Origin of the sequence: Deinococcus sp. NW-56, assembly GCF_002953415.1 — a bacterium.
In the GTDB taxonomy this organism is placed as follows: domain Bacteria; phylum Deinococcota; class Deinococci; order Deinococcales; family Deinococcaceae; genus Deinococcus.
The window spans coordinates 1,232,120-1,341,491 of sequence record NZ_CP026516.1; the positions used below are offsets into that span (position 1 = coordinate 1,232,120).

The window sequence follows — 109,372 nt, forward strand, 5'->3', positions numbered from 1 at the left end:
CATCGCGGAAGTCGGCGGGCCAGTAGCCGTGATAGGCCGCCGTGTCGAAGGAATTGGCCGTCTGCTGGCGGTAGACCGGCGTGAGCCACACCGCCGTCGCGCCGAGCTTCTGAATGTAGGGCAGCTTGGCGGTCAGGCCGGGCAGGTCGCCGCCGTGCCACGCGCGGAGACTGGCGCGGTCCACGCCCGCATTGTTGGTCTGGTCGCCGTCGAAAAAGCGGTCGGGCATGACCTGATAGATGATCTGGCCCTCGAAGGAGGGGAGGGCGGGGGCGGTCTGGGCGGCTGCGGCCGAGGCCAGCAGCAGGGCGGTGAGGGGGAGGGGGCGCATGGAGAGAGGGTAGCGTGTGGGGGGCCTGGCTGGGTTGCTGGGGGTGTTTTGAGCCGGGCATCTTGATTCGGTTTGCCCCCACCCCCAGCCCCTCCCCCCAGACTCGTAGAGCTGCGGAGCAGAGGGGGCAGGGGAGCGGCGCTGCGCTGGGCAAAGGTCGTCCCTCCATATTCCAGCCCGCTCAGCCCGTGCCTGTTTCCCCCTCCACGCCATCCTGCCGCTCAAGGGAAAGGCCTCGGCGCGGACGCGCCGAACGGCTCGTCTGCCTTGAACGTGGACTCGCAAGGTAGGAACGCTGAGGACGGCTGACACAGGAAAAAGACGGCTTTTGCGAGAGCATGTTTTACCCCTCGCCCCCTGCAGGTGACTCGTAGAGCCGCGAAGCGGAGGGGCGTTGCAAAGCAACTGGGTGAGGGGGCGTGGACCACCCCCGCCCCCCCTCACCCCGTATTCCGCACCCCCGCCGCGATTCCCTGCAGGCTCAGCAACAGCGGGCGCTCGAAGGTCGCTTCGCCCTCTGCCTCCGCCCGGGCGCGGCGCAGCAGCTCGGCCTGGATGCGGTGGATGGGGTCGATATAGGGGTTGCGCAGCCGGATGCTCTCGCGCAGCCTCGGCTCGTTCGCCAGCAGCTCGGCCCCCACGGCTTCCTCGACCAGCCGCACCGTCTCCGCGTAGGCGTCCTTCAGCCGTGCGGCGAGCGGGCTGCCTCCGGTCAGGCGCAAGTACTCGTCGAAGATCAGGAGGTCCGTCTTGGCGAGGCTCATCTGCGCGTTGTCCAGCACCGAGCGGAAGAAGGGCCAGTCCCGGTACATCGCGCCCGCCAGCTCGGGACCGATCTCGCGCAGCCCCTCGCTCAACCCGTACCAGCCGGGGAGGTTGGCGCGGTTTTGCGTCCAGCTCATCACCCAGGGAATCGCGCGGAGGTTCGACAAGGTCGGCGCTCCGGGCCGCCGCACCGGGCGCGAGGCGATGTTCAGGCGCGAAATCTCGTGGATGGGGGTGACGGCCTCGAAAAAGGGCAGGAAGTCGGGGTCGTCCACCAAGGCGCGGTAGGCGGCGGCGCTCGCCTCTGCCGCGCGGCCCAGCGCCGCCGTCCACTCGGCGGGCGGCTCGGCGGCGGGGCGGGCGGCGGCGAGGAGCATCCCGTAGAGGGCCTGTTCCAAGTTGCGCCGCGCCAGCACCGGGTGGCTGTACTTGTCGGCCAGCGCCTCGCCCTGCTCGGTGAGGCGTAGCCCCGCGTCAATGGTCCCGGCGGGCTGCCCCAGAATCGCCCGCGACGCCGGGCCGCCCCCCCGCCCGATGGACGTGCCGCGCCCGTGGAAGAAGCGCCAGCGCACCCCCGCCCGGCGGCAGACCTCGCTGAGCTGCCGCTGCGCCTCGTGCAAGGCCCAGTTGGCGGCCAGGAACCCCGCGTCCTTGTTGGAGTCGGAGTAGCCCAGCATGATCTCCTGCACGTCGTTTCCCAGCACCGCCCGGTACTCGGGCAGGGCCAGCAGCTCCCAGACGATCCCCGGAGCGCGGCGTAGGTCGGCCAGCGTCTCGAAGAGGGGCACCGGCAGCACCCGCACCCCCACCTCCCGCGCGAGCAGCAGCGGCTCCAGCACGTCGCTGACGCTCTCGGCCATGCTGATCACGTAGCGCCCGAAGGCGCGGGGGCCGCTCACCCGGATCGCGGCCCGCACCTCGCGCAGCGGCCCGATCGCCGTTTCCAGCTCGGATGTCAGCGGCTCCCCAGCGGGCCACAGCGGACGGCGGGAGCGCAGTTCGCGCGTCAGGACCTCCTGCCGGGCGTGTTCGGGCAGAGCCAGGTAGTCGGCCTCCACCCCGGCGGCGGCCAGCAGCCGGGCCACCGCCGCCTCCGTCTGCCCGCTGTGCTCGCGGACATCCAGGCTCACGAGGTGGGTGCCGAACACCCGCGCCACCGTCAGCAGGGGAGCGAGCAGCCGCCCGGCACTGCGGTGCTGCCCTTCCGCCACGAGCCGTTCCCGCAGCGCCTCCAGCCGGGGCACGAGGTCGGGGACGGTCCCACCCTGCACCTCCGCGTACAAGGCCTGAATCTCGGTCCGGAAGGTGCCGCCGCTGTCCTCCAGCTCCTCCTGGCTGAGGTCGGCGTAGGCGCGGCGCAGGGCAGGCAGCAGCAGCTCGCGTGCCCGCTCGCGGTGCAGGGCCAGGGCCTCGCGGGTGGCCTCCGGCGTCACGAAGGGGTTGCCGTCGCGGTCGCCGCCCATCCACGAAGAAAAGGAAAGCGGCAGGCTCGCCGCCGTCTCCCGCCCGTACACCCGCCGAAAGGCCCCGGTGAGATCGCGCTGCAGCTCCGGCAGCGCCCGCGCGATGGAGGTGAGGTAGGTCAGCCCGCCCTTGACCTCGTCCTGCACGGTGGGCCGCAGCCGCCGCAGTTCGGGGGTGCCCCACAGCGCCTCGACGTGCGCGGCGACCTCCTCCTGCGCCTCCTCACGCTCCAGGTCGGGCAGAGCGCGGGCGATCTCGACGAGGTGGTGCCGCACCGTCCGCCGCCGCATCTCGGTGGGGTGGGCGGTGAAGGTCAGGCCGAGGTTCAGCCGCCCGATCAGAGCCTCCGCGTCCTCGGCACTCAGGCCCTGCGCCTTCAGCTCGGTCAGTGCCCCCTCCAGGCTTTGAGGCCGTACTCCCTGCGTCCCCGACAGGACCCGCACCCGCTCGTATTCCTCGGCGAGGTTGACAAGCTGGAAGTACCAGGTAAAGGCCCGCACGAGGTTGGCCGCCGTGCCCGCGTCCAGTTCTCCCAGCAGCGTGTGCAGGTCCGGGTCGTCGCCCCCCGCCCGCACCTCGCGCACGAGGCGGCGCACCTCCTCCACGAGGTCGAAAAAGCTTTCCCCCTCCTGCTCCCTGAGCACCTGCCCCAGCGTCCGGCCCAGCAGGTTCACGTCGTGGTTCAGCGCCATGCTAGCCCTCCTCCACGTAACGGTAGCGCTCTGCGGACCGGGCGCGGTTCCCCTCCAGCTCCAGCCGCACCGCATTGAGTTCCGCTGGGCCGCCCGCCACGGTGAAGCGCCAGGGCCGCTCGGTCAGGAACTTCTGGACGGGTCCCTCGGGGTCCGCCCCGATGACGCTGCGGTGCGGCCCGGTAAAGCCCACGTCGGTCTGGAAGGCGGTCCCGCCCGGCAGGATGCGCGTGTCGGCGGTGGGGACGTGGGTGTGCGTGCCGATCACGGCGGCCACCCGCCCGTCGAGGTGCCATGCGAGGGCCACTTTCTCGCTCGTCGCCTCGGCGTGCATGTCCACGAAGACGGTACCGAGGTCGTCCCGCGTCAGCAGCTCGTCCATCGCCTGAAAGGGGTTGGCGACCGCCTCCATGAAAACGCGCCCCAGCACGTTCACGACCGTCAGCCGCTCGCTGCCCCCGCTCGCCGTCCTCACGTCGAAGGAGCGCCAGCCCACGCCCGGCGTGCCGGGGTCGGCGTAGTTCATGGGGCGGACGATGGGAAACTGGGCCTCGTCCAGCATCAGGGCAAAGACGTCCTTGTGGTGCCAGGCGTGGTTGCCCAGGGTGATGCACCCCGCCCCCGCCGCCAGGATCGCCGCCGCCGCCTCGCGGTGCAGGCCGAAGCCCCCGGCCGCGTTTTCGCCGTTCACGATGATGAAATCGAACTCGGGCCTCAGCCCCGGCAGATGCTGACTCAGCAGCTTTCTCCCCGGCTGGCCGTACACGTCCCCCACAAACAGCACACGCAACATGGTCCAACCTTAGTGGACGCGCGGTCCGGTGCCCTCCTCCCCGAAGGGACGATCACCCCTTCCTCACACCCGGAGGTTTAACTTACCTTCATGCTCATGCTCGCGCTCGCTCACCCGTCTCCTCCTGCGGCCTGGCCCGCCTGTCCCTGTGGGCGGCGGGCCGAGGCGATTCGGCAGGGAGTGGGGGAGGTGCTGGCCCGGCTGGCCGAGCTGGGGGTGGACACCGGGGCCATCTGGACGGCGGCAAGCCGTCTGCCCGCAAATTCGGAGCTGGCCCTCGGCGCCGCTGCCGAGCTGCTGGCCTCGGTGCAGGGCGGGGGCCAGGGCCACGGGCGGCGGGTGGTGGCCCTCGCCGTCTCTCTGGCCCAGGCGGCCGGGCTGTCCCCCGAACAGGTCCGGGCGGTGCGCTGGGGGGCCGCCCTACACGACCTCGGCAAGGTGCGCGTCCCGCGTGAGGTGCTGGACAAGCCGGGACCGCTGACCGGGGAGGAACGGGCGGTGGTGCAGGGCCACGCGGCGTGGGGGGCCGAACTGCTCGCGCCCCTGCCGCTCCCCGCCGCCGCCGTGGCCGCCGTGCGCCACCATCACGAACGCTGGGACGGGGGCGGCTATCCCTGCGGCCTGCGCTCCCGCCGCATTCCCCTCGCGGCCCGGATCGTCGCCGTCGCGGACGTGTTCGACGCCCTGATCAGCGCCCGGCCCTACAAGCCCGCCTGGTGCGAGCGCGAGGCGGCCCGCGTGATCCTGCGGGGCGCGGGGAGTCAGCTCGACCCCCGCCTCGCCCGACTCTTTGTGCGCGAGGTGCTGGGTTTCCGCGACCTGTTGCCCTGAAGCTGGGGCAGGAGAGCGGCGCCGAGGTCCTGCCCCGGCGCCGCTCCTCCGCTGCCGCCTCATACGGATTCCGTCTGTTTCGTTGACAACCCGGAACCCGTTTTTCTCTTCCTCGCTCTGCTCCGCAGCTTTGCAAGTCCGCTCGGATTGAATCACTTCGTAAACGATTCAATCGGAGTCCGTCTTACTTCAGGTAGGGCGCGAACCGCTTCAGCGTGCCCGCGTCCGGCTTCGCCGTGGCCCGCAGCAACCGCTGGGCGCTGAAGGTCAGCAGCAGGTGGCCGCCCGCGCCCGCCTCCAGGGCACTGCCGCTGGCGCTCAGCCGGGCCGGACCCGCCAGCACGGTTTGCGCCGTGCGGCCGTCGAAGGCGAGGGCCGAGGCGCTGAGCTGCGGGCTCTGTGCCCGCACGCCCCCGTGGGCGCTCACGAAGCCGGTCTTCACGTTCAGGGTCATGCGATCGGCGGTCAGGCCCTTCATGCGGGCGTCGCTGTAGTTCGCCGAGCCTGTGGCGGTGACCACGCCGCCCCTGAGGTCATAGGTGAGGCTCGCGGCCCGCAGGGTGCCGCCCTGCTTGGTCGTCAGGGTCACCCCCTGGGCGCTGAGGCGCTCGCCGGGGTGCAGTTGCAGCCGCTCGGCGCTCAGGCGCACGCCCCCCTTGCTGTCGGTCACGGTGCCGCCCGAGGGAAACTCGGTCGCGCCGGTTTCGAGGTTGAGGTTCTGGGCGCCGCGCGGGGTCACGTTCAGGCCGCCGAAGGTGACGGCGCTGCCGGTGCCCAGCGTCAGGGCGGCGAGGAGGGGAAGAAGGACACGCTTCATGCCCCCACCCTAGCGGCCCCCCCCTGAGGCCGGTGAGCCGACGCGTCAGACGCGCTTCAGCCTGCCGGATTCTTCATCCACTCTCAAAGAAACGGGGGTTACACTCGGGGGCAGTGAAGCGACTGATTCCCCTCGCGCCGCTCCTGCTGCTCGCCTCGGCGGCCTCGGCGCCTCCCCGCGTGTGGGCGCACGACGGGTACACCCGCGCCGTCTTCAGCCTGCCCCGCGTGACCACGGCGGCGAGCACCGTGAAAGGCCAGACCGTGACCGTGAAGCTCGGCCTGAGCCTGCCCGCCGCCTCGGGCAAGCTCACGGTGACGGGCCTGGGGGCCTACAGCGTCAGCGGCAACACGGTGACCCTTACCCTGACGCCGGGCTTCTCGGGGGCGCGGGTGGAGGTGCTGCCCGCCGGAGGAGGCCAGCCCGCGCGGTTGGTGGTGGACGCCCTGCGGGCCTCGGCGGCGGCGACTCCGGCGGCCAAGCCCGCCGTGACGCCTGCCGTGCCCAAGCCCGCTGCCGCCGTGACCCGCCCCGCGAGCACGGCGAAGGTTTCACGCCCCCGCGTGGTGCTGGACGCCGGGCACGGGGGGAACGACCCCGGCATGCAGAGCCGCTGGGTGAAGGAATCGTCGGTCAATCTGGACGTGGCCCTGCGGGTGCGCCGCGAACTTCAGGCGCACGGGGTGGACGTGGTGATGACCCGCGAAACCGACCGTCACCTCCACGCCAATAAAGCCCAGGATCTCGACGCCCGGTCGCGGTTGGCGAAAAACGACAACACCGCCGCCTTTATCAGCATCCACGTCAACGCCTCCACCAACCCGGCGGCTCACGGCGTGGAGACGTACTACTTCGGCCAGCCCATGCCGGGACGCAGCCGCAGCCTCGCCATTCAGGAAAACGGCGGCGGCTCGGTCGGGCAGCAGCTCACCCAGCAGGCCACCAACAGCGCCCAGAGCCTGCTCGGCGATCTGCTGGTGCAGGCCAAGCTCGCCTTCTCGCGCCAGCTCGCCCAGAAGGTGCAGGCGAACCTCGTCAAGGCGACGGGCGCCCTCAACCGGGGCGTTCTCACCGACGCCTTTTACGTCATCCGCAACCCCACCACGCCCGCCATCCTGATCGAGATCGGCTTCGGCTCCAACCCGGTGGAGGGCGCCAAGCTCTCGCAGGAGGCCTACCGCGAGCGCATTGCGGTGTCCATCGCGCGGGCGATTCTGGATTTCCTGAATACGAAGTAGAAGGCGGGGCATGGAGGGGGGCAGGTTTCAGGTCCTGCCTCCGGCCTAGCGCCGCCCCTTGACCATCCAGGCGTGCTCGCCCACCCCCGCCGCCTGGTTCGCCGCGCGGGCCATCACGAACAGCAAGTCGGAGACCCGGTTGAGGTAGACCTGCACGTGCCCATTGATTTCCTCCTCGTGGGCGAGGCGGATCACCTCGCGCTCGGCGCGGCGGGCCACCGTGCGGGCCACGTGCAGGGCGGCGGCGGCGGGCGTGCCCCCCGGATGCACGAAGCCGGTAAAGGGCGGCGCGCCTTCCTGATAGCGGTCGATCATCGCCTCCAGGTAGGCCACGTCCTGCTCGTCGATGCGGCTGAGCTTCTTCCCATAGGGACTCTCCTGCCGGGTGGCGAGGTCGGCCCCGAGGTCAAAGAGCGCGTTCTGGAGGTACTCCAGGTCAGCGTCGAGCGGCCCAGAACCTGTTGGCCCCGCCCCCAGCGCCCGCGCCAGCCCCACCGCCGAGTTGAGTTCGTCCACGGTGCCGTAGGCCTCGACCCGCACGTGCGCCTTGCTGACCCGGTCGGCCCCGTACAGCCCGGTGGAGCCGCCGTCGCCGGTCTTCGTGTAGAGCTTCATGGGGGACAGGATAGGGCGCGGGAGAGGTGACCCCCGGCCCGCGCCCCGTTCCTGCTGCCCGGTCTTACCCGGTCCGGCCCGTCCGCTCCGTCAACTCGCGCACCCGCGCGGCCAGCTCGGGCGTGAGGTCGCCCTCGCGGTACCGCCACGTCCAGTTGTGCGGCCCGGTCGTGCCCGGCAGGTTCATGCGGGCCTCGGTGCCCAGGTTGAGCAGGTCCTGCAGCGGCACGACGGCCAGATTCGCCCGGCTCCCGAACGCCAGCTCGGTGAGCTGCCACGCGAACGTCTCCTCGCGGGGATCGCTGCTGGTGTACACCCGGAAGTTATGCCGCTCCTGCTCGTCGGCGGCCGCCCACCACCCGCGCGAGGTGTCGTTGTCGTGGGTGCCAGTGTAGACGACCTGGTTCCCCCGCAGGTTGTGCGGCAGGAAGTCATTCACCGAGAAGTCCCCGCCCCCGAAGGCGAACTGCAGCACCGCCATCCCCGGCAGCCCGAGGTCGTCGCGCAGCGCCTCCACGTCCGGGGTGATCACGCCGAGGTCCTCGGCGATCACGGGGAGGCTGCCCAGGGCCTCACGCACCGCCTCCAGCATCTCGCGGCCCTGGGCGGGGACCCACTCGCCCTGAATCGCCGTTTCCGCCGGGAAGGGAATCTCCCACGAGGCCGCGAAGCCCCGGAAGTGGTCGATGCGAATCAGGTCGTAGAGCTTCAGGCTGCCCTGAAAGCGGCGAATCCACCACGCGTAGCCGCCCTGCGCCATCGCGTCCCAGCGGTAGAGGGGATTGCCCCAGAGTTGCCCGGTTTCCGAGAAGTAGTCCGGCGGCACCCCCGCGACCACCGTGGGCTGGCCCCGGTCGTCGAACTTGAAGCCCCCGCGCTCGGCCCACACGTCGCTGGAATCGAGCGCCACGAAAATCGGGATGTCCCCGATGATCTGCACGCCCCTCGCGCGGGCATACTCGCGCAGCGCCCCCCACTGCCGGAAGAACAGGAACTGCCCAAAGGCCACCCGCTCGGCCTCGTTCGCCAGCCGCTCGCGGGCCGCCGCCAGCGCCCCAGGGTCACGGTCGCGCAGCTCGGGCGCCCACTCGCTCCAGGCCGCACCGCCATGCTCGGCCTTCAGCGCCATGAAGAGGGCGTAGTCGTCCAGCCAGCCCGCCTCCTCCTGCCGGAAGGAGTCGAACTCGGCCCGCAGCCCCGGCACTTCCCCCGCCCCGAACCGGGCGTGGGCACGGTCCAGCATCCTGTTGCGCCACTCGTACTGGAGGCCGAAGTCCACCCGGCCGGGGTCGAAGCTGGGCAGGTCCGCGAAGTCGGCCTCCGTGAGCAGGCCCTCCTCGCGCAGGGCGGCGAGGTCCACGAGGTACGGATTCCCGGCAAAGGCGCTGAAGGCCTGATACGGGCTGTCGCCGTAGCCGGTGGGGCCGAGGGGCAGCACCTGCCAGGACCGCTGTCCGGCCGCCGCGAGCCAGTCGATAAAGGCGCGGGCCGCCTGGCCCAGTTCGCCGATGCCGTGGGGACCGGGCAGGCTGGTGGGATGCAGCAGCACGCCGCTGGAACGTTGAAGAGTCATGGTTGGGGCCTCCGGGGGTCAAGGTGGAAATGGGCTGGAAGTGATTCCAGTTCTGCGGGCCGCATTGTACCCATTCGTCCCGTTCGGGGCAGGGCAGCAGCGAGGGGCGGGAGCCGACGTTCAGCCCCCGCCCCCCACCCTTCACGGCTCAGGTGTACGTGACTTCCAGCACCTCGAACTTGGCGGTCCCCTTGGGCAGCGGCACGGGCACCACGTCGCCCTCGCGGCGGCCCAGCAGGGCCTGACCGATGGGGCTGGCGTCGCTGATCTTGCCCTTCAGCACATCGACCTCGTAGGTGCCCACGAGTTCGAACTGCCGCTCCTGGCCCTTCTCGTCGCGCACCCGCACGCGGGCGCCCAGGCCGATGCCGCCGGAGGAGTCCTCGGCCACGATCAGGGCACGTTCGAGCTGGTCCTCGATCTCGACGATGCGCGACTCGTTCTCGCTCTGCTGCATGCGGGCCTCGTCGTAGGCGGCACTCTCGCGCAGGTCGCCGTCCGCGATGGCCGACCCCATGTACTCGCTGATCTGCTCGCGCCGGGTGGTTTTCAGGAATTCCAGCGTCTCACGCAGCTTGTCGTAGCCGCGCTGGGTCATGGAAATGCGTTCTCTGGTCATAGCGGCCCAGTATAGGAAAAGCGGCCGGGGTGTGGGGGTGGGATCAGAACCCCGCTCCCGCCCGCGTCACCATCAGCCGGACCTCGTGGGGACTGGTCGCCGCCGCGAGCGCCTCTTCCATGTGGATCAGGCCGTGCTGGTAGAGCTGCACGAGGTGCTGGTCGAAGGTCTGCATCCCCCGGATGTTGTCCTCCATCAGGGCACTCTTGATCAGCGGGGTCTTGTCCTCGTCCTTGATGTAGTCCTGAATGAGGGGCGTGTTGAGCAGGATTTCGGTGCCCAGCACCCGGCCCGCGCCGTCCGCCCGCGAAAGCAGCCGCTGGCTCACGATGCCGACGAGCGACTCGGCGAGCTGCACCCGCACCTGATCGCGTTCGTGCGGCGGGAAGAAGTCGATGATGCGGTTCACGCTGCGGATGGCGTCTTGGGTGTGCAGGGTCGAGAGCACAAGGTGGCCCGTCTGCGCCGCTGAGAGCGCGGCTTCCACCGTGTCCTTGTCGCGCATCTCGCCGATCATGATCACGTCGGGGTCCTGACGCAAGGCGTACTTCAGGGCGGTGCGGAAGTCGCGCGTGTCGGGGCCGATCTCGCGCTGCACGACGAGGCTCTTGCCGTGGCGGTGCAGGTACTCGATGGGGTCCTCGATGGTGATGATGTGCCGGGCGTGCGTGCGGTTGATGTGGTCGATCAGCGCGGCAAGGGTGGTGCTCTTGCCGCTGCCGGTCGGCCCGGTCACGAGGACGAGGCCGCGCGGCGCGTCGGCGAGCGAGCGCAACACGTCGGCGGGCAGGCCCAGCGTGTCGAAACTGGGAATGCTTTCGTTCACGGTCCGCATCACGATGCCCACCACCCCGCGCTGCTTGAACACGTTGCAGCGGAAGCGGCCCAGCCCTGGCACGCTGTAGGCGAGGTCGATCTCGTGGCCGTAGCCCACGTCCTCCCACTGGTCCGGGGAGAGGATCGTCTGCGCGAGGGCCGAGGTGTCGGCGGGCATCAGCACCGCATCGCCGAAAGGCATCAGCCCCCCGTTCAGCCTTCCGACCGGGGGACTGCCGACCTGAAGGTGCACGTCCGACGCCCGGCGGGAGACCATCTCGCGCAGCAACTCGTCGAGGGTCAGCACGTGGGCGTCGCCTCCGGCTCGGGGAAGAGGGCCATGTTGTCGATCAGCCGGACGCCGAACAGCCGGGCGGCCACGAGCACGCGGGTCATGGGGTCATTCTCCACGGCGGGTCTTTCGCGCATGTCACCGTCGACCACCGCGAGGTAATCGAGCGCGAGGTCCGGTTCCTCCGCCAGCACCGCCCGCCCCGCCTCCCGCAGCGCCGCCGTGTCCCGCTCGCCCGAGGCCGCCGCCGACTGCACCGCCCGCAGCGCCCGCGACAGCACGCTGGCCCGCTCCCGCTCCTCCGGCGTGAGGTAACTGTTGCGGCTGCTCAGCGCCAGCCCCGACACCTCGCGCACGGTGGGCACCCCGACGATCTCAACCGGCACCGACAGGTCGCGCACCATCCGCCGCACCACCGCGAGCTGCTGCCAGTCCTTTTCCCCGAAATAGGCCCGCCCCGGCCCCACGAGGTTCAGCAGCTTGAGGACCACCGTCGCCACCCCGTCGAAGTGACCGGGGCGCGACTCGCCCTCCAGCGGCCCGGAGACCCCTTCCACCCGCACGGTGGTCGCGTGGCCGGGGGGGTACATCGCGCCCGCCTCCGGGTGGAAGAGCACGTCGGCCCCCGCCCCGCCCGCCAGCGCGAGATCGCGTTCCAGGTCGCGGGGATAGCGCGAGAGGTCCTCGTTCGGGCCGAACTGGGTGGGGTTCACGAACACGCTGACCGCCACCACGTCGCATTCGGCGCGGGCGCGGCGGATCAGTTCGGCGTGGCCCTCGTGCAGATAGCCCATCGTGGGGACGAACCCCACCCGGCCCCGCCCGGCCAGCGCCGAGCGCACCTCGGCCGGGTCACGCAGCAGCGTGGGAATCAATTGTCCAGCCCCAGGGCGCCCAGCACGAGGTCCAGCAGCCAGGAAATCACGGTCAGGATCAGCGCTCCCACGATGGCGGTCCCGAAGCCCGCCACGTTCAGCGCCGTCACGCTCGCCACCAGCCACAGCACCACGCCGTTCACGACCAGGGTGAACAGGCCCAGCGTCAGCACGTTGACGGGCAGGCTGAGCAGCAGCAGGACCGGACGAATCAGCGCGTTCACGATGCCCAGCACCAGCGCGGCCAGCAGGATGCTCACGGCGTCTGCCCCCGGCTCGAAGCTGACCCCGCCGTACACCCGTGTCACGAGGTACAGCGCCAGCGCATTGACCAGCAGCCGAATCAAAAAGCCCATGCCCGGAGCATAAACCGGACCTGGGCCGGGGGAGAGGGTGTGACGGTAGGGGCTGGTCAGCGCTCAGGCCAGCCGCACGACTCTTGCCTCGTTGGGACGCAGGGCCGCCCCCGCCTCCGGCCTGTCGCCCAGGCTGCTCAGCAGCGTCTCGCCGGAACCGAGGCCCAGTTCCCGCGTCTCCGGGCCGAAGTTCAGCAGGACCGCCAGCCGTTCGCCGTCCTGCGTGCGCTCGAAGGCGAATACGTCCGGGTGCCCGGTCTCCAGCGAGCGGTACTCGCCGCCCACCAATGCCGGATGCTCGCCCCGCAGCCGGGTCAGCGCCCGGAAGTAGTGGAGGTCGCTCGCGGGGTCGGCCTCCTGCGCGGCGACGTTGACCTCCCGGAAGTTCCCCGCGATCGGCAGCCACGGGGACACTCCCTCGGGCGCGAAACCCGCATTCGGGGAGTCGTCCCACTGCATCGGCGTGCGCTCGGGGTCGCGGCTGGCGCCCGGCACGTCCGGCTGCTGGAGGCCCGCCGGGTCCACCATCTGCTCGAAGGGCACCGGGACGTTCTCCATCCCGATCTCGTCGCCGTAGTAGACGGTGGGGGTGCCGCGCAGGGTGAGCAGCAGCGTCTGCGCGACCCGGTACTGCTCGGCCCCCACCCGCGTCCTGAAGCGGTGCTGGTCGTGGTTGCCCAGCACCCAGTTGGGCCAGGAGTGTGCCTCGCGGCAGGCGGCGTCGTAGCCGTCCACGAAGGCGCGAATCTCGCGGGCGTCCCAGGGCAGCAGGATCAGGTGGAAGTTGAAGGGCAGGTGCGCGAGCGGTTCCTCCGGCGTGCCGCTGTAGCGCAGCAGCCGCTCGGTGGGGAGGTAGATCTCGCCCACCATCATGCGGTCATCAAACTCGTCGAGCACCTCGCGCATCATTCGCACGTAGCGCAGGGTCTGGGGCTGGTCGTTGGTGTAAATGTGCAGGGTCTGCGCGTACTCGATCATGCCGGGCCGCCACTCGGGGTTGAGCGGCTCGTCGAGGAAGCGCTCGTCTTCGGCCAGCAGGTTCAGCACGTCCACCCGGAAGCCGTCCACCCCCCGCCGCATCCAGAAGCGCAGCACCTCCAGCATGGCAGCCTGCACGTCGGGATTGGCCCAGTTGAGGTCCGGCTGCGAGGGCAGGAACTGGTGGAGGTAGTACTGCCCGCTCGCCTCGTCCAGCGTCCACGCCGGGCCGCCGAAGTGCGACTTCCAGTTGTTCGGGGGTCCGCCGTCCGGGGCGGGGTCGCGCCAGACATACCAGTCTCGCCGGGCACTCCCGCGCCCGGTCAGCGCCTCCCGGAACCACGCGTGGTCGCTGGAGGTGTGGTTGGGCACGTAGTCCAGCATCACCTTCAGGCCCAAGCGGTGCGCTTCGGCCACCAGCGCGCCGAAGTCCTCCAGCGTGCCGAACAGCGGATCGATGTCGCAATAATCGGCCACGTCGTACCCGAAGTCACGCATGGGCGACACGAAGATGGGGGAGAGCCACACCGCCTCCACCCCCAGACTCGCCACGTAGGGCAGCCGCCGGGTGATGCCGCGGAGGTCCCCCACCCCGTCGCCGGAGTCGTCCTGAAAGGACCGGGGGTAGATCTGGTAGATGATCCCGCGCTGCCACCACTGCAGTTCGCCGGAGAGGGCCGGGTCGGGGGAAGGCTGTGTCATGCCGCCCAGGGTAGTCCCGCCGGGGGGCGTGGGCCTATACCCTCCGCTCATGCCTGTGCCTGTTCTTCGTCCGATCGAACGCCGGGACCTCGCGGACGTGATGAGTCTCTGTCACGCGGAAGGCTACCCTTCCTACACCGAAGATCCGGAGCGCACCTGGCAGGCGCTGACCAATCCCGGCGTCACCACCGTCGTCGCAGACTGGGAAGGCCGGGTGGTCGGCGCCGCGCAGATGCTCAGCGACGGGGTGATCCAGGCCTTTCTGGTCCTCGTGCTGGTCCACCCGGACCACCGCCGGGGTGGGCTGGGGCGGGGGCTGATCGAGCACGCCTTCGCTCGTGCCGGGGGCAGCCGGGCGGACCTGCTCGCAGAGGAGGGGCCGGTGCCCTTCTACGAACGCTTCGCGCACCGGCGCAAACCGGGCTTCCGCCTCTATCCCGAACCTCCGGCCGAATAGCCCGGCCTAGCGGTGCGCTTCGATCACGATGGTGCCGCCCTGCAAGCGGGCGAGTTCGGCGACCTCGTTGCCCTCCAGCCGCTTCATGTTGCCCAGGCCGCCGCCTTCGGGAGCGCGGGCCACGGCGTCCCCGATGCGAATCTGCGCCGAGGCGATGGGCCGCGCCCACACGATGGCGTCGGCATTGCCGCCATATCCGGCGTGGACCACCCCGCGCAGCGCTCCCATCACGATCACGTCGCCGCCCGCCACGATCTCGGCGCCTGGATTCACGTCGCCCAGGATGACCACGCTGCCCCGGTATTCGCCCCGAAAGCCCGCGCGGACGCCGTGGGGCAGGATCACCGTGCGGGCGCTGCCCTCCTCCTCGCCCTCGGCGGTGGGGGCGGCCACGGTCACGCGCGGCGCCCGGATGCGGCCCGGCGTGCCCCCCGCCTCCCGAATCGCGGCGAGCGCGGCTTCCAGGGCGGCGGGATCGGCGTCTCCGGCCACCTCCAGGGTGACGTTGGCGGCGAGCAGTTCGGCGCGGGGGGCCAGGGCCTGCGCCACGGTCCCGGCGGTGTCGCCCGGTTCGAGAAGGAGGTTCATGCCGCCGAGCGTGCCGCGAAGCTTCATCGGCGCCCACTCTACTCGCCCGGAAGGGGAGGCTTCACACTCGGCACATCAGGGGGGCGGGCATGGTATAGAATGTGCCCTATGCTGATTTCGGAGGGCACCCTTGGTGCAGCTTGATCCCGGCGCGGTCGTCGAGGGCCGCGTCACGCGCGTGACCGATTTCGGGGCGTTTATCCAGTTCGAGAACGGTGAGACGGGCCTCGTCCACATCTCGCAGATTGCCCACTCCTTCGTCCGCAACATCCACGACCACGTCCGCGAGGGCGAGACGATCGAGGTCAAGGTGCTGGGCCGCGACGAGCGGGGCCGACTCGACCTTTCCATCAAGGAGCTGCTCGAGGAGCCCGAGGAGGTGCCGCGTCCCCGCGCCATCGGCCGCCAGAGCCCGCAGTTCGAGGCCAAGCTGCGCTCCTTCATGCGCGACGCCAAGGAGCGCACCACGGGTGGCGGGGGCGGCGGCAAGCGCGGCGCCGCGCCTGGCAAGCGCAAGAAGTAAGCCCCTCCGCCCCTCATTCCCACTCTGGACACCCGCCCCGCCTCACCGCGTGCCGGGTGTTCTTCCTTTGCAGGCAGGAGGTGTCGAGGTGACCCAGGAAACGCAGGCAGACGTGATCGTGGTGGGCGCGGGCCTCGCCGGGCTGGTGGCCGCCGCTGAAATTGCCGACGCCGGACGGCGGGTGCTGCTGCTCGACCAGGAAGGCGAACAGAATCTCGGCGGGCAGGCCTACTGGTCCTTCGGGGGTCTCTTTCTGGTGGACTCGCCCGAGCAGCGGCGGCTGGGCATCCGCGACTCGCGCGAGCTGGCCTGGACCGACTGGCAGAACACGGCGGGTTTCGACCGCCCCGACGACCACTGGCCCAGGGCGTGGGCCGAAGCCTACGTGGACTTCGCGGCGGGCGAGAAGCGCGGCTGGCTCACCGGCATGGGCCTGCGCTTCTTCCCGGCGGTGGGCTGGGCCGAACGCGGGTTTCAGGGGGCGGGGGGTCCCGGCAACTCGGCGCCGCGCTTCCACATCACCTGGGGCACTGGGCCGGGCGTGCTGGAGCCGTTCGTGCGGCGGGTGAAGGCGCACGCGGCGGCGGGACGCGTCCAGATGCGCTTCCGCCATCGCGTCCGTGGCCTGATCGAGGAGGGCAGTGCGGTCGTCGGCGTGCGTGGCGACGTGCTGGAGGCGTCGGACGTGGACCGGGGCGAGGCCAGTTCCCGCGTCGTGGTGGACGACTTCGCACTGCGGGCGGGCGCGGTCGTCGTGACCTCGGGCGGGCTGGGGGGCAACCTCGCGCGGGTGCGGCGCAACTGGCCGACAGCGCGGATGGGACCGCCCCCCACCTTCCTGCTCAGCGGGGTGCCCCAGCATGTGGACGGCGAGTTGCAGGCCCAGGTCGCCGCCCAGGGGGCCAGCCTGATTCACCCCGACCGCATGTGGCACTACACCGAGGGGCTGCGCAACTGGAACCCCATCTGGCCGCACCACGGCATCCGGGTGCTGCCGGGGCCGAGCAGCCTGTGGCTGGACCCGACCGGGCGGCGGCTGCCGCACCCCCACCACCCCGGCGCGGACACGCTGGGCACGCTGTCGTACATCACGGGCCAGGGCCACCCCTACACCTGGTTCCTGCTCAACCGGGCGATCATCAAAAAGGAGTTCGCCCTCTCCGGCTCCGAGCAGAATCCCGACCTGACGGGCCGCGACCTGCGGCGCACCCTGGGCCGGGTGGGACGGGCGGTGCAGGCCCCGGTGCAGGCGTTCCTCGACCACGGCGAGGACTTCGTGACAGCCCCCGACCTGCCCGGCCTCGTCGCGGGGATGAACCGCCTGACGGGAGCGGACCTCGTGGACCTCGCTACCATGGAGCGGGAGGTGCGGGAGCGGGACTTGCAGGTGGCGAACCGAGCGGGTAAGGACCCGCAGCTCGCGCTGGTGCGGGGCGCGCGGGCGCTGGTGGGCGAGCGGCTGATCCGGGTGGCGCCGCCCGCCCCCCTGCTCGACCCCGCCCACGGCCCGCTGATCGCCGTTCGCATGAACATCCTGACCCGCAAGACGCTGGGCGGCCTGGAAACCGACCTGCAGGGCCGGGTGCTGCGGCCCGGCGGCGACCCCATCCCCGGCCTGTACGCGGCAGGCGAGGTCGCGGGGTTCGGCGGCGGCGGCATGCACGGCTACCGCTCGCTGGAGGGAACGTTCCTGGGAGGCTGCCTCTTTTCCGGGCGGGTGGCGGGGCGGGCGAGCGCGGGGGCAGTGTAGGCGGGTCCATACGTGCTCTGCTTCCCTTCAGCGGCGCCGCCCTCGCTCTCGTGCTGGGCGGGTATGAACCGGGCCTGGACCTCCGTACCCCTCGGACGCCCGCGAGTACGTGCGCCTGTGCGCCCTGGCCCGGGACGACCTGGACTGTGAGGCGATGCTGCCCACCCTGCGGGCAGTCCCCCGCCCTGTCAGCGGCCCTGGCCCGCGCCACCATGTTTCCCAGAGGGGCGACTGCCGACAGGCACCCACCGGCTCCACTTCTTTGGGGACGCGGTTGGCGGCAGCTCTTCGGTGAGGGGTCGGACGATCAAGGACCCGTCCTTCTTCCCCTTCTCAAGCTGCCCTGAGCCGTTTTAACCCCCGCGTAACCGCCCGGCGGCAGACTCTACCCATGAAGAAGAACCTCTCCCTGCTGGCCCTGACCGGGACGCTCGCGCTGGGCGCCTTCGTGGGCTTCGAACTTTCCGAACGCACCAGCGCCCAGGGAACGGGCGCCGTGCCCGCCACCACCACGTCCGCCCCGGTAACCTCCGGCGTTTCCAGCTCCACCGAGGCCTCCCGCGCCCGCACCCAGTCGGAAACCAACACCGTGCAGGTCGTCAAGGCCCGGCAGGACGGCGTGGTCTATATCGAGGTCACCGACCGGGGCGGCGATACCAGCCCGCAGGCGCAACTGCGGCGCGACCTGCAGGAACGGTTCGGCTTCGAGATGCCCCAGCAGGGTCCCCAGGAAAGCGCGGGCAGCGGCTTTTTCGTGAACGAGGCGGGCGACATCCTGACGAACAACCACGTCGTGGAGGGCGCCGACGAGATCACCATCCGTCTGCACGGCAGCTCCAGAACCTACCCGGCGAAGGTCGTGGGCCGCGCTCCCGACTTCGACCTCGCGTTGATCCGCGCCGAGGGGTTGCCCGCCGGGGCAGTCAAGCCGATTCCGCTGGGGCAGATGGAGGGGCTGGAGGTCGGCCTCAAGGCGATCGCGCTCGGGGCGCCCTTTGGCCTGGAGTTCAGCGTCTCGGAGGGCATCATCTCCAGCTTGGAGCGCACCGTGCCGGTGGGTGCCAAGGGCGTGGAGCAGAACGTGATCCAGACCGACGCGGCGATCAACCCCGGCAACTCGGGCGGGCCGCTGCTGGACTCGGCGGGGCAGGTCATCGGCGTGAACACCCAGATTCTGACCGGGGGCATCGGCCAGAGCGCGGGCGTGGGCTTCGCGGTCCCGGTCGACACCGTGCGCCGGTTGTTGCCGCAGCTTCAGCGCGGCGGCGAGGTCCAGACGCCCACCCTGGGCCTCGGCTTCCGGGACGTGGCGAGCTTCACCGCCGAGGAGCGCGAGGGGGCGGGCCTGCCCGAGCAGGGCGCCCTCGTCCTTCAGGTCTACCCCGGCAGCCCCGCCGAGCGGGCCGGACTGCGTGGCAGCGCCGCCTCCGCCGTGCAGGGGGGCGACCCCGTGCTGGACGGCGACGTGATCACCGCCGTGGACGGCCAGCCGCTGGAGAACGCCGCCGACTTGCCCCGCACGGTGATCGGCAAGCAGATCGGGGACTCTCTGCGCCTGACCGTGCAGCGCGGGGGCCAGACCCGCGAAGTAACGGTGCCGCTGCAAGCCTTCGCCCTGCCGCAGGGCGGGGAGTAACCGAACTCAGGGAGGGGCCGGGGCGACAGCCACCCCGGCCCCTCCTCCTGTGCCCTCACTCCACCGGGAAGGCCTCGTTCAGCGCGGCCAGCAGCGCCTGCGGATCGTCGTACAGAGGGTCATGCCCTTCCGCCCCCGGATGCCCGCCGCAGCGCAGCAGGACGCAGGGTACTCCGGCCCCCCGGGCAGCCTCGGCGTCGTAGGGGGTGTCGCCCACCATCAGCGCGGCCCCGGCGGGCAGGCCCAGGGTGTGCAGCCCGGCCTTCACGAGGTCGGGGTCGGGCTTGCTGTTTTCCACATCGCTGCTGCTGACGCGCTCCAACTTCAGGTCGTCGAGACCGATCTGCTCCAGCAAGGCGTCCACGATCTCGGCCTCGCCGCTCGTCGCCAGGGCCACCCGCAGGCCGCGTGCCCGCAGCCCCTCGATCAGGGCACGGGCGCCGGGGGTGGGGCGCAGGTCGGGTATCAGCTCCCGAAAATGCCGGACCCAGCCGTCCGTCAGGCGCTGGCCCCGCTCGCTCTCGGCGTCCAGCCCGGTTAGCTCGGGGACCAGCTTGTCGCCGCCCATGCCGATCAGCGGGAAAATGTCCTCGGGCGTCTTCTCGAAGCCCTCGTCGGCCAGCGCCGCCGCCCACGCGCGGGCGTGGGCGAGGTTGGAGTCGGCCAGGGTGCCGTCCACGTCAAGCAGGACGCCCCGAAGGCGGTCAGGAGCCAAAAGGTCATGCTGGGTCACCGCGCCAGCGTAGGGGCCAGGGCAGGTCTGCCGCCTTGAGCGCCCCTTGAGCGACGCGGCCCGGCTCGCCGCTCGGGGTCGTTGTGCTCGGGAAACACCCCGCCGGGCGCGGGGGTCTGCGTCTGTCCGAGTGCCAGAGCTTGGACCAGGCGTACTCCGAGCCTCTCCGCCGGGCGAGGGGACGACAGCGCCGTCAGGCCCCAGACCCCGCTCGGTGAAAACGAACCCCGAACGGGATCGGCCACCCGGCACCGGCGGGCTGAAGCACGCTGAGCTGGGCAAGGCGACGGGCGTCGCCGGTGGGGCACGCTCAATGCCCGCTTGCTCCCTGAGCCTGAACTGTCCGCCTCATCGCTCGGGCGGCGCTAGGCTGAGCCTGACATGCTCCGCTACCGCACCTTCACTGAGGCCGATTTCGAGGCCCTCGCCCAGCTCGATCTCACCGCCCAGCGCACGGCCGACCCCGGCTTCGACGCCCTGCCGGAGCGCGAGCGCACGGGCCGCCTGAGCACCAGCACCGCCGCCCTGAAGTTCTACGAGCGCAGCGAACACTCCTTCGTGGCGCAGGGGGAGGGCGCGGGCCTCGCCGGAGCCGTCTTCGCCCAGCACGTCTGGCAGGGAGACCGCCCCATCGTCCTGGTGCGCTCGCTGCTGCTGGCCCCCGACGCGCCGGGGGAAGCGGCGGCAGGCCTGCTCCACGCCGTCGTCAAGAGCGCCTACGACAGCGCCGTGTACGAGGTCCACTTTCCGGTGACGCCCGCGCTGGAGGGAGCCGCCCGGCAGGAAGAAGCGCACCTCGTCGGCGGGTACGCGGTCTGTCACCTGGGGACCCGTGCAGGCACCGCGCCGGGCACCCGATTGGCCAGGGCGGATGGAGGCGCGGCATAATGGCCGCCATGACCCTCAAGCCCACCCGTGTGCTGCTCGGCGTGCGCGGCATGACCCGCGACGCGGGCGAGCGCGTCGCCCAGCACCTCCGTTCCCTCCCCGGCGTCGCCCAGGCCACCCCCGACGAGGGCCAGATCGAAGTCCATTACGACCCCTCCCAGCACACCGTGATGGACCTCGTGCGGGCCGTGCGCTCGCAGGGCTTCCTGGCCGGGATGCTCTGAAGGCCCGTGGCCCTCGGCTACGTCGGCGTCCTGACCGTCCGGGTGGAGATGCCCTGGGTCAGCAACCTCAAGGAAAAACGCGCCCTGGTGCGCCCGGTCGTCGAGCGCCTCAAGGCCCGCTACCCCCTCACGGTCGCCCGGCTCGACGGCCTCGACGCCCACGACTGGGAGGTGATCGGGGTCGCCACCCTCAGCAACGACTACGGCTGGGTCGAGGAAACCCTGCGGATGGCCGCCGACTTCATCGCCCGCGAGGGCGAATACCGGGTCGCCTGGGAGGAGACCGACATCACCGTTCTGGGCGGTGAGGACGGGGAAGAGGCGTAGGGCAGGGGATGCTCGCCAAGACCCAAGCCGAACGCCGGGCCTTCTGAGGAGAAGGCCCGGCGTTCCCGTGGGTTCTCTCAGCGCTTCGCCTGATCCCCCAGCGCCGACTTCAGCGCGTCGAAGGCCTCGGGGCGCTCCAGCACGCGCCAGTTCAGCACGCTCTCGCCGCTGAAGTCGGCGACCTGCCCCGCCGCGCAGTCGTAGCGGGCGTTCTGCTTGCGCATGATCGGCCACACGACCGCCGCCGCCCGCCCCGCGAGGTCGCGCAGGGGCACCGGCCCGAACAGGCGCGAGTCCTCGCTGCCGCCTGCCGTGCGGTTGTCGCCCATCACGAAGTAATGGCCGTCCGGCACCGTAATTTCCTCCTGGTCGGGCACGATACCGCCGATGCTGGAGGTCGCGCCGTTCGCCAGCGGACTCCCGGTGTCCCAGCAGCCCTGCTCGCGCCAGTAGTCGGTGGTCCAGCTCTGGTCGAGCCGCGTGCCGTTTACAAAGACCTCGCCGTCCTGAATGCGAATGCGGTCGCCGGGCAGCCCGATCAGCCGCTTGATCAGGAAGGGGCGGTAGGTCCACAGCCCGAAGGGGCCGGGGCGGGTGAGGTTGGGGGCGCGGTCGGCGGCCTCGCGCGGGGGCTTGAAGATCAGGATGTCGCCCCGGCTGAAGTCGCCCACACCGGCCTTGTGCAGCCACGTCTCGTATTTGGGCACGAAGACCCGCTCCCGGTCGCGCAGGTTGGGCATCATGCTCACGCCGTCGACCCCCACCAGCGTCGCCAAGAACTGGGTGATCACCACCGCAAAGACGATGGGTTCCAGCACTTCCTTCCACAGTTTGCCCAGCGGACCGCTCCCGGCCCCTTTCAGTCTTGTCATGCGGCTCCTTTAGGGCGGCGGGCAGGCGGCGGAGGAAAAGCTGACAGGCCCTGCCCCGCGCCCGCGCCGCGGCCGTCCGCCGCGCAGGATAGCGGACCGGGGGCCGGGGCAGCGGCCCCTATCCCCCCACCAGCGCCCGCACCCGCGCGAGTTCGGCCCGCGCCGCCGCCTCGCCCGCGCCTATGGCCTGCGCCCCCCGGCGAAAGGACGGCAGGTCGATGTCCCCGAGGTCCGGGCGCAGCAGCACGTCCGGGCGGTAGAGGCTCAGGCGGGCATCGGTGAGCTGCGCCTGCATGATGTCCACCGCCCGCCGCAGCGAGCGCACCGGCCCCAGGCCCCCCGGCGTGCGCCAGCGGCTGCGCCGCTCCGGCAACTCCAGCGGCTCGGGGGCCGTCACGTCCACCGCGACGACCTGGCGCACCCCCAGAAACAGCGCCGCGTCCACCGGCACCTGATTCAGAATTCCGCCGTCGGCCAGCAGCATGTCGCCGTAGGGCACCGGGTCGATGGCCCCCGGATAGGCGGTGGTCGCCCGCAGCGCCGCGTACAGGTCGCCGCCCCGCAGGTACACCATGCGCCCGGTCAGCACGTCCGTCGCGGTGACGGCCAGCGGCCGTTCCAGCGCCTCGAAAGTCGGCGGGAGATGGGCGGCCAGCCACGCCTCGAACGCGGAGGCCTTCAGCAGGCCAGTCCCCAGCCGCCAGTCGAGCAGCCGCCGCCACGACACCGTCTCCGAGATGCGCCGCAACTCGTCTGCGCCCGTTCCCGCCGCGATAAAGGCCGCGACCAGCCCCCCCATCGAGGTGCCCGCCAGGACCTGCGGGGGCAGCCCGGCTTCCTCCAGCACCCGCCACACCCCGACGTGCGCCAGCCCACGTGCGCCCCCGCCCCCCAAGACCAGTCCATACCCCGGCATGGGGGGATTGTAGGGGGCTGCACCTTCGGCGGTGGGTGCGCTACCGTGGAGGCAGGATGCCGCTGGCAGGACAGGTCGTGGGAGAGGGGGTGCGCCTCGTGCGGCCCCTGGGGCGCGGCTCGCACAGCGTGGTGTATTTCGCGGTGGACGCCGAGGGCCAGCCCCGCGCGGTCAAGATTTTCGAGCCGCACTTCGCTGCCCACGCGGGGCGCGAGCTGGCGCACGGGGCGGGCCTCGACCACCCCCGGCTGGTGCGGGTGCTGGCCCCCGTCACCGTGGAGGGCCGCCCCGGCCTGCTCCTGACCTATGCCCGCGGCCAGGTGCTGTTCACCCGTTACGCCCACCGCCCCGCCCTGACCCATGACCGCCGGGCCTACCTGCTGACGCTGGCACACCTGCTGGGCGCCCTGGGCCACCTGCATGGGCGCGGCGTGGTTCACCGCGACGTGAAGCCGGAGAACATCATCGCGGAGCCGGGCGGCAGCGCGACCCTGGTGGACTTCGACCTCTCGGGTCCGGCCGGGGAGACCTTCAGCGCCCCCACCCGCATGGGCACCGCCGCCTTCCAGAGCCCCGAGTCGCGGCGGGGCGAACCGCTGGGACCGGAAAGCGACCTGTACGGGGTCGGCGTGCTGCTGGGGTGGGGCCTGCACGGGGCACTGGGTCCCCAGGGCGTGCCCCCGCCCCCCGCCGCCGACCCCCTCGACCCGCTGCTCGCCGCCCTCACCGACCCCGACCGCTCCCGCCGCCTGGCTGACGCGGCCGAGGCGCGGGAGTGGCTGTTGCGGTTGTCGGGGCTGCCGTACTAACCCCTCACTTCTCCCAGATCCATCCCCCCGGCGCCGCCGCCACCCCCAGCGCCCGCGGCCCGGTGTGCACATTGAGCACCGGGTTGACCCCCGCGAACCCCGACCACACGACCGGATGCCGCCGCGAGAGGGCTTCCAGCAGGGCGTCGGCGTCCTCGCGCACCGAGCCGTAGAGCAGGCCCAGCCTCAGCGGGGTGCCCTCGCCGTGGCGGGCGGTGACCTGCGCGGCGACGGCCTCGATCGCGCCCTTGTACGACCGCGCCCGGCCCACGTTAGTGTAGATCGCGGCCTCCTTGTCCACCGTGATGACCGGCTTGAGGTTCAGCAGCCCCCCCAGCGTGGCCTGCACCCGTCCGATGCGCCCGCCCCGGCGCAGGTACTCCAGCGTCTCGATGGTGAAGTACAGCTCGGTTTCCTCGTGCGTGCGCCGCACCCAGCTCAGCGCCGTCTCCAGCGACTCGCCCTGCTCGGCGGCGGTCACGGCGGCGTGAACCTGAAAGGCCTGCGCGGCACTCAGCGTCCGGGTGTCGTGGATGGTCACGGGCACTTCCGGCACCAGCGCGAGCGCCTGCTCGGCGGCGTTGCGGCTGCCCGACAGCCCCGCGCTGATGGTAAGGGCCAGCACCGGGAGGCCGCCCGCCCCCGCCGCCCGGTAGCCTGAAGCCCAGTCCTGCGGCGTGGGCTGGCTGGAGGTCGGGTGCGTGGGGTTGGTCTGAAGCTCCCGGAACAGCCACTCCCGCGTGATCTCGCCCATGCGGTAGCTCTTGTCCCCGAAATTCAGGCTGAAGGGGGCGACGGGGACGGCGTTGCGAAGGTCGGCGAAGGCGTCGAGGCCGCCGTCCGTCACGACGGCAAACCTGGAATTCTGGGTCATCGGATCTCCTTGTCGTTCATCTGCTCGATCAGCCTCAGGGCGGCGGTGTGGTCCTCCCCGGCGCCGACCACCGTCGCGGCGGCCCGGAAGAGGGCCTCGGCTTGCATCAGTACGGGCGCACTTGCCCCCGCCGCCCGCACCACGTCGGCGGCGATGCCCGCGTCCTTGGCGAGCAGCCCGAGTCTGAAGGTCACCGGAAACTCGCGCGTCAGCACGCGGGAGCCGATCAGGTTCTCGGAGGCGTTGGAGCGGCCGCTGCTCGCGTTGATGACCTCCAGCGCTCCTTCCACGTCCACCCCCGCCCGTGCCAGCGCCGCCAGCCCCTCGCCCGCCGCCCACAGGTTGACGGCCAGCAGCGCGTTGTTCACGGCCTTCACCGCGAAGCCCGCCCCGGTGCCGCCCACATGAACCACCTTGCCCGCGAAGGCGAGGTCGGGCCGAACCCGGCCCAGCACGCCCGCCTCCCCGCCCACCATCACCGTGAGGGTCCCCGCCTGCGCCCCGGCGGTCCCGCCGCTGACGGGCGCGTCGAGGAAGGCGACGCCCCGCTCGGCCAGCCGCGCCGATTGCCGCCGCGCTGCCTCCGGGTGCCCGCTGGTGCAGTCCACCCAGACGGTGCCGGGGCGCAGGCTTCCCTCCAGCACCGCCAGCACCTCGTCCACCTCGCGGCTGGTGGGCAGGCAGGAGAAGATCACGTCGGCCTGCGCTGTGCCGGAGAGGTCCGCCGCCTCGCTGCCGTGTTCGCGGGCGTGCGCGTCGGCCTTGGCGCCCGTGCGGTTCCAGACCAGGGCGCGGCCCCCGGTGTCGCGGGCGCACCGGGCAAGGTGCGCGGCCATCGGCGCTCCCATCGCGCCCAGGCCCAGAAATGCGGTTGTTCGGCTCATCGTCTCAGGCTACGGGGTCGGCACCGGACCGCCGGGGTTCCTGAACCGGGTTCAGAAAGCAGGGTCCCCCACGGGTTGCCTGGACACGCCCGGCTTCATGAAGCCGCTCTTGAACGCTCCCTCATAGCGCCCCCCCACCCGGACCGGGTACGGTGGTCCATGCAAGCCGCCGAGCCGGTCAAAATCGAGCGCCACGACCTGCGGACCCGCGAACACCACACCAACACCGGGGTGCGGCCGGTGAGCGTCTACCGCGAGCACGCGCACGGCCTGTTCGTCGCGCGGGAATTCGTGGCGCACCCGCGCATCCGGCACTGGCAGGCGCACCTCCTCCCCGACCTCGGCTTGGTCGTGTGCCGCTACGATTTCCACGGCCCGCGCGAGCACGACTATTACCTCGATATCGCCACCGTGACCTGCGAGGGGGAGGTCTGGAGCGTCCACGACCACTACCTCGACCTCCTCGTCCACGACGGGATCGCCGCCGAGATCGTGGACACCGACGAGCTGCTGGCCGCCCACCGCGCCGGGTACATCACCGCCGAGACGTGCATGAATGCCGTGATCGCCGCGCATGGAGTCCTCTCCGGCCTCGCCCGTGCCCGCTACGACCTGCACGCCTGGCTGGGGACGCGGGGCGTGGCGCTGGAGTGGCTGCCCGACTCCGTCGCGGTGTAGGGTTGCGGCGCAGGGACGGTCGGGTGGGCGCTACCCTGCTCCATGCCCGCTGCCGACCTCACCGCACAGGCCCGTCTGGAAGCCGCCCTGCCTGCCGCCCTCGCCCGGATCGCGGCCACGCCCGGCGTCTATGCCGCCCTGTGGTGCGGGAGTGCCGCACGGGGCGAGGCGGACGCGCACAGCGACCTCGACTTCCACGCCCTGGTGGAGGGCGACCACCGCTGGCGGGGCAGTTTCGTGGTGGACGGCGTGCCCGTGGAGGTCTTTCACAACCCGGCCCGCAAGGTCCGCGCGATGTTCGCCGCGCCCGACCACGCGACCGTCGCCATGTTCGCGCAGGGCCGTATCGTCCTGCCCCATCCCGACCTCACCGCATTGGTGGCCGAGGCGCGGGGCGTCCACGCGGCAGGCCCGACGCCCCGACCGCCCACGCCCGCCGAGCGGCACACCCTGGTGGACGAGGTGGTGGAGGCCCGCAGCCTGCTGGGGGACGACCTGCACGCCTTCATTGCGCTGAGCACCGCTGGACGGCTGGTGGGTGCCCTCTACGCGGCGCGGGGCTGGTGGGAGGTCAAACCCCGCGCCTGGCTGCGCGACCTCATGCGGCATGCGGCCCCCGAGTGCGAACTGCTGCGCCGCGTCCTGACCGCCCCCGCGCCTGCTGGGCGGCAAGCCGCGCTGGAAGCCCTGGCCCTCGCCGTTTTGCCAGAAGGCCTGGACTACGGCGAGAGTGCCACCGACCCCCAACGCGTGCCTTGACCCTCAGAACCTGTTTGAAAAGTCAGCCCAACCTCTTCATTTGGTCCACATACACGAGGTTTTTGCTCCTCCCCCCTGGCGGGGGAGGCTGGGAGGGGGGAACGCAGACGGCTTCCCAACGCACTCCACTGACCATAAGAACCCTTTTCAAACACGCCCTCAGGGAATGGGCAACTCGGCCCGCGTGCCCGGCTCCAGCGCGAGCAGCATCCGCAATGGTTCCTCCCCGTGCTTGAGCAGGTACGTCAGGAAGTTCATCTCGCGTTCCTGTGGTGCCCCACCCGGCAGCAGGTGCCGCCTCAGCCGGGTGAGCTGCCGTGTCCGGTCGTCCTCCTGCCGGGCGAGGGCAACCAGGGCGAGGCGCTGGAGGTGCGCCACCCGCGCCGTCGTGCGGGTGCGGGTCCGCTCGGCCGCGCCGACCAACGTGGGGTCGAGGGCAGCGAGTTCGTCCGCCAGTGCCCGCAGCTCGGCGTCCAGCGCCGCGAGCCGCTCGGCGGAGGCCGCCGCTGCTCCCCGCTCCCGCGCCAGCGTCCGCCCCAGCACGCCCTCCGGGTCGGCCTGCACCTCGGCGGCTGTGGCCCCCAGCCGGGAGAGCAGCCGCGCCACGTTGGGCTCCAACCACGTCACGCTCAGCCGGGGCCATAGCAGGGGCTGCCGCAGGCCATGCAGCTCGTACACCCCGCCGAGCTGCGCCCCATAGGCGATTTCACCCGGTCCCACCACAAAGGCGAGGGTCGGCAGCAGCGCGTCCTGCACGACCGGCCTGAGCCCCGCCGCCGGGGTCAGCCGCGAGGGGTCGGCGGCCAGGATGCCCAGCAGGTCCTCCCGGCTGTATTCCCGCGTCTCTGTGCTGAAGCGTTGCCCGTCAAACCTCAGCAGACGCCGCCCCCCGTCCTCCTCCTCCAGAAAGAGGTTGGTCGCCCCCGCCGGACGGCGAAGCTGCGGCTCGAAGCCCGCCGCGATCAACTGCTCGGCGGCGGCCTCGATGCGGGCAGGTCCGTCGAGGGGCCGCTCCAGCTCGCGGGCCAGGGTGGGGGCCATCAGCCGCGCCAGCGCGGGGTGCAGCGGGTCGAGGACCAGCACGCCCGCCGGAGCGAGCAGGCCGTGAATCAGCCGGGCGAACACGTCGCTCCAACTGTCCAGCCATGAGCCGTCGCCGTGGACCGCCCAACGGACTCGCTTCCACACTGCCTCGCGGTACTCCAGAGGGGCATCGAAACGTTCCAGCAGCCCCGCTACCTCCTGGGTCCATGCCTCCCGCCAGCGCACCCGCCCCACGGGGACCCCTTCCGGCAGGTCAAGGGTCACGCGGTGCAACTCCTCCGCGTGGTCGAGCAGGGTCGTGGATGCGACCTCCGCCGCGTCGTGATCCTGGCTGGCGACCCAGTACACGGCGACCACCGGGGCGTCCTCGCGGTGCAGTTGGCGGGCGAGCAGTGCGGCGTCGGCGCCCTTGTGGACGCTGTACGACGGACCCGTCAGCAGTCCCGCCTGCTGCCCAGTCACGACCACGCGCGAGGCGGGGTGGGCCAGCCGCTCCAGCAGCTTCTCCGTATGAGGGTCCAGCGTTCCCAGGTCGCCGTGGTACTCGCGCAGTGCCGCCGCCAGCGCCCCCCGGTCCACCTCCGGCCGGGAGTCCGAGGCCGCCCGGTCCAGATCGCCGGGTCCCAGACGGAAGAAAGCGGGCAATTCGCCCGCCCGGTACGCCGCTGCGATGGTCTTGGTCACGTTCACTGCTTTGGATTCTACAGTGGTCCGCGACCGGGCACGCTCAGGAGGGGCGCTCGCGCAACGGCTCGCGGGCCGCCGCCTGCAACCCCGCGCGGTCGGTGAGGATAATCCGGCGGTAGCCCAGGTCGAGCAGTCCCCGCGCCCGGAAGTCGCCCAGCAGCTTGGTGATCGTCTCGCGGGTGCTGCCCACCACATGGGCGAGGTCCTGGTGCGAGAGGCGCTCGCGCAGGGCCAGCGGACCGCCGTCGGGCCATGGACCCTCGCGCTCGGCCAGGGTCAGCAGGGCCTGCGCCAGCCGCTGCGAGACCTCCATAAAGACGAGTCCGGCGAGCCGCTCCTGCACGCTGCGGGTTTGCCGGGTCACCTGCTCGGTGAGGGCGACCCCCACTGCCGGGTGCGCGGCCGTCAGGCGGTTCAGCGTCTCGCGGCCCAGCAGCAGGGCCTCGGTGTCGTCCATCGCCTCGGCGTACATGCCGTAGCTCGCGCCGTCCAGCAGCGCCCCGGTGCCCAGCAGATCGCCCGGCCCATGCACGTCCAGCGTGACCTCCCGCGCTCCGGCTCCCAGGCGGTAGAGCCGCACGCTGCCCCGCGTGACCACGAACAGCGTCTCGGCCGCGTCCTCGGGATGAAAGAGGAGGCCCCCCCGTGCCCAGCGGCCGGGTCTGGCCGCCGCCACCACCTGTGCCTGCGTCTCCTGCGGCAGCGCTCCGAACGGCCCGGACATCATGCCCGACAGTGTGCCACATCCGCCCCTGCACGCGGTCCCCACTCCCGGCCCTGCTGGCCCCCCGTGTTACACTCCCTCCCACGCATGACCGCCTCCCTGCCTCCCTCGCCCCTGCCCGGCGGGACCCGCCTCACGCTGTTTGACCTGCCGCTCGACGTGGTGACGCTGGAGCAGGCCCTCGACCTGCTGGGCGAGTGGATGTTCCGCGCCCCCCGCGCTCCGCACACCGTGGTCACCCTCAATCCCGAGTTCATCGTGCAGTCGCGCACCCAGCCCGAGTTCGTGGCGGCGATGCAGGCCGCCGACCTCGTGACCGCCGACGGGGTGGGCATCGTGTGGGCCGCCCGGCAACTGCATGGGCAGGAGGTGCCCCGCGCTCCCGGCTACGACCTCGTGCGCGGGCTGATGCAGCGGCACGGCCCCGAGCTGCGGGTCTTTTTCCTGGGAGCCAAGCCCGGCGTGGCCGAGCGGGCTGCCCAGAACGCGGCCCGCGACTTCGGCGTGCAGGTCGCCGGGGTCCACCACGGCTACTTCGACCCTTCCGAGGACGGGCGGGTGGCCGATCTGGTGGGGGCGTCGGGAGCGCACCTCGTCCTGACGGCGATGGGTGCGGGGCGGCAGGAAATCTTCAACCAGTACTGGCGGCAGGTGCTGGGGGCGCCCGTATTGATCGGCTGCGGCGGCGTCATCGACGTGCTGGCTGGAACCGCCGACCTCGCTCCCGCGTGGACGCGCAAGCTGGGGGTGGAATTCCTCTGGCGGGTGGGCCTCGACCGCCGCCGCTGGCACCGGGTGCCCCGGCTGGCGGGGTTCGTGCGGCTCGTGCTCGCCGAGCGACGTAGGCGTTAGGGGACGCTCAGCCCGGTCCCCCCAGGCCCAGGTTCCCCGTAAAGGTTCCCTCCCAGGCGTTCAGCACCCGGTCCCCACGCACCAGCAGCACGGTGGGGTAGGCACCCACCCGCAGCCGACGTGCGAAGGCGGTCGCCTCGGCCCCGCGCCACACGTTGACTCCGGCCGGGGCGGGGGCGGGCACCTCTTCCGCGTTGACCGCCCGCACCGGCAGCCCGGCGGCCAGCACGGCCCCCCACAGCGCCCCCAGGTCGCCGCAGTCGTGCGAGTAGATCACCACGATCTCGCGCTCGGCGGCCGTCCAGGGGTGGGCGGGCAGCGGCTCGCCCAGCCGCACCCGCGCGTCGGCGGGGGTGCCCAGGGCCAGCAGCAGGGTCAGCAGGGGCGCTCGCTTCATCCCCGGCATGATGCCCTCCCGCCGCCCCCCCGCGCATGACAGCCGCGTGAGGCCCCCGGCTCACAAGGAAACCGGGGGCCTCAGGCAGAAAGGTCAGTTCGTGTTGGAAGCGGGCTTGCTCTCGCCCGACCCCGGCACCACCGGCGCCGTGTCGGGCGTGCGGATCGCCTTGACCGCCTGCGGGTCGGGCTTCTCGTCGCTCAGGGGCGCGGGGGAGGGGTCCGGCGCGTAGCCGGGCAGGTCGGTGATGGCGACCCGGCGCGGCACCACCCGCTCGGGCGGCGTGAACTCGGTCGCCATGCGGCCGGTCGTGCGGTCCACGTTGATGACGGTGGTGCGCGGGTCGGGCGTGCCCGGCGTCCAGCCGGTCTCGCGGTAGACGACCGGGGGCGGGGCGTCCTCCTCGGTGACGGTGTTCGCGGCGTTCCGGAAGCGGGGGTCCAGCACCGCCAGCTTCACGCCCGGCAGGTAGCCGGGGTCGGGCGCGTCCACGTACTGAATGCCCGGCGGCTGCACGAAGGCCGTCGGGGAGCGGCCCGCGTGCGAGATCTCCATCATCCGCTTCCAGATCGGAATGCCCACCACGCCCGAGTAGTAGTAGTCGGGGTTGGCCCCGCCCTGCTGTTTGCCGACCCAGACGGCGCCGGTGTACAGCGGCGTGGTGCCCACGAACCACAGGTCCTTCACGAAGTTGCTCGTCCCCGTCTTGCCCGCGACCGGCCACTCCCCGAACCTTGCCCCCTGCGCCAGCCCGCCCTGCGCGGGGGTCAGGTCGTTCACCACGCCCCGGATCATGTCCAGCCCCAGGAAGGCGACCTGCGGCGTCCAGACCCGCTTGGGCTTGGTGACCTCGTTTGCCACGTCGTACAGCACTTCACCCCGCGCGGTGGTCACCCGCGTGACGTAACGGGGCGGACGGTACAGCCCGCCGTTCACGAAGGGCGCGTAGGCCGCCGCCATCTTGACCGGCGTGGTCTCGATGGCCCCCAGCGCCGCCGCCAGCCCGGTGCCGTCATTGGTTTGCAGCCCCAGCTCGTTCAGCTTGCCGAAGAAGGTCTGGAGGCCGATGCGGTCCGCGAGCCGCACGGTGACGAGGTTCAGCGAGCGGTCGAGTGCCTCGCGGATCGTCATGTTGCGGTAGCTCACGGCTCCGGCGAAGTTCTGCGGCTCGTACACGCCGCCCTTGCAGGTGTCGCAGGGGAAGGAGACGGGCTTGTCCTCCTCGCGGTGGTCCTGGCGCAGCCCGGTCGAGAGCGCCGTCGTGTACAGCAGCGGCTTGATGGTCGAGCCGATCTGCCGCTGGCCCTGGGCGGCGTTGTTCCAGTCCTCGGGCGGCGCGTTGCCGCGCAGCTTCTGGCCCACCATGCCCAGCACCTCGCCGCTGTACGGCTCGACCACGACGGCCCCCAGCGTGGCCCCCGGCGGCAGCCCGGTCGCCTCGCGGCTGGCGGTCTCCACGGCGTTCTGCACCTTGGGGTCCAGGGTGGTGTAGACCCGCAGGCCGCCGGACCCGTACACCTTCTCGCGCCCGAAGCGGGCGATCAGGTCCTGCTCGACCTGCTGCACGAAGTGCGGCGCCCGCGTGCTGGTCACCGCCTTGAGTTCCTTGGCGGTGCGGTCGACGAGCTTGGCCGTCTTCACGTCCCCGTTCGCGTCGTAGCGAATCTGCCACCCGCGCGGCTGAAGGTCTTCCTTCCAGGCCGCGTCCGCCTGCGCCTGGGTGACCCAGCCGTCCTCCACCATGCGCCCCAGCAGCAGCTTCATCAGCGGGCGCACGGTGTCGTAGTTGAAGTAGCGGTTGGGGCTGGGCACCAGGATGGTGAGGTAGGCGCTCTCGGCGAGGCTGAGCTGCTTGGGCGTCTTGCCGAAGTACGCCTGCGCCGCCGAATAGATGCCGTACAGCTCCACCGGGCCGCCGTCGCCCCAGTAGATCGCGTTGAGGTAGTTCCGCAGAATCTCCTCTTTGGTAAAGGCCCGCTCGACCTGCACGCTCAGCAGCCACTCCTTGATCTTGCGGTCGGGCGTGCGGGCGGCCTTGTACTCGTCGTACAGCAGCGTGTTCTTGATGAGCTGGTTGGTCAGGGTCGAGCCGCCCTGCAGGTCCTCGCCCTGCACGGCCCGCTGAAGCTGCCGCCCGATGCCGAAGGGGTCGAGGCCGTAATGCTCGAAAAAGCGGCGGTCCTCGTTGGCGATCAGGGCCGCCGTCATGAAGGGGCTGACCTCGTCAAGCCGGACCAGCGTGCGGCTGATCGCCTGCTCGCCCACCTTGGGAATCAAGGTGCCCAGCGGGGCGCCGTCGCGGGCAAAGACACGGTTCTCGGCCCCCAGCGTAAAGGAGTCGAGTTCGCGGTAGTCGGGCAGCTCGGTCGTCCACTTGGTGACGTAGGTGGCGGCCACCCCGGCGGCGGCCACCCCGCCCGCCAGCAGCAGCGACGAGGTGAGTTTCAGAAACCTCAGGAACAAGGGCAGTCCTCCTTGGAAAGCGGGCAGGGGGAAAGCGGGCAGGGGCGACTCACGCCCGCCGCGCCTCGATCAGTTGCTTCACGCGGCTGCGCAAATTCTTGCCGCTCAGGGGCTTGTACACCAGATCGTCGGCCCCCACCAGCCGCGCCTGGTCGCGGGTCCGGTCGTCGTCCAGCGCCGTGAGCAGCAGCACGGGGGCACTTTTGAGGCGCCGCACCTGCTTGACCCGCGAGCAGACCTCGAAGCCGTCCATCTGGGGCATGGTCACGTCCAGCAGCAGCGCGTCGGGCGTGTGGTCGCGCAGGTAGTCCAGCGCCGCCCGGCCGTCCGGCACCGCCACGATCTCGTGCCCGTCCGCCGACAGAATGACCTCCAGCATGGTCCGGATCGCCGGTTCGTCGTCCGCGACGAGGATGGTGTACGCCATGACCAGCATGATAGGGGCTGGCCTCGCCCTCCGCGCAGGCTGGCCGCCACACTTGGACTAGGTGCCCACCCGGACCGCCCGTCCCTCCCCGTCCAGCCGCCACACGTCCGGATTCCGCAGCCCCGCCCACCCCGCGTGGTCCAGCCCCAGCGCGAGGGCGAGCAGGTTGCCGTGGGTGAAGACCGCCGTGACGCCGCCGGGATCACGGGCCTCCGCCAGCGCCGCGAGGGCACGGGCACGGGCCACCCGTCCCGACTCCCCGCCCGGCAGCGCGAGGTCCGGGTCCGCGAAGCTCGCCTCCAGGTGGGTCATCCAATCCGGCAGGTCCGCGCCGCTCAACACCCGCTCGGTGAGCCGCCCGTCCGTCCCGACCTCCAGCCCCAGCCGCGCCGCCAGGGGCCGCGCCGTGTCCACCGCCCGCCGCCACGGACTGCTGACAATCCGGGTGATTCCGGCCTCCGCGAGGGTATCCGCGAGCCGCGCCGCCGCTTCTGCCCCCTCCGGGGTGAGGGGCGCGTCGGGGGCCTGCCCGGTCGCCTTGGCGTGCCGGATCAGGAGGAGGTCGCCCGGCTGTTCCCGCATCACGCCCACGCCCGTTGCAGGTAGAACCCCAGCGCCCCTTGCGTGAGCCAATCGAAGGTTTCCGGCTCAGCGTCCAGGCGGCGGCGCAAGTCGGCCAGCGGCACCCACGAGTGCCCCGCCGCGTGGTCCCCCGCCCGCGTCAGCTCGCCCTCGGCCCATACCCGGAAGAAAAACCCCACACTGTCCACCGGACCGCGCCGCGTCTGGTACACGAATGAGGGCGTCAGACATTCGACTTCACCACCCGACGAGTTGCTGACACGTTCATTCGGGGGGTCCAGCAGCGCCGTGACGGTCAGGCCGGTTTCTTCCCGCACCTCACGGAGAAGGGCCGTCAGAATGCCCTCGAAGGGTTCGAGTTGCCCGCCGGGAAACTCCAGGCGGCGCGGCTCGCCGGACTTTTCCCGCCGTTGCAGCAGCACCTCGGTCCCCTGCGGCGTCTCGCGCTCGATGATGGCGCGGGCATTGACGTAGAAACGCGGTGCGGGTTTTCGGAACAGCACGTGCGGCAGTGTACCCAGGCTACGCTCGGAAACGGCACGCTGATGATGGAGACTGACTTCGTCAAGCCGACGCTTCCGGCTGCGGCGCGGGCGCGACCAGCTTGCGAATCAGGCGAATCTGGCCCCGGTGGTTGACCTCGTCCTCCATGACGTGGAACCAGGCCCAGTGGTGGTTGGGAAAGTCGAAGCCCGGCACCGTCAGCCGTGAGGCCAACCAGGCGTCGTCCCGCTCGGCGAGGGCCGCCAGCGTGACCGCTCGGCTCTCCTGCAACTCGCCCAGCAGCGTCTCCAGGCTCTGCCCGGAGGGCGGGGGCGTGCCCTCGCGGCCCATGCTCAGGCCGCCCAGCAGGGCCGCATCTCTCTTCCGGTCGAGGTCACGGCCCTCCAGCGAGAAGAGGTGATAGGCCCGTTCTACCGCCGCGATATGCGTCAGCAACGCCCCAATGGAGTTCTCAAAGCCGGGCGGCGTGGCATCCAGTTGCTCAGCGGTGAGCCCCTTCACGTCATGCAGGGTGGTCATCCGGACATACGCCATCATCTCGACCAGCGCCCCGATCTGCGGGGTGTACCGCGCCTGCGGTTCGATGCGGTACCAGCGTTGCCAGTCGGGAGTGGCGGTCATGCCCGAAGTGTAATCTGAGGATTGATCCTGGCCGCAAAAGAACATCGGCCCCCCGAAGTGGGGAGCCGGGGGGCAGGGAACCTGGATTCAGCGGCCGTCGCCGTCGGTGGCCTCGCGCTTGCCCTCGTGGAACTCGCTGTGGGCCTCGCGGTTGTTCAGCTCGGCCTTGGCGCGGTCCTCGAGCGCCTCGGCCTTGTGGTGGGCGTCGCCCGTCACGGCGTGGGCCACGTTGTGCCCCGCCTCGCGCATCCGGTCGGCTCCCTCGTTCAGCTTGGCCTTGGCCGCGTCCGCCATGTTGCCCAGCGTGCTCTTGTCATCACTCATGCGTGAAACCTCCTGTGCGTGGATTCCCGGTTGGGTAGGGGCAGAATTCCGCACCCGCCCCCGCGCCGGGTGAAGGTCGAGTTTGCCGCTCGCTCATGAAGCGGTGGGGGAGAAGGGGGGCACGTCCGCCTCACGGGTGGGGGCTGTCTCCCCATGGGGGACTCTCGCGGCTCCACGCGGCAGGTGAAACGCCTTGTTCTCTCCTCCTGAAGAGAAGAAATCCGGTGCGCCGGAAGGCCGCCCATGCTCCGGCTCGGCTCACTGCGCCGCCGCCTGTTCCTGGGGACGGGGGAGCGCTACAGTTGGGCCGTCATGACCATTCAAGATTCACACAGCCAAGACCCCCATATCCAGGTGCCCACCCAGGGCGAGAAGATTCGCATGGAGGGCGGCAAGCTCATGGTGCCCGAGCGGCCCATCATCCCCTTCGTGGAGGGCGACGGCACCGGCCCCGACATCTGGCGGGCCAGCGTGCGCGTCCTCGACGCCGCCGTGGAAAAGGCCTACGGCGGTCAGCGCCAGATCGAGTGGATGGAGGTCTACGCGGGCGAGAAGAGCACCCAGGTCTACGGCGAGGGCGAGTGGCTCCCGCAGGCGACCGTGGACGCCTTCAACGAGTACCTCTTCGGCATCAAGGGGCCGCTGACCACGCCCGTCGGCGGCGGCATCCGCTCCATCAACGTGGCGCTGCGCCAGGAACTCGACCTGTACGCCTGCGTGCGCCCCGTCCAGTACTTCGAGGGCGTCCCCAGCCCCGTCAAGCGTCCCCAGGACGTCGACATGGTGATCTTCCGCGAGAACACCGAGGACATCTACGCCGGGATCGAGTACAAGGCCGGGACCCCCGAGGCCGAGCGCGTGCGCGAGTTCCTGATGGGCGAGATGGGCGTGAGCAAGATCCGCTTCCCCGAAACTTCCGCGTTCGGCGTGAAGCCCGTCTCCAAGGAAGGCACCGAGCGCCTCGTCCGCGCCGCCATCCAGTACGCGATTGACAATGGCCGCAAGAGCGTCAGCCTCGTGCACAAGGGCAACATCATGAAGTTCACGGAGGGCGGCTTCCGCGACTGGGGTTATGAGCTCGCCAAGCGCGAGTTCGGCGGCGTGGAACTCGACGGCGGCCCCTGGCTGCAACTCCCGAACGGCATCGTCATCAAGGACGTGATCGCCGACAACTTCCTCCAGCAGATCCTGCTGCGCCCCACCGAGTACGACGTGATCGCCACCCTGAATCTCAACGGCGACTACCTCTCCGACGCCCTCGCCGCGCAGGTGGGCGGCATCGGCATCGCGCCGGGTGCCAACATCAACTACGTGACCGGCCACGCGATCTTCGAGGCCACCCACGGCACCGCGCCCAAGTACGCGGGCAAGGACGTGATCAACCCCTCGTCGGTGATCCTCTCCGGCGAGATGATGCTGCGCTACATGGGCTGGACCGAGGCCGCCGACCTGATCCTGAAGGGCCTCGACGCCACCATCCGGCAGAAGACCGTGACCTACGACTTCGCCCGTGGCATGGAGGGCGCGACCGAGGTCAAGACCAGCCAGTTCGCCGACCACATCATCGAGCACATCCAGAAGTAAGCCGAGTCATCGGCGGAGCGGGGGCCGGGCGCGGGAGGGCGTCCCGGCCCCCGCTCTCTTTGCTACCCTCGCCCCATGACCCGCTTTCTCCTCGCCGCCACCGGGGTGCTGCTGCTGGCCCTGCTCGCGCTCGCGCTGGTGTGGCTGGCCGGGCAACTGCTCGTCGGGCTGGGCTCGGTCGTGGTGGGCACCGCGCAGGTGCTGTGGCGGCTGCTGGGCTTCGTGGCGGCGGCCGGGTTCTTCGGCGGGCTGGCCTACTTCGTGGCGAGCGCGTGGCGGCCCGCCCGCTGAGGCGTGATGACCCTGCGCCCCGCGACTCCCGCCGACCGCGCGGCCCTCTACCGCATCTGCCTGGAAACCGCCGACAGCGGCGAGGACGGCACCCACCTCTACCGTGACCCGCTCCTCGTCGGCCACGTGTACGCCGGACCCTACCTCACGTTCGCGCCCGAGCACGCCTTCGTGCTGGACGACGGGGAGGGCGTGGGCGGGTATGTCCTCGGCGTGCTCGACACCGCAGCTTTCAGCGCCCGCCTGGAGCGCGAGTGGTGGCCCGCCCTCCGGGCACAGTATCCCGATCCGGTGAACGTGCCGCCTGGCGAACGCACGCCCGACGAGCGCCTGGCGCACCTGATCCACCACCCGGCCGCGCCCGATCCGGCCCTGCTCGCCGAGTACCCCTCTCACCTGCACATCGACCTGCTGCCCAGGATGCAAGGGAGGGGACAGGGGCGGCGGCTGTTCGACCACCTCTTCTCGTCGCTGCGGGGGGCGGGTTCGCCGGGCGTTCACCTGGGGGTGGGCGGGCGGAATACCCGTGCCCAGGCGTTTTACTGGCACCTCGGCTTCCACGAGTTGAGCCGGTCGCCGGGGGGCGCCCTGCTGATGGGGCTGAGGCTGTAGTCGGCCCGCCGCGTGACGGGCGCTTCAGTTGGAACAACACAACCCGCTAGAATACCGGGCCGTGACGTGCGCCGCCCCCCGAGTCTGACCGCTCCGGCGCTCGCCACCCCGGAGGCCTCTTGAGTTACTGGCGCACCCAGATCAAACCGCTGCTGGACGCGGAAACCGGCACCCTGCACAAGCAGGCCCCCATCCGCGTCACGCTGGCGTTTCCCAATCGCTATTCGGTGGGCATGGCCTCGCTCGGGTATCAGGTCATCTACCGCATGTTCAACCAGGAAGAAGGGGTCGCCTGCGAGCGGGCCTTTCTCCCCGACGACGTGGAGGCCTTCGAGCGCACCGGACAGGCCCTCCCCACCGTCGAGTCGGGCAGGGGCGCAGGCGACTGCGAACTGTTCGCCCTGAGCGTGTCCTTCGAACTCGACCTCACCAACATCATCCGCACGCTGGACGTGGCCGGGATGCGCCCCTTGCGGGCCGAGCGCAGCGACACCGACCCCGTCGTGATGATAGGCGGTCCCTTCACGTCGTCGAACCCCTATCCGCTCACGCCCTTTGCCGACGTGATCGTGATCGGGGACGGCGAGCAGATCGTGCCCGTGGTGTCCGAGGCCCTGCGCGAGTCGCAGACCCGCGAGGAGTTCTACGACCTTATCGACGGGATGCCCGGCATCTTCCTCCCCGCGCGGCACGTTCACGAGCCGACCTGGGCCACCGCGCCCAAGGAACTGCTGCCCGCGTACTCGCAGATCGTGACGCCGCACTCAGAGCTGTCGAACATGTTCCTGGTCGAGGCGCAGCGCGGCTGCCCGCGTCCCTGCACCTTCTGCCTCGCGCGGACGATGTACGGCCCCAACCGCAACAACCAGGCGCAGGAGCTGCTGGACACCATTCCCGACTGGGTGGAGAAGGTCGGTCTGGTGGGTGCGGCTCTCTCGGACTTCCCGCACACCAAGTACGTGGGCCGGGTGCTCACCGACCGGGGCATCAAGCTGGGCGTGTCCTCCATCCGCGCCGACACCGTGGACGAGGAACTCGCCGCCATCCTCAAGGCGGGCGGATTGCGGACCTTCACCGTGGCGAGCGACGCTCCCTCCGAACGCCTGCGCCGCTGGCTGAAAAAGGGCATCACGACCGAAGACCTGCTCAAAACCGCCCACATCAGCCGCGACCTGGGCTTTTCCGGCATCAAGGTCTACATGATGATCGGCCTCGGTCCCGAGAACGACGACGACATCACCGAGCTGATCGAGTTCACGAAGGAACTGGCGAAGATCAACCGGGTCGCCCTGGGCATCAGCCCCTTCGTGCCCAAGCGACACACCCCGCACTTCGCGGACCCCTTCGGCGGCGTGCAGACCATCGAGAAGCGCCTCAAGCGCATCCAGAAGGAGCTGCGGACCACCGCCGAACTGCGCAACGTGTCCGCGAAGTGGGCCTGGGTCGAGTCGGTGATCGCTCGCGGCGGCCCGGAAGTCGGCATGGCCGCCTACCAGATCTACCGCAACGAGAGCATCGGCGCGTGGAAAAAAGCCCTCGACGAGGTGGGCTGGCGCGACGAGTTCGAGGTCAACACGCCCGCCATCCACCTCCCGCCCGGCCACTACGAGGCCCGCGAGGTCAGCGCCCACGCGGAGGGGCTGGCGGTCTAAGGCACTCAACGAAAGGCGGCCCCTGGGGAATGTTCCTGGGGGCCGCTCTTTCTGCAGCGTCAGTCCGTGCGCGGCTCCCGCGTCTCGGCCAGCGGTGGCCGTGACGCCGCTTCGGTTGGAACCCCCGCCGCCGGAACCCCGGCCAACCGCAAGCGGCGGTCGAGCAGCGGCGCGAGCTGGGCGTCGAAGCGGGCCAGGATCGGTCCCAGGAACGCGGTCATCAGCACGTACACCGCCGCGAGTGGTCCCAGTTTGGGCGCGAGCGCCAGCCCCAGCCCCGCGATCAGGATGCTGAACTCGCCGCGCGGAATCAGGGTGGCCCCCGCCCGCACCCGCCCCCGCGTCTGCACACCTGCGCGGGCCGCGCCGTACCACCCCGTGTAAAACTTGGTGAGGCTGGTGACCACCGCGAGCACCGCCGCCGGAAGCAGCACGTCCGGCACGCTCCCCAGGTCGAGTTGCAGCCCGAAGAACACGAAAAAGACCGCCGCGAACAGGTCGCGCAGCGGTTCGATCAGGTGCCGGGTGCGGTCGGCCACCTCGCCGGAGAGGGCGATCCCGACCAGAAAGGCCCCGATCGCCGCCGACACCTTCAGCATGTCGGCCAGGCCCGCGATCAGCAGCACCAGCCCGAACACGCTGAGCAGCAGCGCCTCGTTGCTCTGCACGTTGATCAGGCGACTGAACAGGTCCCCGTATTTCAGGGCCAGGAAAAACGCCAGCGCGAAGGCCGCCAGCGCGACGAGCAGGTTCACCCCCACCGCCGCCAGCGTGCCCCCGATCAGCAGGGCGGCCATCACCGGGAGGTAGACGGCCATCGCCACGTCCTCCAGCACGCACACCGCCAGCACGACGGGCGTCTCGCGGTTGCCCAGCCGCCCCAGGTCGGAGAGCACTTTGGAGGCGATTCCGCTGGAACTCAGGTAGGTCACGCCCCCCAGCAGGGCGGCGGCGAGCGGCGAGAACCCCAGCACCAGCCCGGCGAGCAGCCCCGGCGTGAAGTTCAGCGCGAGGTCGAGCAGCCCCACCTGCCGGTTGGCCGCGAGGTTGCTCCGCAGTTCCGCGCTGGTGTACTCCAGCCCCAGCGTGAACAGCAGCAGCACCGCGCCGATCTCCGCGCCGATGTGGATGAACTCCTCCGGCGCGTCGCCCAGGTGCACGAAGGCCCCCAGCCCGATGCCCGCGATCAGGTACAGCGGGATGGGCGTGATGCCCAGCCGCCCCGCCGCCCGGCCCACGAAGGCCAGCGCGAGGATGACCGCGCCGAGTTCCAGAAACAGTTCAGCGAGCGACATGGGGCCACCTCGCGGGTGGGGGCGGGGGGCCGGGGCGGTCATTCGCCGCCGCCCAGCAGCCGCGCGGCCCGCACCACCCCGCCCGGCGTCCCCACGACGACCACCGTGTCCCCCGCCCGCAGCGGAAAGTCGGGGCCGGGCGCCGGAATCGCCTGCCCGTCGCGCATCACCGCCACGATGCTCGCGCCCGTGCGGGTGCGCATCATGGTGTCGCCCAGCGGGTGCCCGGCGTAGGGGCTGATCCCCGAGACCGGCACCCAGTCCATCGCCAGTCCCTCGACCTCCTGCGTGAGCTTGGAGACGTGCCGGGTGATGGTCGAGCCGCCCAGCAGGTCGGCGACCGCCTCGGCCTCCTCCTCGCTCAGCACGATGCTCTGGGCGCAGGCGTCGGGGTCGTCACGGCGGGAGACGAAAATCTCGCGCCGTCCGTCGCGGTGGGTGATCACGCCCACGCGCTTGCCGTAGCGCCCATCGAAATCGTGCCGCACGCCCACGCCGGGAAGGGGCGTTTCATCGAGTCGAATCATGCGTTCAGGATAGGGTGGCCGTCCCCCACGCGACTGCGACCCTGGCCCGGACCCCCTGACCCGTACACTGGGGGCATGGCGACCCTGGAAATCGACTGCCCGGTGTGCGCGGAGGTGCTGGAACTCACCGACGAGGACCGCGCCGAGCTGCACCCCGGCGACGTGATCGTGTGCGACTCCTGCCACGCCGAGATGGAAGTCACCCGCAACGGCGGCGGCGAGGACTTTGAGCTGGAACTGCTCGGCATCCTGACCGTGTGCCCGGCCTGCGGCGAGGAATTCGACGTGACCGAGGAACTGCTCGCCGCCTCGCCCACCCTGGAGGCCGGGGACGGCAGCGCCGTCAGCGTGGTGACCTGCCCGCACTGCCGCGCCCGCATCGAACTGGAATTCGAGGACGAAGGCGGGGGGGAGGGCCTGTCCGACCTGCGGTCCTGACCCCATCCTCCCTGCGGGGCGGCTCTCCGGTGGGGGCCGCCCCTGTCCTTTGCCAACTGCAAGCCCGCCTACCGTCTCAAGCTCTCAACCTTTCCAAGCTTGGAAGCATGACGGATCCCACCCAGGCAAATGCCCCTCCCGCCCCGGACGACACCGCCCGGCTGACCCGGGCCATGCGCGAGCTGCACCGCCTGATCGGCACCGAGGTGCTGCGCGGCATGCAGGGCGGCCTGCAAGACCACGACCTCACCTTCGCGCAGATGACGGCCCTGCACGGGCTGCGGGCCGGAGCGCCCCTGACCGTGAGTGCGCTCGCCGCCCACACCCGCCTGAGCCTCCCCGCGACGAGCCACCTCGTCGAGCGGCTGGTGCGCCGGGGGCTGGCCGAGCGCCGGGAGAACCCGGAGAACCGCCGCGAGAAGTTCGTCGCCCCCACGGCGGCGGGCCTCGCGGTCGTCTCGCGCATGGACGCGCGGTTCGTGGGAGCCTACGCCGCCGCCTTCCAGCCTGTGCGCCCGCCGGTCCTGCGCGCGGCCGCCGACGCGGTGCAGGCCCTGATCGCGGAGATCACCGCTGGCCCGACTCCCCCCTCTGGCCCTCAGGAGACCCCATGACCACCCCGACGCCCCCCACCCCCATCAACTACGCGCAGACCCTCGACCTGCCCACCAAGCGCCTGATTCTCTTCGGCGTGCTGCTGGGCCTCTTTCTGAGTGCGCTCGACCAGACCATCGTCGCCACGGCCCTGCCGCGCATCGTCTCGGACCTCGGCGGGCTGAACCTCTACACCTGGGTCACCACCGCCTACCTCCTGACGAACACGGCGCTGGTCCCCATCTACGGCAAGCTCTCGGACCTCTACGGGCGCAAACCCGTCCTGATGTTCGGCATCGTGGTCTTCCTGATCGGCTCGGCCCTGTGCGGCCTGTCGGGGGAACCCTTCTTCGGATCGCTGTTCGGCGGCGGGATGGAGCAGTTCGTGGTCTTCCGCGCCGTGCAGGGCATCGGCGCAGCGGCCCTGGGGTCGGTCGCCTTCGCCATCGTGGCGGACCTGTTCGAGCCGATCGACCGCCCGCGCTACCAGGGCCTGTTCGGGGCCGTCTTCGGCCTGAGCAGCGTGATCGGCCCGCTGCTGGGCGGCTTCCCGACCGATCAGGTCTCCTGGCGCTGGGTGTTTTACGTGAACCTGCCGATCGGCCTCGTCGCCCTCGCCTTTATCGCCACCCGCATGCCCCGGCTCGCCAGCGGCCTGACCGGCCGGGTGGACTGGCTGGGGGCCTTCCTGATCCTGCTCTTTACCGTGCCGCTGCTGCTCGCGCTGACCTGGGGCGCGGACGCCGTCTACGCGTGGGGCAGCCCGCAGGTGCTGGGGCTGTTCGCCCTGAGCGCCACCGCCCTGATCCTGTTTCTGCTCTCGCAGGCCCGGCACCCCAACCCGATTCTGCCGCCGGGCTTCTTTCGCAACCCCACCTTCGCCTGGGGCGCGGTCGCCCGCTTCCTGATCGGGGCGGCCTTTCTGGGGGCGATCCTCTTCCTGAGCCTCTACCTCGTGCAGGTGCAGGGGGTCAGCGCGACGGCCGCCGGAACCGCGACCATTCCGCTCACCGTGGGGTTGATCATCGGCGCGGTCGGCTCGGGGCAGGTCGCCAGCCGCATCGGGCGTTACAAGCCGCTCATGCTGGGCGGGCTGGCGGTGGCGGCGCTGGGCTTTTACAGCCTCAGCACCCTGACCGCCGACACCCCGTACTCGGGCGTGGTGCTGCGGATGGTCCTGCTGGGCCTGGGCCTGGGGCCGACGCTGCCCCTCTACACCACCGCCCTGCAACTCTCGGTGAAGCCCTGGGAGATCGGCGTGGCGACGAGTTCGGGGCAGTTTTTCCAGCAGATGGGCAGCACCATCGGCACCGCCGTCTTCGGAGCGCTGCTCACGGCGGGCCTGAGCGCGAACCTGGCAACCCAGTTCTCCGCGCAGGCCGCCGCCGCGCAGGGCACGGTGGGGACCACCCTGCGCCAGATCGCCGAGCAGGTGCGCGGGGGGAACGGGAACGCGGGCCAGGACCGCTCGGCCACCCCCCGCACCCCCGAGCAGATTCGTGAGGACTTCGCGGCCCTGCGCCAGAACGCGACCCGCGCGATCGAGACCGGGGACCGCGCAGCCCTCGCCGCGATTCAGGCCGACCCGGCCCTCCCCGCCGAGGCCAGGGCACGCCTCGCCGACGTGCCCGCCGGGGGCGTAGCGGCGGGGGTGCGGGGGGCCTTCGCCCAGACGGAAGCCGAGCTGACGGCCGCCGTGCAGAGCGGCGATCCCGCCCGCGTGGCCGCCCTCGCCGCCGACGAGCGGCTGCCCGCCGAGCTGCGGGAGCGCCTCGCCGGGATTCCCGTCACCGCCCTCGCCAGCCCGCAGGCCCGCGCCGGAACCGTGGCCGGACTGCGTCAGGGCCTGGAAGCCGCCCTTCCCACCGCCGCCCGTCAGGCCGAGGCGCAGGCCCTGGCCGCCGCCCTGCGCGGCCTGAACGACGGCGAGGCGGTCGCCCTCGCCAGCGTCCGCGCCACCCGGGTCGCCTTCGCCGAGACGGTCGCGGGCATCTACCGCGCCTCCATCGGTCTGGTGGTGCTGGCCCTGCTCGCCACCCTGATGATGCCCAACCTCACCATGCCCGCCCGGCGCTCCGGCGAGCGGCCCACGCCCGTGCCCACCGAGCTGTAAGCCGCAGTCAGGAGAAGGGGCGGACGCGCAGCCGGTGTGTCCGCCCCTTCTCCTGCGGGAAACCTACCCCAGATGCTCCCCTTCCCAGATCAGGTCACGCAGCACCCAGCCGCTGCCCGGAAAGCGCAGGCCCGCGCGGACCTCGTTCAGCAGGTAGGCCCGCAGGTCCTGGGCCGAGTGCCCCATCCCGGTCAGGTCGCCCAGGGTGCGCTCGCCGTCCAGCGCGTCCGCGATCGCCGAGGTGCCGATGCGCCGGGTGCCCGCGAGCAGCCGCAGGCCGAACCACGCGAACCGCCCGGTGGGGGAGAGCTGCCCCGCCTCCACCGCGGCGGCCGCCTCCTGCGCCACGTCGAACAGGGGCCGCCCCGTCTGACGGGCCACCGTCCGCACGCTGGCCCCCTCCTCGCCCCCGAACAGGGGCCGCTCGCCCCGGAACACCCGGCTGGGGCTGCCGATCACCCCGCACAGCTGCGCCCACTCGTCGGAGGCCCGCGCCCAGTCGGTCGTGAAATGCTCGTAGGGTCCCAGCACCGTTCCCTCCACCGCCCGCGGGGCGAACTCGAAGCTGCCCTCACCCGGCAGCAGCGGCGCGGCCTGAATCGCGTCGGTGCCTAGCCAGTCGAGGATGCCGCCCCCCACGATCTCGCCGCCCGCAAAGGCCACCGTGAAAGGCACCCCGGTTTTCACGTCCAGCACGCCGGTCTGCCGGGTGGTGTGCACCAGTTCCAGAATCCCCAACAGGGGCAGATCGGAGAGAAGTCCCTGCATGTATGAGGCTCAGGTTAACACCGGGCGCCCCCGCCCCCCGCGAGGTCGAGCCACGCCCCCCCCAATTGGGCGGACACGTCGGTCGCCGTCAGCCCGTACCCGTGCTGCATGCCCGCCCGTTCGCCCGCGCGGGCATGCAGCCTCACCCCGGCCAGGGCGGCCTCGGCGGCCGGGAGGCCCTGGCCTAGCAACGCCGCGATCACCCCCGAGAGCGTGTCGCCCATCCCTGCGCTCGCCATGCCGGGATGCCCGCCCCGGCCCACCCACCGCCCGCCGGGGTGCGCGATCACGCTGGGGCCGCCCTTGAGGACGACCACGCCGCCGAAGTGCTCCTGCAAGGTCCGCGCTGCCGTCAGCGGATCGCGTGTCACCTCACCCGTCCCCACCCCCAGCAGCCGCGCCGCCTCGCCGGGGTGGGGGGTCCAGACGCAGCGGTCATGCCCGGCGCCCGCCAACTCCGGCTGAAGCGCGTCCGCGTCGAGCACGGTGGGGAGGCCCCACCCCAGCACCGTTCGCGCCAGCCCCGCCGCCCCCAATCCCAGGCCCATCCCCACCGCCACCGCGTCCGGCCGCTCCCCGGTTCCCGCCAGCCACCCGGCCGGGTCGTCATGCCGCCGCACCATCAGCTCCGGCGTGACGAGGGGCACCTCGGCGCCCGAATGCACCGTCACCCGTCCCGCTCCCGCCCGCAGCGCCCCCAGCCCCGCGAGCGCGGCGGCCCCCACCATCCCCGGAGCGCCGCCCACGATCCATACGTCCCCGGCGGTGCCCTTGTGCGCGTCCGCCCGCCGCACCGGGAGGAGGGCCGCCACCGCCGCGTCGTCCGGCCGGGTCGCCAGCGCCTCGCCCGCCGCCCAGCCCGGCGGCAACGCGAGAGGGACGATTCGCACCTCACCCACCCGCGCCGCCGCCTCCCCGAACAACAGCGCGGGCTTGAGGCCCACCGGGGCGACCGTCACGTCCGCCCACACGCTCTCGCCGGGCGGCACCGCCGAGGTCGCGTCCAGCCCCGACGGCAGGTCGATGGCGATTACTCGCGTCCCCGTCCCCCGCGCCGCGTGGACCGCCCCCACAATCGCCGCCAACTCCGCCCGCAGCGGCGGCTGAAAGCCCGTCCCCAGCAGCCCGTCCACGAGCACCGCCGCCCCCCGCGCCTCTCGCCCCACAGCTTCCGGCGTCAACGCCCCCACCTCCACCCCAAAGGCCGCGAGCCGCTCCCGGTTCAGCCGAGTCAGGACGTGCCGGGGCGGGGCAGCGAGCACCCGCACCTGCGCCCCCCACCCCGCCAGGTACCGCGCGGCCACCAGCGCGTCCCCGCCGTTCGCCCCGCTCCCGGCGAGGAGCAGGACCGGGCCACCTCCAGCCAGCTCCCCCGCTGCCTGCGCGACTGCACGCCCCACTTCCTCCATCGCGGGGTCCAGCAGGCCCGCCGCCTCCAGCCGCGCGTCCAGCGCCGCGACCCCGGCGGGCAGAAAAACGAGGTCTGTCATCCCCCGAAGCCGCGCAGGAGGCCGAACAGCAGCAGCGCCCCGCCCCCCAGCAGGCCCCAGCGCAGCCACCCCGCGCCCGCTGCCCCGCCCCCCAGCCGCCCCAGCCCGGCCCGCGCCTCCTCGCGGCTCTCGCGCTGCGACCCCTTCAGGCTCAGGCGCTGCGCCCGGCGAATGGACGCCACCGACTCCGCGAGCCGCCCCTGCCGCCGCAGCGCCACCCCGAGGTTGTGGTGCGCCCCGTCGTAGTCGGGCTGCAACCGGATCACCTCGCGGTAACGGGCCTCGGCGTCGGCGGGCCGCCCTTCTTCCAGGTCGAGGTTGCCCAGATTGGTCCCCGCCCGGTAGTGCCCCGCGTCGTGCGCGAGGGCCGCGCCGAACTGCTCGCGGGCCTCCTCGCCCTCGCCCCGCAGGGCATGCAGCACCCCCAGCGCGTTCAGCCCCTCCGAGCGCGTCAGCGGGTGCGCCAGCGCTGGGGCAAGCTGCGCGGCGAGGGCCTGCGGCTCCGTCTCCGCCTCGCGGCCCTGCCGCTGCGATTCCAGCGCTCCCAGCGCGGCCTCCAGCCCCTCCACGTCCACCAGTCCGCGCAGCCGGGCCGCTTCTCCCGGCGAGGGGCTGTCCTCCAGCCGGGTCTTCAGCCCACTCAGGGCTCGCCGCGCCAGCACCAGCCGCCGCGCCCGTACATGGTCCTGCACTCCGCACACCGCTTCCAGCATGCCCGCGACCTCGGCCTGCCCCGAGAGCCGCGCCGCCGCCAGCGCCCGCCGCCACTCGCCCGTGCGGGCGAACTCCCGCCAGTCGGGAGGGGACTTGACGGCGGTGTCCGGCAGCTCGGCGGCGCTCATGGCCGGAGTATACTGATCCGCTTCTCAGCCCCCCTCCCATGACCGACCCCCCTGCCCCCCCACCGACCTGCCCCTCTACTCCCCGGCCCGCGTGCGCGAGCTGCTGGCCCGGCATGGGTTGAAACCCACCAAGAGCCTCGGCCAGAACTTTTTAATCGACGGCAACATCCTGCGGGCCATCGCGGAAGCGGGCGGCGCCGCGCCCGGCGTGCCCGTGCTGGAGGTCGGCCCCGGCCTCGGCGTACTGACCCGCGAGGTCGCCACGCGCGGCGCCCGCGTCACAGCGCTGGAAAAGGACGAACGCCTGCGCCCCGTCCTCACCGAGACGCTCGCCGGGCAAGGCGTGGAGGTGGTCTGGGGCGACGCCCTCGACTTCGACTACGCCTCGCTGCCCCCCGGCACCCGCGTGATCGCCAACCTGCCCTACTACATCACCGGGGTGCTGCTCTCGCGCTTCATGGGGGCGCCGAATGTCCTCTCCGCGACCGTGCTGGTGCAGAAGGAGGTGGGCGGGCGCCTCGCCGCCCACCCCGGCGAGGACAACTACGGCTTCCTGAGTGCCCTGGCCGCCCTGCACGGCACCGTGCGCCATGTCCGCGACGTGCCCAAGGGGGCTTTTTTCCCCGCCCCCGACGTGACGAGCAGCGTGATTCGCCTCGACTTCGACCGCGAGCGGCCCGCGCCCGAGCCCGCCTTCCTGGCCTTCGTGGAGGCCGCCCTGCACCACCGCCGCAAGACCCTGCGCAACAACCTGCGGCTGGCCGGGTACCCGGCGCCCGGCATCGACGCGGCCCTGGAAGCGGCCGGGCTGCGCCCCGACGTGCGGGCCGAGGACGTGCCGCTCGGCACCCTGCGGGCCGCCGCGACCGCCCTGGGCGTGGTACGGTAGGAACCGCGTTTCACACGCCAACTCCGCTTTCCTGCGGCCCTGCCCTGAGGTCTGTCCGGCAGGTCCGCGCTGTTCAAGAGGGCCGCTCTCCCCACCCGGCGTGACCCGGAGGTTTTTCCGTGAAGTTCTATGTCATCGGTGACGTAACCGTCGATCACCTCTACCACCTCGATCACCTGCCCGCCCCCGGCGAGGAAGTCGTCCCCACCCGCGCCACCATGAAGCCGGGGGGCGCAGGCGGCACCATCAGCGTGACCCTGGCTCGCCTGGGCCACAACGTGACGCTGGCCGCCCGCGTGGGCCAGGACCCCTTCGCCGAGTACGCCCTGGCGAGCGTGCGCGAGAGCGGCGTGTCCCAGAGCGCCATCCAGCAGGACCCCGAACACCTCACCAGCACCATCACGGTGATGCAGACGAAGGGCGGCCAGCGGGCCATGCTCAGCCACGGCGCCGCCAACCGCCAGCTCGACCCCGCGAGGCTCAAGAAAAAGGACATCGAGGGCAGCGACGCCCTGATCGTCAGCGCCTATAGCCTCACCGAAGGCCCGCAGCGCGAGTACGCACTGAAGGCCATCGAGACGGCCCAGAAGGCCAAAAAGCCCGTCCCCGTCTTTATTGACCTGGGCACCGGGGCCGTGAACAAGGTGGGCACCGACCTGATCGAGAACGTGATCGGGGCCGACTACCTTACCCTCAACCAGCATGAACTCCTGGCCCTGACCGACACGACCAGCATCAGCGCGGCGCTCGCGCAGCTCGGCGAGGCCGGGGCGCGGCAGGTGGTCGTCAAGGTCGGCAAGATGGGCAGCATCGTCTGGACGCCCACCGAGACCGAACTCGTCGACGCCGTGCGCCCCCAGGGACAGGTCGTGGACTCGACAGGCGCGGGCGACACCTTCACCGCCGCCTTTGCCCACGCGGTCCTGACCGGCCAGCCCCTGCGGCAGGCCGCCCGCACGGCCAACGCTGCCGGAGCGCTCGCCGCCACCCGCGTGGGGGCGCAGGCCCTGCCCATCACCCCGGCCGACCTCGAAGAGGCACTCGCCCGCTGAGGGTCACTCCAGCTTCCCGCCCCGGTTCCCGCGACCGGGGCTTTCCTTTTGCCGTAGCCTGTCTCCCGTGACCTTTCAACCTGAATTCCCCACCGTGCGCCGCCCGGTGTACGCCCGCCGGGGCATGGTGGCGACCAGCCAGCCCCTCGCCGCGCAGGTGGGCCAGAGCCTGTTGCAGCGGGGCGGCAACGCGGTCGACGCCGCCATCGGCACCGCCGCCGCCCTCACGGTCGTGGAGCCCACCAGCAACGGCATCGGCGGCGACCTGTTCGCGCTGGTATGGGAAGGCGGCGAGCTACACGCCCTGAACGCCAGCGGCGCCGCCCCCGCCGCCCTGAGCCTGGATGCCCTCGCCGAGCGCCACGGCGGCGAGATGCCCCGCCACGGCTGGACGCCCGTGACGGTCCCCGGCGGCGTGCGCGGCTGGGCCGACCTGCACGCCCGCTTCGGCCGCCTCCCCTTCGCAGACGTGCTCGCCCCGGCCGTGGCCCTGGCCCGCGAGGGCTACCCCCTCTCGCCCGTCCTCGCCGCGAGCTGGGCGCGGGCCACCCGCATCTACCGCCGCCTGAACCTCCCGGTCATGGAGGAATGGTTCCGCGTCTTCGCCCCGGACGGCTTTACCCCTGCCCCCGGCGCCCTGTGGCGCAGCGAGGGCCACGCCCGCACCCTGGAACTCATCGGGGCGACGAACGGCGCGGCCTTCTACGAGGGCGAACTGGCCGAGCGGATCGACGCCCATGCCCAGGCCACCGGCGGCCTCCTGCGCGGCAGCGACCTCGCCGAGCACCGCTCCGAGTGGGTCACGCCCATTCACACCGACTACGGCGGCCACCGCATCTACGAGATTCCGCCCAACGGCCAGGGCATCGCTGCGCTGATCGCCCTGAACGTCCTGAACGGGCTGGACCTGCCGGAGCGCCGGGACGACCCCGCCGGGCTGCACCTCCAGATTGAGGCGATGAAGCGCGGCTTCGCGGACGCCCACGCCTTCGTGTGCGACCCCCGCCACAGCCCGGTGGACCTGGAGCAACTCCTCGGAGAGGGCAACGTGACCACCCACCGCACCCACCTTGGGGACACCGCCCACGACCCCTCCACCCCCGCGCCGAGCGTGGGCGGCACCGTGTACCTCGCCACTGCCGACTCAGAGGGCAGCATGGTCAGCCTGATCCAGAGCAACTACATGGGCTTCGGCTCGGGCGTGGTTGTGCCCGGTACCGGCATCGGCCTGCACAACCGGGGGCACAACTTCAGCCTCCAGCCGGGACACCCCAACGCTCTCGCCCCCGGCAAGCGGCCCTACCACACCATCATCCCCGGCTTCCTGGGGCGCACGGACGGCACCCCGGTCGGCCCCTTCGGCGTGATGGGCGGCTTCATGCAGCCGCAGGGGCACCTGCAGGTCGTGCTGAACACCGTCCGCTATGGCATGAACCCCCAGCAGGCCCTCGACGCCCCGCGCTGGCAGTGGCTCCAGGGCCGCTCGGTGGAGGTCGAACCCGAACTCGGCGCTGTGGCTGCCCGCGGCCTCCTCGCACGGGGCCACGACCTGCGCGTCCAGTTTGACCCCGGCTCCTTCGGCCGCGGCCAGATCATCTGGCGCAATCCGGAAACCGGCGTGCTGGAGGGCGGCACCGAGAGCCGAACGGACGGCCACATCGCCGTGTGGTAGGGGGCGGGGGGGGGAGACTCCCGGCCCCTCACCCCCCCACGTACTCCTCGCTCAGCGCCCACAGCCGCGTCGCCGCCTCGTCGTCGCGTCCCTGGGGCGCTTCTTTCGCCACCCGCTCGTTGCTGAAATAGCGCCCGCTCACCAGCAGCGAGGGGTCGGCGGCCAGGCGAATGCTCGTCTGCGCCCCCTCCTCGGGCGTGATGCCGAAGCGGTCCACCAGCCCCCACACCACGTCGATCAGGCCCCCGTTGTTGTGCGCGAAGCCGCTGCGGACCAGCCCCGGATGCAGGCTGTTGCTCAGCAGCCCCGGCTCGCGGCGGGCGAGTTCGCGGGCGAACAGCACGTTGGCGAGCTTGCTCTGCGAGTACGCCGCCCACCCCCGGTACCCGCGCCGGAACTCCGGGTCGTCCCAGCGAATCCGCCCCTGCGCGTGCGCCGCCGAGGACACCGTGACCACCCGCCCGTGCCGTGACTCGCGCAGCAACGGCAGCAGTTCCCGCGTCAGCAGGAAGGCGGCGAGGTGGTTCAGCGCCCACGTCATCTCGATCCCCTCGCGCGTTTCCTGGCGCTCGGCGTAGAAGGCCCCGGCGTTGTTCACCAGCACGTCCAGCCGCCCCTCGCGCTCCCGGAACTCGGCGGCGGCCCGGCGCACCTGCGCCATCTCCGACAGGTCCGCCACGAGGTGTCCCGCCGCGCCGACCTCCCGCGCCGCGTCCGCCGTCTTCTGTGCGCTCCGCCCCACGACGAAGACCCGCGCCCCCATCCGCGCCAGCTCCCGCGCCGTCTCCTTGCCGATGCCCCCGGTCGCGCCCGTCACCAGCATCGTTTTCCCCGTCAGGTCGAAGGTCATGCGGCCCAGCATAGAGAGAAGCCCCGCCCCAGAACCGCGTCCGTGAAGACAACAGGGCAAAAAAGGACCGGCCGACCCCACGAGAAGTCGGCCGCGTCCGGCACCCTGACGGACTTCACCCGGCCCGCCTTGTTAGGTTGTGCTGATGGGTCCAGCATAGCCAGTGCGTGTCACAGGCTTGTCACGGCCCCGCCACTTTGCGGCCCGCTGCGCCCCAGTCGCCCGGTACGCTGGGGCATGTCCGAACTCGCCGCGTTCCTGATCCACACACTGGCCTTCCTGGGAGGCCGCCTCTTCTACTTTCTCGGCGGTTTGCTGATGGCCTACCTCGGCTGGGACAGCGGGCAACCCATCGTGATCGGCCTGGGAGGGATTCTGATCGTGGCCGGGGTGATCTCGGTGTGGCGGCGTGCCCTGGGCGCCGGAGGCTGACCACCCTCAGATCACCTCGCGGAACGCCACGCTCTGCGAGCGGTTCTGCAACTCCGAGCGCAGATACCCCAACCGGGGATGCTCCAGCCTCGGATCGTGCGCGAGGATGTGCTTCGCCAGCGCCCGCGCCTGCTCGATGATCTCCACGTCGCTGGCGAGGTCACCCAGCCGCAGGTCGGGAATCCCGCTTTGCCGGGTCCCGCGAATCTCGCCGGGGCCGCGCAGCTTGAGGTCCGCCTCCGCGATCACGAAGCCGTCCGTGCTGCCCTCGATGATCTTGAGCCGTTGCCGCGTCTTCTTGGAGTGCTCGCCCGCGATCAGCACGCAGTAACTCTTGGCGCTCCCCCGCCCCACCCGTCCCCGGAGCTGGTGAAGCTGCGCCAGTCCGAACCGCTCGGCATTCTCGATCACCATCACGCTGGCGTTGGGCACGTCCACGCCCACCTCGATCACGGTCGTGGACACCAGCACGTCGAACTCGCGGGCGCGGAAGCGGTCCATGACATGTTCCTTCTCGGCCGCCGTCATCTTGCCGTGCAGCAGGTCAATCCGGGCTTCCGGCAGCATGACCTTGAGGTCGTCCGCGAGCTGCGTGGCCGCCAGCAGTTCCAGATTCTCGTTCTCCTCGATCAAGGCGGTGACCACGAAGGCCTGCCGCCCCTCCCGGATCTGCCGCATCACGAAACCGTAGGCCTGCGCCCGGTGCGTGTCCTGAATCAGCTTCGTCTCGACCGGGGTGCGGCCCGGCGGCAGCTCGTCGATCACCGACAGTTCGAGGTCACCGTAAGCGGTCAGCGCGAGGCTGCGCGGAATCGGCGTGGCCGACATCACCAGCACGTCGGGGCGGCCCGCCAGCAGCTTGCGCCGCTGCATCACCCCGAAGCGGTGCTCCTCGTCCACCACCGCGAGGCCCAGGTTGTCGAAGCGCACGTTCTCCTGAATCAGCGCCTGGGTGCCCACTACCACGTCCACCTCGCCCGACGCGATGCGCGTCTGCATCTCCAGCTTCTGCTTCGGGGTCATCGCCCCGATCAGCAGGCCCACCCGCACGTCGAGCTTGCCCAGATATCCGACCAGATTCGCGTAGTGCTGCCGCGCCAGAATCTCCGTCGGCGCCATCAGCGCCCCCTGGTACCCGTCGCGCACCGCGAGGTAGAGGGCACACGCCGCCACCGCCGTCTTGCCGCTGCCCACATCGCCCTGCACCAGCCGGGCCATCTGCCGCTCCGAACGCATGTCGTCGGTGATTTCCAGCAGCACCCGCCGCTGCGCGTTCGTGAACGAGAAGGGCAGCGCCGATTCGAAGCGGGCGATATCGTCCGAGGTCGCCTGAAACCGCTTGCCCAGCAGCACGGCGTCCTCGCCCTGCAGCAGCATCCGCAGCTCCAGAAAGAGGTACTCGTCAAAGCGCAGCCGGTGCAGCCCGCGCTCCAGTTGCGCCTCGTCGCGCGGAAAATGGATGCCCCACAGGGCGTCCGCGAGGTCCGTTAACCCGCGTTCGCGCCGCCAGTGCGCGGGCAGGTAGTCGTCCAGCGGCGCCGCTTGCAAGGCCCGGAACGCCGAGCGCCGCAGAAACTCCTGCGAGATGCCGTCCTTGGAGTCGTAGACCCCCACGATCCGCCCGGTGCTGAGGCTCTCCCGCGCGTCCTCTACCGTCTCCAGATGCTCGACCCCGAGCTGCACGCTGCGCCCGAACCGCTTCACCCGCCCGGTCAGGAACAGCCGCGCTCCTTCCCTGAGCTGCCGCTCCACCCACGGCTGGTTGAACCACGACGCCTTGACCCGCCCGCCCGAGGGGGTCTCCAGCGTCACGTCCAGAATCAGCATGTTCGGCTTGGGCTTGCGGCGGTTCTTGGCGATCACCGTGCCCTCGACCGTGACCTTCTGCCCCTCCTCGACTTCCGCGAGGTCCGGCAGCGCCCGGCGGTCCTCGTGGCGGTGAGGGTAGGCGTGCAGCACGTCCCGCACGGTATGCAGCCCCAGCGAGGTCAGCTTGCGGGCACCCCCCGGCCCGGTGTCCAGCCGCGTGACCTCGGCGTCCAGCGGGAGCCGCTCGCCCGGAGCCGCCGCCGGGGGCGCCTGCCGGGCGGCGGGGCGCGGGGCCGCCTTCTTCTCCGCCCCGTCCAACAGCGCCAGCGCCCGCTCCAGTGCCTCGGCCCTGGCGCCCACGTCCAGCTCCGCATAGCCCCGCAGCGCCTCGCGCACTCCCGGAAACGGCCCGGCCAGCGGCGAGGCGAGCAGCCGCTCGACCCCGCCCGCTACCACCCGGTCCGCGCACCCCGTCGCCAGCTCGGCGGCGAGGGGGCGGCGCAGTTTGTCCCTCAGTTCCGTGACCGTCGCCATCCGGGAGGCAGGCTAACAGAGGGGGAGGGGCCGCGCCCTGCTTCATCTCACCGACGTACGCTGACGGGGATGGGAGCCTACGACCGCCTCGCCGCGAGCTACGACCGCCTCTGGGGCCGCTACGCCCGGCGCACCGCCCGCGAGGTGCTGAGCGTGCTGCCACCCCTGGGAACCGGCACCTTGCTCGACGTGGGCTGCGGCACAGGGACCCTGCTCGCCCTGGCCCGCGACCGTTTTCCGGGGGCACGGCTCGTGGGCGCCGAGCCCAGCGCGGGCATGCGCGGAGTGGCGGCACGGACCCCCGCCGGACAGGACGTGACCCTGCTCGCCTGCCCCGCCGAGGCCCTCACGTTGCCGGACGCCTCGGTCGACGCCCTGACCTGCCTGAACGTCCTGCACTACCTCGCCGACCCGCCCGCCGCCCTGCGCGAGTGGCGGCGGGTGCTGCGGCCTGGCGGAACGCTCATCCTGCAGGACTACGTTCCCAACGCCCTGCCCGGCTTCGTCCGCCTCGTCGCACTGAATGACCGCGAACTTGTGCGGGTCTACACGGTGCCGGAACTGGCCGCTCTGCTGGAGGCGGCGGGGTTCGGTGAGGTCACGGCGCGGCCCTTCCGCATCGACCTGTTCTGGCGCGGCGGTCTGGCACGCGGCCTCCGTCCTTGACGGGCTACAGCCGCAGCGCCAGTTCCACCGCCTCCAGCAGCCCCCCCGCGTCCACATGCCCGACGTGCCAGCGCCCGGCGGCCCGCGCCTCCGCGTCCGCGTTGCCCATCGCCACCGGATGCCCGACCACCCGCATCGCCGTCACGTCGTTGTGCCCGTCGCCCACCATCATCGCCCGCGAGAGCGGCACCCCGTAGGCTTCCGCCACCCGCGTCACCGCGCTGCCCTTGCTCACGCCCGCCCGCGTGACCGACACAAACAGCGTGTCCGGCATCGCCGGGCTGCCCGCCGGGTGCAGGTCCAGCCCCGGATGCGGCTCGGCCTGTACCCCCGGTCCCTCGGCGTGCGGCACCACCCATTGTGCCCGCACCCGTGTGCCCGTCAGCTCCTGGGGCGATCTCACCTCGTAGGTCAGCCCCAGCAACTCCGCGTGCCGCCGCGCGAGGTTCCCCGGCACCGTGAAGCCGTAGTCCCGGTCGGTGTAGACCTCCAGCAGCCGCCCGGTGGCTTCCGCCCGCCCGAGCAGCAGGGCCAGCCCCTCTTCCGGCAACCCCTCGCTGAGGCTCTCGCCGCTCCCCACGTTGACCACCGACGCCCCGTTCTGGAACACGTGCCAGCCGTCCGGGTCGAGCCGCCGGGCATAGTCCAGCGCGTTCCCGAAGGCGGGCCGCCCGCTGCACACTGCGACCCGCATTCCCCGCGCCCGCGCGTCGGCCAAAGCCGCCCACACGTCCTCCCGGACCGTGTTGTCCGAGCCGATCAGGGTTCCGTCCACATCCACGCACAGGAGGCCGAGCATCCGGGCAGTGTACGCGGGTTCACCCACGGCCGCTCGGCCCAGGCCTCAGCGCCCCGGCACCCACTCCCCCTCGTGGTTGAGGACCGCGCAGCCCCCCACCTGCACGTCCCGCACCCGCTGGCCCTCGACCGTGATCTCGACCTCCACCTCGCCGGGGGTGCCCAGGCTGTGTCCCTGGTACACCACCCCACAGGTCCGGCCCGAGCGCACCGGCAGTGCCCCTTCCCCGGCCAGCAGCGCGAACAGCGCCCCGCCCGCGCTGCCCGTCACCGGGTCTTCGGGAATCCCCACCGCCGGGGCAAAATCCCGCGCCGCGAAGCGTCCCACGCCCACGGGCGCGTAGGCATACACGCTGCTCACCCCCAGCGCGTCCGACAGCCGGTGGATAGCGGCCAGGTCCGGCTCCATCCCGTCCAGCACCAGCCGGTCGATGACGGGCACGAACACGCTCCACAGCCCGGTGCTCGCCGCCGCCAGGGGCAGCCCCCGGTGAATCATCCGCTCGTCGATCCCCAGGGCGGCCGCCAACTCCCGCCGCATCTCCCGCCCCACCCGGCGCGTCTCCGGTGCCCGCTGCGCCATCCAGACCCGGCAGTCGCCCGCCGTGCCCCGCTCCAGTCGCAGCGGCACCCGCCCCACCAGCGTCTCCAGCGCAAGTGCCTCGCCCGCCCAGCGCCCCTCCTGCGCCAGCCGCAGCCCCAGCGCGACCGTCGCGTGACCGCAGAAGTCGATCTCCTGCGTCGGCGTGAAGTACCGCACCCGCGCGGTGCCGTCCCCCCACCGCGTCACGAACACGGTTTCCGGCACATCCAGAAACGCCGCCAGCGCCTGCATCTGCCCTTCGGTCAGTCCATCCGCGTCCAGCACCACCCCCGCCCGGTTGCCGTAGCCCGGCGTGTCGGTAAAGGCACTTACCTCGCAGTACGCGATCATGGCCCAAATCTAGCGCAGTCGCAAAACCACCAAGAAACAAAAATTTCACGACCAAGCTTATCGTGAATACTTTCACTTACATGGGAGAAGAGAAGCCGGGGCTTCCCCCGGCCAAGTTCCCTTAAGGCGTCATCCGCGTCAGCATGCGCGGAAAGGGAATCGCCTCGCGGATGTGGTCAATCCCGGTGATCCAGGCGATCACCCGTTCCAGCCCCATGCCAAAGCCCGCGTGCGGGACCGAGCCGTAGCGCCGCAGGTCGAGGTACCAGTCGAAGGCCTCCAGCGGCAGCCCCTCGTGCTCGATGCGGCTCCGGAGCAGGTCGTAGTCGTGGATGCGCTCCGAGCCGCCGATAATCTCGCCGTAGCCTTCCGGCGCGATCATGTCGTCGCACAGGGCCAGCCGATCGTCTTCCGGGTCAGGCTGCATGTAAAAGGCCTTGATCGCCGCCGGGTACCGCTCGACCATCACCGGGCGGTCGAAGTGGTGGCCCAGGATCGTCTCGTGCGGGGCGCCCAGATCGTCACCCCACTCCACGGGCTGCACGCCTTCCTGCACGTTGTCGGGCAGGTCACCGTCCTCGATGTGCCGCCGGATGATCTCCAGCGCCTCGGTGTAGGTGACGCGGGGGTAGTTCCCCTCGGCGGCGCCCGCCAGCTTCGCCACGTCGCGGCCCAGCAGCGCCAGTTCCGCCGAGCATTCCTCCAGCACCCGCCGCACGATGAAGCTCACCAGCCGCTCCTGCAGCGCCATGTTCTCGGCATGGTTGCTGGGCGCGACCTCCGGCTCCACCATCCAGAACTCCAGCAGGTGCCGCCGCGTCTTGGACTTCTCCGCGCGGAAGGTCGGCCCGAAGGTGTAGACCTTACCGAACGCCATCGCGCCTGCCTCGGCGTGGAGCTGGCCCGTCTGGGAGAGGTACGCCTTGTCCTCCCCGAACAGGTCGATCTCGAACAGCTCGGTCGTGCCCTCGGCGGCGTTCGGCGTGAAGAAGGGCGCGTCGAAGCGCACGAACCCCTCCCCGTGGAAGAAGTCGATCACCGCCCGCTGCACGCTGTCGCGCACCCGCACGACCGCCCAGGGTCGGCGGTGCCGCAGCCACAGGTGCCGCTGGTCGAGCAGGAACTCGATCCCGTGTTCCTTCGGCGTGATGGGGTACTCGTCCCGGTTTTCCGAGATGGGGGAGAGGTCCCGCACCGCGAGTTCGACCCCGCCCGGCGCCCGCTCGTCGGCCCGGACCTCGCCCACGAGCGTGAGGGCCTGCTCCTGGGTGAGCCGCTTGGCCGCCTCGAAGACCTCCTCGGGCACGTCGTTCTTGAACACGGTCGCCTGCACGAAGCCCGTGCCGTCGCGCAACTTCAGAAACTGGATCTTGCCCTTGCCGCTCTTGTCGGTCAACCAGGCGCTGAGAGTCACCGTCTCGCCCACATGCTGCCGCAGGTCACCAATGCTGCTCGTCAAAGTCACGAGGGGAAGTATAGGCGCGGAATCAGACCAACTGAAAAAAGCGAATGTATCAAACAGGCAAAAATTTCACGACCAGATTGATCGTGAAACAAATCACTTATAGCCGCAATAGGAAGGGGAGGCAAACCTCCCCAGTTCGTTATTCCAGCGCCGACAGCATCCCCAGCACGTCCCCCACCTGGAGGCTCGCGCCGCCGACGAGCGCCCCATTCACGTTGGGTTGCCCGCAGATGGACGCCACGTTGTCCGGCTTGACGCTGCCGCCGTACAGTACGCTCAGGCCGTCCGCGAGGTCGCCGTACTGGTCACGCAGGGCGCCCCGGATGGCCGCAGCCATCTCCTCGGCGTCCCCGGCGGTGGCCGTCTTGCCGGTGCCGATGGCCCAGACGGGCTCATAGGCGATCACGACGCGCTCGTCCACCCCCTCCAGGCTGCCGCGCAGTTGCCCCAGCGTGTGCGCCACATGCTCGCCGCGCTCGCGCACATCGAGGCCCTCGCCCACGCAGACGATGGGGGTGAGCCCGTGGGCCTGCGCCTGCCGCGCCTTGGCCGCCACGTCCGCGTCCGTCTCGCCGTGGTACTCGCGGCGCTCGGAGTGGCCCACGATGACGTAGGTGCATTCGGCGTCACGCAGCATCGCCGCGCTGATCTCGCCCGTGTACGCCCCGGACTCGTGGGCGCTGACATCCTGCCCGCCGATGTCCACGCCGCCGGGCAGGGCTTCCTTCAGCCCGTAGAGGCTGATCGCCGGGGCCATCACCGCGACTTCCGCCGTCCCCCGGCGGTACTCCCCGGCCAGCTCGCGGCCCCAGGCGCGGGCCTCGGTGGGGGTCTTGTTCATCTTCCAGTTCAGGGCCAGCAGCGTGCGCGGCCCCACAGGTGCAGCCGTCATTTCATCGCCTCCACGCCGGGGAGCGCCTTGCCTTCGAGCAGTTCCAGGCTGGCCCCGCCCCCCGTGCTGATGTGGTCGATCTGATCGGCGCGGCCACTCCGGTTGATCGCGCTGACCGAGTCGCCGCCCCCCACCACGGTGTAAGCCTGATCCTTAAGACTGGCGACCGCCGCCGCGACCGCATTGGTCCCCGCCGCGAACGCCCCAAACTCGAACACGCCCATCGGGCCGTTCCAGAAGACGGTCTTCGCGCCCCGGAGCGCCTCGGCGTAGGCCCGCTGCGTGTCCGGGCCGATATCCAGGCCCATCCAGCCGTCGGGAATCTGGTCGGCGGGGACCACCTGGGTCTGCGCGTCGGCGGCGAACCTGTCGGCAGCTACAGCGTCCGTGGGGAGCATCAGCTTCTCGCCGTACTCCGCCAGCAGCCCCCGCGCGTACTCGACCTGATCGTCTTCCACCAGGCTGTTGCCAATCCGCCCGCCCCGCGCCTTGATGAAGGTGAACATCATCCCGCCACCGATCAGCATTCGGTCGACTTTCGGCAGCAGGTTCTCGATCACCTTGATCTTGTCGCTGACCTTGGCCCCGCCGATGATGACCACGTAGGGCGATTCGGCGTCGCCCGTCAGCCGCGAGAGCGCCTCCACCTCACGCTGAAGCAGCCGCCCCGCCGCGTGGGGGAGAAGCGCCGCCACCCCGCTCACCGACGAGTGGGCGCGGTGGGCGCTTCCGAAGGCGTCGAGCACGAAGGCGTCTCCCAGTCGGGCGAGCCGCTCGCTGAGCGCGGGGTCGTTCTTTTCCTCGCCCGCCTCGAAGCGCACGTTCTCCAGCAGCGCGACCTCGCCGGGCTGGAGTTGCCGCACTGCCTCCAGCGTCTCGTCGCTGCCGGGCAGGCTGGCGATAAAGCGCACCGGCCGCCCCAGTTCCTCCTCCAGCACGGGCGCAACCGGTCCCAGGCTGTACTTCGCTTCCGGCCCGTTCTTGGGCCGCCCGAAGTGGCTCATCAACACGACGCTCGCGCCGCCGTCCAGCAGTTCGCGCAGGGTGGTCAGGCTCGCCGTGACGCGGGTGCGGTCCTGCACCGCGCCGTCCTTCACGGGCACGTTGTAGTCCACCCGCACCAGGACGCGCCCGCCCTGGACATTCAGTTGGTCGAGGGTCTGCATGGTTCCTCCTGGAAGCGGTCAGCCATCAGCCGTCAGCACCCCGGCTGAACGCTGACGACTGACCGCAGAAAGTGTGTTCTACGGATTCCGTCCGATTCCTTGACTTCCGGGACACCACCGGAAGTCCATCCATCTCCCGGAACCCGCCGTTTCTCCTTCTCGCGTCCGCTCGGATGGAATCACTTCGTCAACGATTCCACCGGAGTCCGTATCAAGCGCCCTTCTCCTGCACCAGTTCCACCAGGTCCGCGATGCGGTTGGAGTAGCCCCACTCGTTGTCGTACCACGAGAAGAACTTGACGAGGCTGCCCATCGCCATCGTCAGGCCGCCGTCGATGATCGCCGAGTGCGCGTCGCCCACGATGTCGGAGAGCACGATGGGGTCCTCGGTGTAGGCGATGATGCCCTTGTGGCTGCCCTCGGCGGCCTGACGGAACACCGCGTTCACCTCGTCGGCGGTCACGTCGCGGCCCAGGATCACCGTCACGTCGCTGATCGACCCCGTGGGGGTGGGCACGCGCAGCGAGGTGCCGTCGAACTTGCCCTTCAGCGCGGGGTAGACCTGCGAGACGGCCTTGGCCGCGCCCGTCGAGGTCGGGATGATGTTCACGGCGGCGGCGCGGGCGCGGCGCAGGTCCTTGTGCGGGAGGTCCAGCACGCGCTGGTCGTTGGTGTAGGAGTGCACCGTGGTCATGATCGCCTTCTCGATGCCGAAGGCCTCGTCCAGCAGCTTCATGGGGGCGCCGAGGCTGTTGGTGGTGCAGCTCGCGTTGGAGATGATGTGGTGGTTCTGCGGGTCGTAGTCCTGCTCGTTGACGCCCAGCACGATGGAGAAGTCCTCGCCCTTGGCGGGGGCGGTGATCAGCACCTTCTTGGCGCCGCCCGCGATGTGCTTGCCCGCGCCCTCGCGGTCGGTGAAGATGCCCGTCGACTCGATCACGATGTCCACGCCCATCTCGCCCCACTTGATGCCCGCGGGGTCGCGCTCGGCGAGGGCATGAATCTTCTTGCCGTTGACGGTCAGGCTCTCCTCGTCGTACTCGACGGTGCCGCCAAACTTCCCGGCGGTCGAGTCGTACTTCAGCAGGGTTGCCAGCGTCTTGTTGTCGGTCAGGTCGTTGATCGCCACGACGTCAATGCCCCGCTCGACCAGAATGCGGAACACCAGACGCCCGATGCGGCCGAAGCCGTTGATGCCTACTTTCATGTTGCTGCCTCCTCGTGAACCGGCGGCCGCCCGCCCCTCGCGGACGCGCCACGCCACCCACAAATGTAACCCACCCCCGCCTGCCCGGCCGAGGTGGGGGCTGGATACCGAAGGAAGGGTGAATCTGGGAGAGCTACGGCGTCGCCGCGAGGGTAAAGGTCACGTCCACCGTCACGCGGTCGCTGCTGCCGGGATAGCGCACGTCGAAGTCATAGGGATTGAACTTGAACTGGGTGCTGACCTCCACCCGCCCGCCGCGCAGGGTCGCCTTGACCGGCACATTCAGAGACCGGGTGGTGGCCTTGACCGTCAGGCGCCCGCTGGCCGTGGTGTTCAGGGTCTGGCCCTCCAGCAGTCGCCCGCCCGTCAGCCTCTCCAGCACGAAAGTCGCGTTGGGATACCGCGCCGTGTTCAGCGCAACCTCGCCCTGCGCGTGCCGGTTGCGGAGCCCGATGCCCGTCTTCAGCTCGCTCAGCGGCACCGTCACGCTGCCCCGCGTCGCCGCGAGGTCGGCCGGGTCCAGTTGCACCTGCGCCGTCACGCCCGCGATGGTGCCCCGCACATTGACGATGCGTACCCGGTGCTCGAAGGTCGCGGTGCCGTTCGCCGCCGTGTAGGGCCGGGGCGCGGCCAGCGCCAGCCCTGCCAATGTCAGTCCCAGCAGCCCCCCTGCCCTCCCACGCGAGCGCGTCATGGGGTCATGGTGCCCGCCCCCCGCCGCGTGTTCTGTAGCCCTTCGTGGAAAGTCCGCCGCCCGCGCCCAGTCCCCCCAACCCGCCGGAGCGGGCCTTATGATGCCCGTCATATGGCGCATTCCCTCCTGGTGATGAAGTTCGGCGGCACCAACATGCAGGACGCGGCGGCGATCCGCCACAGCGCGTCCCTCGCGGCCCGGTCCATCCGGGAGGGCGTGAAGGTCGTCGTGGTCGTCTCCGCGATGGCGGGCGTGACGAACGGACTGCTGCGGCTCGCCGAGGCCGCCCAGGGCGGCGACATCGCCTCGGCCAACGATGAGATCGCCGCGATGCGCACCCGTCACTTCACGGCCGCGCAGGACCTCGGCGCGGCCCCGGACTCGGCCACCGTGCGCGAGATCCGCGAGCTGCACGAGACCCTGCGGCAGGCCGTCTACGGCGTTTACCTCCTGCGCGAACTTACCCCCCGCAGCCGCGACCTGATCGTGGCCTTCGGCGAGCGCCTCTCCGCGCCGCTGATGGCCCTGGCCCTCTCCGCGCAGGGCCATCAAGCCCACCACCTCACCGGGGGGCAGGCGGGGATCGTCACCGACGAGCACTTCGGCAACGCCCGGCCCCTCCCCGGCAGCTACGAGCGCGTGGGCGACCGCCTCGGCGGGCTGCTCGACGCCGGAATCACCCCGGTCGTCGCGGGCTTCATGGGCGAGAACGAGGAGGGGGCGATCACCACCCTGGGGCGCGGCGGCACCGACTTCTCCGCGACCATCATCGGCAAGGCGCTGCACGCCGACGAAGTCTGGGCCTGGAAGGACGTGGACGGCGTGATGAGCGCCGACCCCCGCGTGGTGCCGGGCGCCCGCAACATCGAGCGCCTCAGCTACGGCGAGGTGATGGAACTGGCCTACTTCGGGGCCAAGGTGCTGCACCCCCTCGCGGTCACGCCGCTTCAGGAAAGCGGTATCCCCCTGCGCGTCAAGAGCGCCGCCGACCCCGACTTTCCCGGCACCCTCGTCGGGCTGGAGGCCGACCCCGACCCTGGCCACCCCGTCAAGGCGGTCACCGCCATCCGGAATGTCAGCCTGATCAACGTGACCGGGGCGGGCGTCCTGGGCGTGCCGGAGGTCGTCGCCAGCCTCTTTGCCGCCATCGCCCGCGAGAACATCACCCTCTTGATGGTGTCCCAGAGCAGTTCCATGAGCAACGTCTCGCTCGCCGTCCAGAGCGCCGACGCCCGCCGCACCCTCGCGGCCCTGCGCGGCGGCATGATGGGCGAGCTGAGGGTCGAAGAGCAGCCTGGCGTCGCGGTCCTCGCCATCGTGGGAGCCGGGATGCGTGGGCAGAAGGGCGTGGCCGCCCGCCTCTTTTCCGCCCTGGCCGGGGAGGACGTGAACATCCTGATGATCAGCCAGGGCTCCTCCGAGCTGAACATCAGCGTCGCCATCGACGCCGCCGAGGTGGACACCGCCACCCGCGCCGTCCATGCCGCCTTCGGCCTGGGGCAGGAGGCGGGGGCAACGGCGTAGGCCCGCCTGCGCCATTCGGCCCACCGCGCCCCCGCCACCCCGCCGATGCCCCGGTGGGGGCCAGGGGCGCACCATGGGGGCAGCCGAGAAGGAACACGCCCCCCGGCCGAAAGGAAGCTCCCATGCATCTCTCCCCCGAACTCTTCGCTCAGCATGCCCAGGCTCTCCGCGATCAGGCCCAGCACGACCGCGCTGTCCGGGAGGCCCGCGCCGCCCAGGCCCCCCGTCCCGCCTTCCTCGCCCGCCTGAGCCTCCGCCCCCGCCTGCGGCCCGCATGACCGGCCGCCCGAACGCAGAACGCCCCCTTCACTGAAGCAGGGGGCGCTTCGCTGTGGCCTACGCCGGAGTCCCGTTCGCCGTCCGCGCCTGCAAGAAGTCCTTCACGCTCTGCGCCGCCCGCAGCGACATGCCCGGCACCCGCGCGATCTGCTCGACGGGCGCGGAGGCCAGGTCCTCCAGGCTGGTGAAGTGCTCCAGCAGCGCGTCCCGCCTTTTTTGCCCGATGCCCGGCAGGTCGTCGAAGACCGACCGGAGCATCCCCTCCCCGCGCAGCTTGCGGTGGTACGTCACCGCGTAGTTGTGGACCTCGTCGCGCACGCCGATCAAGACCCGCAGCGCCGGGTGCGTATGTGGCAGCAGCAGCTCGCGGTCCACCCCGATCTCGGTCCCCGAGTCCAGCCACCACTGCGCCCCGTAGCGCCCCGGCAGGACGATCCGCTCCTCCCGCTTGGCGAGGCCCACCACCGGCACCCGCACGTCGGCGGCTTTCAAGGCGTCCAGCGCCGCGTTGACCTGCCCGCGCCCCCCGTCGATCAGGATCAGGTCCGGCAGCGGCAGCTTGTCCGAGAGCGACCCCGTAAACCGGCGCGTGATCGTCTGGTTCATCGCCGCGTAGTCGTCGGGTTGCTCCAGCCCGCGCACCTTGAAGCGGCGGTGCTCGCCCCGGCGCGACCGCCCGCCCTCGAACACCACCATGCCCGAGACGATGTTCGTTCCGAACAGGTTGGAGTTGTCGTAGCCCTCGATGCGCCAGGGCCGCTCGGGCAGCGCGAGCACTTCCCGCAACGCGTCCAGCCCCGGATGGTCGCCCCGGCGCTCTAGCAGCGCGAGTTCGGATTCCAGCCCTGTCTGCGCGTTGCGCTGCGCCATGTCCACCAGGTCCACCTTGTCCCCGCGCTTGGGGGTCCGCATCTCCACCCGGCGCCCGGCCCGCTCGCTGAGCAGCGCACTCCACGCGGGCGCGTCCTCGAAGTCGGCGGGCAGCAGGATCAGCGGCGGCACGTGCGTGGCCTGCGCGTAGTAGTCCTGCACGAAGGCTCCCAGAATCTCCCCGAGGTCGCCGCCCCCCTCCGCGTCGGTCAGGAAGCGCTTGTCGCGTCCCACCACCCGTCCGCCGCGCATCCGGAACAGTTGCACCATCGCGTACTCGCCCGCCTGCGCCACCCCCAGGAAGTCGAGGTCCGTCTCCTCCGACACGAAGGCGTGCTGCTCGGTCCCAAACAGCTTCTCCACCGCGTTCACCCGGTCGCGCACCCGCGCCGCCTGCTCGAAATCCTGCGCCCGCGCCGCCACCTTCATGTCCTCGCGCAGCCGGGCCAGCACCGGGGCCGCGCGGCCCTCCAAGAGTGCTTGCACGTCCTCCACGACCCGCCGGTACTCGCCGGGGTCGGCCGCGTCCACGCACGGCCCCAGGCAGCGGCCCATGTGATAGTTCAGGCAGGGCCGGGGCTTTTTCTGGAGGGGCAGCCCCGAGTTCTTCCGCAGCGGAAACATCGTGTCGATCAGGTGCTTGACCCGCCGCACGGCGGAGGCATCCGGGTACGGCCCGTAGTAGCTCGCCCCGTCCTTCAATACCCGCCGGGTGACGACCAGCATGGGGAAGTCCTCGTTCGTCAGCTTCAGGAACGGGTAGTGCTTGTCGTCCTTGAGCAGCACGTTGTAGTGCGGGCGGTGCTGCTTGATGAGGTTGGCCTCCAGCACCAGCGCCTCGACCTCATTCCGCGCCGTGATGAATTCCAGCGTGTCCGCGAGCGCCGTGAACTTGCCGCTTTTGCCCCCGGCCTTGAAGTGCTGCACCACCCGCGAGCGCAGATTCACCGCCTTGCCGATATAGATGGGCGTGCCCCCCTTGCGGAAGATATACACGCCGGGCGAGGCGGGCAGCACGGGCAGGTCGTCGAGATGCACGTTCCAGAGAATAGGGGAGAGGTACGCCCCCTCACCGCGACGGGGATGACGCTCGGCCTACACTGCCCTCCGTGGTTCCTTCCCCCCTCGTCACCCTCACGGTCAACCGCTACTCCCCGCGTGGGGCGTGGCGCGGCTGGACCCGGATGGGTCGCGACCCCCTCCACCTGCGCCGGGTGCCCGGCCTGACCTTCTTCCGCCTCATGGGGACGGGCCGGGGCGACGACCTCACCCTGGGGGCGGACTTCCGCCGCTGGGCGCGGCTGGCGGTGTGGACAGACGAGGCGTCCTTTCGGGAGTTCGAGGCGTCCCCGTGGCGTGAGCGGGACCGGGCGCACCTGACAGAGAGCGGCACCCTCCTCTTGCGCCCGCTGCGGTCAAAGGGACAATGGGGGGGCCGCGAACCCTTCGGTTCTCCCACTGCCGACGCCCCCACCGGCCCCCTTGCCGTCCTCACCCGCGCGGCGATCCGCCCGACCCGGATGCGGGCCTTCTGGTCCGCCGTGCCCGCCTCCCAGGACGGGCTGCACGCCCACCCCGGCCTCCTCCTGACCTTGGGTCTGGGCGACATTCCCCTGCTCTCCCAGGCCACCTTCAGCGTGTGGCGGGACGCCGCGAGCGTGAAAGCCTATGCCTACGCGGGCGCTGGACACCGCGAGGCCATCACCCGCACCCGGCGGGACGGCTGGTACTCGGAGGAACTCTTCGCCCGCTTCGAGGTTCTCGCCGCCGAGGGCGACGGGCTGGGGCTGAGTTTCCCACCCCGCTAGACTCGCTCCCATGCCCGCCGACCGCCTCTTCCTCATCCGCCACGGCCAGACCGCCAGCAACGTCGCCCAGACCCTCGGCGCGAGCCACGATGACCCCCTCGACGCCGTGGGAGAGGCGCAGGCGCGGGCGGTGGCGGCGCACCTCGCGGGTCTGACCCTGGATTCTCCCGCCGTCTACGCCAGCCCCTTCTGCCGCGCTCAGCAGACGGCGCAGGCCATCGCGGACGCTCTGGGTGTCCCCATGACCGTGCTGCCCGGCATTCAGGAAATCGAGGTCGGTCCGCAGTGGCACGGCCGTCCGTATGCCCACCTCGTCAGTCACGCCCATGAGCTCGATCTGCCCGGTGGGGCCTTCGGCTTCGCGGGGGGTGAGACGCTCGACGGCGTGGCCGACCGTTTCCTCGCCGCGCTGGAGGCCCCGCTCAGCACCTCTCGCACTCCCATCGTTGTCTCCCACGGGGGGGCGCTCACAGCGGCCCTGGCCCGTCTGCTTGGCCTGGAAATCCGGGCGCTGTGGCAGGACCGCCGGTATGCCCACGTCAACACGGCCCTCACCGAACTGCACCGCGAAGCCCAGAACTGGCGTGCAGTTCGTCTCGCCGATCAAACGCATGTTCTTGCTGCTCCAAGCAAATAACCTTTTCACGAACCAGATTTATCGTGAATCTATTCACTTGCTGTCTGTGGAGAAAGGGGAGGCTGCCCTCCCCCTGATTTATTCCTCCCCAACCGCCACCTGCACCCCCACCTCCGCGAGCTGGGCAGGGGAGACCGGGGCCGGGGCCTGCGCCATCAGGTCCGCGCCACGGTTGTTTTTGGGGAAGGCGATCACCTCGCGGATGCTCGACGCCCCGGCCATCACCATCACGAGGCGGTCGAAGCCCCAGGCGATGCCGCCGTGCGGGGGCGTGCCGTAGCCGAGCGCGTCCATGAAGAAGCCGAACTGCTCGCGGGCCTGCTCTTCCGAGAAGCCGATCGCCGCGAACATCTGCGCCTGCACCTCCGGATCGTGGATGCGGATGGACCCGCCGCCCACCTCGTAGCCGTTCAACACGAGGTCGTAGGCCTGGGCACGAATCTCGCCCTGCCGCTCGGTGCCGAAGAGGGCCACGTCCTCCGGGTGTGGGGCCGTGAAGGGGTGATGCATGTAGGTCCAGCGTCCAGCGTCCTCGTCCCATTCGAGCTGCGGGAAGTCCACCACCCAGGAGACGTGGAACTTCGGCCCGCTCGCCGCGAGGTCGAAGAGGTCGCGCAGGGCGAGGCGCACCGCCCCCAGCGCGGTGACCGCCGCCTTCCACTCGCCCGCCGCGAAGAGGAGGGTGCCGCCCGCCGTCACGCCCGTGCGCTCTAGCAACGCCGCCGCGACCTCCGGCGACACGAACTTGGAGATGCCCCCGGTGAACCCCTCGCCCTCGCGACGCAGCCAGGCCAGCCCCTTGGCCCCGTTCTGCTTGGCGACCCGCTCCAGCTCGTCGATCTGCTTGCGGGTCAACTCGGGCGCCGTGAGCACCTTCACCGCTCCCGCCGACGCGAAGGCCTGGAAGCCCCCGCCCGCGAACAGGTCGGTCACGTCCACGAACGCGTGGTCAAAGCGCAGGTCCGGCTTGTCCGAGCCGTAGCGGTCCATCGCCTCCTGGTAGGAGAGACGGGGAAAGGGGAGAGGCAACTCCTCGCCCAGGACCTCGCGGAAGACGTGGGCCAGGAGCTGCTCCTGCACCTCCAGCACGTCGCCTTGCTCCACGAAGCTCATCTCCATGTCGAGCTGGGTGAAGTCGGGCTGGCGGTCGGCGCGGAGGTCCTCGTCGCGGAAGCAGCGGGCGAGCTGGTAGTAACGGTCCACCCCCGCGATCATCAGCAGTTGCTTGAACAGTTGCGGCGACTGCGGCAGCGCGTAAAACTCGCCGGGATTCAGGCGCGAAGGCACCAGGAAGTCACGCGCACCCTCCGGCGTGGATTTCGTGAGCATCGGCGTCTCCACGTTCACGAAGCCCTTGCGGTCGAGGAACGCCGTCACCGCCGCCACCGCTTTCGAACGCAGCAGCAGGTTGCGGGTCATCTCGGGCCGACGCAGGTCGAGGTAGCGGTACTTCAGGCGGATGTCCTCGGCCACCTCGCCGCCCTTGTCAAGTTCGAAGGGGGGCGTCTTGGCGCGGCTGAGCACCCGCACCACCGACGCCACGACCTCGTAGTCGGCCAGCCCACCCTTGCGCTGCCCCTCGGGGCGCTCGCGAAAGAGGCCCCGCACCTCCAGCACGTCCTCCGAGCGCACCGTGTCCGCGTCCGCGAAGGCGGGCGAGTCCGGCTCGACCTCCACCTGCACCACCCCGGAGCGGTCGCGCAGCTCGATGAAGATCAGCCCGCCGAGGTCGCGGCGGCGGCCCGCCCAGCCCTGCAGGGTGACTTCTGTGCCCAGATGTGTCCCGTTCAGTTCGCCGATGTAGCCCGTGCGTTTCATGCTTGTTCTCCTGCGTGCCGCGAAAGGTCGTTCAGAAAGGTGGTCAGCTCGGCCAGCGGGACCTCGCGCGTCTCGCCCGTGCCCAGCGTCTTGATGTTCAGCACGCCCCGCGCCGCCTCGTCGCTGCCAATCACGGCCGCCGAGAGGGCACGGCGACGGTCCGCCTCGCGGAAGGCATTGCCCGGCTTCATCGCGCGGTAGGCGAACTCCACCCGGCCTCTGGAACGGCCCTCCAGCGCCAGCCGCGCCGCGAGGCCCACGTTCTCCTCGTCCATCGCGGCGAGGTAGAGCAGCGGCCCCGGCGTGGGTGGGAAGGCCACCCCCTCCGCCTCCATCGCCCCCAGGACGCGCTCGATCCCGAAGGCCCAGCCGATGCCCGGCACCGCCGCCCCCCCGAGTTGCTCGGCGAGACCGTCGTAGCGCCCACCCCCGCCCAGCGCGGACTTGGCCCCGATGCCCTCGTGGTGCAGTTCCCAGGCCGTGCGGCGGTAGTAATCCAGCCCGCGCACGATGGAGGGGTCGAGGTCGAAGGGCACGCCCCAGTCGCGCAGGTACCCCTGCACCGCCCCGAAGTGCGCCCGCGCCTCCTCGCCCAGAAAGTCCAGCATCGGCCGCACGCCGAGTTCGCGGATCAGTGCCTGATCCCCCACGCTCTTGGAATCCAGAATTCGCATGGGGTTGCGCTCCAGACGGTCCTTCGAGTCGTCGGAGAGGCGGTCCACCTGCGCCCCGAACAGCTCCCGCAGGTAGGCGTTGTACGCCTCGCGGTCGGCCGGGTCGCCGATGCTGCCGAGTTTGACCCGCACGCCCGTCAGCCCCAACTCGCGCACGACCTCCCACATCAACCAGATCGCCTCGGCATCCACCAGGGGGTCCGTGCTGCCCAGCACCTCGTAATCCACCTGATGAAACTGGCGCAGCCGGAGCTTTTGCACGTTCTCGGCGCGGAACATCGGGCCGTGGGTCCACAGCTTGAGGGGCGCGGGCAACTGCTTGAGGCCGTTTTGCAGGTACGCCCGCACGATGCCCGCCGTGCCCTCGGGCCGCAGCACGTAGCCGCCGTGGTCGCCGAAATAGTAGACCGTGAACATCTCCTTGCGGACGATGTCGGTGGAACCGCCCACCCCGCGCTTCACGAGTTCGGCTTCCTCGAAGAGGGGCGTGCCGATAAAGGCAGCGCCCGAGCGCTCCAGCACGCGCCGGGCGGTGTCCTGCACCTGGGCGAAGGCCGAGGCCTGAATGTCCCGCGAAAGTTTCGGACTGCCGTCCGGGAGGTGGTCCTGGGTGCCCTTGGGGCGCTGTAACGCCATAACCCTGGGAGGATAGCAGCCGGGAGCCGGTGCCCGGCGATCAGTACAGGAAAAAGCCCCGCCAAAGGCGGGGACTTCTGGGGAGAACGGGCTGGCTTAGGGCCGCACGCTGTACGGCAGCCCGGTCGAGCGCTTCCCGGCCACCTCCACAAAGAGCCACGAGCCGCCCGTCGGCGCGTCGCTGGGGACGGTCAGCACGATCTCGCTGTCGGTCCACGAGCGCACGCTGGCGGCGGGGAAGAGGTACCCGCCCTCGCCGGTCTCGTTGGCGCCGAGGCGCACACGCCCGGTTTGCGGCCCGCCGAGGTAGCGGCCCTGAATGGTCAGGGTGCCGCCCCGCGCGGCGGGTTCCGAGAGCTTGACGAGGACCGGGGTTACGGTGACACCCACCACCGCCTGCTCACGGGGGGCGCACGAGGCCAGGGCTCCGGCGAACAGTAAAGAAGCAAAGAAGACACGCACCATAGAGAAAGCCTCCGTGCGGGCAGTGTAATGAGCCCCGAATGACCGGTCAAACGCCCCCCCCAGCCCCCACCCCCGACTCCGGCCCCGACCCCGTGACCGGCCTGACCCGTCTGGCCGACAAGCGCGTCCTCGTGGTCTTCAACCCCCGCAGCGGCCAGGGCGAGAGCACCCTGCCCGAATTCCTGACCGGGCTGCGGGCCGGGGGCGCCGTCATCACCGAGCGGCAGCTCCAGCCCGACACCCAGATGGCCGAGTATGTCGAAGACCTCGCCGACTTCGATCTGCTCGTCGGGGCGGGGGGCGACGGCACGGTCAGCAGCCTCGCCTACGCCGCCCGTTACAAGGACGTGCCTATGCTGGCCTACCCGGCCGGGACCGCCAACCTGATCGCCCAGAATCTCGATCTGCCGCGTGACCCCGTGCAGCTCGCCGCCATCGTCGCCGACGGCCACACCGTGCGGGTGGACCTCGGGGAGATTCAGGTGGGGGAGGAGACCAGCGGCTTTGCGATGCTCGCCGGAGCGGGCGCCGACGCGGCCATGATCCGCGACTCGGAAGACCTCAAGGAGCGCTTCGGGGCGATGGCCTACGTCATGAGCGCGATGAAGCAGCTCAACCCCAAGAAGACCACCTTTCACCTCGTGATCGACGGCGAACCGCGCACCTTCGAGGGCATCGGCGTGATGGTCGCCAACTTCGGCATGGCGAACTACCGCCTGCCCATCACCAGCGACATCAGCCCCTCGGACGGCAAGTTCACGGTCGTGCTGATGAAGGCCGGGAACATCCTGCGGCTGGTCCCCAACCTGATCGACTCGGTGCTGGTCAAGATGAACCTCTCGGACCCAGTCTTTTCCGGCAACCTCGAAACGCTGGAAGCCAAGTCGGTCACGGTGGACGCCGACGAGCCCTTTCCGCTGCAATACGACGGGGAACTGCACGTGGAGACGACGCCCTTTACCGCCCGGATTCTGCCCGGCGCGATTCAGTTCCTGACGCCGATTCGGAAAACGGAACTGGACACCTGAGTCCGCCCGGACCCCCGTCACCAGCGGGGGTTTGCTCTGAAGACCCTTCGTTGATAAGGCATGTTATCATCGGACACCATGTCCGGCGACCTGCTTCCCTACGTTGGCGACCGTCTTTCGCAGGCCCGAAGTTTGGGCGGCCTGACCGACGAGGCGCTGCGGGTCCGGGCAGTGACGGCGGCGCGGGACAAGGCGTTCGGAGACCTGTGGGCGCTCACGCTCGCTTACCTGACGACCGACACCAGCGGCGGCGTGCGCCTCAGCCCACATACGCTGCGGGCCTATCGCAAAGGCGTCGAGGTGCTGATCACCCACGCCACCGAGCACGGCTGGAACCTGCTGCACCCCGGTCGGCGTGAGCCGGGGTTGTACGTTGCGGGCTTGGTGCAGTCGGGCCTCAAACCCGCCACGGTGCAGGCGCGGGTGGCGGCGGCTTCGGCGCTGTACCGGGCGCTGCGCTGGGCCGGGGCGACGGATGCCGACCCCTTCGCGGACGTGAAACGCCCCAAGGACCGCACCAAGGGCATCGTGAAGAACCCGCCCTACCGCCCCGACTTCGTGCAGGCGCTGCTGGCCGAGGCCGACCCCCATGAGCGCGTCTTGCTCCTGCTGCTCACGCACGCGGGCCTGCGAATTGCGGAGGCCCTGGGGGTGGACTGGGCGCATGTGGACCTGGAGCGCCGCCGCCTGCTCGTGGCCCACGGCAAGGGGGACAAGGCGAGGCGGGTCCCGCTGAGTGCCCGGCTGCGGGAGGCGCTGGAGGGGGTGCGCCCGGCCGTGCCGAATGGTCCCGTCCTTCCCTGGCGGGCCTACTCGACGGCATATACCCGTCTCCAGAAGCTCGCCCTGAAATGTGGCCGGGAACACGAGTTCCGGGGTTTTCATGCCGGGCGGAAGTATGCGGGAACGCAACTCTATGCAGCCACGCGGGACTTCACGCGGGTGGCGGGCTTCCTCGGGCACGAGCAGGTGGACACCACCCGGCGTTATGTGGAACTGCCGGAGGACGACCTCGACGACGTGGTGGAAGGGTTCCGGTAGGCGCGGTCCAGCCAGAAGCCGTATCCCACCATCAACGCGGCGAGCAGCAGCGCGGGCAGGTCGCCGAGACGGGTATAGAGCGTCTGCCCTTCCAGTCGGCGGGGCTGGACATGGACCACACCTTCCCCCCGCGAGAGCGTCTGCCGGGGGCGGCCGAGGTCGTCCACCGAGCCCGCGATGCCCCGGTTCACGCTGCGGACCACCCAGCGCCGCGTCTCGATGGCGCGGACCCGGCCCATCATGAAGTGCTGCTGCACGCCCCAGCCGTCGTACCAGCCGTCGTTGCTGACATTGACGAGGAGTTCTGCCCCTTGGCGGGCAAGCTGACGGCTGACCCAGGGGAAGACCGAGTCGTAGCAGACGTAGGCGCCATAGCGCACCCCGTTCAGCGGCAGGGGCGTGACCCGCTCGGCGGGGGGCAGATTGGGGCCGAGAACGAGGCCGGTGCCCGCCTCAATCCCCCGGTATAGGCCGGGCCAGGTGTCATACAGCGGAAAATATTCGCCGAAGGGGACCGGGCGGGCCTTGTCGGTCTGGCCGATGACCTCCGCGCCGTTCCAGGCGACGACCGTGTTGCGCCGGGGCACCCCGTAGGAACTCACCCCGTACAGGCCATTCGCGGGCAGGGTGGGCAGCAGGCTGGGGTCGCGCACCGCGCTCTCGCTCCAAGCGACGATTTCGCCGGGGCGGCGGGCCTGCGCGGTGAGGCGGGCGGACGCCTGATACAGCGCGTCTTCCGGCACCAAGCGGTTGAACAGGTTCACGTCGGTGCGCAGCACCAGCATGGGCTGCACGGGTCCCTGGCCTGGCACGCGGGTGACCCCGTAGGCGAGGGCGGCGATCCAGACCCCCGACATCAGCACCAGGGGCGCCCGTCTCCCCCACCAGAAGCTGACGAGCGCGGCGGCGGTCGCGGCCACGACCACGCTGCCCAGCAACACCCCGCCGAGGTCCGCGATCTGGATGGCGGGGGTGGGGAGCAGCGTGTAGCCCAGGGTCGGCCACGGAAAGGCGAGCGGTCCCAGGAAGCGCAGCCACTCCAGCCCGACCCAGCCGCCCGCGAGCGCCCAGACCCGCGCTTCGGGCGAGCGCACCAGCCGGGCGGCGAGCCAGGCCATGGCCGCGAGGAAGGCTCCCTCCAGCGCGAAGAGGGCGAAGGCGAGGACGCCCGCCGGGGGAAACTGAAAGAGCTTGCCCAGGAAGGCCGTCAGCCACCACAGGTGCACTGCGCTGTAGGCCGCCCCCGACCAGAAGACCCGGCCTGCCAGCGCCCGCGAGGTGGGGGCCTGGGCCGCGTACATCAGCAGGAGGGCGAGGGGAACGTAGGCGAGGAAGCTCCACTCCAGCGGCAGCCCGCAGGCGGCGAGGAGCGCCCCGAGCAGGGCGGCGGTGAGCGGGGGCGGGAGCCGGGTGAGCACCGCGCCATGATACGGACTCGCCCGCCCACCCGACCGGGGGCACCCCGGCGCGGCGGCGGGGCAGATGCCCTAGCATGCGGGCACTTTGCGACTGGCTTTTCTCAGTGACCTGCACGGCAATATCCACGCGCTGACCGCCGTTCAGCGTTTTCTCGCGGACTCGGCGGTCCACGGGGTCGTGGTGGTGGGCGACCTCGTGGGCTACGGGGCCAGTCCGGGGCCAGTGATCGACCGCGTGCAGCGGGAGGGCTGGACGGCCGGGCTGGGGTCCAGCGACCTGCGGGTGGCCCTCGACCTCGGTGGGCGCTCGGAGCGGCACGGGGTGGCCGAGCAGGTGCTGACCTGGACGCGGGGGGTGCTCTCGCCCGAGCAGCTCGACTTCCTGCGCCGTCTGCCGCCGGGCGGCCGGATGATGACTCCGGTGGGCCGGGTGCGCTACTTCCACGGCAGCCCGCACAACCCCGAGGAGCGCCTCGACCTGATGGCCCCCGAACGCGACCTCGAGGACCTCGCGGAGACGTTGGGGGCGCGGGTGGTCGTGGTAGGCGGCACGCACGTGCCCTTTGTGCGGGTGGTGGGCGACACGACCTTCGTGGACCCCGGCTCGGTGGGCCTGAGCCTGAACTCGGAGCCGGGGGCCGACGTCGCCCTCGTGGACTGCGTGGGCCGCACGCCGCGCGTGACGCTGCACAAGGTGAGCTACGACTACGCCTCTTCCGCCTTCGACGTGCTGGCCTGGAAGCTGCCGCCGGTGATCGCGGACGTGATCCGGACCGGCCGAATGGGCTAGGCGGGGGCCGCGGAGGTGCCCAGCACCTCCTCAGAGAGCACCGCCCCGAAGCGCTTCGCCGCGCCCCGCACCCCCATCACCGCCTCCAGCTCGGTCAGAAAGCGGTGGTACAGGGCGGGCCGCGCCCCCTCCCCCATCAGCCCCAGGCGCCAGATCTGCCCGGCGGTGGCTCCCATCCCGCCCGCCACGCTGACCCCACGGGCACGCAGGGCCGCGCGGGTGGCGGCGTCGTCCAGGCCCGGCGGCAACCGCAGCGCGAGGACGGTGGGCAGGCGGTGGTCGGGGTCCGGCACAAAGGGGGTGAAACCCAGCGGCTCCAGCGCGGCGAGCACCCCGCGCCCCACTTCGGCGGCGCGGGCCTGGCGCTGGGGCAGACCTTCGTCCAGGGCCGCCCGCAGCGCCGCGTGCAGGGCGAAGTGGAGGCTGACAGGCACGGTGTGGTGGTAGCTGTGCGCTTCCCAGTAGTCGCGCAGGCCCGCGAAATCGGCGTACCACAGCGGCACGGGCGTGCGCCGCCCCGCGTGCCGGGCCAGCGCCCGCCCGCTCACGGCGACCGGGGCCACACCGGGCGGGGCCGAGAGGCACTTCTGCGAACCGGTGTAGACGTAGTCCGCCTCCAGCCCGGCCATGTCGAAGGGCTGCATTCCGGCGGTGGTCACGGCGTCCACGCTCAGCAGCGCCCCGTTGCCACGTACGGCTTCAGCGATCTCGGACAGCGGGTTGAGGACCCCGGTGCTCGTTTCGCCGTGGACGACCGCCACGAGGCGCACGCGCCCGCCCGCGAGGGCGTCCACAAAGGCCGCCGGGTTGAGCGGCTCGCCCGGCGCGGCCGTCACGGTGCGGACCCGCGCCCCGTACCGCGCCGCCATCTCGGCCATGCGGGCGCCGAAAGAACCGTTCACGCCGATCAGCACCTCGTCGCCCGGCTCCACCAGATTGGCGAAGCCCGCCTCCATCCCCAGGCTGCCCGTGCCCGCGAGCAGGGCGGTGAAGGTGCCGTCCGGAGCGCCGTACAGGGTGCGCAGGTCCGCCTGAATCTCCCCGTTGAGCGCGAAGACCTCGGGATCCATATGGCCCAGCGCTTCGTGCCCCAGCGCCTCCCGCGCGGCGGGGTGCAGGGGCGTGGGACCGGGGGTGAGCAGGAGGTGGGGGCGGGCGCTCATGGGGCGGACTGTAGCATTTGACCCGGAGGCTGAACAACGGGGTTGCGCGGGCTGGTCGGCGACGCGGGCACCGCGCAATGGGATTGCGTCCCCGTGGAAAAAGTCAGGCCATTGGGGATGGGGGGGTGCTCCGGTCCTTACACTGCCCCGCATGATGACCTCTCCTTCCGGCACAGTTCCGCTGCGGGCCGTGCTTTTCGACCGCGACGACACCCTGGCCCGCACTGACCCTGGCGTGTACCGCGAGGCGGCTCTGTGGGCGGCCTCGCGCTTCGGGCTGGACGCGCGGGAGGCGGGGCAGCGGATGGCCGAGGGGTGGGCGGCGCACGCGGAGGCGTGGTGGCACCTGCGCTCGGACGAGGACGAGGCGGCCTTCTGGGATAACTACCGCGCGGACCTGGGCCGGGCGCTCGGCCTGACGGACGGGCAGGCGCAGGAATTGATGGCCGCCTACCCCTACGAGCGCTTCATGAAGCCGGTCGAGGACGCCCGCGCCGTGCTGGAGACGCTGCGGGCTCGGGGGCTGAAGGTCGGCGTGCTGAGCAATACGCTGCCCAGCATCGGGCGCACGCTGGAGGCATTGGGCCTTGCGGACCTCGTGGACGTGGCGATCGCCACCTGCACGGTGGGGGTCCACAAGCCGGAGCCGGGAGCCTTCGAGTTCGCGCTGGACGCACTGGGGCTGCCTGCGGGGGCGGTGCTGTTCGTGGACGACCGCCTGGAGAACGTGGAGGCGGCGCGGGCGCTGGGGCTGCGGGCGGTGCTGATTGACCTGGACGGCCGGGTGGCGGGAGCGCTGCACCGCCTCTCCGACGTGTTGGCACTGGTGGGAGATTCGGTGGAGGGGTGAGCGAGACGCCCTTCCTGATCGACGGGCACCTCGACCTCGCCTTCAACGCCGCGCTGGGGCGCGACCTCACGCTGGGGCTGAAGGCGCTGCGGGCGAGCGACCCGGTGAAGGAGGAGACGGCGACCGTCACCTTCGGCGAGCTGCGGGCGGCGGGCACGCGGGTGTGTTTCGGGACGCTGTTCGCCCTGCCGCGCACCGCCCAGAGTCCGCACGGCTACACCGACCACGCGGGGGCACGGGCGCAGGCGCTCGCGCAACTGGACGGGTACCGCCGCTGGGAGGACGCGGGGCACCTGCGCGTGCTGCGGACCGGAGCGGAGGTGGCGGCCCACCTCGCGGACCCGGCCGCTCCCCTGGGGGTCGTGCTGCTGATGGAGGGGGCGGACCCGGTGCGGGACGCGGACGACCTCGGCTTCTGGGTGGAGGCGGGCGTGCGGGTGGTCGGCCCGGCGTGGGGGCGGACCCGCTACGCCGGGGGCACGGACGCGCCGGGCGGCCTGACGGACGCGGGGCGTGACCTCGTGGCGGCGATGCGCGACCTCGGCGTGACGCTGGACGCCTCGCACCTCGACGACGACGCCTTCTGGGAGGCACTGGAGTTTGGCGGGCGGGTGGTGGCGACCCATGCGAACAGCCGCGCCCTCGTGTCGGGCAACCGCCACCTCACCGACGAGATGGCGCGGGCGATCGCCGGGCGGGATGGGGTGATCGGGCTGGTGCTGCTCTCGACGTTTCTGCGGGCCGGGTGGGCGCTGGGACAGCCTCGGGCAGGGCTGGAGACGGTGGCCGACCACGCCCGGCATTACGCGGGGCTGGTGGGCTGGGACCACGTCGGGCTGGGCACCGACCTCGACGGCGGGTTCGGGAGGGAGAAGACCCCGGCGGGGGTGGACCGGTACCGGGACGTGCCGCGCGTGCTGGAGGTCCTGCCGCCAGGGCACCGGGCGGCCGTCGCGGGCGGAAACTGGGCGCGGTGGCTCACGCGCTACCTTTGAGGGGTGACGGTTTCCGACGCTCTGCCCGACCCCCGCACCCACGCCTACGACCCGGAAGGGGGGTGGGCCGAGGAGACGCTGCGCGGCCTCCTGCCCGAACGCGACTGGACCTGGGTGACTGCCCGGCCCGCCCGCACCGGGAATGCCCGCCTGAGCCTGAAAGCCCGCCCCGACGCCCTTGCCCCGCAAGTGACCGAGGCCCTGCCGGGCGAGGCGCTGGAGGTGCTGCGCGAGGAGGGCGGCTGGGCACGGGTGCGGACCCTGGGCGACGGCTACCTGGGCTGGGCGCGGATGGAGGGGGTTCTGTCCGGTGACGCCCCTTCCGGCGAGACGCTGACGGTGGGCGCCCTGCGAGCCCACGCCTACGCGGGGCCGAAGGTCAGCCAGCTCCTCGTGGCCGAGCTGTGCCTGGGAGCGCGGCTGACGCGGGGACCGGGCGACGTGGTGATGGAGTCGGGGCGGCGATGGGTCCCCGTGACGCTGCCGGACGGGACCGGGGCCTGGGTGGGCGAGGCGGTCCTCTCCCCCATTCCGGCGGGTGACGTGGCCGACCTCGCCCTGCGGCTGCTGGACGCCCCCTACGTCTGGGGCGGACGCAGCGCGTGGGGGCTGGACTGCTCGGGGCTGACGGGGTTGGCCTACGGGTGGGCGGGATGGGCGCTGCCGCGTGATGCGGATATGCAACAGGCCTTTCTGACCCCGGTGGAGACCCCGCAGCGTGGGGACCTCGCCTTCTTCCCCGGCCACGTCGGGCTGATGCTGGATGGGCAGCAGATGGTTCACGCCAACGCGACCCACATGCGGGTGACGGTGGAGACGTTGGGCGAGGGTGACTATGGGGCGCGGCTGGCCGACTCTCTGACGGGTTTCGGGCGGTGGACGCGATGAGCGTGACCTGGGAAACGCGCGAGTTGCACACGGCCCGGCCCTTCGGCATCGCCCGCTGGACGCACACGAGTTACCCGCGCACCTTTGTGACCTTCGTGCGTGATGGGGTGGAGGGACGGGGCGAGGCCGCCCCGAACGCCTTCTACGGCGAGACGCGCGGCACAGTGGAAGCGGTGCTGCCGCTGCTGGCTCCCGCGCTCACCGACCCCTGGGACTGGGAGGGCCTGCGGGCACGGCTCACGGCGGTGATGCCCTTTCACCATCCCAGCGTGAAATGTGCCCTGGAGATGGCGGCTCTGGAGTGGTGCGCCCGCGTCTCCGGGATCCCGGTGTGGCGGCTGCTGGGGCTGTCGCCCTCGCCGCTGCCGGAGAGCAGCTATACGGTGGGCCTGGGTGAACTGGACGCGATGCGGGGAGAGGCGCGGGAGGCGGTGGCTCGTGGGCACGGCGTGTTGAAGGTCAAGCTGGGCACCGACCGGGACGAACAGATCGTGGAGGCCCTGCGCGAGGAGGCGCCGGGCGTGGCCCTGCGGGTGGACGCGAACGCCGCGTGGACCCGGCACCGGGCGCGGCGACTGCTCGGCGTGCTGGAGGCGGCGGGGGTGGAGTTCGTGGAGCAGCCCCTCGCGGCGGGCGACCTGGAGGGCCACGCCGAGCTGCGCCGCTTGACCCGCATTCCCCTCGTCGCGGACGAGAGCCTGCACCACGTCTCGGACGTGCGGGCGCTGGCGGATGCCTTCGACGGGGTGAATCTCAAGCTCGCCAAGCTGGGCGGGCCGTTGCAGGCCCTCGACGCCCTGCGGCTGGCCCGCGCCCACGGGATGAGCGTGATGATGGGGTGCATGATCGAGAGTTCGCTGGGGATCGCGGCGGCGGCGCACCTCGCCGGGCGGTGCGACTGGGCCGACCTCGACGGGGCGCTGCTGCTGGGGGACGATCCCTTCATGGGCCTGGAATGGGAGGCTGGGCGATTGGCCCGGCCGGGGGGCCTGGGTTGGGGCGTGGAATTGCGATGACCGTCACCGTCGCCATCCTGGGCTGCGGCAACCGGGGCGCGGACGTGTATGCCCGGCACCTCGCCGCGCAGGGGGCACGGGTGACCCATCTGGTCGACCCCTGCCCCGCCCGGCTCGCGGAGGTGGCCGCGCGGCATGGCCTGGGACCGGAGGTCTGTTTCTCTGACTGGGACGCCTTCTTCACATTGGGCCGGGTGGCCGACGCGGTGGTCATTGCCACCCCGGACGACGCCCATGTCGAGCCGTGTCTGCGGGCGCTCGCGCTGGGCTACGACGTGCTGCTGGAAAAGCCGATCTGCCTGGAAGAGGCCGATCTGGACCGTCTCCTCGCGGCCGAGGCCGCCTCGCGGGGACGGGTCACGGTCTGCCACGTGTTGCGGGCCACGCCCTTCTTTCAGGCGGTGGCGGCCGGGCTGGCCGAGGGACGGCTGGGACGCTTGGTCGGCATCACGCACGCGGAGAACGTGGCGTGGTGGCACTACGCGCACTCCTACGTCCGGGGCAACTGGGCGCAGTCTCCCCCGGCGGCGCCCTTTCTCCTCGCCAAGAGCAGCCACGACCTCGACCTGCTGCGGGCGTGGGCAGGGGCTGAACCCGTGCGGGTGAGCAGCGAGGGGGGGCTGCACCATTTCCGGCCGGAGGAAGCACCCCCCGGCGCCGCTGACCGCTGCGTGCGCTGTCCGGTGACCGACTGTCCCTACGACGCGCGGACCATCTACCCGCCCCGCGACCCGCACGCGTGGCCGGTCACCGTCCTCACGGCGGGCGGCGTCTCCCTGGCCGACGCGCTGGAGCAGGGGCCGTATGGCCGCTGCGTGTACAACGGCGCGAACAACCAGCCCGACCACCAGACGGTCACGGTGACCTTTGCGGGTGGTGTGGTTGCCACCCTGACCGTGAGTGCGTTCACGCACAACAACACCCGGACCCTCAAGCTGCTGGGGACCCGGGGCGAGCTGCGCGGCCACATGGAGCGCGGCGAACTCGACTGGCACGACTTCCGTACGGGCGCGGTCGAGCGGCAGGTGGTGGACACCTCCGGCACCCACGGCGGCGGGGACGTGGGGCTGATCGCGGCGTGGCTGGCCTTCCTGCGGGGTGAGGCGGGCGTGCCCACTCCCCTCTCGGAGTCGCTGGACTCACACCGGATGGCCTTTGCGGCGGAACGGGCGAGGAACACGAGGGGATAGGGGGAAGTGGCTCCTATTTGGATCTATAAGTGAAACTATTCACGATAAAATCTATTCGTGAATTTTTTGTTTCTATGAATTGGCGTCCAGAAAGTCACGGGTCAGTCGTGCCACGGCCCGTGGGAAGGAATCCGTGAGGGCGTGGGTGCCGCCCTCCACATCCCGTACGACGGCGTGGGGAATGGCGCGGCAGATGGCCTGCACCGTCCAGGTCTGGATCACGGGGTCACGGGTGCCGTTGAGCAGGAGCGTGGGAACACTGACATAGGGGAGCAGCGGGCCGGTGTCATGTTCGCTCTGGTCCTGGGCCAGGCGGTACATCAAGGCGGAGCCGGAGCGCAGGTAGGCGGTAAAGCCCGGGCACAACAGGCCGGGGCGTTCACGCGGCAGGTCCCGCAGCAGGCGCCGGAACTGCACCCGCACGCTGGGGTTCTCGGGGATGCCGGTGGGGGCACAGGCGATCAGGGCGGAGGTGGCGCGGGGGTAGCGGGCCGCGAGGTCGAAGATGACCTCCCCCCCGAGCGAATGGCCGAAGACGGGCGCGCCGCTCAGGCCGGTGGCTTCCAGCCACGCGGCGAGGTGGTCGGTGAGGTCCTCGATCACGCGCGGAAAGCCGGGGCGCCCGGCGCTGTGGCCGTGACCGGGCGGGTCATAGACGTAGACGGTGCGGCTCCGGGCGAGTTCGCGCGAGACGCGCACGTACATCCACGAGGCGCAGCCCAGCCCCGGCACGAGCACCAGTGGCGGCCCCTCGCCGCGCACCCAGGCGTGGGTCCGCAGGCCGCGCACGGTGGTGTACAGGGGGTGGCCGCTCAAGCGGGAGCCTCTCCCCTCTGGGCCAGAAAGTCCAGAACGAGGGCGTTGAACGCCTCCGGCGCGTCCACCATCACGACGTGCCCGGCGCGGGGAATCTCGGCGTAGCGGGCGCCGGGAATCGCGGCGGCGAGGCGGCGGCCGATGGCGGGAGGCACCAGGGCGTCCCGCGCTCCCCAGATCACCAGGGTGCGGGCGGTCAGACCCGGCAGCAGGTCCTGCACGCTGTCGCGCAGCAGGTCCCCGGCGCTGCGCCAGAGTTTCAGGGGACCGGTGCGGGCGGCGTCGGCCAGCACGCGCGGCACGAAGGCCACCCGCCCGGTCACGGCGGCGCGGGGCAGGTGCAGGGCCATGCGGGCGCGGGGTCCGGCGAGCAGGCCGCTCGCGCAGGCGAGGACGAGGTGGCTGACCCGGTCCGGGCGCAGCGCGGCCACGCGAATGGAGATGTGCCCGCCCATCGAATGCCCGATCAGGGTGACGCGGGTCAGGCCCTGGTCGTCGAGGAAGGCGGCGATCAGGGCGGCCGCGCCGCGCACGCCGGGCGAGCGGTGGTGGGGCGGCAGACCGTAGCCGTAGGCCGCGAGGTCGAGGATATACACCCGGTGCGCGGCCGCGAGCGCGGGCACGTTGCGCCGCCACCAGCGGCCCGACCCGCTGAGGCCGTGCACCAGCAGGATGGGGTCGCCCTCCCCGGTCACGGTGTAGCGCAGGGCCGCGCTCCCCGAGCGGAACTGGCGCGGGCGGGAACGGGACAGGCGGGCAGGCACGCCCCGGAAGATAGGGCAAATCGGGGACTAGAGGACGGGAACTTCTTCGCGCACCATTCCCAGGAAGAGGCGGTGGAGCCGGTCGTCCCCGGTCAGCTCGGGGTGGAAGGCAGAGGCGAGGACGTGGTCCTGGCGGGCAAGGACCGCCACACCCGCGTGGGTGGCGAGCACCTCGGTCCCCTCCCCCACCCCGGTGAAGGCGGGGGCACGGATGAAGACGGCGGGGAAGGGCGTGTCCAGCCCACGCACGCCCAGCGGCACCTGAAAGGAATCCACCTGGCGCCCGAAGGCGTTGCGGCGCACGGTGAGGTCGATCAGCCCCAGGCTGCGCTGCCGCCCGCCGAACTGCGGGGGAGCACCCTCCACGTCGCGGGCGAGCAGGATCGCCCCCGCGCAGGTCCCCCACAGCGCCCCGCCGGAAGCGTGGAAGTCCCGCAGGGGGTCCCACAGCCCGTACTCGTCCATCAGCCGGGCCATGGTGGTGCTCTCACCGCCGGGGAGGACCAGGCCGCCGAGTCCGGCGAGGTCGGCGGGGAGCCGGACCTCGCGGACTCGCGCCCCCAGCGACTCCAGCATCCGGCGGTGTTCGCGAAAGGCCCCTTGCAGGGCGAGGACACCGATGGGGGCTGGGAGGGGGTTTACCATCCGCGGCCCGCGAGGCGCTCCTGCGGGATCAGGCTGTCGATGTCGATGCCGGTCATGGGGACGCCGAGGTCCTCGCTGACTTCGGCGAGCACGTCGGGGTTCTGCCAGTGGGTGACGGCCTTGACGATGGCGCGGGCGCGGCGCTCGGGGTCGCTGCTCTTGAAGATGCCGCTGCCGACAAACACGCCGTCGAGGCCGAGGTGCATCATCAGCGCGGCGTCGGCGGGGGTGGCGACGCCGCCAGCCGCGAAGTTCACGACGGGCAGCTTGCCGTGCGCGTGGACGTACTGCACGAGGTGATAGGGCGCCTGAAGGTCGCGGGCCAGGGTCATCAGTTCCTCAGCGGGACGGGCCTGGAGGGCGCGGATCTCGCCCAGCACGGTGCGGGCGTGGCGCACGGCCTCCACGACGTTGCCGGTCCCGGCCTCGCCCTTGGTACGGATCATGCTCGCACCCTCGCCCACCCGGCGCAGGGCTTCCCCGAGGTTCTTGGCGCCGCACACGAAGGGCACCCGGAAGTCGCTCTTGAGGATGTGGAACTGGTCGTCGGCGGGCGTCAGCACCTCCGACTCGTCGATAAAGTCCACCCCGATGGCTTCCAGAATCCGCGCCTCCACGATGTGGCCGATGCGGACCTTGGCCATCACGGGGATGGTCACGGCGGCCATGATCTCCTTGATCATGCGGGGGTCGCTCATGCGGGCCACGCCACCGTCGCGGCGGATGTCGGCGGGCACGCGCTCGAGCGCCATCACGGCGGTCGCCCCGGCCGCTTCCGCGATGCGGGCCTGCTCGGGCGTCACCACGTCCATGATCACGCCGCCCTTGAACATCTCGGCGAAGCCTTCCTTGAGGGCGGGGGTTCCGGTCTGGGGGGTCTGGTTCTGGGGAGTCTGGGTCATGGGGGCAGGCTAGGCGAAAACTGGCCCCATGATCAGGGCCAGTTGAAAGCAAATGATGGGGTCAGTCCTGGGGCCGGGCGAGGCGGCGCAGACAGGCGACAAGTTCAGAGGGGCGGAAAGGCTTGACGAGGTACTCGCAGGTCACCCCGACGGGCAGGGTGGGCGGACGGTTCAGGCCGGAGAGGAAGACGACCGGGGGCAGGCGCTCGCCGAGACAGGCGTGGAGGCGCCGCACGGTCTCGAAGCCGTCCCAGGGGGCCATCAGCACGTCCATCACGATCAGGTCGGGGAGGGGGCCGTCCTCCAGGGCGGCGAGGGCCTCGGGGCCGCTGCGGGCGGAGGTGACCGTGAAGCCCTGGAGTTCCAGGGTCAGGGCCAACAGTTCGAGAATCTGCACCTCGTCGTCCACGACGAGCAGACGCAGCGGCAGCCCGGAGGGGACCGTCACGGGAGCAGGAGGAGCGGGTCGACCGCCTGCCCGCCGGGGCGGACCTCAAAGTGGAGGTGGGGGCCAGTGCAGATGCCAGTGCAGCCGACAAACCCCAGCAGGTCGCCGGGGGCCACCGTCTGCCCGGCCCGGACCGCCGCGCGGCTGAGGTGGCCGTAGACCAGGGTGGTGCCGCCCCCGCCGGTCAGGACATTCAGGCCGTAGGCCCCGTAACCGCTTTCCACGACGGTCCCGCCCGCCGCCGCGTACACCGGGGTCCCGGCGGGGGCGGCGAGGTCCACCCCGCCGTGAAAGACCTGCCGGTGGTAGTCGATGTCCTCTTCCCCGAAGCGGCTGGTGATCCGCGCTCCGTGAACGGGCCAGCGCAGCCCGGCGACGGGGCCGACCCCCGCCGAGCGGACGGTCGGGGCCGAGCGGGCGGCCGCCTGGGCCTCGGCCTGCTGACGCTCCCGTTCGCGGCGGGCCTCGGCCTGTGCGGCGAGGGCCGCCTCATACTGCGCCTGGCGCTCGTAGCGCTCGTTGAGCTGCTGGCGCTCGGGGCTGGTCTTCCAGGCGAGGTAGGCGGCGTAGCGGTCGTATTTCGCCTGAAGCTGCGCCTTGCGGGCGGCGAGATACGCCTCGTAGCGGGCCTGGCGCTCGTACTTTTCCTGAAGGCGGGCACGTTCGCGGGCCTGCTCCCGTGCGGCGAGGTAGGCCTCGTAGCGAGCCTGGCGGGCGTACTTCTCCTCCAGGCGCTCGCGTTCGCGCTGCCGGGCCTCGGCCCGCTCGCGGGCGGCCTCCTCGGCCTCGCGGCGGGCGAGCAGGCGCTCGTGCAGGGTGTCAGGCGTGACGCCGGGCAGCAGCAGGAAGTCGCCCGGCCCCAGGGTGGTGGGGAGCACGCCATTCGCCCGCGCCGTCTCCGCGAGGTCGGCCCCGTAGCCTGCGATCAGGGACAGGGCGGTCTGGCCCGCCTTGACGCGCACCAGCAGGCCGCGCTCGGCGGTGGGAATCCAGAGGGTCTCCCCCGCCCGCAGGTCGTCGAGGCTGGGGCGGTCGAGGTTGGCCCCCAGCAGCTCGACCACGCGCAACCCGTGCTGGGCGGCCACGGTGTCCAGCGTCTCGCCGGGCTGCACCCGGTGGGGCACGACCGACGGCGGGCGGAAGGGTTCGCGGGCGGGGGGGGCCACCGGGGGCAGGGGCAGTTCGGCCTGACCGCCCGGCAGCGGGGTCACCGCCGAGGACGGCACCCCGTAGCGGCGGGCGAGCCGCGCAGGGGCCTCGCGGGTCACGACGACCAGCCGGGCGGGGTCCTCGCGGACAAGTTGCACGCGGGGGAGCGCCGCGCCGAGGCGCTCGGCGGGGCCGGTCAGGGCGGGCAGGCCAGGCTGCGCGGTCGCTGGGGGCGCCAGCAGAAAGGCGGCGAGCAGCAGGGAGCGGGTCAGGAGGAAGCGGTGCCCCGCAGGGGGGCCTAAGGGGAACTCACGCACGCGGACTCCAGGAAACGCGGCCCCACGGGAAGGCGGGGCCGGGGAAGGGGCGGGGGCTCAGCCCGCGAGGCTGGCGAGGAACTCGACGTTGTTGCGGGTCTTGCCCATGCGGCCGAGCAGCATCTCCATCGCGTCGGCGGGGTCCATGTCGGAGATGACCTTGCGCAGGAGCCACATCTTCTTCAGGACCTCAGGCTGCAGCAGCAGCTCCTCGCGGCGGGTGCCGGACTTCAGGATGTCGAGGGCCGGGAAGATGCGGCGCTCTTCGAGCCTGCGCGAGAGGACGAGTTCGGCGTTGCCGGTTCCCTTGAACTCCTCGAAGATCACGTCGTCCATGCGCGAGCCGGTTTCGACCAGCGCGGTCGCCAGGATGGTCAGGCTGCCGCCCTCGCGGATGTTGCGGGCCGCGCCCAGGAAGCGCTTGGGCCAGTGCAGGGCGTTGGAATCCAAGCCGCCCGAGAGCGTGCGGCCGGTGGGCGGCGTGACGAGGTTGTTCGCGCGGGCGAGGCGGGTGATCGAGTCGAGCAGGATCACCACGTGCCCGCCTTCCTCCACGATGCGGCGGGCGCGTTCGTGGACGAACTCGGCCACCCGGACGTGGTGCTGCGGCGGCTCGTCGAAGGTCGAGGCGATGACCTGGGCACCCTGCACGCTCTCGCGGAAGTCGGTCACTTCCTCAGGGCGCTCGTCGACGAGCAGCACCATCACCGTCACGTCGGGGTAGTTCTTGACGATGGAATTGGCGATCTTCTTCAGCAGGGTCGTCTTTCCCGCTTTCGGTGGCGCGACGATCAGGGCCCGCTGCCCCCGGCCGATGGGCACGAGGAGGTCCACCACCCGCAGCGAGAGGCTGTCGTCCATCAGCGGGTCTTCGAGGACCAGTTGGTGGTCGGGGAAGGTCGGCGTGAGGTCGTCGAAGCGGGGGCGCCGGCGGGCCGACTCGGGGTCCAGGCCGTTGACGGCTTCGACCTGCACGAGGGTGCCGTAGCGCTCGTTCTCGCGGGGCCTCCGGGCGCGGCCGATCACCTCGTCGCCGGTGCGGAGGTGAAACTGCTTGATCAGGCCCGCCGTCACCAGCACGCTGCGGGAGGCGGGGTCAAGCAGATTGGCCTGCAGGAAGCCGTAGCCGTCGGCGCTGATCTCTAGGAAGCCGCGGGCGAGCACCTGGCCTTCGGCCTCGGCCTGCTTTTCCAGGATGGCGAGGGCCAGGGTGTCTTTTTTCAGCTTGCGGTAGTTCTCGATCCCCAGCCCGGCGGCGATCAGGTGCAGCTCGGGCAGGATCTTGTCCTGAAGTTCGTGATAGGGCAGCGGGGCGCTGAGGGGCTGGGTCACTGCTTCGTGCCTCCCTGGGCGGTCACGCCGCCCTGCTGCGGGTTGGTGCCCGCCTCGCTTGCGGGCGTTTCAGGAGAGGCCCCCGCCCGCTTCGCCCAGTCGGCGAGGAAGGCGTCGAGGCCCGCCTGGGTCAGCGGGTGCTTGATCATGGACGCGAAGACCTTGTAGGGGATGGTCGCCACGTCGGCCCCGGCGAGGGCGGACTGCACGACGTGCTGGGGGTGGCGGATGGAGGCCGCGAGCACCTTGGTCCGGATGTCGCCCAGCACGTAGGCTTCCTTGATCTGGCGGATCAGCTCGATGCCGTCCCAGCCGATGTCGTCCACCCGGCCCGCGAAGGGTGACACGTAGGTCGCCCCGGCGCGGGCGGCGAGCAGGGCCTGCGGGACCGAGAAGCAGAGGGTCACGTTGGTCTTGATGCCCTCGGAGGTCAGGGTCTTGCAGGCTTGCAGCCCGGCGGGCGTAAGGGGCAGCTTGACCACGACGTGCTCGCTCCACTGCGCGACCTCGCGGCCCTCCCGGATCATGCCCTCGGCGTCGAGGGCGGTGACTTCGGCGCTGATGGCCCCACCGACAAGGGCGGAAATCTCCTGAATGACTTCCTTGAAGTCACGCCCCGAGGCGGCGACAAGGCTGGGGTTGGTGGTGACGCCCGAGAGGACGCCCCAGGCATGGATCTCGCGGACCTCGTCCACAACGGCGGTATCGATGAAAAATTCCATGGTCGGCTCCTGACAGGGGGAGAGAAAGGGTCGGGGTCGGTCGGCGGCCCGCCCTCACGCGGGGCAGACGACATGGGGTGATTGTATCCCCCGTGATCATGTGCCGGTCAGGTGTGGCCAGGCAGGCCCGCGCGATTGACCCCGCCCATGCTGCCCGCCTACCATGAGCGTCACTCCCTGCGGGGGGTGAGCAACGCAAGAGGCGACCGCGAGGCGAGTACGCGGGGACAGAGGCCTTCACGAGCGAGTCCGGGACGGTGAGAGCCGGACGAGGTGCCCCCCGCCGAAGATCCCCTCCCGCGCCGACGGAAGAACAGCCGTTCGCGGCCCAGTAGACCCGTCCGGACCGCCCCCCGGCAGAGGGCACGAACGGAGGCCGCTCCCACGGGCGGCGAAGTTGGGTGGTACCACGCGCGAGAGTGTCCCCGGCGCGTCCCAGCAGCACGCTGGGGCGCGTTTTGCCGTTTGCCTCCCACCCGGTTCCCTCCCAAGGAGTCCCCATGACGACCACCGAATCCAGACCCACGTCCTCCACCCCCTTCGAGCCGGTTCCCTCGCAGCCCCGCTTCCGCGAGCTGGAAGAGGGGGTGCTGGGGCGCTGGCAGCGCGAAGGCATCTTCGAGCGCACCCAGGAGCGCAAAGAAGGCCAGCCCGAGTTCGTCTTCTACGAGGGGCCGCCCACCGCGAACGGCAAGCCCGCGCTGCACCACGTCCTCGCGCGGTCGTTCAAGGACCTCTTTCCGCGCTACAAGGTGATGCAGGGCTACCATGTCACCCGCAAGGGCGGCTGGGACACCCACGGCCTCCCGGTCGAGATCAGCGTGGAAAAGAAGCTGGGCTGGCTGGGCCGCAACCACGGGGCGAGCCGCGCGGAGGTCGAGGAATTCACCCGGCTGTGCCGCACGTCCGTCTGGGAGACCATCCAGGACTGGAACACCTTCACCGAGCGGCTGGGCTACTGGGTGGACCTGCGCGACCCGTACATCACGTATCAGAACCGCTACATCGAGAGCGTGTGGAACCTGCTGAAGCGGCTGCACGCCAAGGGCCTGGTCGCGCAGGACTACAAGGTGGTGCCGCTCTCGCCGCGCATCTCGACCACGCTCTCCAAGGCCGAGCTGGGCGAAGTGGACTCCTACCGGATGGTGGACGACCCCTCCGTGTACGTGCGTTTTCCGGTGATCTGGGACACGCTGCCCGAGCGGGCGCACGCGGCGCTGAGTGCGCTCGGCGGGGAGGACCGGCAGGGCCTCGCGCTCGTGGTGTGGACCACGACCCCGTGGACGCTGCCCAGCAACACGCTCGCGGCCGTGAATGCAGAGCTGAGCTACGTGGTCGCGCGGGCGGAAGGCGGGCCGATCATCGTGGCGGCGGACGCGGTGGAGCGGCTCTCGGGGTTGCACAAGAACGCCGAGCCGCTGGAGGTGCTCGCCTCCTTCCCCGGCCGCGACCTGGAGGGCATCGAGTACGAGCCGCCCTTCCCGGAGGTGGCGGTCGAACTGGGCGTGCTGAAGGAATTGCACGAGCGCAATGCGGACGGGCGCCCAGTCATGCACTTCGTCACGCTGGCGGACTTCGTCTCGGCGGCGGACGGGTCGGGCGTGGCGCACGAGGCCCCGGCGTACGGCGCCGAGGACCTTGAACTGGCCCGCCAGTACGGCGTGCCGCTGATGTTCGGGGTGGACGACCACGGCATCCTGCGGGTGACGGGCGAGCGCGGCAAGTTCTTCAAGGACGCCGACAAGGGCCTGATCGCGGACCTCAAGGCGCGGGGACGGATGTTCCACGCGGGCACGCTGCGCCACCGCTACCCCTTCCACGACCGCACGGGCGACCCGATCCTCTACTTCGCCAAGAAGGGCTGGTACATCCGCACGAACCAGATGGCGGACCGGATGCTGGAGACGAACGAGGAGATCAACTGGGTTCCGGCGAACATCAAACACGGGCGCTTCGGCAACTGGCTGGAGGGCAACGTGGACTGGGCGATCAGCCGCGAGCGCTACTGGGGCACGCCGCTCCCCTTCTGGATATCGGAGGACGGCGACCTGCGGGTGGTGGGCAGCGTGGCAGAACTCTCCGAGCTGACCGGGCGCGACCTCTCCGGGCTCGACCTGCACCGGCCGTATATCGACGACATCACCTTCGAGTTGGGCGGCCAGACGTACCGCCGGGTGCCGGAGGTGCTCGACGTGTGGTTCGATTCCGGCTCAATGCCCTATGCGCAGTGGGGCCTGCTGACGGACGAGACGGGCGAGGAGGCGCTGCCGGGGGCGGAGGCGAACCTGGCGCAGTTCGAGCGGCACTTCCCGGCCGACTTCATCTGCGAGGCCATCGACCAGACGCGCGGGTGGTTCTACTCCCTGCACGCGATCGCCACCATGCTCTACGACCAGCCTGCCTACCGCAACGTGATCTGCCTGGGACACATCGTGGACGAGCATGGGGCCAAGATGAGCAAGAGCAAGGGCAACGTCGTGGAGCCGCTGCCGCTCTTCGACCGCTACGGGGCAGACTCGGTGCGCTGGTACATGTTCATGGCGTCGGACCCCGGCGACCAGAAGCGCTTCTCCGAGCGGCTGGTAGCCGAGGCGCAGCGCTCCTACGTGAACACGCTGTGGAACGTCTACTCCTTCTTCGTGCTGTACGCGAACCTCGACCAGCCGGGGCTGGAGGACGCACCCGCCGCCGCCGAGCGCCCCGAGATGGACCGCTGGCTGCTCGCGCGGCTGGAGGAGACGGTGCGGGACGTGACCGAGGCGCTCGACGCGTACGACGCGCGGAGCGGGGGCCGGGCGCTGGAGCGGTTCGTGGCCGACCTCAGCAACTGGTACGTGCGGCGCAACCGCTCGCGGTTCTGGGGCGAGGGGGGACAGGTCGACGTGGCCGCCTACGCCACCCTGCACGAGGCGCTGCTGACCGTCTCGCAGCTCACCGCGCCCTTCACGCCATTCCTGGCCGAGGCGATGTACGGCAACCTCACGCGGGGGCAGGGGGCGCAGAGCGTTCACCTCACCCGCTGGCCACAGGTGCGCCCGGAGCGGCTGGACGAGCGCCTGACCGCCGAGATGGCCGCCGTGATCAAGGTGGTCGAGCTGGGGCGGGCCGTGCGTGGTGCGCACAACCTCAAGACCCGGCAGCCGCTGGCGAGCGCGACGGTGCGGGCCGGGTCGCCGGAGCTGACAGACGCACTGCGCCGCTTCCAGGCGCAGATCATGGAGGAGCTGAACGTCAAGGGGGTGACTTTCCTGGAAGGCGTGACCGATCTCGTGGAGTACAGCCTGCGCCCGAACCTCCCCGTGATCGGCAAGGTGTACGGCAAGGCGCTGCCACAGGTGCGGGCGGCGCTGGCGGCGGCAGACGCGGCGGCGGTCGCCCACGCGGTGCAGGCGGGCGAGAGCTTCACGGTGGAGGCGGGTGGGCAGACCTTCGAATTGACCCCCGATCAGGTGCTCGTGGACGCGAAGGCCCCCGAGGGCGTCGCTGCCGCCGAGGACGCCGGGTTCCTCGTCGCCTTCGATACTGCGTTGACCCGTGACCTCGTGCTGGAGGGCCTGGCCCGCGACCTCGTGCGCGGCATTCAGGAGGCGCGGAAGGCGGCGGGCTTCGAGGTGCAGGACCGCATCCGCCTCGCGCTGGAGCTGGAGGGAGACGCCCGCGAGGCGGCCGAGGCGTGGCGCGACTTCATCGCCGGGGAGGTGCTGGCCGAGGAACTGTCCTTCGGCGCGGGCGAGGGTCATGCGGCAGAGGTCGAGGGGGGCACGGCCCACCTGACGCGGGTTTGAAGGCATGAATGGGAGGAGCGGGCCTGCGGGTCCGCCCTCTTGCTGTTGACCGGGTTGGGGGCTGGCGCTCAGAAACGCCGCGCACGATAGGCCGCAAGGAGAAAGCTATGCCTTACCGCAGCATGGACGAGCTGCCCGAAGCCCAGGTCGACCAGTACACCGAGCATCAGAGAGAGGCGTTTCTAGAGGCATTCAACAACGCCCTGGACGAGTACGGCGGCGACGAGGACCGCGCCTTCGCGGTCGCCCACTCGGCGGCGAAAAAGGCGGGCGAGAAGGAGGAGCGGGAAGACGGGTAGTCCTCGAGGACAGTGGCGGCCGGGCACGCTGGTCCGGCCGCTCTTTTCGTCGTCCAGGCTTGTTACCACTCCGGTACGCACACATCTTTTGCGGACAGACTACGCTGCCCGCATGACCTGGAATCCCAACCTCTATCACCGCCACCGCGAGGCCCGCAGCGCCCCGGTGCATGACCTCCTGGCGCTGATCCCGGATCTCCCCTACCGCGACGTGGTGGACCTGGGGTGCGGCACGGGGGAACCGACGCGGCTACTGGCGGAGCGGTTCCCCAACGCGCGGGTGCTGGGGGTGGACAGCAGCGCGGAGATGCTGGCGCGGGCGGACGCCGCGGGTCTGCCGAACCTGCGCTTCGAGCGGGAGGACATTCTGGAGTTGGCAGGCGAGTACGACCTGATCTTCTCCAACGCGGCGCTGCAATGGCTGCCGGATCACCCGGCGCTGCTGGCCCGGCTGTGGGAGCGGCTGCGGCCTGGCGGCGTGCTGGCCGTGCAGGTGCCCGCGAACCACGACCATGACAGCCACCGGCTGCTGACCGAGACGGCGAACGAGTTCGCCCCGGAGCTGGGCGGCTTTACCCGCTTCGGCACCGCGCAGGGGGCCTCCCCGGTGCTGACACCCGCTGCCTATGCCGAGCGGCTGGATGAACTGGGGGCCGTGGAGGTCACGGCGCTGAGCAAGGTCTATCCGGTCGTGCTCTCCGGCGCCGAGGGCGTGCTGGACTGGACGCGGGGCACGGCGCTGGTGCCGTACCTGTCGCGACTGGGCGAGGAGGACGCAGGCCGCTTTACCGCGGCCTACCTGGAGCGGCTCAGGAAACGCTGGCCGGGCGAGCGGGTGTACTACGCCTTCACGCGGGTGCTGTTCATGGCGCGGCGGGCGTGACGGCGGTGGCTTGACCCATGCCCCGCCTCTCGCCCCGCGCCCATACCCGGATCGACGCGGCCTCCGCCGGGCTGAGGCTGCTTCTGCCCCCGCTGCTGGGCCTGTCGCCGCCCACCCGCAGGGCCTCGCTGGCGCTGGCCGGGGTGGGGGTGCTGCTGGGAAGCGTGACGGCTTACCCGTATTCGCTGCGTGGCCCCCGCCTGCTCTCGCTGCGGGAGCACCGGCAGGCCGAACGGCTGAGTTTCCTCGCGTTTCTCGCCTTGCCCTGGATGACCCGAACACGGTGTGACTGGGCCTATCTCCTGACCGTGCTGGGAGCGTACGGGCGACCCACTTGCTGACCCGCTGGGAGGCTGAACCGGCCTCCCCCCGTCAGGCGAGCACGGGCCGGGCCATCAGCCCATAGGTGCCGGGGCCGACGTGGGCGCCGATCACGGGGCCAAGGAGTTGCATGCGGCCCCGCGCCACGTTCAGGCGGCTGGCCTGCACCGCCGAGCGCAGTTCCGCCATGCGGGCGGGGTCGCGCCCCGCGTGGCCGATGGTGACCGCGACGGGCTCGCGGCCGAAGTGCGCTTCGAGCTGCGCGAGGATGTCCCCGGTCGCCTGCGCGGCCCGCACCCGGCGCACGGCCTTCAGGCGCCCGGCGTCGAATCGCAGCACGGGCCGGACCCCCAGCATGTTGCCGATGAATTCCTGCGTCCGCGAGAGGCGCCCGCCCCGGCGCAGGTACTCCAGGGTCGGCACGGTGAACTCGGCCAGCAGGCCACTTTGCACCCCGGCCACCGCCTGCTTCGCGGCGGCGAGGTCACCGCCCCGGCCCACGGCCTCCCGCGCGGCGAGGGCTGCCTCCGCCAGGGGCAGGGAGGCGAAGCCGCTGTCGATGATGTGGACGCGGTCCCCCGCCCCCAGCGCCTGCGCGGCCTGCCGGGCGTGCGCGGCGGTGGCCGAGAGGTGCCCGCTGATATGCAGGCTGAGCACGGCGTCGTGCGTGGCGAGCAGCTCCCGGTAGACCCGCTCGAAGGCCGCCTGAGTGGCGGGCTCGGTGCCCACCTGCCCGCCGGAGCGCTGGTGGTCGTACACGGCGTCGGGGTCGACCTCCTGCCAGTCCAGCAGGCTCCGGCCATTCATCAGGACCCGCAGGGGCACCACGTGCAGGCCGAGCTGCCGGGCCGTCTCGGGGGCGAGGTCGCAGGTGGAATCCGTCACGACGGCAAGCATGGTGCCGCCAGCGTAAGGTGAGGGTTCACACAGTTTCATCACAGCCGGGTCAGGTGGGGAGCGGCGCCCTATACTCCGCAGGCGATGGAACTTCCCGACAAGATTGCTGTGCTGTGCCACACCGGGGCGGGCGGGTCCGGCGTGGTGGCGACCGAGCTGGGGCTGATGGTGGCGGCGGCCGGGCGCGAGGTGCACTTCGTCGGGTCGGCGGTGCCCTTCCGGCTGGCGGGCCAGCGCGGGCTGGGACGGCCGTACTTTCATCAGGTCGGGGGCTTCGCCTACGCGCTGTTCGACCAGCCCTACCCCGAGCTGGCGGCCACGAACACGCTGACCGAGGTGATTCTGGAGCATGGGGTCAGCCTGGCGCACGCGCACTACGCGATTCCGCACGCCTCGGCGGCGATCCATGCCCGCGAGATCACCGGTCGCAGCCGGGTGCTGACCACCCTGCACGGCACAGACGTGACGCTGGTGGGGGCCGAGCCTGCCTTCCGGCACACCACCCGCGACGCCATCGAGCGCAGCGACCATGTGACGGCGGTGTCGCAATTTCTGGCCGATCAGACCCGCGAGGTGTTCGGCGTCACCCGCGAGATCGAGGTGATCCACAACTTCGTGGACGCCGGGCGCTTCGTGCGCGTGACTGACCCGGCCCTGCGTGCCCGCTTCGCCCATCCCGAGGAGGCGCTGATCGTCCACATCAGCAACTTCCGGCCCGTCAAGCGGGTCGAGGACGTGGTGCAGGTCTTCGCGCGGGTGGCGAGCGAGATTCCCGCCCGCCTCCTGATGGTGGGCGACGGCCCCGAACGGCCCCGCGCCTTTGAACTCGCCGGGCAGCTCGGCGTGATCGGGCGCACCCACTTCCTGGGGTCCTTTCCCGACGTGGAGGGCGTGCTGGGGATCAGCGACCTGTTCCTGCTGCCCAGCACCAACGAGAGCTTCGGCCTCGCCGCGCTGGAGGCCATGAGCTGCGAGGTGCCGGTCGTCGCGGCCCGCGCGGGCGGCGTCCCGGAGGTCGTCGAGGACGGGGTGACCGGCTACCTCGCCCCGGTGGGCGACGTGGACGCGATGGCGCACGCGGCCCTACGGATCCTGCGCGACCCCGCGCTCTACCGCCGCCTGGGCAGCGCCGCGCGGGAAGCGGCCCTGACGCGCTTTCAGCCGGAGCGGATCGTGCCCCGTTATCTGGATGCTTACGCACGGACAGTGCGGGGGTAGTTCAGAGGGATATATAAGTGAATCATTTCACGATAAATCTGGTTGTGAAATTTTTGTTACCTCGCGCGGCTTTCTGAAACCAGATAGAGCGAAGGAAGAGGAGGTGGCGCAACTTCCCCTTCCGCTACGGCCCCTGTCCTGGTCAACGGCCGAGTTCCAGCGTGACGCGGGCCATGCCCTCCGCAAAGGGGGTGATACGGACGGCCCGCCCGACCTCTACTCCGAAGGCGTTCCAGCCGCGCTTCAGGCCCACGGCGTAGCCCCGGCTGGCCCGCACAGTGACGTCGCTGCCCACCCACACCACGAAGAGGGAGCCGCGCCCGGTATCGAGGCTGACCTCGCGCAGCGGCTCGTTGTCGTCACGCTGGCCGCTGCGGTTGAGGTCGCGGTAGGTGAAGAACTTCAGCTCGGCGGTCTGGGGCTGGCCGCTCACACTGACCGGGTCGAGGACGCCGGGCCAGGCGACATTCTGGGGGTTCAGCGCGGTCTGGGCGCGAAAGGTCGGCGGAGCAGTGGGGATTTCCAGCCGGAAGGTGCTCCCGGTGACGGGCACACTCACGAGTTCCTCGACGGGCTGCCCCGAGGGACTCACCGCCCAGCCACTCACGCGGGTCTCTCCCGGCACGGCCCCCACCACACTGCCCGTAACGGTCAGGGCCGGAGCCGTTCCCAGCAGCAGGGCGGCGAGGACGAGCAGGCGGGCTTTCATGCTCCCAGTCTACGCGCGGGCCTGACGGCGATGTGACGCTGGGTCACGGAAGAAAGCAAAAAGCAGGGAGAGAAGGCCAGCGCCTCCCCTCCCCCGCTGCCCGCCCTGAAGGTCAGGCGGTAACGTTCAGCGCCTTTTTGACGAGTTCGATGATCTCGGGCATGGTGTCGGCGACGGGCACGTTCGCGGCTTTGAAAGCGGCGAGCTTGCTCTCCGGGGTGCCGACGTTGCCCATGATGATTGCGCCCGCGTGACCCATGCGCTTGCCTGCGGGGGCCGAGCGGCCCGAGATAAAGGCCACGACGGGCTTCTTCATGTTCTGCGCGATGTACTCGGCAGCGGCTTCCTCGTCCGCGCCGCCGATCTCGCCGATCACGACGACCGCGTCGGTGTCGGGGTCGGCCTCGAACATGGGAAGCACGTCCGCGAAGGTCGTGCCGATCACGGGGTCACCGCCGATGCCGACGGTGGTGGAGGTGCCCATCCCGGCGTCGTTGAGCAGCTTGGCGGCCTCGTAGGTCAGCGTGCCGGAGCGGCTGATCAGGCCGATGCGGCCGGGCTTCTCGTAGATGCGGTTGGGCATGATGCCCACCTTGGCTTCGCCATTGGTGACCAGACCGGGGCAGTTGCCGCCGATCAGGCGCACGCCCTGGCCGCCCGCCGCGCGGCTCTGCGCGTCGAGCTCCTTGACTTCCTGCACGGCCCGCATCATGTCCACGGTGGGCACGCCCTCGGTGATCAGCACGATCAGGGGCATCCCGGCGTGGGCGGCTTCCAGCACGGCGTCGGCGGCCCCGGCGGGCGGCACGAAGATGATGGAGACGTTCGCGCCCGTTGCGGCCTTGGCTTCCTCGACCGAGTTGTACACGGGCCAGCCCTCGAACTCGGTGCCGCCCTTGCCGGGGGTCACGCCTGCGACGACCGCTGTGCCGAAGTCGCGCATGGCGCGGGAGTGCGAGGCGCCTTCACGGCCGGTCATGCCCTGCACGATGACCTTGCTGTCCTTGTTCACGAGGATGCCCATTACTTGTTCGCCTCCTTGGCGGCCTCGTCGGCGGCCTCGAACATGGTGGGGTACATCTGGATGAGGGGGCTGTTCACCTGGGCGAGCAGCGCCTTGGCCTCGTCCTCGGCGGTCCCGGCGATGCGCATGCGCACCGGCTTGGTCAGGATGCCTTCATTGAGCGCCTGAATCACGCCCTTGGCGACCTCGTCGGCGCGGGTGATGCCGCCGAAGATGTTGATGAAGATCGACCTCACGTCGGGGTCCTTGGAGACCAGCTTGACCGCGTTGTACACGATCTCGGCCTTGGCGCCGCCGCCGATGTCGAGGAAGTTGGCGGGCTTGGCCCCGGCGCGGTTGACCACGTCAAGCGAGGTCATCACGATCCCGGCCCCGTTGCCCAGCACGCCGACATTGCCGTCGTCGAGCTTGACGTAGGCGAAGCCGTACTTGCTGGCCTCGATCTCCAGGGGGTGCTCGGCTTCCAGCTCGCGCCAGTCGGAGAGGTCCTTGTGGCGGTACATGGCGTTGTCGTCGATCTCGAACTTGGTGTCGAGCGCGAGCGGCGTGCCGTCTGCGTCCACGAACAGCGGGTTGATCTCGACGAGCACGGCGTCCATCTTCAGGGCCGCTTCGGACATCTTGACCATCATGTCGGCGATCTTGTTCAGGTTCCCCTTGAAGCCCGCCTTGAGGGCGACTTCCCGCGCCTCGAAGGGACGCAGGCCGGTCACGGGGTCCACGCGGTGCTTGATGATCTTCTCGGGGGTGGCCTCGGCGACCTCCTCGATCTCCATGCCGCCCTCGGCGGAGGCCATCAGGGTGTAGCTCTGCACGTTGCGGTCGACGATCATGCCGACGTAGTACTCGGTCCCGGCGTCGATGTCGACGGCCTTGGTCACGAGGACCTTCTTGACGGTCAGGCCCTTGATGTCCATCCCCAGGATCTTCTCGCCGTTCTCGAAGGCCTTGTCGATGTCGGGGCTGAACTTCACGCCGCCCGCCTTGCCGCGTCCGCCGACGTGCACCTGCGCCTTGACGACGACCGGCTGCCCGTACTCGCGGGCGATCTGCCGCACCTCGTCGGGCGTGTAGGCGACTTTGCCTTCCTGCACGTTCACGCCGAAGCGGCGCAGCAGTTCCTTGCCCTGATACTCGTGAAGTTTCACGACGCTGTTCCTCCTTGGGGGTGGTTCGGCCATTTCTGGCCTGTCTTTTGTCCCGATCACGGAGTATAAGCCGCCTGAGCGTACGCCCGGCACCTTGTCCCCGTGGGGGGGACAGCGGGAGAGGTCAGTCGGCGCCGATGGACCGCCAGACTTCCACGGCAAGGCTGATCAGGGGCGCGGCCAGGATGAGGGCCACGGCGAGCAGCCCAGCTCCGCTCCAACGCAGACGCGGCTCGCGTTCCCGCCACAGACCCAGGCCGGATACGGCGCAGGCGAGGCTCAGGAGGGCAGCGAAAGCGAGGCCGAACATGGCCGCAGTCTGACACCTCCCCTCCCCACGCCCCATGTGTTACGGTGCCCGCCGATGACACAACTGGAGCAACTGCGGGCGGCGATGAGGCAGGCCGGGGTGGACGCCCTGTGGGTGAGCGATCCGGCGAACGTGCGGGCCGTAAGCGGCTTTTCGAGCGGCAAGGACGGCAAGGTGCTGGTCACCGGGGACGGGGCCGTGCTGTACACCGACGGGCGCTACACGGTGCAGGCGCAGGAGGAATCGCGCATTGAGCAGCACATCGCGCGTCCCCCGGAGACGTACCAGGACGCGGCGGAGCGGGTGCGCGGCGGGCGCGTGGGCTTTGAGGCCGAGCACCTGACGGTCGCGGGGCTGGACGCCCTGCGCGAGCACTGGGAGGCCGAACTGGTCCCCACGCGCGGGCTGGTGGAGGGCGTGCGGCTGATCAAGACGCCGGAGGAGGTGGAGGCGATCCGGGAGGCTCAGGCGTTGGCCGACCGGGTGTTCGCCGAGGTGCGCCCCATGATTCGCGCGGGGGTGCGCGAACTCGACGTGGCGCTGGAACTGGAGACTGGCCTGCGCCGCGCCGGGGCCAAGGTCGGCTTCGACGTGATCGTGGCGAGCGGGCCGCGCGGGGCGATGCCGCACGGGGTCGCCAGCGAGCGGGTGATCGAGGAGGGCGACCTCGTCACCATCGACTTCGGGGCGCGGGTGCGGGGGTACCACTCCGACATGACGCGGACAGTGGCGGTGGGCCGCCCGTCGGACGAACTGCGACACGTGTACGAGGCGGTGCTGGAGGCGGAGGAAGCCGCCGTCGCCGCTGTGAAGCCGGGGGTGCGGGCGGCCGACCTCGACGCGCTGGCGCGGGGGATTCTGGAGCGGCACGGGTTGAGCGACGCCTTCGCGCACTCGCTGGGGCACGGCGTCGGCCTGAACATCCACGAAGGGCCGGGGCTGCGCGGGACCAGCGAAGACGTGTTGGAACCCGGCATGGTGATCACGGTAGAGCCGGGCGCCTACCTGCCGGGCGTGGGGGGCGTGCGCATCGAGGACCTCGTGCTGGTCACCGAAGATGGGTACGAGGTGCTGAGCCACACTCCCAAGGAACCGCTGCCGCAGTAACAAGCGCCCCGGCGTTCGGGTAGAATCTGGCCCGGGTTTCACCCACAGGAGGAGTTTCAAATGACCATGGAAACCGCACTTCTCACGCTGGACACGCTCGCCAAGTACCTGCGCGACAAGGAAGTCCAGCTCGACATCGAGGATCAGGGCGGCCAGCGCTTTATCCGCATGGGCTGGCGCTTCGAGATGGGCGACGCCGCCGTGCTGGTGTCCGTCAACGACGGCCCCAACAACACCAGCCGTCTGGAAGTCACCTGCGTGACCCAGAAGAGCTACGCCGACCGCCGCCAGGAAGTCATGGTCATGCTCAACGACCGCAACCGCGAGCGGGCCTTTTCCCGCTCCATCGACGCGGACGGCAATGTCTGGCTGGAGTACGTGGGCTTCTACCCCACCCTGGCCGAGATGCCCCAGGAGACCTTCGACACCCTGTTCGGCGGCGTCCTGATGCACTTCCAGGATGACTACGCCGCGCTGGAAGGCTTCGCGCCCCAGGGCATGCAGGTTCAGCAGCCCCAGGCGTAAGGGCGAATGGGCGGGGGCTTCCCCGCCTACTCTTGTCGAGGTTAAGTGAAAGTATTCACGATCAACCTAGTCGTGAAATTTTTGCCTTTTTGGGTCAGCCGGGAATCAGGGCGACCATTAGGCTGGGATCATGCCGAGCCTTCGCCGCGCCCTGCTTTCGCTTCTCGCTCTGGGTGCGGTTGCCACGGCTCAAGATCGCTCGCCCCCGCTCCTCGCTCCGGCGGTGGCCGAGCAGGCGGTGGGGAGTCTTCCGCTGCGGCTGAACCTGGTGGCCCTGCCGAGCTACGGCCCCGGCGAGGTCGTGCGCTTGAAGCTGTTCCTGAAAAACGTCTCGGATAAGCCTCTGGCGCTGGAAGTGGCGCGGAATGTGCCGGTCTACGACATGCTGGTTCGGGACGCAGAGGGGCAGGTGGTGTGGAGTTGTGCGGGTGCGGAGCCGGTGGTGCGCCTCGCAATGAATGAGGTTCGGACCCTGGCACCGGGGCAGACGTGGAGTTACGTTTGCGACTGGGACCAGACGGAACCCAACGGTCAGCCTGTGCCGCGCGGGGAATATGTCGTGGCAGGCCACTTCGAGGCGAACAACGAGACCTTACGGGCCACCTCACGCCGCATCACGCTGCGGTAGAGCGTAAGAAGGCGCGGGAGGCCCGCCCACTGCCTCCCGCGCCTGAGTTGAGGGGTCTCAATTCCCCTTGCGTTCCGCCAGCAGTTCCTCCAACCGGTCCACGTACCCGGCCAGCGTGCGGAAGGTCGCCTCCACCGGCTCGGGGCTGAGCATGTCCACGCCCGCTTCCTTCAACGCGTCGATGGGGTCAAGGCGACCACCGGAGCGCAGGAAGGCGAGGTAGCGCTCGCGGGCGGCGTCCGGGTCGGTACCAAACTGCTCCAGAATCCGGTGGGCGGCGCTGATGCCAGTCGCGTACTGGTAGGCGTAGAAGTTGGCGTAGAGGTGGGTGGAGAACTGTGCCCACAGGATGCCGGAGCGTTCGCAGTCCATCTGCACGCCGTCGCCGTAGCCCTGGGCAAGCAGGTCGGCGGTCAGGCCGATCAGGTCGGGCGCGCTCAGCGTCCCGCCGGCCTCGATGCGGCGGTAGGCCTCCAGTTCAAAGGCGGCCAGCGTCGGCATGATGAAGAAGTAGCGGTGGAAGTTGGCGAGGGCTTCCTCGATAAGCTGGACCTCGAAGTCGGTGTCGCCGGATTCGCGGGCCTGGCGAAGCAGGTGCTGGCGGACCATCGCCTGGTTGAAGTTCGACGCCACCTCCGCGTGGAAGAGGGTGTAGCGGGGTACCGCGTAGGAGTGCTCGCGCTGGGAGAGCAGCGAGTGCATGGAGTGGCCGATCTCGTGGGCCAGGGTGGAGTAGCTGCTCATGGTGCCGTTCCAGGTCATGAAGATGTAGGGCTTGACCCGCCCGCCGCCGTTGGAATAGGCCCCCTGGCGCTTGCCGTCATTCTCGGCGTAGTCCACCCAGCGCTCGGTGGTCAGCCCGGCCCGCATGTCACGCAGGTACGCGTCGCCGAGGGGGGCCATGCCTTCCTCGATCCAGTCCACCGCCTGCTCGTAGGACACGGCGCGGGGCTCGACGAGCGCGGCCTTCACGTCGTACTCGCGCAGTTCGGGGAGGCCCAGCCACTCACGGCGCACGCGCCAGTAGCGGTGCCAGGTGGGGGTGTGGGCGCGGTAGGTGTCCAGCAGGGTGGTCACGACCCCGGTGGGAATGTTGTCGGGCGCGAGGAAGGACGTGATCGCGTCAGGGTAGCGGCGGGCGCGGGCCAGGAAGACGTTCTGGCGGACGTGGGTGGCGTACATCGCGGCCTGCGAATGCCGCACGCCAAGGTGGGCGTCGGCGTAGTTCTCCCAGGCCTCGCGGCGCACCTCGCGGTCGGGGTGCGAGGTCAGGCGGTCCACGTTGCCCTGGGTAACGGGTTCGCCGCCCCCGCCACTGGACGACACTGTGCCGAAGCGCAGGTCCATGTTGGCGAGGGCCGGATGGATGCCGCGCTCGGAGGCGAAGGGGGCCTGCACCGAACCGAGAAGTTCCTCGACCTCCGCCGAGCGGACGTGCGGGCGCGAGCGCCACAGCCGCTCGAAGCGCACCGCGTAGTCGGCGAGGTCAGGCCGGGTCAGCCACCCGCGCACCGTCGCCTCATCCAGCGCGAGGAGTTCAGGGCGGGCGAAGGCGGTCGCGCTGCCGTAGCGGGCGGCGATGGTGCTGGCGCGGTCACGGCGGGCGGCGGCCTCAGCGTCGCGGCCGTCCACACTCGCGCCCATGCTCGCGTAGGAGAAGAAGCGGGCGAGGCGCAGCTCCACGTCGTCGGCCTCGCGCAGGTAGGCGGCGAGGGCGTCGGGGCCACCTCCGAGCCGCCCGGCGTGATTGCCCAAGGCGTCGATCGCGGCGGGGAGGGCCTCGGCTTCCGCCTCCCAGGCCTGCGGGGTGGCGAAGAGGGCCTCGATGTCCCAGGTCTGCTCGCGGGGAACGTCAGCGCGGGCGGGCAGGGCCGCCTTCCTTTCGGCTGTGGTCATGCGGGGAGGCTAGCAGAGGGCCATGCGGAACGGCCCCCTCGGCCAGATGGCCTACCTCCGCTGGCGCAGCGCCTCGTACAGCACCAGCGCGGCCGCCGTCGCCACGTTGAGGCTGTCGGCCTCCCCGTGCATGGGGATGCGGACGGGGAGGTCGGACGTGCGCCATTCGGGGGGCAGCCCGGCGTGCTCGGCGCCCAGCACCAGGGCCACCCGGCCCGTCAGCGGCGCGTCCCAGTAGTCGCGGGGGGCGTCGGGGGTGCAGGCGACGCGGGTGAAGGCGTGCCGGGCGAGGTAGGTCTGCGCTTCAGCCTCGGGGAGGGCCGTGACGGGCACGGTGAAGACGCTGCCCTGCGAGGCACGAATCACGCCCGGCGAGTAGAGGTCGGTGGCCCCCAGGATCAGGACGCCCCCCACGCCCGCCGCGTCTGCCGTGCGGAGGATCGCGCCGAGGTTGCCGGGCTTCTCCAGGCTGTGCAGGATGAGGAGGAGGGTGTCCGGGCCGGGGTCAGGCAGCGGGCGCGTGGGGCGGGGGGCGACCGCCAGCAGACCGTCGGGGTTCTCGCGGCCGCTGACCTTCTCGAAAGCCTCGCGGGAGAGTTCGAGGCGGGGGCCGGGGAGGGTGGGGGCCACCTCCTGCGCTTCGGGGCTGTAAAGGGCCGGGCACAGGTAGAAGGTGTGGAACTCCAGCCCGGCGGCCACCGCGCGGGCGAGTTCGCGGGCACCCTCAATCAGGATGACGCCCTCGCGGTCGCGGTCGCGGCGGGCACGCAAACGCACGAGGCGCTTGACGTGCGGGTTTTGCAGGGAGGTGATGGCGGGGGGCGCGGTCATCGGGGGTTCAGTATGCCCGCTATGCTTCCCGCCATGTCCCCCCTCCCCTACCCGCCTTTCAAGCCCTGCCCGTGCGGTTCGGGGCGCAGCTACGGCGCGTGCTGCGGTCCCCGGCACACGGGCGAGCGGCCCGCCGAGACGCCAGAAGCGCTGATGCGCTCGCGGTATGCGGCGTACTTCCTGCGCGACACCGACTATGTTCGGCGCACCTGGCACCCTGACACCTGCCCGGCCGACCTAAATCTGGAAGCGGACGATACCCGCTATACCGGGCTGACGATCCACCGGGCGGAGGGTGACACAGTGGAGTTCACCGCCACCTTCCGGGCGGGCGGGCGCATGGGCCGGATGCGCGAACGCAGCCGCTTTACGCGGGTGGAGGGGGCCTGGGTGTACGTGGACGGAGAGGTGCGGGGAGGCTAGGCCCCCGACCGCTCAGAGCATCGGCAGCGTGGTCAGGCCCTCGAAGCCGGGCGGCACGAAGAGGCTGCCCTCGGTGGTGCCGGCCTCCGAGAGGGCTTGCAGGCGAGCGGCCAGCGCCCCCGCGTCCAGCTCGCCCACGAGGTAGGCACGGTGCGCGGCGATGACTTCGCGCACCTCGTCCGGGGACTCGTGCACGAATTCCAGGCGGAAGTCACGCAGGCCCGCCGCCCGCCAGGTGTCCAGGTGCCCCCCGGCGACCTGGGGCCGCCCCTCGAAGACCGTGTTGCGGCAGCCCACGTCGGCCATGACGGGATGCAGGCGCCCGCGCTCGTCGCGCAGGGCGACCCGGTGCGACTCGCAGGGGTGTCCGCAATTGGTGTAGTCGGTACCGTCCGAGAGGAAGCGGCAGAAGACGCAGTGCTCGGTGTGGAAGACCGGGAGGTGCCCGTAGGCGATGACCTCCAGCCGCTCCGGGCCAACGAGTCCGGCGAGGTCGGTGATCTGCCGGGCGTTGAGGTCGTGGGTGGGCGTGACCCGCGTCAGGCCGAGGTCCAGCAGGGCGCGGGTGGTCAGGACGTTGGCGGCGTTCAGGCTGAAATCGCCCGTGAGCGCGGGGAGGTCGGGCATGTCCTGCAAGCCTTCCAGCAGGCCGCCGGAGCGCACCAGCAGCTCGGCCCCCAGCGACAGCAGGAACTTCTGGAGGTTCTGCTCGGTGGGCTTGAGGATACGTGGGCTGGCGACCCGGACAGGGATTCCGGCGACCTTGACGCGCTCGACGCTGGGCTTGAGGCCGTACAGCTCCAGGTAATCGAGCGTAATGGAGTCGGGGTGGGCTTCCAGCGCGGCGTCCAGTTGTTCCGGGGTGCGGACGAGGACGTGGAGACGGTCGGGAGCAGGGGTAGGGGCGGGGTGCGCGGCGACGGCCCCGCGCAGCGCCTCGTCCAGCCGGGGCGTGATCCGGCGGGCCGGGGCCTCGGCGCGGAGGGCGGTCAGGCGGTCGGCGGCCTCACGGCGCAGGGCGTTGAGGGCGGAGACGGGCAGAAAACCCAGGCCCGCGAGGTCCACCGTCAGTCCGGCGAGGTGGTAGCCCGTGCCCCCCAGCTTGCCGAGGCTCTCGCGCAGGCCCTCTTCCGTCAGCCCCCGGTTGCGGGCGGGCTGAAGGGGGTCGGGGAGGGCAGCGGTGGCCGCGTGCCCGTGCTCGTCGGTCAGGGTCAGGGCGGGCGGCTCGCCGACGTGCCCCCGGAAGTGGGCGGTCACTGGGCGGGTGTAGACGGGGTCAGCAGCGTCCAGCAGCGGCTTCACACGGGCCACCAGGCCAGGGTCCTGGGTGCGCCACACCGGGTCGCCGGGGCGCACGCGGGCCGGGTCCACCGCACCGCGCCCGAAGCGCAACTCGTAGGTCTGGCCGGGGCGGACTTCCTCGGTCTGACGCCCGCCCTGCCACAGGCCGTACAGGAAGCCGCCCTCCTCGCGGCCTTCCGGGGTGCGCCAGTTGGCGGGGTCGAAGACGAGGCCGTCGCCGGGCTTGACCGTTTCGGCCAGTTCGACCAACACGCCGCGCTCGGTCGTCCCGCGCACGGTGCCCACGCGCACGCCCCGGTGCCTCGGTGCCCGGCCGCGCACGACCGTCTGGTGGTTGGTGCCCGCGATGAAGTGCGGCCCCAGCCCCCGCGAGTAGACCTGTTCGAGGTCGCGCTCCTCCTCCGGTGTGACCGAGAGGGGCAGGCCCGCCCACGCCTCGTCCACGGCCTTGCGGTAGGCGGCGGTGGTCAGGGCGACGAACTCGGCATCCTTGTAGCGGCCCTCGATCTTGAGGCAGTTCACGCCGAGGTTCACGAGGTCGGGCACCTGATGCAGCGCGTACAGGTCGCCCGGCGAGAGCAGGTAGCGGGCGTCCCCGAGGTCGCGGTGCAGGCCGTCCACAAAGAGGTCGTAGGGCAGGCGGCAGGCCTGGGCGCACTGGCCCCGGTTGGCGGAGCGGCCTCCCCACGCCTCGGAGGAGAAGCACTGGCCGGAGTAGCTCACGCACAGCGCCCCGTGGACGAAGGTTTCCAGCTCCATGTCGGTCTGCGCGGCGATGCGGCCGATGTCACGCAGCGAGAGTTCGCGGCCCAGCACGACCCGGCTGGCCCCGAAGCGGCGGGCGAGTTCGGCGCCCTCCGCCGAGGTGATGCTCATCTGGGTCGAGCCGTGGATGGGAAGGTCGGGGCAGATCTCGTGGGCAAGGCGGGCGACCCCGTGGTCCTGCACGATAATCGCGTCCACGCCGCTCTCGGCGAGGTGAATGAGCTGAGATTCGGCCTCCCGCAGCTCGCCGTCAAAGACGAGGATGTTGAAGGTCACGAAGCCCATCACGCCGCGGGCGTGGAGGGTCCGCATCAGCTCCGGGAGCTGTTCGTTGGTAAAGCCCACCTTGGCGCGGGCGTGGAAAGCCTCCACCCCGAAGAAGACGGCGTCGGCGCCCGCCTCGACCGCCGCCCGCAACTGGGGCCAGCCCCCGACGGGACTCATGACTTCCGGTTTCACACGCGCACGCGCCATAACGGGGCAGTCTAGCCGACCGGCTGGGGCGCGAGCGTGAGCGGGGGCGAGCGTGAGCGGGGGAACGGGGCCGGGGCCAGGTCCGGCAGTGGACGCTGGCCCCGTCGGGAAGAGGCTTACCGGCTGGCGATGGCTCCGCCACTCTGGACGGCGGCCCAACTCGGCACCGCCTGCCCATCGCGCACGAGCAGCACGGGCACCGGGGCGTGGTGGGTCACCGCTTCTGCGACGCTGCCGAGCAGGGCGCGGCTCAGTCCCGAGCGTCCGTGGGTGCTCATCACGATCAGGTCGGCCTCCAGGGTTCTCGCGGCTTCCAGAATCAGCCGGGGCACCGGACGGCCCGAGGCGCGTTCCAGCCGCAGGTCGGCGTGGGGGAGCCGGGCCTGGAGTTCGTCCCGCAGGGCCAGCATCGCTTCTTCCTGCTCCTGCACGGCGTTCTCGGGGACGTAGGCGTAGGCCTCGGCCACGGTGGGCAGGGGGTCGGGCTGCACGTACAGGACCGAGAGATCGGCACCCAGGGCGCGGGCGAGCGCGTCGGCGTGGGCAAGGGCCTGGTGGCCGAGGGAGCTGCCGTCGGTGGTGACGAGGATGCGGGGCATGGTCAACCTCCTATGGCCCCAGGATCGGCCCCGGCCATTACCGGGGCGTTACCGCGTGCCCAGGTCGCGGCGCAGCCCCGGCAGGCCGCCGGGGTAAGCGGTCGCGTCCAGCCCGTCGGCTTGCAGCAGCCGGGCGGCCAGGGCCGAGCGGGGGCCACGCTCGCACAGCACGACGAGGGGGCCGAGGTCGGGGGTCAGGCCGTGCGTACCGCGCTCGACCGCGTCCAGGGTCAGCGGGCGCACGGGCAGAGAGGTCAAGAGTTCCAGCGGCTCACGGAAGCGCAGCTCCTGGGGCCGCAGGTCGATCAGGGTCGCGCCGGGGGGGAGACCGGTGGGCATGGGCCGAGTGTAGGGGGTCGGGGGCACGGTCGCGCGGGGCGGCGGGCCTGTATCCTGCCCGCATGACCCAGACCTCCATTCCCGACATCCCCCCGGCCGAGGGCCACCAGCGGGTGCAGCAGGGTGCCCTCCTCGTGGACGTGCGCGAGCCGAATGAGTACGCCGAGCTTCATGCCGAGGGCGCCCGGCTCCTGCCGCTCAGCGAACTGGAGAGCCGATTCGGGGAACTGCCGAAAGACCGCCCGCTCGTGATGATCTGCCGCAGCGGCGCCCGCAGCGCCCGCGCCGGGGAATACCTTCGGGCGCAGGGCTACAGCGACGTGGTCAATCTCGCGGGCGGCACCATGGCGTGGGCCGAAGCGGGTCTGCCCACTGAACAGGGAGACCAATAATGGAAGACCAGACCCAGACCGCCGCTCCCCAGGGCGCCCTCCCCAACGAGGAGCAGGTGCTCGAGGCCCTCAAGGTCGTCAAGGACCCCGAAATTCCGGTCAACGTGGTGGACCTCGGCCTGATCTACGGGGTGGACATTCAGCCCACGGGCCTGGTGGACATCACCATGACGCTGACCAGCGTGGGCTGCCCGGTGCAGGACCTGATCCGCGCCGACGCGGAGATGGCCGTGGGGCGGCTCGACGGCGTCAGCGAGGTCAACGTGGAGTTCGTCTGGACGCCGCCGTGGGGGCCGGACAAGATGACCGAGGACGGCAAGCGGCAGATGCGGATGTTCGGCTTCAACGTGTGACCACTCAGTAACAAAAAAGCGCCCCAGCCTGAGCCGGGGCGTCTTTTGCTGATAAGGCTCAGTCGCTCTGGCTGCGGGCGATGCCCAGCACGTTGAGCAATTGCGCGAGCGCCATCGCGAAGCCCGCCACGTAGGTCAGGGCGGCGGCGGTGAGCACGGTGCGGGCACCCTGCGCCTCCTGGCCTGCCACGACCCCGCGCTGCCCCAGGTACGCCAGGGCACGGCGGCTCGCGTCGAACTCGACGGGCAGGGTGACGAGGTGGAAGAGGAGCGCTCCGGCGAACAGGATCACGCCCAGCCACAGCAGGCCGGTGAGCTGCAGAAACACACCCGCGAGCAGCAGCAGGGGGGCGAGGTTCATGCCCAGGCTGAGGGGCACCGCGAGGCGGCCGC

Annotated in this window: 113 protein-coding genes (2 of these 113 cut by a window edge); 48 read left to right on the forward strand and 65 right to left on the reverse strand. The window is 71.0% G+C overall.

Translation table 11 applies throughout. The annotated features are described in order from the left end of the window. The 3 genes from C3K08_RS06185 to C3K08_RS06195 form a co-directional block, all read right to left on the reverse strand. Positions 1-331 carry the beginning of an alpha-amylase family glycosyl hydrolase gene (locus C3K08_RS06185; RefSeq protein ID WP_104990513.1) on the reverse strand. It extends 1,121 nt beyond the left edge of the window, so the window shows 331 of its 1,452 coding nt (coding positions 1-331); it begins with the start codon at positions 329-331; the stop codon falls past the left edge of the window. A 440-nt stretch (positions 332-771) separates the two neighbouring features. Beyond that, complete coding sequence (locus tag C3K08_RS06190) at positions 772-3,252, reverse strand: phosphoenolpyruvate carboxylase (RefSeq protein ID WP_104990514.1); 2,481 nt, start codon at positions 3,250-3,252, stop codon at positions 772-774. A gap of 1 nt (position 3,253) precedes the next feature. Continuing rightward, positions 3,254-4,045, reverse strand: coding sequence for a TIGR00282 family metallophosphoesterase (locus tag C3K08_RS06195; protein WP_104990515.1), 792 nt, complete (start codon positions 4,043-4,045; stop codon positions 3,254-3,256). 96 nt (positions 4,046-4,141) lie between these two features. Here C3K08_RS06195 and C3K08_RS06200 point away from each other — a divergent pair, with 96 nt between their 5' ends. After that, the gene (locus C3K08_RS06200) at positions 4,142-4,876 is read left to right on the forward strand and encodes an HD-GYP domain-containing protein (RefSeq protein ID WP_234009196.1); all 735 of its coding nucleotides are present in this window, start codon (positions 4,142-4,144) and stop codon (positions 4,874-4,876) included. Positions 4,877-5,060: 184 nt separating this feature from the next. On the opposite strand, the gene C3K08_RS06205 is transcribed toward C3K08_RS06200, so the two are convergent. Continuing rightward, entirely contained in the window at positions 5,061-5,693 is a 633-nt protein-coding gene (locus C3K08_RS06205) for a hypothetical protein (RefSeq protein WP_104990517.1), read from the reverse strand. Positions 5,694-5,806: 113 nt separating this feature from the next. On the opposite strand from C3K08_RS06205, the gene C3K08_RS06210 reads away from it, so the two are divergent. Then, on the forward strand, positions 5,807-6,931 hold the full coding sequence (locus C3K08_RS06210) for an N-acetylmuramoyl-L-alanine amidase (RefSeq protein ID WP_234009197.1): 1,125 nt from the start codon (positions 5,807-5,809) through the stop codon (positions 6,929-6,931). Positions 6,932-6,976: 45 nt separating this feature from the next. On the opposite strand, the gene C3K08_RS06215 is transcribed toward C3K08_RS06210, so the two are convergent. The 7 genes from C3K08_RS06215 to C3K08_RS06245 form a co-directional block, all read right to left on the reverse strand. Beyond that, positions 6,977-7,546 (reverse strand): cob(I)yrinic acid a,c-diamide adenosyltransferase, encoded by a 570-nt coding sequence (locus tag C3K08_RS06215; protein ID WP_104990518.1) that lies wholly within the window; start codon positions 7,544-7,546, stop codon positions 6,977-6,979. 64 nt (positions 7,547-7,610) lie between these two features. Further along, the gene (gene malQ / locus C3K08_RS06220) at positions 7,611-9,119 is read right to left on the reverse strand and encodes a 4-alpha-glucanotransferase (protein ID WP_104990519.1); all 1,509 of its coding nucleotides are present in this window, start codon (positions 9,117-9,119) and stop codon (positions 7,611-7,613) included. 148 nt (positions 9,120-9,267) lie between these two features. Next, positions 9,268-9,738, reverse strand: a complete 471-nt coding sequence (gene greA / locus C3K08_RS06225) for a transcription elongation factor GreA (protein WP_104990520.1) — start codon at positions 9,736-9,738, stop codon at positions 9,268-9,270. Positions 9,739-9,781: 43 nt separating this feature from the next. Beyond that, positions 9,782-10,858, reverse strand: coding sequence for a type IV pilus twitching motility protein PilT (locus C3K08_RS06230; RefSeq protein ID WP_104991950.1), 1,077 nt, complete (start codon positions 10,856-10,858; stop codon positions 9,782-9,784). Next, entirely contained in the window at positions 10,855-11,640 is a 786-nt protein-coding gene (gene panC, locus C3K08_RS06235; RefSeq protein WP_234009221.1) for a pantoate--beta-alanine ligase, read from the reverse strand. Before panC ends, C3K08_RS06230 begins: the two co-directional genes overlap by 4 nt. A 77-nt stretch (positions 11,641-11,717) precedes the next feature. Further along, on the reverse strand, positions 11,718-12,077 hold the full coding sequence (locus C3K08_RS06240) for a phage holin family protein (protein WP_104990521.1): 360 nt from the start codon (positions 12,075-12,077) through the stop codon (positions 11,718-11,720). Between the two features lie 63 nt (positions 12,078-12,140). Further along, positions 12,141-13,757 (reverse strand): alpha-amylase family glycosyl hydrolase, encoded by a 1,617-nt coding sequence (locus C3K08_RS06245; RefSeq protein WP_199777006.1) that lies wholly within the window; start codon positions 13,755-13,757, stop codon positions 12,141-12,143. Positions 13,758-13,806: 49 nt separating this feature from the next. Here C3K08_RS06245 and C3K08_RS06250 point away from each other — a divergent pair, with 49 nt between their 5' ends. Beyond that, positions 13,807-14,214: a GNAT family N-acetyltransferase gene (locus tag C3K08_RS06250; protein WP_158679862.1), complete on the forward strand. Its 408-nt coding sequence runs from the start codon at positions 13,807-13,809 to the stop codon at positions 14,212-14,214. 6 nt (positions 14,215-14,220) lie between these two features. On the opposite strand, the gene C3K08_RS06255 is transcribed toward C3K08_RS06250, so the two are convergent. Next, positions 14,221-14,829 carry a septum site-determining protein MinC gene (locus C3K08_RS06255; RefSeq protein ID WP_104990523.1) on the reverse strand — a complete coding sequence of 203 codons (609 nt, stop codon included), beginning with the start codon at positions 14,827-14,829 and terminating at the stop codon, positions 14,221-14,223. Positions 14,830-14,932: 103 nt separating this feature from the next. Here C3K08_RS06255 and C3K08_RS06260 point away from each other — a divergent pair, with 103 nt between their 5' ends. From C3K08_RS06260 to C3K08_RS06270, 3 genes are all read left to right on the forward strand, one after another. Beyond that, entirely contained in the window at positions 14,933-15,325 is a 393-nt protein-coding gene (locus C3K08_RS06260) for a S1 RNA-binding domain-containing protein (protein WP_104990524.1), read from the forward strand. A gap of 88 nt (positions 15,326-15,413) precedes the next feature. Next, on the forward strand, positions 15,414-17,075 hold the full coding sequence (locus C3K08_RS06265; RefSeq protein WP_104990525.1) for an FAD-binding dehydrogenase: 1,662 nt from the start codon (positions 15,414-15,416) through the stop codon (positions 17,073-17,075). Between the two features lie 391 nt (positions 17,076-17,466). After that, positions 17,467-18,711 carry a S1C family serine protease gene (locus C3K08_RS06270; RefSeq protein ID WP_104990526.1) on the forward strand — a complete coding sequence of 415 codons (1,245 nt, stop codon included), beginning with the start codon at positions 17,467-17,469 and terminating at the stop codon, positions 18,709-18,711. A gap of 55 nt (positions 18,712-18,766) precedes the next feature. Here C3K08_RS06270 and C3K08_RS06275 read toward each other — a convergent pair whose 3' ends face one another. Next, the gene (locus tag C3K08_RS06275) at positions 18,767-19,444 is read right to left on the reverse strand and encodes an HAD family hydrolase (protein WP_104990527.1); all 678 of its coding nucleotides are present in this window, start codon (positions 19,442-19,444) and stop codon (positions 18,767-18,769) included. 381 nt (positions 19,445-19,825) lie between these two features. Between C3K08_RS06275 and C3K08_RS06280 the strand changes: the two genes are divergently transcribed. From C3K08_RS06280 to C3K08_RS06290, 3 genes are read left to right on the forward strand one after another with little or no spacing between them, the layout of a single operon-like run. Next, positions 19,826-20,332: a DUF1999 domain-containing protein gene (locus C3K08_RS06280; protein ID WP_104990528.1), complete on the forward strand. Its 507-nt coding sequence runs from the start codon at positions 19,826-19,828 to the stop codon at positions 20,330-20,332. Further along, positions 20,332-20,556, forward strand: a complete 225-nt coding sequence (locus tag C3K08_RS06285) for a heavy-metal-associated domain-containing protein (protein ID WP_104990529.1) — start codon at positions 20,332-20,334, stop codon at positions 20,554-20,556. The genes C3K08_RS06280 and C3K08_RS06285 overlap by 1 nt, the downstream gene beginning before the upstream one ends. A 6-nt stretch (positions 20,557-20,562) precedes the next feature. Continuing rightward, positions 20,563-20,883 carry a DUF503 domain-containing protein gene (locus C3K08_RS06290; protein ID WP_104990530.1) on the forward strand — a complete coding sequence of 107 codons (321 nt, stop codon included), beginning with the start codon at positions 20,563-20,565 and terminating at the stop codon, positions 20,881-20,883. A gap of 77 nt (positions 20,884-20,960) precedes the next feature. Here the strand turns inward: C3K08_RS06290 and lepB are convergent, their stop codons facing one another. Further along, positions 20,961-21,755, reverse strand: a complete 795-nt coding sequence (lepB, locus tag C3K08_RS06295) for a signal peptidase I (protein ID WP_104990531.1) — start codon at positions 21,753-21,755, stop codon at positions 20,961-20,963. 118 nt (positions 21,756-21,873) lie between these two features. After that, complete coding sequence (locus tag C3K08_RS06300) at positions 21,874-22,671, reverse strand: patatin-like phospholipase family protein (RefSeq protein ID WP_104990532.1); 798 nt, start codon at positions 22,669-22,671, stop codon at positions 21,874-21,876. A gap of 56 nt (positions 22,672-22,727) precedes the next feature. Here C3K08_RS06300 and C3K08_RS06305 point away from each other — a divergent pair, with 56 nt between their 5' ends. Next, positions 22,728-23,480: a serine/threonine-protein kinase gene (locus C3K08_RS06305; RefSeq protein ID WP_104990533.1), complete on the forward strand. Its 753-nt coding sequence runs from the start codon at positions 22,728-22,730 to the stop codon at positions 23,478-23,480. Between the two features lie 4 nt (positions 23,481-23,484). Here the strand turns inward: C3K08_RS06305 and C3K08_RS06310 are convergent, their stop codons facing one another. Both C3K08_RS06310 and C3K08_RS06315 read right to left on the reverse strand, forming a co-directional pair. After that, positions 23,485-24,354, reverse strand: coding sequence for a DegV family protein (locus tag C3K08_RS06310; protein ID WP_104990534.1), 870 nt, complete (start codon positions 24,352-24,354; stop codon positions 23,485-23,487). Then, positions 24,351-25,238, reverse strand: a complete 888-nt coding sequence (locus C3K08_RS06315; RefSeq protein WP_104990535.1) for an NAD(P)-dependent oxidoreductase — start codon at positions 25,236-25,238, stop codon at positions 24,351-24,353. The genes C3K08_RS06310 and C3K08_RS06315 overlap by 4 nt, the downstream gene beginning before the upstream one ends. Before the next feature lie 159 nt (positions 25,239-25,397). Here C3K08_RS06315 and C3K08_RS06320 point away from each other — a divergent pair, with 159 nt between their 5' ends. Further along, a complete protein-coding gene (locus tag C3K08_RS06320) occupies positions 25,398-25,916 on the forward strand; it encodes a DUF402 domain-containing protein (protein WP_104990536.1) in 519 nt (172 codons plus the stop codon). 42 nt (positions 25,917-25,958) lie between these two features. Next, complete coding sequence (locus C3K08_RS06325) at positions 25,959-26,675, forward strand: hypothetical protein (RefSeq protein ID WP_104990537.1); 717 nt, start codon at positions 25,959-25,961, stop codon at positions 26,673-26,675. Between the two features lie 159 nt (positions 26,676-26,834). On the opposite strand, the gene bshC is transcribed toward C3K08_RS06325, so the two are convergent. Both bshC and C3K08_RS06335 read right to left on the reverse strand, forming a co-directional pair. After that, positions 26,835-28,403 (reverse strand): bacillithiol biosynthesis cysteine-adding enzyme BshC, encoded by a 1,569-nt coding sequence (gene bshC, locus C3K08_RS06330; RefSeq protein ID WP_104991953.1) that lies wholly within the window; start codon positions 28,401-28,403, stop codon positions 26,835-26,837. Positions 28,404-28,446: 43 nt separating this feature from the next. Next, the gene (locus C3K08_RS06335; protein ID WP_104990538.1) at positions 28,447-29,133 is read right to left on the reverse strand and encodes a Crp/Fnr family transcriptional regulator; all 687 of its coding nucleotides are present in this window, start codon (positions 29,131-29,133) and stop codon (positions 28,447-28,449) included. A gap of 84 nt (positions 29,134-29,217) precedes the next feature. Between C3K08_RS06335 and C3K08_RS06340 the strand changes: the two genes are divergently transcribed. After that, positions 29,218-29,982 carry a WecB/TagA/CpsF family glycosyltransferase gene (locus tag C3K08_RS06340; protein ID WP_104990539.1) on the forward strand — a complete coding sequence of 255 codons (765 nt, stop codon included), beginning with the start codon at positions 29,218-29,220 and terminating at the stop codon, positions 29,980-29,982. A gap of 7 nt (positions 29,983-29,989) precedes the next feature. Here the strand turns inward: C3K08_RS06340 and C3K08_RS06345 are convergent, their stop codons facing one another. From C3K08_RS06345 to C3K08_RS06375, 7 genes are all read right to left on the reverse strand, one after another. Beyond that, positions 29,990-30,388: a penicillin-binding protein gene (locus C3K08_RS06345; RefSeq protein ID WP_104990540.1), complete on the reverse strand. Its 399-nt coding sequence runs from the start codon at positions 30,386-30,388 to the stop codon at positions 29,990-29,992. Between the two features lie 84 nt (positions 30,389-30,472). Then, positions 30,473-32,842: a transglycosylase domain-containing protein gene (locus C3K08_RS06350; protein WP_369848534.1), complete on the reverse strand. Its 2,370-nt coding sequence runs from the start codon at positions 32,840-32,842 to the stop codon at positions 30,473-30,475. A 49-nt stretch (positions 32,843-32,891) separates the two neighbouring features. Continuing rightward, a complete protein-coding gene (locus C3K08_RS06355; RefSeq protein ID WP_369848535.1) occupies positions 32,892-33,269 on the reverse strand; it encodes a PleD family two-component system response regulator in 378 nt (125 codons plus the stop codon). A gap of 57 nt (positions 33,270-33,326) precedes the next feature. Further along, positions 33,327-33,851, reverse strand: a complete 525-nt coding sequence (locus C3K08_RS06360) for a histidine phosphatase family protein (protein WP_104991954.1) — start codon at positions 33,849-33,851, stop codon at positions 33,327-33,329. Then, positions 33,851-34,354 carry an NUDIX domain-containing protein gene (locus tag C3K08_RS06365; RefSeq protein ID WP_158679863.1) on the reverse strand — a complete coding sequence of 168 codons (504 nt, stop codon included), beginning with the start codon at positions 34,352-34,354 and terminating at the stop codon, positions 33,851-33,853. Before C3K08_RS06365 ends, C3K08_RS06360 begins: the two co-directional genes overlap by 1 nt. 61 nt (positions 34,355-34,415) lie before the next feature. After that, positions 34,416-34,976, reverse strand: coding sequence for a DinB family protein (locus C3K08_RS06370; RefSeq protein ID WP_104990544.1), 561 nt, complete (start codon positions 34,974-34,976; stop codon positions 34,416-34,418). 87 nt (positions 34,977-35,063) lie between these two features. Beyond that, positions 35,064-35,300, reverse strand: coding sequence for a hypothetical protein (locus C3K08_RS06375; protein WP_104990545.1), 237 nt, complete (start codon positions 35,298-35,300; stop codon positions 35,064-35,066). A 312-nt stretch (positions 35,301-35,612) separates the two neighbouring features. On the opposite strand from C3K08_RS06375, the gene icd reads away from it, so the two are divergent. From icd to C3K08_RS06395, 4 genes are all read left to right on the forward strand, one after another. Then, positions 35,613-36,884, forward strand: coding sequence for an NADP-dependent isocitrate dehydrogenase (icd, locus tag C3K08_RS06380; RefSeq protein WP_104991955.1), 1,272 nt, complete (start codon positions 35,613-35,615; stop codon positions 36,882-36,884). 75 nt (positions 36,885-36,959) lie between these two features. Continuing rightward, positions 36,960-37,175, forward strand: coding sequence for a hypothetical protein (locus C3K08_RS06385; protein WP_104990546.1), 216 nt, complete (start codon positions 36,960-36,962; stop codon positions 37,173-37,175). Between the two features lie 6 nt (positions 37,176-37,181). Then, the gene (locus tag C3K08_RS06390; protein WP_234009198.1) at positions 37,182-37,787 is read left to right on the forward strand and encodes an N-acetyltransferase; all 606 of its coding nucleotides are present in this window, start codon (positions 37,182-37,184) and stop codon (positions 37,785-37,787) included. Between the two features lie 119 nt (positions 37,788-37,906). Beyond that, positions 37,907-39,439, forward strand: a complete 1,533-nt coding sequence (locus tag C3K08_RS06395) for a radical SAM protein (protein WP_104990548.1) — start codon at positions 37,907-37,909, stop codon at positions 39,437-39,439. A 59-nt stretch (positions 39,440-39,498) separates the two neighbouring features. Here the strand turns inward: C3K08_RS06395 and C3K08_RS06400 are convergent, their stop codons facing one another. Together C3K08_RS06400 and C3K08_RS06405 are read right to left on the reverse strand one after the other, a co-directional pair. Beyond that, entirely contained in the window at positions 39,499-40,734 is a 1,236-nt protein-coding gene (locus C3K08_RS06400) for a cation:proton antiporter (protein ID WP_104990549.1), read from the reverse strand. A 38-nt stretch (positions 40,735-40,772) separates the two neighbouring features. Continuing rightward, positions 40,773-41,261, reverse strand: coding sequence for a cation:proton antiporter regulatory subunit (locus C3K08_RS06405; protein WP_104990550.1), 489 nt, complete (start codon positions 41,259-41,261; stop codon positions 40,773-40,775). 75 nt (positions 41,262-41,336) lie between these two features. Between C3K08_RS06405 and C3K08_RS06410 the strand changes: the two genes are divergently transcribed. The 3 genes from C3K08_RS06410 (at position 41,337) to C3K08_RS06420 (ending at position 44,406) form a co-directional block, all read left to right on the forward strand. Further along, complete coding sequence (locus C3K08_RS06410) at positions 41,337-41,699, forward strand: hypothetical protein (protein ID WP_199777007.1); 363 nt, start codon at positions 41,337-41,339, stop codon at positions 41,697-41,699. 107 nt (positions 41,700-41,806) lie between these two features. Then, positions 41,807-42,313, forward strand: a complete 507-nt coding sequence (locus C3K08_RS06415) for a MarR family winged helix-turn-helix transcriptional regulator (protein WP_104990551.1) — start codon at positions 41,807-41,809, stop codon at positions 42,311-42,313. After that, positions 42,310-44,406 carry an MDR family MFS transporter gene (locus tag C3K08_RS06420; protein WP_104990552.1) on the forward strand — a complete coding sequence of 699 codons (2,097 nt, stop codon included), beginning with the start codon at positions 42,310-42,312 and terminating at the stop codon, positions 44,404-44,406. Before C3K08_RS06415 ends, C3K08_RS06420 begins: the two co-directional genes overlap by 4 nt. 63 nt (positions 44,407-44,469) lie before the next feature. On the opposite strand, the gene C3K08_RS06425 is transcribed toward C3K08_RS06420, so the two are convergent. From C3K08_RS06425 to C3K08_RS06435, 3 genes are read right to left on the reverse strand one after another with little or no spacing between them, the layout of a single operon-like run. Continuing rightward, complete coding sequence (locus C3K08_RS06425; RefSeq protein ID WP_104990553.1) at positions 44,470-45,174, reverse strand: DUF4388 domain-containing protein; 705 nt, start codon at positions 45,172-45,174, stop codon at positions 44,470-44,472. A 14-nt stretch (positions 45,175-45,188) separates the two neighbouring features. Further along, complete coding sequence (locus C3K08_RS06430; RefSeq protein ID WP_104990554.1) at positions 45,189-46,664, reverse strand: NAD(P)H-hydrate dehydratase; 1,476 nt, start codon at positions 46,662-46,664, stop codon at positions 45,189-45,191. Continuing rightward, entirely contained in the window at positions 46,661-47,506 is an 846-nt protein-coding gene (locus C3K08_RS06435; RefSeq protein WP_104990555.1) for a tetratricopeptide repeat protein, read from the reverse strand. Before C3K08_RS06435 ends, C3K08_RS06430 begins: the two co-directional genes overlap by 4 nt. A 91-nt stretch (positions 47,507-47,597) precedes the next feature. On the opposite strand from C3K08_RS06435, the gene rsmA reads away from it, so the two are divergent. The 3 genes from rsmA (at position 47,598) to C3K08_RS06450 (ending at position 51,119) form a co-directional block, all read left to right on the forward strand. Then, on the forward strand, positions 47,598-48,395 hold the full coding sequence (rsmA, locus tag C3K08_RS06440) for a 16S rRNA (adenine(1518)-N(6)/adenine(1519)-N(6))-dimethyltransferase RsmA (protein ID WP_234009199.1): 798 nt from the start codon (positions 47,598-47,600) through the stop codon (positions 48,393-48,395). A gap of 119 nt (positions 48,396-48,514) precedes the next feature. Then, positions 48,515-49,447: a carbohydrate kinase family protein gene (locus C3K08_RS06445; RefSeq protein ID WP_104990557.1), complete on the forward strand. Its 933-nt coding sequence runs from the start codon at positions 48,515-48,517 to the stop codon at positions 49,445-49,447. Positions 49,448-49,571: 124 nt separating this feature from the next. Then, positions 49,572-51,119 (forward strand): gamma-glutamyltransferase family protein, encoded by a 1,548-nt coding sequence (locus C3K08_RS06450; RefSeq protein WP_199777029.1) that lies wholly within the window; start codon positions 49,572-49,574, stop codon positions 51,117-51,119. A gap of 28 nt (positions 51,120-51,147) precedes the next feature. On the opposite strand, the gene C3K08_RS06455 is transcribed toward C3K08_RS06450, so the two are convergent. After that, a complete protein-coding gene (locus C3K08_RS06455; protein WP_234009200.1) occupies positions 51,148-51,969 on the reverse strand; it encodes an SDR family oxidoreductase in 822 nt (273 codons plus the stop codon). A 237-nt stretch (positions 51,970-52,206) separates the two neighbouring features. On the opposite strand from C3K08_RS06455, the gene C3K08_RS06460 reads away from it, so the two are divergent. Further along, the gene (locus C3K08_RS06460) at positions 52,207-52,401 is read left to right on the forward strand and encodes a hypothetical protein (protein ID WP_104990560.1); all 195 of its coding nucleotides are present in this window, start codon (positions 52,207-52,209) and stop codon (positions 52,399-52,401) included. A gap of 6 nt (positions 52,402-52,407) precedes the next feature. Here the strand turns inward: C3K08_RS06460 and recG are convergent, their stop codons facing one another. Continuing rightward, a complete protein-coding gene (gene recG, locus C3K08_RS06465) occupies positions 52,408-54,744 on the reverse strand; it encodes an ATP-dependent DNA helicase RecG (protein ID WP_104990561.1) in 2,337 nt (778 codons plus the stop codon). A 69-nt stretch (positions 54,745-54,813) separates the two neighbouring features. On the opposite strand from recG, the gene C3K08_RS06470 reads away from it, so the two are divergent. Further along, positions 54,814-55,410 carry a class I SAM-dependent methyltransferase gene (locus C3K08_RS06470; RefSeq protein WP_104990562.1) on the forward strand — a complete coding sequence of 199 codons (597 nt, stop codon included), beginning with the start codon at positions 54,814-54,816 and terminating at the stop codon, positions 55,408-55,410. Positions 55,411-55,414: 4 nt separating this feature from the next. On the opposite strand, the gene C3K08_RS06475 is transcribed toward C3K08_RS06470, so the two are convergent. The 7 genes from C3K08_RS06475 to C3K08_RS06505 form a co-directional block, all read right to left on the reverse strand. Then, positions 55,415-56,209: an HAD hydrolase family protein gene (locus C3K08_RS06475; RefSeq protein ID WP_104990563.1), complete on the reverse strand. Its 795-nt coding sequence runs from the start codon at positions 56,207-56,209 to the stop codon at positions 55,415-55,417. Positions 56,210-56,254: 45 nt separating this feature from the next. Beyond that, complete coding sequence (locus C3K08_RS06480; protein ID WP_104990564.1) at positions 56,255-57,142, reverse strand: PhzF family phenazine biosynthesis protein; 888 nt, start codon at positions 57,140-57,142, stop codon at positions 56,255-56,257. A gap of 121 nt (positions 57,143-57,263) precedes the next feature. Then, positions 57,264-58,601, reverse strand: a complete 1,338-nt coding sequence (asnS, locus tag C3K08_RS06485) for an asparagine--tRNA ligase (RefSeq protein WP_199777030.1) — start codon at positions 58,599-58,601, stop codon at positions 57,264-57,266. A gap of 145 nt (positions 58,602-58,746) precedes the next feature. Then, a complete protein-coding gene (gene tpiA / locus C3K08_RS06490; RefSeq protein WP_104990566.1) occupies positions 58,747-59,499 on the reverse strand; it encodes a triose-phosphate isomerase in 753 nt (250 codons plus the stop codon). Continuing rightward, entirely contained in the window at positions 59,496-60,665 is a 1,170-nt protein-coding gene (gene pgk / locus C3K08_RS06495) for a phosphoglycerate kinase (RefSeq protein ID WP_104990567.1), read from the reverse strand. Before pgk ends, tpiA begins: the two co-directional genes overlap by 4 nt. A 211-nt stretch (positions 60,666-60,876) precedes the next feature. After that, positions 60,877-61,872, reverse strand: coding sequence for a type I glyceraldehyde-3-phosphate dehydrogenase (gene gap / locus C3K08_RS06500; RefSeq protein ID WP_104990568.1), 996 nt, complete (start codon positions 61,870-61,872; stop codon positions 60,877-60,879). A gap of 133 nt (positions 61,873-62,005) precedes the next feature. Further along, positions 62,006-62,566: a YceI family protein gene (locus C3K08_RS06505; RefSeq protein ID WP_104990569.1), complete on the reverse strand. Its 561-nt coding sequence runs from the start codon at positions 62,564-62,566 to the stop codon at positions 62,006-62,008. Between the two features lie 111 nt (positions 62,567-62,677). On the opposite strand from C3K08_RS06505, the gene C3K08_RS06510 reads away from it, so the two are divergent. Continuing rightward, on the forward strand, positions 62,678-64,090 hold the full coding sequence (locus C3K08_RS06510) for an aspartate kinase (protein WP_104990570.1): 1,413 nt from the start codon (positions 62,678-62,680) through the stop codon (positions 64,088-64,090). Positions 64,091-64,212: 122 nt separating this feature from the next. Further along, positions 64,213-64,368 (forward strand): hypothetical protein, encoded by a 156-nt coding sequence (locus tag C3K08_RS18255; RefSeq protein ID WP_199777056.1) that lies wholly within the window; start codon positions 64,213-64,215, stop codon positions 64,366-64,368. 58 nt (positions 64,369-64,426) lie between these two features. Here the strand turns inward: C3K08_RS18255 and uvrC are convergent, their stop codons facing one another. Next, complete coding sequence (uvrC, locus tag C3K08_RS06515) at positions 64,427-66,277, reverse strand: excinuclease ABC subunit UvrC (protein WP_104990571.1); 1,851 nt, start codon at positions 66,275-66,277, stop codon at positions 64,427-64,429. A gap of 71 nt (positions 66,278-66,348) precedes the next feature. On the opposite strand from uvrC, the gene C3K08_RS06520 reads away from it, so the two are divergent. Beyond that, positions 66,349-67,047 (forward strand): spheroidene monooxygenase, encoded by a 699-nt coding sequence (locus C3K08_RS06520; protein ID WP_104990572.1) that lies wholly within the window; start codon positions 66,349-66,351, stop codon positions 67,045-67,047. Between the two features lie 10 nt (positions 67,048-67,057). Continuing rightward, positions 67,058-67,684, forward strand: coding sequence for a histidine phosphatase family protein (locus tag C3K08_RS06525; RefSeq protein ID WP_104990573.1), 627 nt, complete (start codon positions 67,058-67,060; stop codon positions 67,682-67,684). A 78-nt stretch (positions 67,685-67,762) separates the two neighbouring features. On the opposite strand, the gene aspS is transcribed toward C3K08_RS06525, so the two are convergent. The 3 genes from aspS to C3K08_RS06540 all read right to left on the reverse strand — a co-directional run bounded on the left by aspS (position 67,763) and on the right by C3K08_RS06540 (position 71,277). Beyond that, positions 67,763-69,502: an aspartate--tRNA ligase gene (gene aspS, locus C3K08_RS06530; protein WP_104990574.1), complete on the reverse strand. Its 1,740-nt coding sequence runs from the start codon at positions 69,500-69,502 to the stop codon at positions 67,763-67,765. Then, positions 69,499-70,812 carry a histidine--tRNA ligase gene (hisS, locus tag C3K08_RS06535; RefSeq protein WP_104990575.1) on the reverse strand — a complete coding sequence of 438 codons (1,314 nt, stop codon included), beginning with the start codon at positions 70,810-70,812 and terminating at the stop codon, positions 69,499-69,501. The genes aspS and hisS overlap by 4 nt, the downstream gene beginning before the upstream one ends. 96 nt (positions 70,813-70,908) lie before the next feature. Then, complete coding sequence (locus C3K08_RS06540; RefSeq protein WP_104990576.1) at positions 70,909-71,277, reverse strand: IPT/TIG domain-containing protein; 369 nt, start codon at positions 71,275-71,277, stop codon at positions 70,909-70,911. Positions 71,278-71,315: 38 nt separating this feature from the next. Between C3K08_RS06540 and C3K08_RS06545 the strand changes: the two genes are divergently transcribed. Both C3K08_RS06545 and C3K08_RS06550 read left to right on the forward strand, forming a co-directional pair. Then, positions 71,316-72,305: a diacylglycerol kinase family protein gene (locus tag C3K08_RS06545; RefSeq protein WP_104990577.1), complete on the forward strand. Its 990-nt coding sequence runs from the start codon at positions 71,316-71,318 to the stop codon at positions 72,303-72,305. Between the two features lie 78 nt (positions 72,306-72,383). Continuing rightward, on the forward strand, positions 72,384-73,346 hold the full coding sequence (locus tag C3K08_RS06550; RefSeq protein WP_104990578.1) for a tyrosine-type recombinase/integrase: 963 nt from the start codon (positions 72,384-72,386) through the stop codon (positions 73,344-73,346). On the opposite strand, the gene lnt is transcribed toward C3K08_RS06550, so the two are convergent. Continuing rightward, on the reverse strand, positions 73,292-74,764 hold the full coding sequence (lnt, locus tag C3K08_RS06555) for an apolipoprotein N-acyltransferase (protein ID WP_104990579.1): 1,473 nt from the start codon (positions 74,762-74,764) through the stop codon (positions 73,292-73,294). The two genes, C3K08_RS06550 and lnt, sit on opposite strands and share 55 nt — an antisense overlap. An 85-nt stretch (positions 74,765-74,849) precedes the next feature. On the opposite strand from lnt, the gene C3K08_RS06560 reads away from it, so the two are divergent. Next, positions 74,850-75,554: a metallophosphoesterase gene (locus tag C3K08_RS06560; RefSeq protein WP_104990580.1), complete on the forward strand. Its 705-nt coding sequence runs from the start codon at positions 74,850-74,852 to the stop codon at positions 75,552-75,554. On the opposite strand, the gene C3K08_RS06565 is transcribed toward C3K08_RS06560, so the two are convergent. Next, positions 75,551-76,717, reverse strand: coding sequence for an aminotransferase class V-fold PLP-dependent enzyme (locus tag C3K08_RS06565; protein WP_104990581.1), 1,167 nt, complete (start codon positions 76,715-76,717; stop codon positions 75,551-75,553). The two genes, C3K08_RS06560 and C3K08_RS06565, sit on opposite strands and share 4 nt — an antisense overlap. A 151-nt stretch (positions 76,718-76,868) precedes the next feature. Between C3K08_RS06565 and C3K08_RS06570 the strand changes: the two genes are divergently transcribed. The 5 genes from C3K08_RS06570 to C3K08_RS06590 are packed head-to-tail and all read left to right on the forward strand — an operon-like array spanning position 76,869 to position 81,656. Then, complete coding sequence (locus C3K08_RS06570; protein WP_369848542.1) at positions 76,869-77,567, forward strand: HAD family hydrolase; 699 nt, start codon at positions 76,869-76,871, stop codon at positions 77,565-77,567. Continuing rightward, positions 77,564-78,562 carry a dipeptidase gene (locus C3K08_RS06575; protein WP_104990582.1) on the forward strand — a complete coding sequence of 333 codons (999 nt, stop codon included), beginning with the start codon at positions 77,564-77,566 and terminating at the stop codon, positions 78,560-78,562. The genes C3K08_RS06570 and C3K08_RS06575 overlap by 4 nt, the downstream gene beginning before the upstream one ends. Before the next feature lie 3 nt (positions 78,563-78,565). Continuing rightward, positions 78,566-79,450 carry an NlpC/P60 family protein gene (locus tag C3K08_RS06580; protein WP_104990583.1) on the forward strand — a complete coding sequence of 295 codons (885 nt, stop codon included), beginning with the start codon at positions 78,566-78,568 and terminating at the stop codon, positions 79,448-79,450. Further along, positions 79,447-80,466, forward strand: coding sequence for a dipeptide epimerase (locus tag C3K08_RS06585; RefSeq protein ID WP_369848543.1), 1,020 nt, complete (start codon positions 79,447-79,449; stop codon positions 80,464-80,466). The genes C3K08_RS06580 and C3K08_RS06585 overlap by 4 nt, the downstream gene beginning before the upstream one ends. Next, a complete protein-coding gene (locus tag C3K08_RS06590; protein WP_104990585.1) occupies positions 80,463-81,656 on the forward strand; it encodes a Gfo/Idh/MocA family protein in 1,194 nt (397 codons plus the stop codon). Before C3K08_RS06585 ends, C3K08_RS06590 begins: the two co-directional genes overlap by 4 nt. Positions 81,657-81,728: 72 nt before the next feature. On the opposite strand, the gene C3K08_RS06595 is transcribed toward C3K08_RS06590, so the two are convergent. From C3K08_RS06595 to fsa, 8 genes are all read right to left on the reverse strand, one after another. Beyond that, positions 81,729-82,472, reverse strand: coding sequence for an alpha/beta fold hydrolase (locus C3K08_RS06595; protein ID WP_234009201.1), 744 nt, complete (start codon positions 82,470-82,472; stop codon positions 81,729-81,731). Then, entirely contained in the window at positions 82,469-83,236 is a 768-nt protein-coding gene (locus tag C3K08_RS06600) for an alpha/beta fold hydrolase (RefSeq protein WP_234009202.1), read from the reverse strand. The genes C3K08_RS06595 and C3K08_RS06600 overlap by 4 nt, the downstream gene beginning before the upstream one ends. A 27-nt stretch (positions 83,237-83,263) precedes the next feature. Then, positions 83,264-83,881 (reverse strand): pyridoxal 5'-phosphate synthase glutaminase subunit PdxT, encoded by a 618-nt coding sequence (pdxT, locus tag C3K08_RS06605; RefSeq protein ID WP_104990586.1) that lies wholly within the window; start codon positions 83,879-83,881, stop codon positions 83,264-83,266. Continuing rightward, positions 83,875-84,783 (reverse strand): pyridoxal 5'-phosphate synthase lyase subunit PdxS, encoded by a 909-nt coding sequence (gene pdxS / locus C3K08_RS06610; RefSeq protein WP_104990587.1) that lies wholly within the window; start codon positions 84,781-84,783, stop codon positions 83,875-83,877. Before pdxS ends, pdxT begins: the two co-directional genes overlap by 7 nt. Before the next feature lie 61 nt (positions 84,784-84,844). Further along, complete coding sequence (locus tag C3K08_RS06615; RefSeq protein WP_234009203.1) at positions 84,845-85,231, reverse strand: response regulator; 387 nt, start codon at positions 85,229-85,231, stop codon at positions 84,845-84,847. Continuing rightward, positions 85,228-86,697, reverse strand: a complete 1,470-nt coding sequence (locus C3K08_RS06620; protein ID WP_234009204.1) for a peptidoglycan DD-metalloendopeptidase family protein — start codon at positions 86,695-86,697, stop codon at positions 85,228-85,230. The genes C3K08_RS06615 and C3K08_RS06620 overlap by 4 nt, the downstream gene beginning before the upstream one ends. A gap of 57 nt (positions 86,698-86,754) precedes the next feature. Further along, entirely contained in the window at positions 86,755-88,029 is a 1,275-nt protein-coding gene (rho, locus tag C3K08_RS06625) for a transcription termination factor Rho (RefSeq protein WP_104990588.1), read from the reverse strand. After that, positions 88,026-88,751 (reverse strand): fructose-6-phosphate aldolase, encoded by a 726-nt coding sequence (gene fsa, locus C3K08_RS06630; RefSeq protein WP_104990589.1) that lies wholly within the window; start codon positions 88,749-88,751, stop codon positions 88,026-88,028. The genes rho and fsa overlap by 4 nt, the downstream gene beginning before the upstream one ends. A gap of 500 nt (positions 88,752-89,251) precedes the next feature. On the opposite strand from fsa, the gene ileS reads away from it, so the two are divergent. The 4 genes from ileS to C3K08_RS06650 all read left to right on the forward strand — a co-directional run bounded on the left by ileS (position 89,252) and on the right by C3K08_RS06650 (position 94,059). Continuing rightward, the gene (gene ileS, locus C3K08_RS06635; RefSeq protein ID WP_104990590.1) at positions 89,252-92,536 is read left to right on the forward strand and encodes an isoleucine--tRNA ligase; all 3,285 of its coding nucleotides are present in this window, start codon (positions 89,252-89,254) and stop codon (positions 92,534-92,536) included. A 107-nt stretch (positions 92,537-92,643) separates the two neighbouring features. Further along, positions 92,644-92,835, forward strand: a complete 192-nt coding sequence (locus C3K08_RS06640) for a ChaB family protein (protein WP_104990591.1) — start codon at positions 92,644-92,646, stop codon at positions 92,833-92,835. Positions 92,836-92,947: 112 nt separating this feature from the next. Further along, on the forward strand, positions 92,948-93,718 hold the full coding sequence (locus tag C3K08_RS06645) for a methyltransferase domain-containing protein (protein WP_104990592.1): 771 nt from the start codon (positions 92,948-92,950) through the stop codon (positions 93,716-93,718). Positions 93,719-93,735: 17 nt separating this feature from the next. Continuing rightward, positions 93,736-94,059, forward strand: coding sequence for a hypothetical protein (locus tag C3K08_RS06650; RefSeq protein ID WP_104990593.1), 324 nt, complete (start codon positions 93,736-93,738; stop codon positions 94,057-94,059). A gap of 31 nt (positions 94,060-94,090) precedes the next feature. Here C3K08_RS06650 and C3K08_RS06655 read toward each other — a convergent pair whose 3' ends face one another. Next, positions 94,091-94,936, reverse strand: coding sequence for a DegV family protein (locus C3K08_RS06655; RefSeq protein ID WP_104990594.1), 846 nt, complete (start codon positions 94,934-94,936; stop codon positions 94,091-94,093). Between the two features lie 84 nt (positions 94,937-95,020). Here C3K08_RS06655 and bshA point away from each other — a divergent pair, with 84 nt between their 5' ends. Next, on the forward strand, positions 95,021-96,154 hold the full coding sequence (bshA, locus tag C3K08_RS06660) for an N-acetyl-alpha-D-glucosaminyl L-malate synthase BshA (protein WP_104990595.1): 1,134 nt from the start codon (positions 95,021-95,023) through the stop codon (positions 96,152-96,154). Positions 96,155-96,296: 142 nt separating this feature from the next. Here bshA and C3K08_RS06665 read toward each other — a convergent pair whose 3' ends face one another. From C3K08_RS06665 to C3K08_RS06680, 4 genes are all read right to left on the reverse strand, one after another. Then, the gene (locus C3K08_RS06665; protein ID WP_104990596.1) at positions 96,297-96,863 is read right to left on the reverse strand and encodes a hypothetical protein; all 567 of its coding nucleotides are present in this window, start codon (positions 96,861-96,863) and stop codon (positions 96,297-96,299) included. A gap of 112 nt (positions 96,864-96,975) precedes the next feature. After that, complete coding sequence (gene sucD / locus C3K08_RS06670; protein ID WP_104990597.1) at positions 96,976-97,887, reverse strand: succinate--CoA ligase subunit alpha; 912 nt, start codon at positions 97,885-97,887, stop codon at positions 96,976-96,978. Next, positions 97,887-99,035, reverse strand: a complete 1,149-nt coding sequence (gene sucC, locus C3K08_RS06675) for an ADP-forming succinate--CoA ligase subunit beta (RefSeq protein ID WP_104990598.1) — start codon at positions 99,033-99,035, stop codon at positions 97,887-97,889. Before sucC ends, sucD begins: the two co-directional genes overlap by 1 nt. A 124-nt stretch (positions 99,036-99,159) precedes the next feature. Continuing rightward, complete coding sequence (locus C3K08_RS06680; protein ID WP_104990599.1) at positions 99,160-99,345, reverse strand: hypothetical protein; 186 nt, start codon at positions 99,343-99,345, stop codon at positions 99,160-99,162. 54 nt (positions 99,346-99,399) lie between these two features. Here C3K08_RS06680 and C3K08_RS06685 point away from each other — a divergent pair, with 54 nt between their 5' ends. The 3 genes from C3K08_RS06685 (at position 99,400) to C3K08_RS06695 (ending at position 101,605) form a co-directional block, all read left to right on the forward strand. Next, positions 99,400-100,452, forward strand: coding sequence for a Xaa-Pro peptidase family protein (locus tag C3K08_RS06685; RefSeq protein WP_104990600.1), 1,053 nt, complete (start codon positions 99,400-99,402; stop codon positions 100,450-100,452). Positions 100,453-100,512: 60 nt separating this feature from the next. Next, positions 100,513-100,977 carry a YbjN domain-containing protein gene (locus tag C3K08_RS06690; protein WP_104990601.1) on the forward strand — a complete coding sequence of 155 codons (465 nt, stop codon included), beginning with the start codon at positions 100,513-100,515 and terminating at the stop codon, positions 100,975-100,977. Positions 100,978-101,107: 130 nt separating this feature from the next. Beyond that, the gene (locus tag C3K08_RS06695) at positions 101,108-101,605 is read left to right on the forward strand and encodes a BsuPI-related putative proteinase inhibitor (RefSeq protein ID WP_158679864.1); all 498 of its coding nucleotides are present in this window, start codon (positions 101,108-101,110) and stop codon (positions 101,603-101,605) included. A gap of 57 nt (positions 101,606-101,662) precedes the next feature. Here C3K08_RS06695 and pepF read toward each other — a convergent pair whose 3' ends face one another. Then, a complete protein-coding gene (pepF, locus tag C3K08_RS06700; RefSeq protein ID WP_104990603.1) occupies positions 101,663-103,501 on the reverse strand; it encodes an oligoendopeptidase F in 1,839 nt (612 codons plus the stop codon). Positions 103,502-103,552: 51 nt separating this feature from the next. Further along, on the reverse strand, positions 103,553-104,332 hold the full coding sequence (locus tag C3K08_RS06705; RefSeq protein ID WP_104990604.1) for an RNA methyltransferase: 780 nt from the start codon (positions 104,330-104,332) through the stop codon (positions 103,553-103,555). Between the two features lie 33 nt (positions 104,333-104,365). On the opposite strand from C3K08_RS06705, the gene C3K08_RS06710 reads away from it, so the two are divergent. After that, the gene (locus tag C3K08_RS06710; RefSeq protein WP_104990605.1) at positions 104,366-104,755 is read left to right on the forward strand and encodes a YchJ family protein; all 390 of its coding nucleotides are present in this window, start codon (positions 104,366-104,368) and stop codon (positions 104,753-104,755) included. A 12-nt stretch (positions 104,756-104,767) separates the two neighbouring features. Here the strand turns inward: C3K08_RS06710 and C3K08_RS06715 are convergent, their stop codons facing one another. From C3K08_RS06715 to C3K08_RS06725, 3 genes are all read right to left on the reverse strand, one after another. Further along, positions 104,768-107,296, reverse strand: a complete 2,529-nt coding sequence (locus C3K08_RS06715) for a U32 family peptidase (RefSeq protein WP_199777008.1) — start codon at positions 107,294-107,296, stop codon at positions 104,768-104,770. Between the two features lie 116 nt (positions 107,297-107,412). Next, positions 107,413-107,895: a universal stress protein gene (locus C3K08_RS06720; protein WP_104990606.1), complete on the reverse strand. Its 483-nt coding sequence runs from the start codon at positions 107,893-107,895 to the stop codon at positions 107,413-107,415. Positions 107,896-107,943: 48 nt separating this feature from the next. Beyond that, positions 107,944-108,234 carry a rhodanese-like domain-containing protein gene (locus C3K08_RS06725; protein WP_104990607.1) on the reverse strand — a complete coding sequence of 97 codons (291 nt, stop codon included), beginning with the start codon at positions 108,232-108,234 and terminating at the stop codon, positions 107,944-107,946. Between the two features lie 62 nt (positions 108,235-108,296). On the opposite strand from C3K08_RS06725, the gene C3K08_RS06730 reads away from it, so the two are divergent. Both C3K08_RS06730 and C3K08_RS06735 read left to right on the forward strand, forming a co-directional pair. Further along, the gene (locus tag C3K08_RS06730) at positions 108,297-108,626 is read left to right on the forward strand and encodes a rhodanese-like domain-containing protein (protein ID WP_104990608.1); all 330 of its coding nucleotides are present in this window, start codon (positions 108,297-108,299) and stop codon (positions 108,624-108,626) included. Further along, positions 108,626-108,979, forward strand: a complete 354-nt coding sequence (locus C3K08_RS06735; RefSeq protein WP_104990609.1) for a metal-sulfur cluster assembly factor — start codon at positions 108,626-108,628, stop codon at positions 108,977-108,979. The genes C3K08_RS06730 and C3K08_RS06735 overlap by 1 nt, the downstream gene beginning before the upstream one ends. A gap of 58 nt (positions 108,980-109,037) precedes the next feature. On the opposite strand, the gene C3K08_RS06740 is transcribed toward C3K08_RS06735, so the two are convergent. Then, positions 109,038-109,372, reverse strand: partial view of a zinc metallopeptidase gene (locus tag C3K08_RS06740; protein WP_104990610.1) — the 3' end only. 358 nt of this gene lie beyond the right edge of the window; 335 of the gene's 693 nt are visible here — the last part of the coding sequence; its start codon lies beyond the right edge, outside the window; the stop codon is at positions 109,038-109,040.

Coding starts and splice junctions, on each gene's coding strand:
- C3K08_RS06190 (WP_104990514.1), bottom strand. CDS start 3,252: ATGGCGCTGAACCACGACGTGAACCTGCTGGGCCGGACGCTGGGGCAG.
- C3K08_RS06195 (WP_104990515.1), bottom strand. CDS start 4,045: ATGTTGCGTGTGCTGTTTGTGGGGGACGTGTACGGCCAGCCGGGGAGA.
- C3K08_RS06200 (WP_234009196.1), top strand. CDS start 4,142: ATGCTCGCGCTCGCTCACCCGTCTCCTCCTGCGGCCTGGCCCGCCTGT.
- C3K08_RS06205 (WP_104990517.1), bottom strand. CDS start 5,693: ATGAAGCGTGTCCTTCTTCCCCTCCTCGCCGCCCTGACGCTGGGCACC.
- C3K08_RS06215 (WP_104990518.1), bottom strand. CDS start 7,546: ATGAAGCTCTACACGAAGACCGGCGACGGCGGCTCCACCGGGCTGTAC.
- malQ (WP_104990519.1), bottom strand. CDS start 9,119: ATGACTCTTCAACGTTCCAGCGGCGTGCTGCTGCATCCCACCAGCCTG.
- greA (WP_104990520.1), bottom strand. CDS start 9,738: ATGACCAGAGAACGCATTTCCATGACCCAGCGCGGCTACGACAAGCTG.
- panC (WP_234009221.1), bottom strand. CDS start 11,640: ATGGGCTATCTGCACGAGGGCCACGCCGAACTGATCCGCCGCGCCCGC.
- C3K08_RS06240 (WP_104990521.1), bottom strand. CDS start 12,077: ATGGGCTTTTTGATTCGGCTGCTGGTCAATGCGCTGGCGCTGTACCTC.
- C3K08_RS06245 (WP_199777006.1), bottom strand. CDS start 13,757: ATGACACAGCCTTCCCCCGACCCGGCCCTCTCCGGCGAACTGCAGTGG.
- C3K08_RS06250 (WP_158679862.1), top strand. CDS start 13,807: ATGCCTGTGCCTGTTCTTCGTCCGATCGAACGCCGGGACCTCGCGGAC.
- C3K08_RS06255 (WP_104990523.1), bottom strand. CDS start 14,829: ATGAAGCTTCGCGGCACGCTCGGCGGCATGAACCTCCTTCTCGAACCG.
- C3K08_RS06270 (WP_104990526.1), top strand. CDS start 17,467: ATGAAGAAGAACCTCTCCCTGCTGGCCCTGACCGGGACGCTCGCGCTG.
- C3K08_RS06280 (WP_104990528.1), top strand. CDS start 19,826: ATGCTCCGCTACCGCACCTTCACTGAGGCCGATTTCGAGGCCCTCGCC.
- C3K08_RS06285 (WP_104990529.1), top strand. CDS start 20,332: ATGGCCGCCATGACCCTCAAGCCCACCCGTGTGCTGCTCGGCGTGCGC.
- lepB (WP_104990531.1), bottom strand. CDS start 21,755: ATGACAAGACTGAAAGGGGCCGGGAGCGGTCCGCTGGGCAAACTGTGG.
- C3K08_RS06300 (WP_104990532.1), bottom strand. CDS start 22,671: ATGCCGGGGTATGGACTGGTCTTGGGGGGCGGGGGCGCACGTGGGCTG.
- C3K08_RS06305 (WP_104990533.1), top strand. CDS start 22,728: ATGCCGCTGGCAGGACAGGTCGTGGGAGAGGGGGTGCGCCTCGTGCGG.
- C3K08_RS06310 (WP_104990534.1), bottom strand. CDS start 24,354: ATGACCCAGAATTCCAGGTTTGCCGTCGTGACGGACGGCGGCCTCGAC.
- C3K08_RS06315 (WP_104990535.1), bottom strand. CDS start 25,238: ATGAGCCGAACAACCGCATTTCTGGGCCTGGGCGCGATGGGAGCGCCG.
- C3K08_RS06320 (WP_104990536.1), top strand. CDS start 25,398: ATGCAAGCCGCCGAGCCGGTCAAAATCGAGCGCCACGACCTGCGGACC.
- C3K08_RS06325 (WP_104990537.1), top strand. CDS start 25,959: ATGCCCGCTGCCGACCTCACCGCACAGGCCCGTCTGGAAGCCGCCCTG.
- C3K08_RS06335 (WP_104990538.1), bottom strand. CDS start 29,133: ATGATGTCCGGGCCGTTCGGAGCGCTGCCGCAGGAGACGCAGGCACAG.
- C3K08_RS06340 (WP_104990539.1), top strand. CDS start 29,218: ATGACCGCCTCCCTGCCTCCCTCGCCCCTGCCCGGCGGGACCCGCCTC.
- C3K08_RS06345 (WP_104990540.1), bottom strand. CDS start 30,388: ATGCCGGGGATGAAGCGAGCGCCCCTGCTGACCCTGCTGCTGGCCCTG.
- C3K08_RS06355 (WP_369848535.1), bottom strand. CDS start 33,269: ATGGCGTACACCATCCTCGTCGCGGACGACGAACCGGCGATCCGGACC.
- C3K08_RS06360 (WP_104991954.1), bottom strand. CDS start 33,851: ATGCGGGAACAGCCGGGCGACCTCCTCCTGATCCGGCACGCCAAGGCG.
- C3K08_RS06370 (WP_104990544.1), bottom strand. CDS start 34,976: ATGACCGCCACTCCCGACTGGCAACGCTGGTACCGCATCGAACCGCAG.
- C3K08_RS06375 (WP_104990545.1), bottom strand. CDS start 35,300: ATGAGTGATGACAAGAGCACGCTGGGCAACATGGCGGACGCGGCCAAG.
- icd (WP_104991955.1), top strand. CDS start 35,613: ATGACCATTCAAGATTCACACAGCCAAGACCCCCATATCCAGGTGCCC.
- C3K08_RS06385 (WP_104990546.1), top strand. CDS start 36,960: ATGACCCGCTTTCTCCTCGCCGCCACCGGGGTGCTGCTGCTGGCCCTG.
- C3K08_RS06390 (WP_234009198.1), top strand. CDS start 37,182: ATGACCCTGCGCCCCGCGACTCCCGCCGACCGCGCGGCCCTCTACCGC.
- C3K08_RS06400 (WP_104990549.1), bottom strand. CDS start 40,734: ATGTCGCTCGCTGAACTGTTTCTGGAACTCGGCGCGGTCATCCTCGCG.
- C3K08_RS06405 (WP_104990550.1), bottom strand. CDS start 41,261: ATGATTCGACTCGATGAAACGCCCCTTCCCGGCGTGGGCGTGCGGCAC.
- C3K08_RS06410 (WP_199777007.1), top strand. CDS start 41,337: ATGGCGACCCTGGAAATCGACTGCCCGGTGTGCGCGGAGGTGCTGGAA.
- C3K08_RS06415 (WP_104990551.1), top strand. CDS start 41,807: ATGACGGATCCCACCCAGGCAAATGCCCCTCCCGCCCCGGACGACACC.
- C3K08_RS06420 (WP_104990552.1), top strand. CDS start 42,310: ATGACCACCCCGACGCCCCCCACCCCCATCAACTACGCGCAGACCCTC.
- C3K08_RS06425 (WP_104990553.1), bottom strand. CDS start 45,174: ATGCAGGGACTTCTCTCCGATCTGCCCCTGTTGGGGATTCTGGAACTG.
- C3K08_RS06430 (WP_104990554.1), bottom strand. CDS start 46,664: ATGACAGACCTCGTTTTTCTGCCCGCCGGGGTCGCGGCGCTGGACGCG.
- C3K08_RS06435 (WP_104990555.1), bottom strand. CDS start 47,506: ATGAGCGCCGCCGAGCTGCCGGACACCGCCGTCAAGTCCCCTCCCGAC.
- C3K08_RS06450 (WP_199777029.1), top strand. CDS start 49,572: ATGGTGGCGACCAGCCAGCCCCTCGCCGCGCAGGTGGGCCAGAGCCTG.
- C3K08_RS06455 (WP_234009200.1), bottom strand. CDS start 51,969: ATGACCTTCGACCTGACGGGGAAAACGATGCTGGTGACGGGCGCGACC.
- C3K08_RS06460 (WP_104990560.1), top strand. CDS start 52,207: ATGTCCGAACTCGCCGCGTTCCTGATCCACACACTGGCCTTCCTGGGA.
- recG (WP_104990561.1), bottom strand. CDS start 54,744: ATGGCGACGGTCACGGAACTGAGGGACAAACTGCGCCGCCCCCTCGCC.
- C3K08_RS06470 (WP_104990562.1), top strand. CDS start 54,814: ATGGGAGCCTACGACCGCCTCGCCGCGAGCTACGACCGCCTCTGGGGC.
- C3K08_RS06475 (WP_104990563.1), bottom strand. CDS start 56,209: ATGCTCGGCCTCCTGTGCGTGGATGTGGACGGAACCCTGATCGGCTCG.
- C3K08_RS06480 (WP_104990564.1), bottom strand. CDS start 57,142: ATGATCGCGTACTGCGAGGTAAGTGCCTTTACCGACACGCCGGGCTAC.
- tpiA (WP_104990566.1), bottom strand. CDS start 59,499: ATGACGGCTGCACCTGTGGGGCCGCGCACGCTGCTGGCCCTGAACTGG.
- pgk (WP_104990567.1), bottom strand. CDS start 60,665: ATGCAGACCCTCGACCAACTGAATGTCCAGGGCGGGCGCGTCCTGGTG.
- gap (WP_104990568.1), bottom strand. CDS start 61,872: ATGAAAGTAGGCATCAACGGCTTCGGCCGCATCGGGCGTCTGGTGTTC.
- C3K08_RS06505 (WP_104990569.1), bottom strand. CDS start 62,566: ATGACGCGCTCGCGTGGGAGGGCAGGGGGGCTGCTGGGACTGACATTG.
- C3K08_RS06510 (WP_104990570.1), top strand. CDS start 62,678: ATGGCGCATTCCCTCCTGGTGATGAAGTTCGGCGGCACCAACATGCAG.
- C3K08_RS18255 (WP_199777056.1), top strand. CDS start 64,213: ATGCATCTCTCCCCCGAACTCTTCGCTCAGCATGCCCAGGCTCTCCGC.
- C3K08_RS06525 (WP_104990573.1), top strand. CDS start 67,058: ATGCCCGCCGACCGCCTCTTCCTCATCCGCCACGGCCAGACCGCCAGC.
- aspS (WP_104990574.1), bottom strand. CDS start 69,502: ATGAAACGCACGGGCTACATCGGCGAACTGAACGGGACACATCTGGGC.
- hisS (WP_104990575.1), bottom strand. CDS start 70,812: ATGGCGTTACAGCGCCCCAAGGGCACCCAGGACCACCTCCCGGACGGC.
- C3K08_RS06540 (WP_104990576.1), bottom strand. CDS start 71,277: ATGGTGCGTGTCTTCTTTGCTTCTTTACTGTTCGCCGGAGCCCTGGCC.
- C3K08_RS06545 (WP_104990577.1), top strand. CDS start 71,316: ATGACCGGTCAAACGCCCCCCCCAGCCCCCACCCCCGACTCCGGCCCC.
- C3K08_RS06550 (WP_104990578.1), top strand. CDS start 72,384: ATGTCCGGCGACCTGCTTCCCTACGTTGGCGACCGTCTTTCGCAGGCC.
- C3K08_RS06565 (WP_104990581.1), bottom strand. CDS start 76,717: ATGAGCGCCCGCCCCCACCTCCTGCTCACCCCCGGTCCCACGCCCCTG.
- C3K08_RS06570 (WP_369848542.1), top strand. CDS start 76,869: ATGATGACCTCTCCTTCCGGCACAGTTCCGCTGCGGGCCGTGCTTTTC.
- C3K08_RS06585 (WP_369848543.1), top strand. CDS start 79,447: ATGAGCGTGACCTGGGAAACGCGCGAGTTGCACACGGCCCGGCCCTTC.
- C3K08_RS06590 (WP_104990585.1), top strand. CDS start 80,463: ATGACCGTCACCGTCGCCATCCTGGGCTGCGGCAACCGGGGCGCGGAC.
- pdxT (WP_104990586.1), bottom strand. CDS start 83,881: ATGGTAAACCCCCTCCCAGCCCCCATCGGTGTCCTCGCCCTGCAAGGG.
- pdxS (WP_104990587.1), bottom strand. CDS start 84,783: ATGACCCAGACTCCCCAGAACCAGACCCCCCAGACCGGAACCCCCGCC.
- fsa (WP_104990589.1), bottom strand. CDS start 88,751: ATGGAATTTTTCATCGATACCGCCGTTGTGGACGAGGTCCGCGAGATC.
- ileS (WP_104990590.1), top strand. CDS start 89,252: ATGACGACCACCGAATCCAGACCCACGTCCTCCACCCCCTTCGAGCCG.
- C3K08_RS06640 (WP_104990591.1), top strand. CDS start 92,644: ATGCCTTACCGCAGCATGGACGAGCTGCCCGAAGCCCAGGTCGACCAG.
- C3K08_RS06645 (WP_104990592.1), top strand. CDS start 92,948: ATGACCTGGAATCCCAACCTCTATCACCGCCACCGCGAGGCCCGCAGC.
- C3K08_RS06650 (WP_104990593.1), top strand. CDS start 93,736: ATGCCCCGCCTCTCGCCCCGCGCCCATACCCGGATCGACGCGGCCTCC.
- C3K08_RS06655 (WP_104990594.1), bottom strand. CDS start 94,936: ATGCTTGCCGTCGTGACGGATTCCACCTGCGACCTCGCCCCCGAGACG.
- bshA (WP_104990595.1), top strand. CDS start 95,021: ATGGAACTTCCCGACAAGATTGCTGTGCTGTGCCACACCGGGGCGGGC.
- C3K08_RS06665 (WP_104990596.1), bottom strand. CDS start 96,863: ATGAAAGCCCGCCTGCTCGTCCTCGCCGCCCTGCTGCTGGGAACGGCT.
- sucD (WP_104990597.1), bottom strand. CDS start 97,887: ATGGGCATCCTCGTGAACAAGGACAGCAAGGTCATCGTGCAGGGCATG.
- C3K08_RS06680 (WP_104990599.1), bottom strand. CDS start 99,345: ATGTTCGGCCTCGCTTTCGCTGCCCTCCTGAGCCTCGCCTGCGCCGTA.
- C3K08_RS06685 (WP_104990600.1), top strand. CDS start 99,400: ATGACACAACTGGAGCAACTGCGGGCGGCGATGAGGCAGGCCGGGGTG.
- C3K08_RS06690 (WP_104990601.1), top strand. CDS start 100,513: ATGACCATGGAAACCGCACTTCTCACGCTGGACACGCTCGCCAAGTAC.
- C3K08_RS06695 (WP_158679864.1), top strand. CDS start 101,108: ATGCCGAGCCTTCGCCGCGCCCTGCTTTCGCTTCTCGCTCTGGGTGCG.
- pepF (WP_104990603.1), bottom strand. CDS start 103,501: ATGACCACAGCCGAAAGGAAGGCGGCCCTGCCCGCCCGCGCTGACGTT.
- C3K08_RS06705 (WP_104990604.1), bottom strand. CDS start 104,332: ATGACCGCGCCCCCCGCCATCACCTCCCTGCAAAACCCGCACGTCAAG.
- C3K08_RS06710 (WP_104990605.1), top strand. CDS start 104,366: ATGTCCCCCCTCCCCTACCCGCCTTTCAAGCCCTGCCCGTGCGGTTCG.
- C3K08_RS06715 (WP_199777008.1), bottom strand. CDS start 107,296: ATGGCGCGTGCGCGTGTGAAACCGGAAGTCATGAGTCCCGTCGGGGGC.
- C3K08_RS06720 (WP_104990606.1), bottom strand. CDS start 107,895: ATGCCCCGCATCCTCGTCACCACCGACGGCAGCTCCCTCGGCCACCAG.
- C3K08_RS06725 (WP_104990607.1), bottom strand. CDS start 108,234: ATGCCCACCGGTCTCCCCCCCGGCGCGACCCTGATCGACCTGCGGCCC.
- C3K08_RS06730 (WP_104990608.1), top strand. CDS start 108,297: ATGACCCAGACCTCCATTCCCGACATCCCCCCGGCCGAGGGCCACCAG.
- C3K08_RS06735 (WP_104990609.1), top strand. CDS start 108,626: ATGGAAGACCAGACCCAGACCGCCGCTCCCCAGGGCGCCCTCCCCAAC.